A 115,343-nucleotide genomic window follows, 5' to 3' on the forward strand; every position below is an offset into this window, starting at 1 on the left:
TATTGTACCAACAGGCACAATCAAGTTTCGCTTTTTACAGGTATAACCCTACTTCGCTCGGCACATGCCTTATCTCTACGACCAAATAATTAATTATGAATATCACTTGGGAACTCGCCCATCTGGCTCATGTTGAGCTTCTTACGCCAAAACTCGACGAAAGTATTAGGTTTTTTACTGAAATACTCGGCATGTACATTACCGAAACTGATGGCGATTCGGCATATCTTCGGGCGTATGACGATTACGAGCATCATTCGTTGAAACTTACCGCTCACAAACACAGTGGAATCGGGCATTTTGCGTGGAGATCCAGAAGTCGAGAATCGCTCGAAAGTCGAGTAAAAGCCATTGAAGCCACAGGTTTAGGCATTGGCTGGATTGACCACGAATGTGGCTATGGAAAAGCCTATCGCTTCCGTTATCCAGATGGACATTTGTGCGAAATTTATTTCGATACCCATAAATATAAAGCCGAAGGCGATATGCGTTCTGCTTTAAAAAATACCAATAGTAAGTATCCAGCACGTGGGGTAAATGTGCGTAGGATTGACCACTTAAACCTTTTGGCAAAAGATATTCGGGCATTTGCCGATTTTCAATTTGGCGTTTTGGGTGGCCGAAATACAGAAAGGATTGAGTTTGAAGATGGCCCCAAAGGTGTTTGGGTTTCGGTCAATAATAAATCGTATGATTTGGCAATAACCGAAGACCATAGCGGTCTAAACGGTCGTTTACACCACCTTACATTTGCTACAAATAGCAGAGAAGAAATCTTGATTGCCGCCGATATTGCTTTAGAAAATGGTGTTTTTATAGAAACAGGCCCTCATAAACACGCTATTCAGCAAACGTTTTTCTTATATCTCTACGAACCAGGAGGCAATAGAATTGAAGTAGCCAATGCCTCAGCCCGACTTATTCTCGACCCCGATTACGAAACCGTAGTTTGGAATAAAGAAGAAAGAATGAAAGGCCAAGCATGGGGACTAAAAACCGTAGAAAGTTTTCATACCAGAGGAAATCCAATGCCTGAAGAGTTGATTTAGAATTTTAAAAATCCGTAAAAATCAGCGATGATACATCAGCGTCATCAGCGTGCCATTTATAAAACGCCAATCAGACAATGAGGCAGATTTGTAAAGATAAAAAAATAAAAGACATGAATAAATTATTAGTCATCTCTGCTCATTCAGCCGATTTTGTCTGGCGAAGCGGAGGCACAATCGCAAAAAGTGTAGAACAAGGAGCCGAAACGCTCGTGGTTTGCCTTTCTTTTGGAGAGCGTGGCGAATCAGGGGAACTTTGGAAAGAAGACCCTAATCGAAGCGAAGAAAGTGTAAAAATCATTCGTAAAGCACAAGCTCAACAAGCCGCCGATATTTTCGGAACACCCATTATGTTTTTAGATTGGGGCGATTACCCGATGCTGATTTCTGATGAAAGAATTGCACAATTAACCAAAATCATTGGCGATTTTGAACCAACCGTTATTCTTACGCACACCGCAAAAGACCCATTCAACCCCGACCATCCATTAGCTTACCAAGCTACCGAACGTGCAAGATTGCTTTCGTGTGGAGCAGGAGTGGCAAGTGCATTCAAAAGCATCGACCCGCCTGCTTGGTATTCTTTCGAGCCACATCAACCCGAAATTTGTGATTTCAAACCCGATACTTTTATTGATATTTCTTCGGTTTTCGATAAAAAGATTGCCGCCATGAATTGTATGGGAGCTCAGAAATATTTGGTAGAATATTACACCGAATTGGGCGGAAGAAGAGCCAATCATGCTCGCAGAATTTCGGGCAAAAAAGAGGTGAAATTTGCCGAAGCTTTCCAAAGCCATTTACCAAGAGTTACAAATTCGATATTTTAGTTATTCGCTACTGGTTATTTGTTATTGGAAAATTAGTTTTTCTGATAACCTCTAACTAAATAAACCATTCATCAAACAATGTATAAAGAATTATCTAAATTCTCAGCCGCTACCATTTGCGAGGCTTTGGGGAATAAAGGATATTTACCTTCTGGCATCAAGCCAATTGCCAAGGATATGAAAGTTTGTGGGCCTGCTTATACAGTTCAAACTATGCCACGAGACAACGTTTTGTTGCACCGTGCCTACGCCTATGCTCAAGCGGGCGATGTTTTGATAGTCAATACCTCTGGGTTTTATGAAGCTGGATATTGGGGAGATTTGATGAGCCTCGGAGCAAAAACAAAAGGTATAAATGGCTTAGTAATAGATGCTTGTGTGCGTGATGCCGATGATATTGAAGCAATGGGTTTTCCAGTTTTTTCAAGAGGTTTGTGTATTCGTGGTACTTCAAATCACGGTGATGGTACGCTCAACGAACCTATAATTATTGGCGATGTTTTGATAAATCCGGGGGATATTGTGGTAGGTGACCGTGATGGAGTGGTTATTGTTCCACAAAATAAAATCGAAGAAACAATCGAAAAAGCAATGGCTCGTGAAGCTAAGGAAGAACGCACTCGTGCCGAACTCCGAAAAGGTAGAGTTTCGATTGATATTTATGGTTGGAGAGAGAAATTTGGCTGGTAGTACATTAATGTTAAATGCTTAATGATGAATGATAAATTAAAAATAGCAATACTGGGTCTTGGCGAGGCTGGCTCTTACTTTGCTAATGATTTAGTGAAATTGGGTGCTGAAGTGACTGGCTACGACCCCAATCCGATTAGAAAATTAGATAATTCAATTAAAGTAAAAAATAGTAATGTCGAAGCTGTTAAAGGAGTTGATATTATTTTCAGTGCAAATCTTTCATCGGTTTCGATACAAATTGCAGAAGAATTAGCGAGTGTTTTAACAGCTAATCAGTTTTTCTGCGAAATGAATACTTCTGGGCCAGAAAAGAAGATAAAAATTGCTGAAGTCTTAAAGCCTTCGGGTGTCAAAGTGATTGATTTGGCAATTATGGCTCCCGTTCCACCCAAAGGGATTCTTACGCCATTATTGGCTTCTGGTGAATTTGCTGCTGAATTTTTTGAAAAAGTAAAACCTTTAAATCTCGACTTAAAGATTTTAGAAAATAGTCAAATTGGCGATGCTGCTACCCGAAAACTGCTTCGTTCGATTGTCTATAAAGGCATTGCTGCCGTAGTGTGCGAAGCGATGGAAGCAGGAGAAGCCTTTGGTATGGAAAGTTATATTAGAGGACAAATTAGTTCATTGATTGGTGGAAATGATGAGTTGATTGACCGTTTTGTGGAGGGAAGCCGTACTCATGCTATTCGTAGAATGCAAGAAATGGAGGCAGTAATTGAAATGCTCGAAGCCAAAGGTATTGAGCCGATTGTAACCAAAGGCACGAGAAATAACTTAGAAAAATTAAGTGAATTAAAGTGAATTTTATGAAAATTCCATTTTACCAAATTCGTGGTGGTTCATCAAAAGGCTTATATTTCAAGGCTGATGATTTACCAAAAGATGAAGTCGAAAGAAACAAAATTTTACTTTTGGCAATGGAAGGCACAACCGAAGGCGACCCTCGACAAATTGACGGTTTGGGCGGTGCAACTTCCCTGACAAGTAAAGTAGCAATTATCAGCAAATCAGAAAATCCTTCTGCTGATTTAGATTATCATTTTGTTCAAGTAGTGGTTGGTAAAGGTAAGGTTTCTACTACCCAAACTTGTGGGAATATTTTAGCAGGAATTGTGCATTTTGCTATCGAAACGGGTATGATTGAAGCTAAACATCCATCAACTTCTGCCAAAATAAATATTATGAATACTGGCGGAATTTGTGAAGTGGTTGTGCAAACACCTCATGGAATTATCGAAAATAAAGGCGATGCCAAAGTTGATGGCGTAGTTGGCACTGCCGCTCCAATTATTTGTAATTATTTAGATACTGTTGGCTCAACTTGTGGAGCATTACTTCCAACAGGTAATGCAACAGATATCATCGAAGGAATCGAAGTTACTTGCATCGACAACGGAATGCCTATCGTCATTATGCGAGCATCTGATTTTGGACTTGTGGGCAATGAAAGTAAAGAAACTTTGGAAGCCAATGAGCTACTCCGACAAAAAATTGAGCAAATAAGACTCAAAGCTGGATACTTAATGAATTTGGGCGATGTAAAAGACCAAACAATTCCAAAAATGTGCTTAGTCTCTCCACCCGAAAATGGCGGAGCCATTAATACCAGAATGTTTATTCCGCACGTTGTGCATGAAGCTATTGGGGTATTGGCAGCGGTTTCGGTGGCCACAGCTTTTTTAATGTTAAATGATAAATGGTTAATGCTTGATGAAAACATTTTTTTGGATAAAAATCATTCACCATTAACAATTCAACATTCAACATTATCCATCGAGCATCCTTCGGGCGAATTTACTGTTAACTTAGAATATACATTACCCATAACCAGTAACCAATCACCAACAACTAATATACAAATTCTTAAATCAGGTGTTATTCGCACGGCTCGTATTTTGAGTAGGGGCGAGGTGTATATTCCTGATTGAAGCCTCATTTATAGGTTGTTCTATTTGTTTTGTCTAAAAAAGCACCCCGATAGTCGATTGAGGTTTTTGGATTCATCTAATTCTATTACATTTATAAAAAATAACCAAAAATATCTTACCTAAATGAAGAAAAAAAATCTTATCAGTCTTTCTGTTGCCTTTGCATTTTTAGCACTATCAATCACTGGTATTTTATTGTACGTCAAGCAAAAAGCCCATGCCGTCGAAATGACCCACACAATTTTTGGGTTGATTTTCGTAGGCTTTGCTATTTTTCACATCATCAATAACTGGTCTTCGATTACTGGTTATTCAAAAGAACGCAAGAGTGGAAAAATCCAAAAAGAATTAATCATTTCGGGAATTGCCTTCGTCGTAATTTTAGCAGCTGCCGCAACCGAATTATTAGAGCCAGTTGCCGAAGCAGGAAGAGTTTTTGCAGCAAAAAGACCACCAAGACCAGAGCAACTTACTTTCAATGAAGTAATTACGAATAAAGAAACTCAAGGAACTCCGTTGAGTATCATGATTCAGAAAAATAAAGAAACTGAGCTTCCAGTAGTGGCAGTTTGGGTCGAAGATTCTGCTCATAATTTTGTAGAGAATTTGTTTGTTCCTGCTAAAACTGCCGCCATGCCAGCCGATGAAGAAGAAGCCCGAGAAGGACATTTTGATATTGCCGATTTCAAAGCTGAAACACTCAGCACTTGGTCAGGCAAAGCAAAAACTAAAACGCCTAATTTTGATAGAGAAACCCCTCATGATAATTTCGTACTGAAAACTAATACCTTAGCAAAAGGTCAGTTTTTTGTAATTCTTGAAGTAAAAAGTAAAGATAAAGTTGAGCTTTACGAAGCCCCAGTTAGTAAAGCAAATGGCGATGTATTTAAGCTAAAATCAAAAGACAATACTTTGATTAAGAGTGCTTTAGTTGAAATATAATCAATAAAAATATGAGAATTGAGACATAAGTGTTTTCTTGTGTCTCAATTCTTTTATTTAAACCCAAAGCCATCTCATGTTCAGCGATACACTTTCGATTTTGGCCATTTTATGCCTGAATATTGTAATTTCAGAATGGCTCTGTCAGAAACCGTTTTTCCAACACGTCGGTACGGGACTGATGGTAATAATCTTGACAGCTATCGTTGCAAATCTGGGAATCATCCCCGCATCTACTCCCGCTACGCCTCTTTACGATGGGATTTTTGCTTATATCGCTCCACTTTCTATTTTCTTGATGTTGCTCAACGTCAATCTCAGTAGCCTCAAAAAAGCTGGAAAACCAATGCTCACGATGTTTCTGATTGGCTCATTTGCCACCATGATTGGTGCTTTGGTAGCTATGTGGTTGGTTAGTGGTAAATCTCATATCGGTGAAATGTTTTACGCAATTGGGGGAATGTACACAGGTACATACATCGGTGGAAGTATCAATTTCAATGCCGTTGCTTTGCACTATGGTGTTTCTCAGCAAGGAAGTCTTTTTTCGGCCGCTACCGTTGCCGATAATATCATCACTGCTCTTTGGGTAATTGCCACACTGGCTTTGCCGCAGATTTTGAATAAGAAATTTCCGAGAAAAGCATTAATGGAAGTAACGGAAGAAACACAAGCCGAAACGCACCATTATACTTCCGATATTGAAAGTGTACGTCCATTTGATTTGGCTTTTTTGATTGCAATCAGTTTGGTCGGAATTCAACTTTCAACTTGGTTGAGTAGTCAGATTCCACAAATTCCAACTATTTTGTGGCTAACAACTATTGCCTTGGTTTTGGCACAAATTCCTGCTGTCAATCGTCTGAAAGGGCATAAATTGCTTGGTTTATTGGGTGTTTATTTGTTTTTGGCAGTAATCGGGGCGTATTGTGATGTGCCAGCATTGCTCAAAGATGGAGCTTTAGCCATTGTTTTATTGGTATTCGTGACGATTTTGGTTACTGTTCATGGGCTTATCATTTATGGTTTGGGAGCATTATTCAAGCAAGACTGGGACATCGTTTCGATTGCCTCACAAGCCAATGTAGGCGGCTCTGCTTCGGCAATGGCACTTTCGAGAAGCCTTAATCGAACCGACCTTACCTTGCCTGGAATTTTAGTCGGAGCATTAGGTAATGCAACCGGAACTTATTGGGGAATATTAATTGCAGAAATATTGAGAAATTCGGGTTGGTTTTGAATAAAAAACTTAGTCACTATCAGTAAAGTATATAGGTAGCGGAAAATCTATTAAAAGCGTTTGTGATATTTCTCATTTCACACAATCAATGATTTTCCTTACTTTTGCCAAAAAATCTTCATCTTATGGAACAAACACTTCTTGATTCAATTCCGTCGCTTGATTTGGCGGACTTTACCTCTGGCGATGACGCTCGTAAAAATAAATTCGTTCAGGACCTCGGTGCTGCTTTTAATACGATTGGTTTTGTAGCTATAAAAAATCATGGACTTTCTGACGAACTTCGTGAAAAACTCTACGCTGCGGTGCAGAAGTTTTTCTATCAACCCGACGAAAACAAAACCAAATATGAGTTTCCCGAACTACTTGGTCAGCGTGGTTATGTAGGAAAAGGAAAAGAAACCGCTAAAGGTTTTACAAAACCCGATTTGAAAGAATTTTATCACGTTGGTCAGCCAGTGGTTGAGGGAAATATGCCATCAAATATTTTCCCTGCTGAAGTACCCGAATTTGAGCAATATACAACCGAAGTTTATAAGACTTTTGAAAATACAGGTAAAACACTTTTGCGTGCAATTGCCTTATACTTAGGTCTTTCGGAAGATTTCTTCGAGGAAAAAGTACGTAATGGAGATAGTATTTTGCGTGCATTGCACTATTTTCCTATCGAAAACCCTGATGCTTTGCCCGAAGGTGCTGTGCGTGCGGCCGCTCACGGAGATATTAATTTGATTACACTTTTGATGGGAGCTTCGGCCGATGGTTTAGAAGTTTTGCGTTTGGATGGAAAGTGGATTGCTGTAACGGCATTGCCAGAACAAATTGTTATCAATGTAGGCGATATGCTCGACCGTTTGACCAATCATAAACTAAAATCAACGATTCACCGAGTGGTAAATCCACCACGTGAAAAAATGAAGACTTCACGCTTCTCAATTCCATTCTTCATGCACCCACGTGGCGATATGGATTTGACTTGCTTGGAATCTTGCATTGATGCCGAAAATCCACGCCGCTACGAAAACATGACGGCGGGTGAGTTTTTGGCTGAGCGTTTGCGTGAATTAGGGTTTAAGAAATAAGAATTTAAAATTTCACCACTTAGGCACTAAGCACACTAAGTTACACTAAGCATTTTCTTGGTGTAGCTTAGTGTATCTTTTATTTCTTAGTGGTAAAAACATTTTCCCCAAATATGGCTAAAACTCGTCAGATTCGTTATATCATTTTCTTGAAAGACGTACTGATACTTGCTCTCACCTGTTTTGGTGGTCCGCAAGTACACTTGACGATGTTTTTAGACAGACTCGTAAAAAAACACAACTACATCACCGAAGCCGAAATTCTCGAACTCCAAGCTCTGTGTCAAGTTTTACCAGGCCCAACTTCAACCCAAACCATCACGGCCATAGGTTTTCGATTGGGTGGTGCAAGTTTAGCCTATCTTACGCTTCTGGTTTGGATACTTCCAGGAACTTTGCTTATGACTTTGGCTGCTTTGGGAGTTACTTATGTAGAAAAAGACCAACTCACAAACCTCACTCGATTCATCAAACCGATGGGAGTGGCGTTTATTATTTTTGCTGCTTTTTCGATTGGAGTGAAAGTAATCAAAACCAAAACGAGTATTTTTTTGATGCTTTTGGCTGCCATTGCTGCTTTCGTATTCCCTTCACCGTACATTACACCAATCTGGATTTTGTTGGGAGGTTTAGCCACCTCATTTAAGTTTGGTGAGCAAGAAAAAATGGAAAAACAGCCAATCAAAGTCGAATGGTCGAATTTCTTTCTTTGGTTGGGTGTGTTTATGTTTTCGGTGGTTTTAGGTAAAATTACTAATAATTTACCCGTCAGACTTTTTGAGAATTTTTATCGAAATGGCAGTTTAGCCTTTGGTGGAGGGCATATTTTGAAGCCACTTCTCTATAATGAATTTGTTGAGTTTAAGCATTATTTATCTGCTGATGAGTTTTTGTCGGGCGTTGCAATCGTAGAAGTTGCCCCAGGCCCTGTCTTTTCGATTTCGGCTTTTGTTGGAGCTTTATCTATGCGGGAGTGGGGGACGAGTGGCGAAGTTTTGGGAAGTATTGTTGCTTCAGTCGGTATTTTTCTACCTGGCACATTTCTCATCTTCTTTGTGATACGATTTTGGAATGAACTCAAAAAATACCGTGGAATCAGAGCTTCACTCGAAGGTATCAATGCCGCCAGTACTGGTCTGACAGCAGCAGCGGCCTTATCGCTTTACCGACCAATGGCCTTTGATTTAGTGGCTGATTTGACAATTATTCTTACGCTTATTCTTCTACAAACCCGACTCGTTCCAACTTACATTATCATTTTCATCGGTTTGTTTTTGGGCTGGGTGATAATTTGAAAAGGCTTTATAAGTACCCTAAATCAATATCATTTATCGCCACCACATTATCTTTAACAACAATTAACAATCTTTTCTTCACCCTCCTTTCAAAGATTTGCCGTAAATTGCGTTATAATTTGTGGAACGAATCTCTCGATTCGTTCGTAATATACCGCTATTTTAGCTTTTGAATATTTAGATGAACAAAAAACATATATTTATAACATTTTTATTGTCACTGGTTTGTGGGTTTTCGTTTGCCCAAATTCTTGATGATTCTACCAAGCAAGTTTACAGTACCAAGACCGTCAAATATATCCTCGAAGACGATATTTTAAATAACCGCAAGACTTTTTATAATCCAGATACCACGCTTACAAACTTCCATCTATTTGATTTTAATCTTCGCAGTGGGCTTCTTTATCAAGATTTAGGAAATGTCGGAACGGCAATAAAGCCACTATTTTTCATACCAACCACCGATATTGCTAAAAATTTAGGCTATACAACTTACGGAGCGTATGCCTTTGATGTGCGAAAAACTACTTATTTTAATACAAAATCGCCTTACACGAATGTCAATTATGTGCAGTCGGGTGGAGGAACTGGTATCATGCACTTTACGCATTCACAAAATATAAAACCTCGACTCAACGCCACGCTTGATGTAAGACGCTTATCTTCATCAAAACAATACGGAGCCCCACAAACCCGTGAAGAACGTATGGTGGATAGTTGGGCGGTGATGCTACATTCAAATTATGAGTCGGAAAACGGTAAGTATATCATTTTGGGAAGTTATAATCACTTCAATCATGCTCCTCTTGAGCAGGGAGGGATTCAACCATTGAGTGATAGCAGCACCTTTGTGGCGGAAAGTAGTTTAGGAAATTACCGTGATTTCCTTTCAAAACTTACTGGGGCGGCTTCGAGAGATTGGCGAAACGAATTACATGTTTATCATCAATACAAACTCACGAATGGTTTTCAGGTATATCATATTTTAGATTATCAGAAACGCCGAGATTTATTTACTGATGTGAAATTCGGAGCTGATTCATCTGAAAAAGCAGGATTTTATCAAGTTATTCCGAAGAGTGTTAAGGATACCCTTTCGATGGACTTACGCTATAATCTACTCGAAAATAAGTTCGGAATTAAAGGTATCTATAAAGGTTTTGCTTATAGATTATACATACGTCAGCGTTTTTACACGATGAGGTCTGATTCAGGAAATTATTTGCCAAATAGGATAAATACTGAAACGCTCGTTGGCGGATGGGCAAATTATTTCTTTCCTGATAGTGTCAGAAGGGTATATGCAGAAGCTGAACTTGGTGCGGTCAATACGTTAGGAAATCTGAGACTTCAAGCTGAATATTTAAGCCCTCGAATAAAGGCGGGAGTTTCGATTTTGAGAGTGCCACCAAATATCTTAGATGAGAAGTTTACAAGTATTGCCTACGATTGGAAAAAAACGCTGGCAAAAACCTTTACAACTAACCTTTATGCTTCTACAAGTTTGCAAAAGGGCAATTTTGTACTTTCTCCAAGTGCTTATAATTCACTTATTACCAACTTTATTTATTACGACACAAAGGCTCAAGTAAGACAAGATTCATCGGCTATTAATATTTTTAGGGTAGGGCTTGGTGTAGAATATCGTTGGAAAAGATTATTGATTGCCAATCAATCATATTACACAGCTAATACAGCCGAAAATCGACTTCCGACGCCAAAATTTGCTAATAATACAACGATTTCTTACGAGTTTATATACGCAAAAGTGCTGCGTATCAATGCAGGCGTTGAAATATATTATCGTTCGGCCTATTTTGCCAATAATTTTATGCCACTTACTCGTCAGTTCTTTTTGCAAGACCAACAAAAAGTTTGGGGAACTCCAGTGGCTGATGTTTTTGCTGACCTAAAAATTAATAAAGTCAGACTTTTCTTTAAATTTGCTCATGTCAATCAAGGTTTTCCGAGTAATGGATATTACGTAAGTTCAACTTATCCAGGTTTGAGACGTACTTTCTTTTTGGGAGTGAATTGGCCACTTTTTGATTGAAATTTTACAATCCTTTCATTTGGATGATGAAATATTATAGATTACTGGATAAATTAAATATTAGAAACAGATGGTTTTTAGGTGAAGTTTATTCATCTAAAAAAGTAAATATATGGAATTACATTTCTATAAAGAATTCAAAATTAGATTCCAACCAAAAGTTGGTAATGGATATAATAGAAAATGGTGAAGCATTAGATTTTACTTTTAGTGCATTTGATGTGCCAATCGTTAGCGAACGCATAAAAAGTATTTTGGACGATGAGGAAGTGTTTTTTATACCAATAAACATAAAAAAGAGTAAAGAAAATTTCTATATACTTGTGATAAAGAAATATATTGATGCAGTGGATAGTGATTTATCCGACTTTTTATTGTGGGAAGAAAATAATAAAATAAGACCAGATTTGGCTGGTACTTACAAGGTATTTCAAAAACTCATAGTTGATGGTAATAAAACCGAATCTTCAAACATATTCAGAATTGAAAACTATGAAATTGCACTAATTATTAGTGAAGATATAATGAAAAAATTTAAGAAATATAAAATTACCGGAATAGACTATAAGTGTGTTTCTTGTTTAGACTAAATTTATGTTTATATTTAGAATAGCAGCAAAGCTAAAAAATGGAAATAAACTCATTACAAAAAAACTTAGAGAAGTTTCACGTTTACACTCCAAAGTCAAGACAAGTAATTGGCAATAGAGAAATTGTACAAGAAATATATATAATTTTATCTAACATACGACATTTCATTAAGGTATATTTTTTTATATCAATCATCCTTTTCTCCTGTAATTCTGAAAAAAAAGCAGAACAAACCTCTTTTGATTTCTCTCCAACTATAAAAATCTTAAAAGAAGCTCCCAAAAACTTTCCGAAGCAAGAAATACCTAAAGATTTAGTCATTCCCGCAGGAATGGTTTATGTGCCAGGCGGATATACACAAATCGGTACAACTGATGGAATGGATTTTGAAAGGCCCATGTTTTGGGCAGAGGTAAAACCATTTTTTATGGATATTTCGCCCGTAACTGTAGCTCAGTTTCGTGAATTTATAAAAGCAACCAACTATAAAACCTACGCCGAAAACTTTGGTGATGGAGGTTTTTTTGATAAAGATACTAAAGGTTGGACGCTGAAAAAAGGAGCTAACTGGGAATATCCGCTCGGAAAAGACCAATCTAAAGCACCTGATAATCATCCAGTTACACAAGTTTCTTGGTATGATGCCGCTGCTTACGCAAAATGGGCTGGCAAAAGACTACCCTCAGAGATAGAATGGGAACACGCCGCTCGAAATGCCAAAAACGACCGAACAATTTATCCATTCGGAAACGATTTAGAGAAAGATGGGAAAGCATTGGCGAATACTTGGAATGGAGTTTTTCCTAATTATAATAAAAACACCGATGGCTTTTTCTACACATCGCCCGTTGGGCATTTTGGAAAAACGCCACTTGGCCTGACGGATATGACAGGCAATGTTTGGCAGTGGTGCGATAACTGGAAAATCAATTATGCCGATATTGCCAACGGATTAATGTCAACCGATACGCTTGAAAAAGTAGAAAAAGGTGGCTCATTTCTCTGTGAACCAGGCTGGTGTCATGGGTATCGAGTTTCGGGACGCTCTTTTACTTCGCCCGAAACTTCGTTAATGCACGTAGGTTTTCGATGTGTGAAATAGCCTACAAACTAAAATGTGGGTTGTAAATAATACCAAAAACATTATCCCAAGGGTCTTTTACTGCTGCCACAATTATTCCTCCGCCAACTTCGGTAGGAGCTTCAAAAGTTGTAGCCCCTGCTACCAGTAATTCATTGTACTTTTCTTCAACGTTTTCAACGCCCCAATACGTAATTACTCCGTCAGTTTTTGCTTCATTTTTTTCATCGGGTTGTAGGCCAAGTTCGTAGCCAGCTACATTATAACCCACATAAAAGGGTTCATCGAAATAAGGCTCGAAGCCTAAAACATCGCTATACCAATTTTTTGCTTCAGTAATATCTGAAACTCTGTAGATAGTGGTGCGTAATCCTAAAAAGGGCTTTTTCATACTATTATGGTAGGTTAAATAGAGATTATGTCACAAACTTATCATTTTTTACTAAAACATAAATCGCTTTCGTGTGTTTTTCTTATATAAAATTCGGCTTCATTTTTGCATTATCGCTTATAAGGTCGGATATTTGCAAAAAAAGACCATTATTGGATGTCTGCTGAATTAGTCATTTTAATCAATATATTGTTTTATTTATTCGGTTTTTCGTTTTTGTTGTACAAACGAAATCAACTGAGTGAGCAATCCATTGGTTTACTTTCAATACTCATAAATTTTATTGGTGTACTTTTCTCGATGGGTATTCGCTTGAGTGATATTTCGGGTGATGTTATCTCGTACAATTGGTTTTATATCAGCGATAAACTCTTCACGATTGATATTCTGCTCAATGACCTCACGTATTTGATGTACTTTTTGGTGCAATTTATAGCACTTTGGGTACAGGTCTTTTCTCTCAAATACATGCAAGGCGACCCAAGTTTTGGTCGATATTATGCCTATCTCAATCTTTTCATTTTAGCCATGATTGGCATTGTGATTTCGGGAAATCTCTTGATGATTTTTATGTTTTGGGAATTAGTGGGCTTGTGTTCGTATTTGCTGGTCGGTTTTTGGTACGAGAAAAAATCAGCCACCAATGCTGCTATGAAAGCATTTTTGGTGAACAGAATTGGTGATATTGGCTTTTTTATCGGAATATTATTGGTTTACAGATATTTTGGTACGCTCGATGTGACAACAATCGTCAATAAAGCACAGGTAATGTCGGCTGCCTCATTAAATAGCCCGATAATTACAACCATTGGCTTATTGCTTTTTTGTGGATGTGTCGCCAAATCTGCTCAGTTACCTTTGCAAGTATGGCTACCCGATGCGATGGAAGGCCCAACGCCAGTTTCGGCATTGATTCATGCTGCCACGATGGTTGCTGCAGGTATTTTTCTGATGGCCAGAATCGAACCAATTCTATCGCCAAATACACTTCTCGTGATGGCCGTTGTGGGTATGCTTACTATGTTTTTCGGAGCGTGTTCGGCACTTGTTCAATATGATATTAAAAAACTTTTGGCCTTTTCTACTATTTCTCAATTAGGTTTAATGGTGGTCGGAATCGGAGTTGGAGCAGTTAATACCGCACTTTTTCACTTAGTTACCCACGCATTTTTTAAAGCAGGTTTGTTTTTGTCAGCAGGAGCGGTGATTCACCACATGCACCACGAGCAAGATATGCGTAAAATGGGTAACCTCCGCCGAGAAATTCCTATCATTTATTATACTTACACGATTTGTGCCGCAGCATTGGCAGGGATTCCGTTTTTCTCTGGATTTTTATCAAAAGATGCTATCGTTGTTGCGGCTTTTGAGTGGGCATCACGCCAACCAAAGCAAGCATACTTTATTATCCCTGCGGTGTGTTTGGTAGTTTCGGGTATGAGTGCATATTACATGATGCGACAAGTATTTTTGGTGTTTTTAGAACGAGAAGATAATCCACTCGAACTGATTTCATCAAGTGCAAAAAGTCTCTATAAAAATGTGGCGAAACGTATCGAAGGAATCGTAAATGTGGAAGATGATGAGGAACGCCAACAAGCAGAAATCAGACATGCAGAAGAAGGTGATTTACTTGATTTCTTATCGGACATTGGCCCAATGGAGCTTTCATCAATCGTTATGGCTATCGCTTCCATAGGGTTTGTGTTTGCTTTGAACCCTTTTTCGGCCGAAAGCAGTTGGTTTTTTCATACTTTCCATCATGAAGCTACAAGCTATCAGTGGGTTGCATACATTGCTATTTTAGTGGCACTTAATGGCGTACTTTTAGGTTATATTTTTACGAAAGAAGAAAGTTATCGACTTGATAATGAGGAGCTTGAGCCAAGGGGAATGATTGCCAAGTTTATATTCAAAAACTATTATTTGAGTGAGTTGTACCAAACTATATTCGTAAAACCATTGCTTTGGATAAGCCCAAAAATCAATCTTTTTGATAGAAAGATAATTGATGGAGCAGTAAATTCGGTTGGTAGTCTGACAATCGCTTGGGCTTCATTGAATTATTGGGTTGAAAGAAGTATCATTGATAGCTTTGTGGGTTTGGTTGCCAACACGACGGCAAAAATCGGCTCATATACTCGTCAGATTCAGAATGGTAAAGCCCAAACATATATCATTACGATTTTTGTTTGTTTGGTTTTGATGATGATTCTTTTGATAATAAAATAAAAAGTCCATCAAACACTTTAAAACAACTGATTTTAAGTGGAAAAGTGGAGAAAAGATATTTAATAAATAAAATGTCTGTGGTCAGTGGACTATCGACTATTGACTAAAAATTATGAATAATTTTTTACTTTCAACACTCATTTTTCTGCCACTTGCTGGTTCGGTGATGGTGTTGTTGTTGCCAAGCACTTACCGAGATTCATTTCGATGGATTTCGCTGATAGTGAGTGTCATTAATTTGCTCAATATTTTTACGCTCTATAATAATTTTGATAGACAATTGTCAGATTATCAATTTGTTGAGCAGCACGAATGGATTCGTATGAGTCTCGGAAACCTCGGAGTGCTTTCGATTGACTACTTTTTGGGAGTCGATGGAATAAATATGCCAATGGTTTTACTTTCGGGAATTGTCTTGCTCATTGGTTCGATTGCTTCATTTACTATTGAATACCGCCAAAAAGCCTATCATTCGCTTTATTTATTACTTTCGGGAAGTGTCATCGGTTGTTTTGCCGCCCTTGATTTCTTCTTATTCTTTTTATTTTTCGAGTTTATGTTGCTTCCAATGTATTTCCTAATCGGAATTTGGGGAGGCGAACGTCGAGAATATGCTGCTATTAAATTCTTTATTTACACATTGGTTGGCTCAATCTTCATTCTTATTGTGATGATTGGGCTGTCAATGTCGGTGCAAGATTCATTTTTCTCGCAAGAAATGGGCGGTACTGTTCATACCTTCGATTTTAGACAACTGACTGACTTTAAAAATTATATTCCTCATAGTCTTCTGCACCCAATCGAAAAACAGATGATTTTTGGCGTATCAGCCCGATATTTTGCTTTTGTCTTATTAATTGTTGGTTTTGGAATAAAATTGCCTTCAGTACCTTTTCATACGTGGTTACCCGATGCTCACGTCGAAGCCCCAACGCCAGTTTCGGTGGTTTTGGCAGGTATTTTATTGAAAGTAGGTGCGTATGGTTTCATTCGTATTGCTTATGGATTTTTCCCCGATATTGCTTATCAGTTTACTTATATAGTAGCGGGGGCGGGTGTCATTTCAATTATTTATGGTGCTTATAATGCCCTTGCTCAAGAAGATTTGAAGAAAATGATTGCCTATTCGTCCATCTCTCACATGGGATTTGTGCTTTTAGGATTGGCTTCAATGACCGTTGAAGGCGTAAATGGAGCAATTTATCAAATGTTTGGTCATGGATTGGTTTCGGCAATGTTGTTTTTGGTGGCTGGAGTTATCTACGACCGAACGCATAACCGACTTATCGAAAATTTCAGAGGTTTGTCAAGTGTTATGCCTTATTTTACATTGGCAGTCACGGTGGCGTTTTTCGGGGCTTTAGGTTTGCCAACATTGCCAGGATTTATGGGTGAGTTTTTTACAATCATGGGTGGTTTTCAGTCAGAAATTTTACCAGATTGGGTTTCGATGCTTGCTATGCTGGGAATCGTACTTTCGGCAGGTTATTTCCTTTGGACATTACAAAAAATGTTTTTCGGAACATTTTGGGCAAACCGCAACCAAGAAGAAAATATGAAAGACCTTGATTTCCGTGAAATAGTCATGCTTTATTCGCTTGCAGCCTTATCAATTATTTTTGGAATTTTCCCAAGTCTCATATTTGATATTTCAGGTGAATCAGTGAAGGCCTTTTTAAATGGGTTTTAGATTTTGTGGTTAGCTATTAGCATTCGGCTGCTTCGGTGGTTTGATTTTTAGCTACTTTATTTACTTAGGTTTAGCAGACATGTTCAAAATACGATTAACATGTTTAACCACAATAGTCACAATGGATTTCTACAATGGACACAAGTTTCAGTAAAATATGTCTTGTGTCAATCGTGTCTCCATAGTGTCTTTTGTGGTAAATTTTATTATTTCTGCATAACATGAGTTATTCACTTAATTTTAACTGGTATTTCGCAAAAGCTAAATGTCAATAGCCAATATTCAATGCTCGAAAAATTATCACATATTCTCTTTAGTTCACGTGTACTATTGCCTGACTTACTCTTTGGAGTAGTATTTTTGGTGATAGTTGCTGCTATTGCTTTTTCTCAAAAATTGGATGCTGAACGCACCTACGTGTTGTTTAATGTGCTTATAATCAGTGTGTTAATTAGTATTGGTTTTGTGTTTTATGCCTTTTTTGGATTCTATAAACAATATTTCGAGTCGGGAAGTGTGCTTTTTGGGCAACTGATATATTTAGATTCCGTCAGTTTATTCTTCAAGCTCATTATTTCCATTGCATCAGTAGCTGTTCTGATTCATGTTTGGGTGGTGGGCTATAAAGTAGTAGGGGAGTTCTATGCCATTTTTATGGCTTTGGTTTGGGGATTGTTCATCATGACCATGACCACCAACTGGCTTATGCTCTATGTTTCGCTCGAAATGGTTTCTATTTGCTCATATATTTTGGTGGTTTTCAACAAAGGGAAAAACAATAGCGAGGCTGGTATCAAATACCTTTTGTTCGGAGCCACGAGTTCGGCAATCATGCTTTATGGCATTTCGCTGCTCTATGGCATGACGGGTACACTCAATTTTGTTGGACAAGAATTTGCTACTTTTTTAGGTCAAAATCCAACTTGGATAGCTCAGATTGCTGTTTTTATGACAATTGGAGGTTTACTTTTTAAACTCTCGGCTGTTCCATTTCATAGTTGGACCCCCGATGTCTATGAAGCAACTCCAACACCTATCGTTGCATTTCTTTCAATTGCTCCAAAAGCAGCTGTTGTACTGGTTTTGATTCGTCTTTTCTCGTCATTAAGTATCGACTTCCGAATGATAATGGCTATCATAATTATGGCTTCTATCACGATTGGAAATTTATCAGCTTTGTGGCAAACTAATACCAAGCGAATGCTCGGTTATTCAACAATTGCTCATGCAGGTTTTATGTTGGTGGGTTTGTTGGCAACTAATACGATTGGTGTTCAGTCAACTATTTTTTATATTGCTACTTATCTTTTTATTACGCTTGCGGCCTTTTTACTGATAGATTTACTGGCTCTGAAAACTGAAAGCTACGAACTCGAAAGCCTGCGAGGTTTGGGACAAGAAAATATATTTTTGGGCTTAGCGGCTGTAATAATTATGATTGCCTTAGTAGGCTTACCGCCAACTGTGGGTTTTACTGGAAAATTACTTCTTTTTACTGCTCTGTGGGAATCTTATCAAACATCAGGCAGCAATATGTTATTAATTGTCTTAATATTTGGCTTACTAAACACTGCTATTTCGATATTCTATTATATCAAGATTCCATATTTTATGATTTTCAAAGAACCTAAAATTGGAGTTCGCTACTATCAAATTGGCTTTATTCGCAAAGGTTTCTTGTTGATATTTCTATTTTTTATCATCTATTTATTTATGCGTCCGAGCGGGCTGATTAATCTAATTGAGAGCTTGAAATTGGCATAAATTAGCCTTTTTCAAAGAAAATGTTTTCTTAATTTTAGATATTGTCAAACTTCCCGAAATCGACTTAACATTCTCTTAAAACAAATAGAACTTTTTCTTTGCAAGGCACGTATATTCTTTAGAACTTTGCATAACCAATCTCCAAAAATTCTCAATGAGCGACGCAATTAAACACGAATGTGGCATTGCCCTTGTTCGTCTTCGCAAACCACTTCAATACTACATCGACAAATACGGTACGCCCCTTTATGGCATTCAACGATTGTACGTTTTAATGGAAAAACAATCGAATCGTGGCCAAGATGGAGCAGGAGTCGGAAATGTAAAACTTGATGTTGCCCCTGGCCATCGTTACATAAGTAGATACCGTTCCGTTGAAAATCGACCGATTGTTGATATTTTTAACAAGATTAACGAGAAATACAAAGATGTTCTTCGCAACAATCCCGACAAATTCAAAAATGCTGAATGGTTGCAAGAAAATGTAGCTTACTCAGGTGAAGTTTGGCTCGGACACCTTCGCTACGGTACACACGGCAAAAACGAAATTGAAAATTGCCATCCGATGTTGCGTCAGAGTAACTGGCGTAGCCGAAACATGTTGGTAGCAGGAAACTTCAACATGACTAATGCAGAAGAACTTTTCCATAAATTAGTAAAATTGGGTCAGCACCCGAAAGATTTGGGAGATACCGTAACCGTAATGGAGAAAATCGGACACTTCCTCGACGAAGAAAACCAAAGAGTATTCGACCGCTTCAAAGGCATCTACGAAAACCCCGCCCTCTCTGATATTATCGAAGATAACATGGATTTGCCAAGAGTATTGCACCGTGCGTGCCGTGATTTCGACGGTGGCTATGCAATGGCTGGTGTGACAGGTTTCGGTGCTTCATTTGTTGTGCGTGACCCTGCGGGTATTCGTCCGGCTTACTATTGGGCAAACGATGAAGTAGTGATTGTTGCTTCTGAAAAAACGGCTATTAAAGCTGCTTTCAATGCCAATTATGATGATATTAAAGAAGTTCAGCCAGGAAATGCTTTGATTATTGACAAGCATGGCGAATATAACGAGTTTCAGATAATGAAACCATTGGAGAAAAAATCGTGTAGTTTTGAGCGTATTTATTTCTCACGTGGCTCTGACCCTCAAATCTATGAAGAACGTAAAAAACTCGGTCAATTATTGATTCCTCAGATTTTAGAAGAAATTAATTATGACCTCGAAAATACAGTTTTCTCATACATCCCGAACACAGCCGAAAGTGCATTTTTCGGAATGGTAGAAGGCTTAGAGCAATACTTGTCTGATTGGCGTTTGAAACGTATCACCGAAGGCAATCTTTCGCCCGAAGAAATCAAGAAAGTGTTGTCTTTCCGTCCAAGAATCGAAAAATTAGTATCGAAAGATGTAAAACTTCGTACTTTCATCACTAATGATGACGAGCGTGACGAAATGGTTTCACACGTATATGAAATGACTTATGAAGTTGTGCGTAAAGGCATCGATACCGTAGTTTTGATAGATGACTCGATTGTGCGTGGAACAACGCTCGAAAAAAGTATCTTGAAAATGATTGACCGTCTCGGGCCAAAGAAAGTAATTATTGTTTCATCGGCTCCGCAGATTCGTTACCCTGATTGCTATGGTATTGATATGTCGAAGATGAAAGAATTTGTGGCTTTCAGAGCTATGCTTGATTTACTTCGTCAAAACGGTATAGAATATATGAAGCATGAGGTTTATGCACAGAGTGTGGGTGCATTACAAACCGATAATGCTTACGAACAAAATTTTGTGAAGCAATTATACGATAAATTTACTGATGAAGAGATTTCTCAGAAAATTGCTGAAATCGTTACACCAGAAAACATGAAAGCGGAAGTTGCGATGGTATATCAGACCGTTGAAAATCTGCACAAGGCTTGTCCGAATCATACTGGTGATTGGTATTTTACAGGAAATTATCCAACTCGTGGCGGAAATAGAGTAGTGAACCGTGCGTTCGTAAACTTTATGGAAGGCAAATTGGTGAGAGCTTATTAGAATTTACGATTTATGAATGACGATTTACGAATGATTTTGTTTAACATATAATGAATAAAATCGTCATTCGTAAATCGTACTTCGTAAATCGATTTATTTTTTCTTCTTTTTTGGTAATGTAAAAACGTTGTTTGTAACTTCTTGCATACCAATCACTCGTAACAAATCTATAATATTTACAGTTTCATTAGAGATGGGCATTGCGGGTGTCGATGAAATGGATGAAGTATTCATTGTTATTGGAGTTTTGTAATTGTTCAGCAAAGTTAGTGTAGAAAGCGAATATTCGCAAAATGATTTAATATTTATTTTAGTAAATATTTATTATACGGCAAACTTCGACTTCACTCAGTGAGTGATTCGTCTTTACTCAGTAAAAAAGTTACTTTTTTGAAGATAACCTTCTCTTTTTTATTTAATTTTATTTCAAGAAATATCAACCCTTTAAGATAACAGTTCAATGAAAAAACTACTATTTATTTGTATTGTGGCTATGTTTAGCCAAACGCTCAAAGCACAAGAAACTTCTGATGCAAAAGCCATCGAAATTGCTGATAAAGTAATGGCAGCTATGGGTGGCAAAAAAGCTTGGGACGAAACTCGCCATATTACATGGAATTTCTTCGGTGCCAGAACTCTCACTTGGGATAAATGGACAGGAAATGTCAGAATTGATTTTCCGAGAGACAAATCAGTGATTTTAATGAATATCAATACCGAAACTGGAAAAGTTTTTAAGTACGGAGCTGAACAAACGGCCGCAGATTCGGTTAAGAAATATATGAAAGCTGGCAAAGGGGCTTGGATAAATGATTCATATTGGCTCACTATGCCGTTCAAATTGAGAGATAATGGTGTGACACTCAAATATTTGGGCGAAGATAAAACCGAAACAGGTAAAGAAGCGTACCTATTGCAGATGACGTTCAAAGAAGTGGGTAATACGCCAAACAATATGTATAAAGTTTGGGTTGAGAAAGAAAGCAATTTACTAACTCAGTGGTCGTATTATGCTAAATCAACTGATGAAAAACCAGGTTTTACTCGTCCGTGGACAGATTATAAACCTTATGGCAAGATTATCTTGTCAGGCGAGCGTGGCGACCGTGATTTAACTGAAATCAAGGTTTTTGAAGCTTTACCCGAATCAATTTACACCGATTTCAAAAAGCCAGATTTCAGCAAAGCAAAAGATTATAATAAGAAAAAAGATAAAATAGAGTTTTAAATTAAGAATTGAGAATTAATAATTAAGAATTAAGAATGTTTCTGATACAGTGCTTTAAAATACATTCTTAATTATTCATTAAATTGAAGAAATGGTTGGAAAAACAGGTGTTTTGATAGTAAACCTTGGTACGCCCGATAGCCCGAGTGTGCCAGATGTAAGAAAATATTTGAGAGAGTTTTTGATGGATGGTCGAGTAATTGACTACCCAGCGATACCTCGTTGGATGTTGGTTAATTTGATTATTGCACCATTCCGTTCGCCAAAATCTGCCAAAATTTATAAAGAATTATGGACAGAAAATGGTTCACCATTAAAAATTTATGGCGAAGCCAACGAAAAGCAACTTCAAGCTGCTTTGGGCGATGAATATGTGGTGAAATTAGCAATGCGTTATCAAAGCCCAAGTATTGAGTCGGGTTTGAAGGCATTCCAGAAAATGGGATTGAATAATATTATTGTCATTCCTTTTTTTCCGCAATATGCTTCGGCTACTACTGGTTCGGTTTATGAGGAAGTAATGCGAATCGTAACTAAATGGCAAGTCATTCCCGAAATCAAGTTTCTCAATTACTTCTACAATCACCCGAAATTTGTGAGTGCTTTTGCCGAAATGGGAAAAAAGCATTTGGAGGCACATGATTACGAGCACGTGATTTTTAGCTATCACGGAATTCCTGCACGTCAGATACGCAAAGGCGATTGCACAGGTAATACTTGTAAACTTGGTTCATGTTGTGATTCGATTACGGCCATGAATCAGCATTGTTATCGTGCTGAATGTTTCGAGACAACCCGCCTTTTGGTGAAAGAATTAGGTCTGAAAGAAGGAACTTACACCACCTGTTTCCAATCGAGATTGGGGCGTGAAACTTGGATTCAACCCTACACCGAAGATGTTGTGAAAGATTTGGCTAAGAAAGGTATCAAAAAAGTTTTGGCATTTTCGCCAGCTTTTGTGGCAGATTGCTTAGAAACAACCCTCGAAGTAGGAGAGGAATACAAAGAGTTATTTGAAGAAAACGGTGGCGAACATTGGCAGTTGGTAGAGAGTTTGAATGATTCTGATGCTTGGATTGAGTTATTAGTGGATTTAGTGAAAGAATAAATTCCTGAATTATGGACAGAAAAATACTTTCGGAAATGACCGATGAAGAGCTTTTTGCAGAGGGAAAAAAACAAAAAAAGAATAAAATTTATGCAGGTTTCGCTATTGGGATGATGATTGGAGTGGCGTTTTGGAGTATTATTCACAAAGGTTTCATTCTTCCTGTTGCTATATTTGTTGTAATTTTCTATTTTGCCAAACGTACCAATGACGGCTATCAAGCTGTAAAAAAAGAAATAGATTCTCGAAAAGTTTTATAGGATAATGGAAATAGGAATTGATAGTTTTGCGGCAGTTTTAAAGAATAATCAAGGCGAAACGATAAGTAGCGAACAGTCGATAAGGGAATTACTTGAAAGAATACAAAAAGCAGATGAAGTTGGACTCGATGTTTTTGGCATTGGCGAACATCATCGCAAAGAATTTCTTGATTCTGCTCCCACAATGATTTTGGCTGCTGCTGCTGCTCGAACCAAACGTATAAAACTCACAAGTGCAGTTACGGTTTTGAGTGCGATTGACCCCGTTAGAGTATTTCAGAATTTTGCTACATTGGATTTAATCTCGCAAGGTCGTGCCGAAATGGTAGTAGGACGTGGTTCGTTTACCGATGCCTTTCCACTTTTTGGTTTGAAATTGGAAGATTACGACGAACTTTTTACTGAAAAATTAGGACTTTTACTAAAAATCAGAGAAAACGAAGTAGTAAATTGGAAAGGAAAATTTCGACCAGCACTATATAATCAAGCTATTTATCCAAGACCTTTACAAGAAAAACTTCCCATTTGGATAGGAGTGGGTGGAACTCCACAATCATTTGTTCGTGCTGGAATGTTGGGTTTACCATTAATGGTAGCAATCATTGGTGGAGAAACGCACCGCTTCCGACCATTGATTGACCTCTACCGAAATGCAGGTTTGAAAGCAGGACATTCGCTCAACCAACTACAAGTTGGTTTGCATTCATTGGGCTATGTAGCTGAAACCACCGAAGAAGCTCACGAAGAATTTTACCCAGGTTATGCCGAAATGTTTACGAATATTGGGAAAGAAAGAGGCTGGCCACCAGTCAGACGTGAGCATTTCGATTCACAAACTACTAAACTCGGTGCATTTTTAATTGGAAATCCCGAAGAGGTAGCCGAAAAAATACTTCGTCATAGCGAAGCATTGGGCGGAATTACGAGAGTAACATTCCAGATGGATAATGCTGGACTTACACACGAAAAACTAATGAAAGCCATCGAATTGATTGGAACGAAAGTTTCGCCGATTGTGAATGGGAAATAAATAATAGTAATCTACAAAAAAGGCTCTATTTATCGAAATAGAGCCTTTTTGTTTATAATATAATTTTCACAATTTAATTTTTTACCACACTTTCATAATAATTTTTCAACGAATGTAATTTTGAATAGCCACCCGTCAAGACCGTTTTAGCAGATTCTTTCACCTCTTTCCACGCTAAGTTTTTTTCAGGGGCAATATCAAAAATTGTCTGATAAATGTAGTTTACCTGAATTGGCAGAATTCGATTCGGTAAGCTGCTGCCAAACTCACCAATATAGCCGATAGGCGAAGAAAGTAATAATCGGAAAGTGATTTTTTTAGGGTCTAATTTCTCAAATTGGTCGGTATTATTGATTAAAATTGGCGGTATAAGTTCAGCCGAATGGCTCAACATTCGCATCAAACCACCAAGCATCAACAACACTTTTGATAACAAAACTGCATCTGATAAACCTATTAATTGAATGCCGAAAATAGCAACCAAATAGGTAAGGATTCCGATGATGATAAAGAAAAGACCAAACTTTTTATCTCCGATAAAAATCGCCTGAATCAAAATAGCGAGTATTGCAACAAGCGGAATACTCCAATGCCAACTTTCAAAAATAATAAACCATAAAACAGCCTCAATAATTATGGTAGAATGTGTAATTCTCGTTGCCCAAGTGGTATGTAAGAGTACATAACCAATTGACTGATAGTCTAAATCAATGTTGGTTTGTGGTTTAAATACATTGTGCAGTGGCAAAAATTTCCCCACAATTCTATCGGGTAGGAGGTTGCATACAACATATAGAATCATGGTTGATACAAGTGTAAATACCCAAATCTGATTAATTGTAGTTTCGTATTGAGATAGCCAATCAAAGAGTGCCATTTTTATTTGTTTTTAGCGTGTTAAGTTTTTATTGATTAGGGCAGTATTCTGAGAATCTGATAGTTTTTGATGAGTTTTTGTGCCTCCTTTTTCAAAAAAAGTGATGATACTCTTAAATTGATAAATGAGATATTGAGGCATTATTTGATTCATCAAAAATGAAGGGAAATATCCACCTTGATTTTCTCTATCAATCAATACCAATTGGCTTGTACCATCATCATTAGCCTCGAAAAGATGCCCGCCCCACCAATCAATTCGCTCAAAACCTTTTGGGACAGGAAGTTCTTCCCAAATAATTGACCTAAAGCTGGTCTGTAAGGTTTTATCATCTATTTTTATTGTCCATTGAATATACAAAAGGTCTCGTTTTGAAATAAAAGGCTTATTAGGGTTGAATTGTTGATAGATAATTTGGGTGTTTTCATCAATCACTTTTACTACATATCCCCCCGTGTATTCAGCTGTCCAATAATGATGATAATCAATCATTTTATTGGTAAAAATATCAAAAACTTCTTCATGACTGGCATCAACTTTGGGTAACCGCCATCTAAATAGGTCGTTTTTATCGTCGGGAAAGGGTCTTTGCCAAACGCTGATGCCACCCTTTGTGGTTCGTTCTTTCCAGCCTTCGTCATTAGTCATTAGGGCAAGGTCTTTATCCAACCATTTTTCCTTATTTAGTTTCCAATCTTCAAATGTTATCATAAGAAAGAAAATAAATAATATTGGGATTTAGTTACACCCTTGAATTTGTGTTGTAAAAACACTACCAGATTGTGCTTCAAAACCTGTATTAAACAAAATATAATTGCCGGCTCTGTAAATAACTTTAGCAGGAGAAACTATTTTATTGGTGGCAGTAATGTCATTATTTGCAATCTGAATACTACTTCCACTTGTAATGTTTGAGGTAATCGTTAATGATGGAGTAGGAGTAGCAACCAAAACTAAAGTGCTGGCTGTTCGAGAGCTTTGACAAGCTCCGTTTTCACAACTTGAAAAATAGGTAGTATTTGAGGTTGGGCTTTGAACGAAATTATTACCCGTTCCTAAGGCTATTCCACCTGTTGCTTGATTATACCAAGTGATAGTTCCAGAAGCACAAGTCGCAGTCAAGGTGATGTTTGTACCGCTACAAACCTCTGTTTTACTCACTAAAACATTTGTTGGAGCAGTTGTAGCAGTATTTATTGTTAGAGATGTAGTAGGTGAAGAAGCCGTTGGGGCTGTCGTACAAACTCCAGTTCCGACTGTCATTACACAAGAAATTGTGCCTGGTGAAGTACCAGCATCAGTATAAGTTGTACCTGTACCAACATTATTTCCATTCTTTATCCATTGATAGGTAGGGCTTGTTCCGCCATTGGTTGGAGTAGCTGTAAATGTTACACTTGAGCCTACACATGTTGGGTTTGTACCTGATGTTACAGCAATCGAAACAGAGGGAGTAGTACCAGTCAATGTAAATGTTCCAGTAGCCGATTGACCATCTGGATTGGTGGTTCTAACGGTATATGTACCTGGTGTTTTGCCTAAAGTGTTCACCATTGCGGTCATTTGTGTTACGGAATTAAATGTAACCGAGTTAACCGTTATAGCCGAAGGTGATGTAATTGAAGCTGATAAACGATTAGTATAACCCGCACCTGGGTCGAAAAATTCTTGATTAGAGCCTGCTGTGGCAGTACCATTAATTGTCAAGGCTACGTTAGAGCCACAATTTGCACCAACTGGCAACGCAGCCGATAAAGTTTGAGGTGGGGCTGGAGCTTTTAATTGTACAGCCCTTACACCATAGGAGTCAACATCGTTAGCGTACTGAGCAAACCCCCACAATGTCATGTTATCTTCTGGGTCAACCACAACCTGAGAATAATCACCCCAACGTAAGACAGGTCCAGCGTCACCCGGTGGATTATAGGCACCAGCGGCTACGGTAGTTTGCGAAGGAGCTTGCATTACTCCACTTCCATCGGTTCTGTATCGACCAGCTACTTCAACATTAGGATAACTGGCAGCACCAGCCGAGTGCATGATTATACCAGCATGACCTTGCCCTGTGGCCGCAATGGCTGGAATGAAATAATTTTTTGGATTTGTGGCAGTTGCATCGAAAACTGTTCCGAATTGCACAACAGTAGGTGTGGTTGATAAATTTCCGATTTCATACCAACGGCTTCCATTTGCTCTTGCTGTATTGTTGGCCACTCCAGTAGTAGAGACATTCATATTATGGGTTGTCCATAGTGTACTTGCACCCGTAATTTTGTTCTTCATAATCATGGCAGCAAAGAGCCTATCATCGAGTGCATCAAGTCTTTTAGTGGTGGGACTGGCTCCTTGATAAGGTACTGTTCTTGGCGATGAGGTGGTACTAACATTTAAAGGAATATCAGCACTTATTGAAGGCACACCTCCTGAATAGGTAATTCGATGAAGCACTAAACGACTAAATACAGTGTTAGAAACACCTATGAAATAGCCTTCAGTGGCATTTGGGTCGTCATTATCCACGCCTTGTGGAGTGAATACGTCTTTAGCTACACTACTATTACGGAAGGCCGTTGCTGTTAGAACAGGTGAAGCCTTCATCAAATCAGCTTTATTAATTACATACATATTACAACCTATAAATGGTTGTCCGTTAGCAGGAGCACCAAATAAATTTGCCCCGAGATACAAAGAGTTTTTATCAACACCTAAAGTTGGGTAGTCATAAAAAGTATTATTATCGCCTGCTGGAGGAATAAGGTTATGTGCAATCTGAAAAAATGTAAAACTGCTTGTATTTGTAATCGTTGGCCCACTACTTACTGCTATCAAAAGACGATTATTAACTTGTGAAGTATTTACCTCAATACATACAATAAACCAACGTTGACTGAGGCGGTCGTATCGTATATGTAAATCGCTGGTGTAACTTCCTGCTGCTAAAACAGAACTAAAAAATACATCAGCATCCAGACTAAATGTATTTGCAAATGGCGTACTACCGTTGCCAGTTGCAGTCGTTGAGGCTGCCACAGTGACACCTGTTTTTGGAAAAACTTTCACGCTACCATTAACGGCAATGACTACTTGAGTTGGCCCAACAGCACCATTATTGTCTGGTGGGAATGCGATTGTTTCACTCAATAGTGTACCTAAAAAATTAGAATGTACTGTTTGCGTAGCAGCAGTTGCTCGGCCTTGGTTTGTACCTGTACCAGATGAAGCTGTATTAGGAGCAATGCGAAGACGTCTTTTATCGTTTTCAATTTCAACTTCTTTTTTTACACGATACGGTCTTTCTGGTTTTAACTTCTCTAATCTTTGAAGCTCCAATAATTCATCTATTGTCATCACAATAGGTTTATCACTTTGAGCAAAAATTTGGGAAGTATTAAGAAAGAAAAATGCAACAAGGATACTAAATAGAGTAGATGATATTTTCATTGAAGTAGGTTTTTATCAAAAATATAAAAAATTGCTGCACATCTTTGAAATTTGTAAATAAAAGTTTTAGATTTTTAGTGAATGGTAAATTAATAAATTGTTAGTTATCAGATACTTGATGAATTTATTTTTCCTATGATACTCGACGCTTACTATTATGACTTTTAATTAATACAAAAAACGTGATACATCTTTTATTTATAAGATATACCACGTTTGAAATTTTACTGTTCTAATCTGAATATCGTATTTGGATAATAGAGTTAATTCCCACACCCACCAATCCTTGCCATGAAATTACTGCCACTTTTTGCTTCAAAGCCAGGGTTAAATGTAAGCGAATTCCCAGCCTTGTACGTTACGCTTGCAGGCGAGAATATTTTATTTGAAGCTGTAATCGTTGTATTTGCTATTTGGAATGAGTCAGTTGTAAAATTCGTTGTCAGATTCAGCACCGTTGAAGGCGTTCCGACCAAAACCAATTTTGTGGCAACCCTATCTCGTGCATAATTTACGGTTTCGCAGCCTACATAGTAAGTTGTATTGACACTTGGGTTTACTGTAACTGAACTGCCCACTGCCACGGGAAAACCACCCGATGAAACTGTGTACCAAGTTGGCGTAGTGCTGACTGGGCAATTTGCAGCGAGTGTAACGGGCGTACCTGTACAGACTTCTGTTTTATTTGCTAAAACCCCAGTTGGAGGTGGTGGAGCTGCAAATCCGACATTTGCAAAAATGCTTGACCTTATCGTGGGTTCGCAAGCTGCATAAAATTCAAATTCGAGATTCGAGAAATTTACATCACTCGTCGGGAATCTTCTCGCAATATTTACATCATAATTTTCAACTCGGCAACTATTACGAGGAACAGTAAAAGTACCAAAAGAAGACCCAGAACTCCCTGCTGCCGAAATCAATAAATCGCTTGAATTTGATTGCGAAACAAAACCTAAATTGTAAGAACGTGATTCATTAGAATTATTACAAAGTTTTATTTGAAATGCAGCTGGTGTTCCTAAAGACACGTTCTGTATTGTAGTACTATTTTGTGCTGTTCCTATAATCTGAATAAGTGGTTGGTCTCTTTGATAACCTCCTTCGTAGGGGCAAGATGTTTTTGATTGTGTGGGGTCAAGTATAAAAATAGGCGTACCGTAGGTGGGGTCTTTTACAATTTTTATTCTTAAATTATCTCCATCATCGTTGTCTTGAAGGGTGTAAGCAATGGTCGTGGCAGTGTTTGTGGTATTAGTGATAGTTTGTCCGAGTGTTTTTTTTGTTTTAAACTCGTAGCCACCGTCAACACCAGAGCCTCCAAACTTAAATACAAAACTTAATCCGACATTTGCTTCTAAAAAATAACTTGTTTCATAATAATCACTGGTAGCCACCGAAACTGTTGTTGAGTTTGTAAGTACAGCACCATTTCCTGTCAAAGTAAATGGCTGACTTAGTACAACATTATTAGGGTTTGCGATATTGGCACTATCTTTTGCTAATACTTGCCTCCAAACTTTTATCTGATTCAAGGCTTCTTGTTTTGTTTTTTTTATGGCTGTGGTATTGGCAAGATTTTGAAGCGTCTGAATATCATCAATAATTTGTTTTTTTGTCTTATAAAATGGCGTGCCTGAACCTGGTACTAAACCAAACATCAGAATTGAATCTTTTCTTACGGTTAAGGGTAATGTGCTTGAAACTTTCACATAAGGATAAACCCCAAAGGCTTTTGTGGAGGAGTAACCCATATATATTGAGCCTTCGTTGGCAGGAGCTGATGAAGCAGTGGTTGAGATAGCATTTAGAATTGAAAGGCAGTTTTGCTTACCATTAGACTTTACACTCGAACTGCCACCTCCAAATCCAGCCGATATCGTTGTGGTAAATTCAAAAGTAGTCTCAATAAACATACCTGCCGAACCCGCAATGCCGAGTGTTACGTCTAAATTTCCTGTGTTTGATGTTTCATTATTAATCGTTTCAGAAATGTTTCGACAGGTTTCTTGATTGGTTTGAAAAGTAACGGTGCTGCCATCGCCTGGCGGATTGTGTATAATAAGCTGCGGAACGGCAGGTTCATTAAAAGTACCCAGAATACTTACTGCATTTGGTTGAGTAATATCAACAGTCGGTCCTTCAATTATGAATGGCAAGATTACAAGGTCATTAGCTCCACCCCCAAAAAATCCTGTACTTTCACCAAAATTTAAAACAATCCAGCCTTGAGTCCTTCCGACAGGAAATGTATGAGTTACTGAAAAAGTGACATTACTACTAATTGAGGAAGTTAAATTTACAGTTCTATCATATAAACTGGTTTGTTCGTTTTTACCAATACCCAATTTATCTCCAAATGCATTTACTAAACAATTTCTTGTTATATTATTTTGAGTCCCACTTGCCACTCTAATAGTAAATGTAACAGTGAACGGAACACCAGCTACTGCTTTAAACTGATTGGCGATAGGAACGGCATTAAATGTTTGAGCAATAAGTGGGTCAACCGCAGCCCGAGAAGTCATATCAAGGTTAACTCCGTTACTTGTAAAATTATAAATACCGCCCTTTACGGCATTATTGCCACCAACGCTGCCGGCTGTGCTACTTACAGTTAATACACCTCCTGTTGAATTACGACTGTCAGGTGAATTCAAAAATGGGTCTGTTCCATTATTGCCGATTGTATTTGTAATCCATTGGGCATTTGTAGTAATTGAATTGAATAAGATGCACCCTAAAAGTAAGATACCAAAAAGTGATTTAAAAAAATGAGTTTTCATGGGTATTTGCTCTAAAAAATAAATAATTTATTAGAACAAAAATAGGGAGCCTTTTTTTGAAAGACTTTTCGTATTGTGTCAAAAACTTTGTCTATTGTTGCATGGAGAGTGTTTTTGGAGGATTATTAAAAAGAGAAATCAAGAAAATATCATTTCTCTTCCAAAATTGCTTCAATAACCTTGAAAAAATGCTCGAAACGAGGGTGAGATTTAAAAAACTTAGCTTTTCTAAAAAAAATATGGATAAACAACATTCTGCCTTCGTGTTGGTCAAGGGCTTTATCCCAATGATAATGACCCTTCTCAAAATCGCCCAACGCAATATAAAATTGTCCAATGTCATGATGCGAAATAGGATATCTATCAGGGTTTGTTTCGAGTTCTGCCATCACTTTTTGTGCCTTTGCTGTTTGTCCTGAAAAAGTATAGGCAATTCCTTTAAAACACATCGTAAGGTAATTTGGGTAGAGCAGTGTAGCCTTCTCGATGGTTGGGATTAGTTCCTGAAACTGAAACCTTTCTAACAAAGCCAATGAACTAACATAATATCCTCCCCAAAAATAGGGTTTAAAATCAATTATTTTCTGAGTCTGTACCAAGCACTCGTCCAAATTGCCTTCCCACCAATAACAAAAGGCGGCAGAAATTTGGTTAATCATTGCCAGCGGGTCTAAGTCTAAGGCTTTTGAAAAATGCTGATGAGCTAAATCAAATTTTCCAGAAAAACCCCAAAAGAAGCCATAGTAAAGATGCCCTTCAATTGAATTAGGATTTTTTGATAAGGCACTTTCAAAGATTTTACCCGCTGCCTTGAAGTCCCAATCATACCACATCTTCATGTGTGCATCACGGATTTGGTTTTCGGCACTGTCTGGGTCAAAGGCTAAAGCTTTTTGAATTGCTGTTTTAGCCTTTTCGATACTTTGCTTTGGTGGTACTTGAGCAAAAAACCATAATTGGATATAACAAGCAGCTATACTTGAATACACAGCGGCGTAATTGGGTTCGAGCAAAAGGGCTTCTTCAAAATAAGCGATGGCTTTATAAAACGCCTCTTTTCCTGAGAGCTTGTTATAGTAGAAAAGCCCTTTCAGATATAATTGATAGGCTTCGGTATTTTTTGTGTTGCGTTTGAGCAAAGTTTGCTTTTCATTACCGAAAAGTTTGATTTTTACTTCGTCCAAAATTGTCAATGAAATTTCATCTTGAATCTCAAAAACATCTTGTAAATCTCTGTCGAACTTCTCCGACCATAAATGAAAACCATCTTCTACTTTTATCAATTGGGCGGTAATTCGTAATTTTTTGCCCGATTGCCTCACACTTCCTTCCAATATATAATTGACATTGAGCAAAGCACCAATTTTTCGTAAATCAGTATTTTTATTCTTAAAACTGAACGAAGAGGTTCGCCCGACAACTTTAAGAGTAGGTACTTGGGCTAAGGCATTAATGATTTCTTCGGTTATTCCATCGCTGAAATACTCTTGCTCGATGTCGTTACTCATATTCACAAACGGCAAAACAGCAATTGACTGCCCCTGTGCATATTGTTTTTCTACGTATTCGTTTTCTTCTATTAATTTTTTAAAATCACTTGGGCTGATGTCAAATTCTTCAAAGAAATACTTACTAAAATTTGATGGATTGGTAATTCCAACTGCATCGGCGACTTCGGAGATGCGTAATTGGGTAGTAGAAAGTAGTGATTTAGCCTTTTCGATTCTGATTTTACGAATGTAAAGGCTTATCGAAAGTTTGGTTTCTTCAATTAGAATTCGGTGCAGTTGCGAGCGACTAATGCCCAATTCTAAGCAAATAGTATCGGGAGAGAGTTCTGAATTGCTTAAATTTGTTTCAATGAATTGGTTTAATTTTAGAATTAATCTTTTTTTTGAATCTGTCATTTATAAGAATTCGCCAGCACCAGTAAGTAATAGTGCAAATTAAGTAAAAATCTTGAAAATCTCCCTCAATTAACAAGAAAATAAGAGAGATTTTCGTTGATTTTCAATTAATTACACCCACCAATCCTTGCCATGAAGTTACTGCCACTTTTGGCCTCAAAACCCGGGTTAAATGTTAGCGAACTCCCTGCCTTATACGTTACGCTCGCAGGCGAGAATATTTTATTATTGGCAGTGATGGTTGTATTGGCTATCTGGAATGAGTCGGTTGTTAGATTTGAAGTCAAATTCAAAACCGTAGAAGGAGAACCTACCAGAACTAATTTACTCGCAACTCTCGGTGGTACGTGATTGGTACTTTCGCAACCAACATAATATACGGTATTGGCTGTTGGGCTTAGGCTTACGCTACTTCCACTCGCTACAACAAAACCACCCGTAAATGAAGTGTACCAATTTATAGCATAATTGACTGGACAAGTTGCTGTCAATGTAACAGGTGAACCAGAGCAAACTGTGGTGTTATTAGTGGTTACAACTGCTGCTGGTGGGGCAGCAAAACTGACATTGGCAATAATACTTGATTTTATGGTCGGTTCGCAAGCTGCGTAGAATTCAAGTTCAAGATTTGAGAAATTTACACCACTGGCTGGAAATCTTCTCGCAATATTTACATCGTAGTTTTCTACTCTACAACTATTGGCAGGAACTGTGAAAGGCCCAAATTGAGAACCCGAACTTCCCGCAGCCGAAATCAATAAATCGTTTAAATTTGTTTGAGGGACAAAACCTAAATTGTAAGTGCGTGCTTCGGTAGTATTATTATTACAAAGTTTTACTTGGAATGAAGCAGGTGTGCCTAAAGTTACATTCGGAATCGTGATATTGTTTTGATTACTTCCAATAATTTCTAATCGAGGTTGGTCTCTTTGATAACCACCTTCATAAGGGCAACTTGTCTTAGAGCCAGCTTGCAACTTGAATAGTGGCGTACCAAACATTGGGTCACGATAAATATTAATGTTTAGTAAATCGCCTGCGTCATTGTCTTCCAAGTGCATAGTCATAATTTGTGTATTACTGCTTGTTGTACTGTTGGTTTGCCCATACCTTTTGCTGGTGCGTAAATTATACCCACCCGAAAAACCTGAACCGCCGATATTCACTACAGCTTGTAAACCAGCGTTTGATTCTATGTAGTGGTCAACGATTAGTGTATTTATTTGATTGGTACTAACGCTCGTGGTTCTATCTAAATAAGGGGCTCCTCCATTCAAATTTATCAAGCCATAATCTGGATTTGGGATAGTAGCATTGGCTACATTGGCATCATTGAGAGTTATTAGTTGCTTCCAAATATTCAATTGATTTTTAGCATCTATTCGTTGTTTCAAGGGTAGAGATGTATTGAGTGTGTCGAGCCTACGCAGTTCGATTTGGTCAATGATATTGGTACGTGTAAATAAATTGAGCCTTTTAGAGCCATCTACTGGCACCATCACGAGTCCACTTTTTGTGTAGGTACTGTAATTGGTAGCTGGATTAATGAACAACTGTTCATACACAGCATAATTATAATCTAAACCTTCGCACAGAAATATGTCTTCACCCGAACCTGGCGTTGCCCCAAAACCCGTGGTGCTACTTATACAAGTTTCATTATTTTTTATTTTTACACTTGAATTTCCTTCTGTACCAGAGCCTGTAAATTCTACGTATGCTTCAATATCAACTTGGGCTATAAAACCTACACTACCTTTATAACCAAGTTTAACTGAGCCGTTTCCAGAATTAGCCAAATCTTCTGTAATGCTATTTTCTACCGACTGACACGCTGTTTTGTTGATTTCAAATTTAGTATAACTTTGGTCACCTGGAGGAGCATGAAGCACGGTAACTGGTAACTCAGGCTGAGTAATGATTCGGGGTACAGAACCATTCATAACCAGCGGTACATTTGGCTCTTTTACGCCATCTACAATAAAGGGCAAAACCATGGTGTATTGTTGCAAACCACCATTTTGCAAGATTTCAAACCCAAATACCAACCATGCTTCTGGCCGAGCATTTGTAAAAGTAAAAGTACCAGTGTATGTATATATTCTGGGGTCATTTGAAAAGTTAGTAAATGGTATATTTACATAGGCATCGTAGGCGTAATTCTGTTCATTTTTCCCGATTCCTCCTGATAGTGAGGTGTAATTTGTTATTTCTCCAAAAGAGTTTATGGCAATGTCAATGGTAATAGTCACTGGCTTACCAGCACTGGCTTTGAATCGAAGCCCAGGACCAATTGCGTTAAATGTGGAGGTTATCCAACCATTATTAGCAGCTTGGATTACATCTTTTGTCCCAAAGTAAGCTGAGCCATAATAAGTGTTATTGCCTGCCACACTACCACCTGAACTTGTTACTTTTAATGCACCGACAGCCCCATTAATGCCCAAAGGTTGAACCCATTGACTGAAACCCGTATGGAAGTTAAGGAGCAAACATAAAATTGTGAATATGCCGAAAAAGTTTTTTGTAAAATTAGTTTTCATTGTTTCTATATTTTGGGGATGATTTTCAAAATTGATTTTTACTGAATGATTTTCATAAAAGCCTCACTTTTTCTTCTTGAAAGAGCTATTTTTTCATTGTTTTTGAGTAAAATATTTCCATAACTACCAGATTGACCTTTGTTTTCATAGTCAGCCATAAATTCAAGATTGAAAATAGTTGAACGATTAGGTCTAAAAAACTGAAAGTCTTTCAAACGTTTTTCGATTTTGCCCATTGTAGTCGAAGACATAATTTTACTGCCATCATTCAGATAAATGATGGTATAATTACTATCAGATTTGAGCATCAGAATGTTGGCTGGCGAGATATTCTTTCTACTGCCGAGGTGAATGAGTGTGTTGGTTTTCATGGGTAAAGTTTCATTGTTTTTCTTTGACAAAAAAACAATGAAACCCTTAACCATAAAACTCATATAGGACGAATGCTATTGAAAACTGTCCGAAGGAGGGATTTTATTTACCGAAAGGTATCTGGAGAATTGAGCTTTTGATTTTTCTTCATTCTAAATCAAATACATCCTCCAGTTTGAGCCGAAAATACTGCACTATTATCAACTTTAAAACCAGGATTTAGCTCGATAGCTTTAGCTAAGTAACTAACATTGGCAGTTCCTGTAATTTTGTTGGTAGCAGTGATTTTTCCATTTGTACTCGATGCGTTATTTACTGTAACACCAGCGGTATAATCGTTGGCTGGACTCATAAGTGGCAACAGCGTTAGGCATGGGTATTCGTAAGCTCCTATATCAGCTGGATTTGCAACGGTAAGTTGGCGAACAAAACCATCAGCATCTTTCGATGGGGCATTTGTATTTGTACCCGCATTGATAGCTTGTGAATTTGCAGCCAGATGCAAATCACTTGCTGAAATAAAAGGTGAAACTGCCGTGATAATATTATTGCCTCCATCGGTTACATTTGTCATGTTATCAAAGAGGCTAAAAGATGCTGTGGCAGAGCCACCCCCAGCATTGGCAAATGAGTTAGTGTTGCCAAAAGCAATTGTGTTGCTAATTGTGGCAAGAGCAGAAGCACCATTATTAAAAATTGCACCTCCCGAAGTTGCGGTATTGGCATTTAGCGTTGCATTTATAACCGATAAGGTATTTGCATTGTAAATAGCACCACCATTGAATGTGGACGCATTTTTTGAAAGTACTGAGTTTGTGAGCGTTAATGTGCCATTATTTTGAATACCTCCACCATTTGCGGCATTACTTGCCATATAAACATGAAAGCCTGCATCAGTTGATACTCCACCAGTTAGCGGAATTGACCAAACAGTCCCGCTTGTAGCTCCCGAAACACGAGTTCCTCCTGCATATACATCAGCACCAGCCGTACTTGTTCCACTTCGAGTAAGAGCGTAAGTTCCTGGCGATGGATTGGTAGTTGGGCGAATAATCAAGGCATATTGTGTACCTGCCACAAGTGAAGCAGGGCTACTAAATGTAGTGCTATAATAGGCTGATGAACCTGAATTAAAACCTGTGATAGTAGCTGTGGCAAGGTCAGCCCCCGTTGGTAAGCCTGCACTGGTTGCTCTTACTGATAATGTTAAATTAGGTATAGTACCAGTACAACCACTGCAAAACAGATTTATATCGGCTTTTGTTAGTGTACCCGATACCGACGGGGTGAAGGTTTGTCCTGCAAAGGTCGTTACTGTAATTCCAACACCAGAAGTGCCTAAAGATGTACTTTGTTGGTCAATTAAAATGCCTGATGCATTGTTTTCTGTAATAATACAGTTAGTTATTTGAGGGCTACTTCCACCCGAAATATTAATTCCACCACCTTCCGAAACTCCATTGCCGCCTTTAATCGTAAAGCCATCAATCAATGTATTGGCATTTGAGCCATTAAACTTCACAATTGTTTTTGTATTATCATCCGCATTTGTAAAATTTGCTCCATCATTTTCTTTCAAATCACCCGAAAGGGTTGTTAAATTGGTAGTATGAACTAATGCTAAGTTTCGGTCGGTTAAATTTACTTCGTTACCAGCAAAACCGCCATACACTTTTATGCCAGATGGAATGTTTAATGAACCATTTCGTGCGGCATCACTTAGGTCGCAAGTCGTACAATAGGTAGGTCGGTAAGTTCCTTTTGCTACCCAAACTTCAGTTATACCACTGCTACAAGCTACGTTAAGTGCCGAATACAGTTCAGCATAAGCATTGTTCCAATCAGCACCAGTATTTGAGCCAGTAGCATTGTTTTTTACATAAATTCGGGTAGGAAAAACCGTGACTTTATAAGGAAAAAGCCCACAATCATTACCAGCACATTTTACCTGATATGAAGTTGGCCCTGCCAAGGTTGGCGTAGTATAAGGCGAACCAGTGAATAAGACATTTGTTCCAGTAGCATCGTACCAAGTAGGGGTACCTTTGCCACAAACTGCTGTCAATGTAGCAACTTGGCCTGAGCAGGTATAATTTACCATCGGAGCAGGGCAGATAGGTTTTCCAATAATTGTTACTCGATGCAGTTGATTATATGCACCAGCAACCGCATTTCCACCATTCACATTAAGAGTATATGCAAAATCAATAAATTCATTTGGTTCATCAAATTGCCCATCATCATACACACGCAAGGTGAAAGATTGCGAAAGTGTTGTTCCATTTAGTACCAATGCAGAGGCATTCAATATGTTATAGTCAGTACCTTCTGTTGCTGTACCTGTTTTTGATAAAGTAATATTGACTGGCTGCGAAGGAGCATTATCAATCTGGATAGTAATTGAATAATCTTTAAAAGGAAAATTTGGTAGCCCAACTGCTGGCGTAATAGATTCAATTTGGCGAGCTATCGTTCCGCCTTTGGCAAAATGCACAGTTGGTGATGTAAGTGGGTCAACTATTTTAAAACTACCGATTCTGGTACTAAAGCCTCGGTCAGATGTCGTAGCATAATATTCGCCCGTGTACCACATTGTTTCTTCATCAGTAGGGTCTATTACCATTGCCGAATAATCTCCCCATCTACCAGAAGTCGATTGTTGAACGCCACCAGCTGCATGGAAAACCTGCTCTGTGCTAAGCGTACTCAATGCGTCAGCTTTTTTCCTTTCAGCCCAATAAATATCAGCATTGTTGGTACTACTTGACCTGCTGTATCCTAAGGCAATGTTTCCTCGTTGGTCAATCCCTGCACAAGCCATCCAGCGGTGAACTGCACTCGGTGCAAAAGTTGATTGTTGGTTTACTACCCAAGGTGAAGCAGAGTTTGGTCGGGTGAGTTCATACCATCGAGGAGCAGCTTGAAAAGCGGTCGTTGGGTCGGCATCTACGGTATGATTTAGTACCATTGACTCATAAGTATCAAATTTTCGGTAGATAATTCTACTCATCATTCTTCCACCGAGGGCATCTAAATTTACACCAGGACTATTTTGCGGTACAGTTGAAACAGTCGGGTTGAAAGTTGCTACTGGTAAACTTGTTGCAGGGCTCAATACCGAAGCCCCTATATTGGAAAAATTAGGCGTTAAAGTTCTTATTTTCAGTTGGTTAGTTAAATCATAGTTGACAAAGGTTGGCATTGCAGAAAGGTCAGGTATTTTAAACCCTTCGATGCTCGCGGGCAAATACCCAAAAGAACCAGCATCTCTAAAAAGTATAGCATTGGCAGTTGGGTCGCCATTCAACATTTTTTTTCTGTCAAATGCCCAATAACCTTGGGATTGATAGCCACTTCCATTTGTATTAAAGTTATGTGTTGCGAGTGTGTAGCTATTACTCCAAACTCCCATGTGTGGATAATCGGGCAAAAAACCAACTGTCTTAAATTCATAAACATAGTAAGCACCAGTTGGGTCATTGGTTTGCGAAATACAGAAAATCAATGATTCTTGTCCATTAGTCAAGATAGAACTAAATTGCATCAAAACCCACCTATCAGCTATTTGGTCATAAAGGGTAATAGGGTCGCCCGCATTAGTTGCTGTTCCAGCAATTTCGCTAAATTTTAAGGGGGAAGTCAGAGGAGTCCCAGACTTATTATAGACCCGATGTACCAAGTTTATCATCTGCACCACATGATTGGGGCCAACTGTTACAACTGGGTCGGGTGGTACTAAAAGCCCAAATCCTCTTGATGTATTTTCTGCTTGTCCATTACCATCAAAAGACTGAATAACCGCATTTATTGTAGGAGATAAAGTCGAATTTAGTTTGGTTTGAACGTTTTTATCAATAATAATAGCATTAGGGTCGCCATTAAAAATCCTTGCATTTTTATTGACTCGTTGTCTCAACTCTTGTTCTTCTTCGCCAAAAGGTTTGGTGCTTGCGTCTAAAAGTACTGGTTTCAAGTCTGATAATTTAGGCGAAATTCGGATAAGTGTTCCTGTAATCACTTCGGGCGGGCCTTGTGGAGTAGTATTTTTTGAGTCTCCATTTTGAGCCGTAGTAGCTGTTACTTCTTGCTGAGCATTTACAATATTTGCAAATGCACAAACAAATATTAAATAAGAAATAAGTAATGTTTTTTTCATGGGCTATCAATAGTTTAGAAAAATGAATGCTTTTAGTTTTCTGATTATATAAATTTAATAGTAAATTAGAAATAAATTACTCTTAAAGCATTATTTTTTGCGGACAGAATTCAAAAAAAGTTTTGTGTTCCTGTTTGAGCCTTAGCCTAAAGGCTTTGATATCAATAGCCAGTATCATTTCAATTACAACCACCAACTGCTGCACTAAATACTGTTCCTGAATCTGCCTTAAAACCTGCGTTTAGTTGAATTGACTTGGCTTTATAATCAACTTTGGCTGTGCCAGTTACTTTATTGGTAGCAGATATGTTACCATTTACACTGGATGCTGTTTTCAGAATTATCCCCGTTGCATAATCATCAGTTGGGCTCGTGAGGGTTACTAAAGCTGCATTTGAGCCTACATTCACAATGGTACTTGATGAAGTGCTGCAACCATAACCATTTGTAATGGTAGCTATATATGTACCAGCAGTAGTAACAACAATACTTGGTGTTATTGCTCCTCCAGGCGACCAAACAACGGCATTGACGGGCGAGGTAGCAGGAACTTGCCAAGTAGGGCTGTTTACCAAGGTTCCATTATTGCCATTTCCAGTAGCATCTGCTGTGGTTATGCCTGAGCCTTCATCAAACTTATAATAGGCAACCAATCCAGCACTATTGGTTGGAATGGTACTGTTCATATTGGTTAACATTTGGGAAGGTGTTCGCACTACATTCCATAATCTCAATTCGTCCATCGTGCCATTGAAATGGTTGCAAGCACAAAAAGTAGGTTGCTGTCTACCAATATTCATGGGTTGATTGTCTTGTGAAAACGTAACGGTTGCCGTTCCTGAAGCAACGCCGTTTATATAGAAAGTAAGTGTACCTGCATTGAGCGTAATAGCCACGTGTGTCCAAGTATTCTGTGGAACAATTCCTGTCGAATAAGACCACGCACCAGTATTTTTTGTGTAAAAACCCATTTGGTTACTATTAATATTAGGGTTTAATGACCATAGAAAGTCATAATCGCCTTTATCTAAAATGGTTACATTTTGCCCTGAATATTTTATCCAAGCTTCCATCGTGAAAGTCGCTCCCAAATTGATACTTGCACTATGTGGAACGCTGACATATTGACTACTGGTTTTTACAAAATTTAACGCATTATTATTACCCACATTTGAATTGAGCGTAATAGAGCCACCATTACAAAAAGTAGTAGGTCCACTGGCAGTTATCGTAGGGGCGGTAGGACTTGGATTTGAATTGACATTAACAACAATTGGTACTCGTGGACTTGCATTTGCTCCTTGTTCACAACTTACTCGATAAGTGGTAGTAAAAGTAAGCGGAGGCGTAATAAAAGGCGAACCCACAAATAAGGGAGGTGGCAGAGGGTCCCCAGGATTAACAATATAGGAAGCCTCCCACCAAGTTGGGTTTGTTCCTGCAACGCAAGTGGCTGATAAAGAAGCTGTTTGATTGGTACAAACCTGTGTTGGTCCAGTAATATTTGTTGGAACAGAAATAAAAGAATTTTGAATAACCCTTAACGTATTGTCCGTTTCATTTGTAATAGCTAAATCGGGTTTGCCGTCTCCGTCCAAATCGCCAACACAAACAAATCGTGGACCTGTACTTGTGAAATAATCAACTTTAGTCGCAAAAGAATTGGTTGAAATGCTACCACTCGTAGCTATATTGCGTAAAACAGAAATCTTATTTGCTGAATAATTACTTGAAATCAAATCGAGTTTGCCATCTCCGTCTATATCCCCCAAGTTTACCGCAATGGGTGATACGCCGATGGCAAAATCAACTTTGGTAGCAAAACTGATGCTACCACTTGAAGAGGTGTTTCGGAGAACAGAAATATCGTCGTTTCCTGAGTAATTGGCTGTTGCTAAATCGGGTTTACCGTCTCCGTCCAAATCGCCAATTGTTACTGAAAAAGGACCTCCACCCGTCGTAAAATCAACTTTGGCAGCAAACGAACTGGCATCAATAGTGCCTGCCGTAGCTGTATTCCGAAAAACTGAAATCGTACTAAGAGCATAATTAACGACTGCCAAATCAATTTTGCCATCGCCGTCTATATCTCCATTTACTAAAAATACTGAACTCTGACCTCCCCCCGCCAAAGCAAAATCAACTTTGGCTTGAAAAGAGATACTTCCACCCGATGAATTATTACGCAAAACAGACATGAAAGGATTCCCACCATGAGCAATTGCTAAATCAGGTTTTCCATCACCATCAAAATCACCGATATTTACGCCACGAGGATTAATACCTGTTGTAAAATCAACTTTTGCCGCAAAAGAAATGCTTCCACTCGAAGATGTATTACGAAGTACAGATACTGTGTTACTCCCAAAATTAGCAACTGCCAAATCGAGTTTTCCATCTCCGTCCAAATCACCAACTGCAATTGTACGAGGACTTGTACCAGTTGAAATATCAGCTTTGGTTGCAAAAGAACTGGCGGTGATACTTCCAAGTGTAGCGGTGTTCCGAAAAATTGAAATAGTGCCTGCATTAAAATTAGCCGTTACCATATCAGTTTTTCCATCACTATCTAAATCACCAATAGCCAAAAATAAGGCCAATGCACCTGTTGTAAAATCAACACTTTGCTCGACAAGGCTTTCAGCAATAATACTGCCACCTGGGTAGGTTACACGGAAGGGTGCAGAGCTACTTCCAGATAAAGTATTAGATAAGTTAAGTACCGTAATTGGTTGAAAAGTTGCTCCTGTGGGTACGGTCACGGTCAAACTCGTGGTAGAAGCAGTGGAAACAGTGGCTTTGGTTGCTCCAAAAAACACTATGTTTTGTGCAGCCGTAGCATTAAAGTTTGTACCCGTAATAGTTACAGTTGTGCCAACTACTCCGCTCGTAGGTGAAAAACTCGTAATTGTGGGCTTTTGAGCTTGAATATGCAGCGAAGTAAGTAAAAAGATAGAATAAATAATAAGGTAGTTGGTTTTCATGGCATATTGAGTTGAGATTATTTTTATGAGACTTCTTGGTTCAAATTATTGATTTCGGCTTTGGGAGTAAAGCCATTTTGCAATGCTAAAGGCATCAGAATATCTACATATTTGCTAAATACTTCGGCAGATTTCCAAACATCCGCAATCAAGATTTCATCTTCTCCAATCGAAACGAAATGATGCAATCTTTCGCTAAGCAGGTGCTTAGCTGCGTTGATTTGTTCTTTAGCAAAATTGTCGTAATGCTGTAAAGAAGAACCTTTAAGGTGTACGAGTGCCAAGATTTTTTGCATCTATTAGATTTATTTGAGATAATCATTTATCTGAAAATCTTGATACAAAAGAGGGCAGAGGAATGGTTTTGAGAAACCAATCAAGGATGAAGACTATCGAAAAATGTCCGAAGGGTATTAATTTCTTACCGAATTGAAAATAACTCAAATCATATTGAGTCTATTTAGTAAATCTTTTCTTAATTCTTTGCTGAGGGGTAGAATAGTCTTATCGACTGTGATATGATTTTGAGCTACTTCGTTGATATGTTTTAGGTTGACAATATAGGAGCGATGGATGCGTTGGAATTGCTGAGGAGGCAATTTATCTTCCATATTTTTAAGGGTATTGACCAATAAATACGTGTTGCCTTTGGCATAAACCTGACAATAATTGCGGTCGGCTTCAAGGTAATAAATATCTTCGATGATAATTTTAACCATCACTTCGTTATGGCGTACAAATATTCGGTCGTCGAGAACAAATTTTTCAGTAGTGGTCTGTGGTTCGCTTTTTTCTGCAAGGATTTTCTCGCCTGCCAATTCGATGGCGTGTTTTAAATCTAATTTTTTGAAAGGTTTCGATAAAAACGCATAAGGATTAGTTGCTTTTGCTCTTGAGAAATGGGCATCGTCTGTATTTGCGGTCAGATAAATTATAGGGATTGAGCCATATAATTGCATTTGGGTTGCGGTTTCGATACCATCCAACTCACCTTTTAGATTTATATCCATCAATACCAAATCTGGGCGGTCGGTTTTGATGGCATTAATGGCATCTTCGCCACGAGGGATAATTCCGACGATTTCGTAGCCAATATTTTCTAATTGCATCGCCAAATTGGCCGCAATCAACATTTCGTCTTCAACAATAAGTATCTTTAAGGGAATTTGCATATTTTTAGTGACTGGTTACTGGGAAACTGGTTACTGGGAAACTGGTTATTGGGAACTGGTTACTGGCAAGCTGGTTATTGGGAAACAAGTAACCAATTTTCTAATAACTAATAACCAATTACTAATCTCAAGCTGCCAGTTGTCTTTTAAAATTTATCGAAATCATTGTTCCGTCATTAACTTCTTGCACCAATTTACCACCAATTTGGCGAGTAAGCAAATCAACTAATTGAGTACCGAAACCAGTACCTTTGGCCTTAGTATTTAAAGTTTTTCCAATGCCATTATCGCTGATTTTTAGGCTTAGATTGTCTTTATCTACGTTTTCGAGGCTTAATTTAATTGAGCCTTTTTTTCCATTAGGAAAAGCATATTTTAATGAATTTGTGAGTAATTCATTCACTATTAAGCCAATAGGTACAGCAGTATCGACGTCTAACTCAACTTCATTCATTTCTATATCTACGTTAATTCTGTCCGTTTCGTTATAGGAGTCCAGTATGTTTTCGCAAAGGTTCTGAAAGTAATTTTTCATTTCGATGAAAGCCAAATGCTCACTTTGATAGAGTTTTTGGTGTAAAATACCCATACTTTGTACTCGATTTTGGCTCGCAAGCATAGCATCTTGTACTTCGGGGTCTTCGATTTTTGCTGACTGTAGTGCCAATAAACTCGAAACTACTTCTAAATTGTTTTTTACTCTGTGATGGATTTCTTTGAGGAGCAGTTCGTTTTCTGTATTTCTTTTATCGAGTTGAATGTTGGTAGTTTCGAGACTTGAATTTAATGCTTGCAGTTGAAGGTTTTTCTTTTGATTGTTGCGATAAGTAAAAAACAAGCCACCCAGAAGCAAAATTAACAATCCACCGATTGCATAACTCAACACCTGAATCTTGTTTTGCTGCTCAATTTGCCCCGATTGAGAAGCAATTGTTTGGTCTTTTTGTTCGGTTTCGTATTTAACACGAAGCTCATTTCTCAGCGACTTGGATTCTTGTTGCAAGGCGTTGATTTCGATGTCCTTTCCGCCTGCCAAATAAATATATGCCGAATCTGTTTGGTTGAGAGCTTTTAACGATTCCGCCAACCATAAATAATGATTTTTCAGGTCGTCAGGATTATTAACTGTTTTCCCTTTGATATGATTGATGTAATCTTTCAGATAAGGTACAGCCTCAGCGTGTTTTCCTTGCAAATGATAGATACTACCAATATCACCTTTCCAGCCATCTGCTTGACCATTATTTTTTTTCTTCATTCCTTCCCAAGAAAACTCAAAGTCTTTGAGGGCCTCATCATACCTTTTCAAAACCCTGTATGTTTTTCCACGCCAGGCTCTTACATTGATGGTTTCTGAATTTCTTCTTTCTTCGGGTAACTTAGCTGTGAGAGCCAGAGCTTCATTAGTGGCTGCCAGTCCTTTTTCGGGCTGTCCAAGCTCAATATAAATCTGATTGAGGATGAGCAAGGCTCTGATTAAAGGATGAGTATTATTGTCTTTTTTATATGCTGCAACAACCATTTCACTGTATTTTAAGGCCGAATCATAATCTTTTGTATTTGAATACAGGATACTTAGCAAGGCATGGATAGAATTTATTTCTTTCTGAAACCCAATGGAATGTGCAAGTTTCAGACCTTTAAATAGATAAATTTCAGCTTGAGCGTGCTGTCCTATATCATCCAAATCCGAGCCTACGGTTTTGTAGGCACGACAGATAAGTTCTGTTTCCTTAGTTTTAAGTAGCATTAGTAATGCCTGATTATCGTAATAATAGACAGAATCTTTATTTTCTGAGCTAAGGCTATGATAATGCCAATTGGCCAATTGCTGATAGACTTTGGCAATGTATAATGGATTATTGGTGACTTTTGCACGTGCTAAGGTTACTGATAACTCTTGTTTGATTTGTGCATTATTTTTGCCATCCATATTTTCGACGGCATCGCTCAACTTGACCAAAACGGTATCTAACGGTAAAGAGTGAAGGACTTTTCCTGAGGGGAGTTGGTTTTTAGATTGTGCTTGTAGGGTAAATATTGATTGAAAAATGGACAAAACTAATGAGAGAAGTATCCATCTAAAGTTTTTCATATTTTAAGCAGCTATTTGTCTTTTAAAATTTATCGAAATCATTGTTCCATCATTAATTTCTTGTACCAATTTACCATCAATTTGTCGAGTAAGCAAATCTACTAATTGAGTACCAAATCCAGTACCTTTTGCTTTTGTGTCGAGACTTTTTCCGATACCGTTATCGCTTATTTTTAGGCTCAAATTATCTTTATCAATATTTTCGAGACTTAATTTAATTGTGCCTTTTTTACCATTCGGGAAGGCATATTTTAATGAGTTTGTCAAAAGTTCATTCACAATTAAACCAACAGGTACGGCCGTATCAACATCTAATTCAATTTCGTTCATCTCAATATCAACCTCAATTCGCTCAGTTTCGTTATAAGAATCGAGGATATTCTCACAAAGATTCTGAAAATAGTTTTTCATTTCAATAAACGCCAAATGCTCACTTTGATAGAGCTTTTGGTGCAAAATACCCATGCTTTGCACTCGATTTTGGCTTGCCAGCATGGCATCTTGTATTTCAGGGTCTTCGATTTTGGCTGATTGTAATGCCAATAAACTTGAAACAACTTCAAGATTATTTTTTACCCGATGGTGGATTTCTTTGAGAAGCAACTCGTTTTCTGCATTTTTGGCGGTGAGTTGACTAAGCGTAGTTTCGAGTGTTATATTCTGTGAATTTATCTTTTCTTTCTGTTCTTGCAAAATGGTATTCGCTTTTTGTTTTTGGCGGTTATTTCTGTAAAGTATAAAAGCAGTCAGAAGGGCTGTGAATAGCAAACCAATGGCTGTATTGAATCGCAATTCGTTTTTGGCATAAACAGCCGCTAAATTTAGGTCTTCGATGCGTTGTTTTTCTTTGATTTCTAAAATTTTGACCTGTTTATTTTTCTCAATATTTGTTACGGTATCTTTGGCCGCCATCGAGAGTTTGAGGTAATCAAAAGCTTTTATTGGATTGTTTTTTTCAAAAATCTGCGATAACAAACCTGCCGAATTCATTACTACCAAATAGTTTCGGAGCTGTTTTGCTCCATCAAAAGCTTTTTCGGCATAAATTTTAGCTGAATCTGGCTTTGATTGTGCAAAATAGATTTGTGCGAGTTCGTTTTGAACTTCATTCGTAAAAAAGTCTAATCGGTCTTCCTCTGATTTTTCGATAATCTGCTTGCAATAGCTTACAGCTTCGTTGAAGTTTTTGAGTTTGCTATTGATACGAGCGAGAACCAACTTCGGATAGCCCTCTTGCATTGGAAAAAACTTTTTGGAATAATCAAGCGTTTCTGTGGCGATAATCTTAGCAGAATCTAATTTATTTTCTCTTTCATATTCTTGTGAAAGCAAAAACATCGCACTCCATTGCGTAAAAGGGTCGGTTGCTCGCATTTTTGGGTGAAAATATGATTTTCTTGCCCACTTCAAAGATTCTTTATCATCACCCAGTTTTTGGTAAAGTAAGCCCATCATATTGATGCCAAAAACCTCTCGAATAGGAGCGTGGGTTCTACTCAGTTCCATCTGTTGGTAAGCCGATTTAAAACCAATATCGAATGATGAAGTAATGGCATATGAGAAACACAGGGTCTCTAAACATTCAATTTCTCCGATTGGAAACTTGACTTTTTGGGATAATGCTAAGCCTCTATTGGCAAAATTGATAGATTCTGTGGTATTGCTAAGTGTAGTTGCTCGACTAATCCAATAAAATGCGTGTACTTTGGCTGTATCATTTGCATTACTATTGATTACATTTTTAAGACTATCTAATGCTGATTTATTCAATGGGGCTGGCTGGGCAAAGACAGAAATAACCGATGACAAAGCTATAATAAAGAAAGGTATAAGTTTTTTCATACGGAGCAGTTTTTGGTAAAGAATTTTAGAAATCTGATTACCATTTTTAGTTTTTAGGGCTGTTCTTATGCAAATTAGGAAAAAACTTCATTAATAAAATAAAAACCCCCTTTTAATCATAAAGACCAAAAGGGGATATAACAGTCAGAGTATACCACGTTGTTAAAGATTTTTCTTCAAAACCTCGACCAATGCCCATAAATCACCTTCGACATTATACACATTCTGCGAAACACGAATGGCAACACCACGATTGGAAACAAAGATTTTATTGGCTGAGAGTTGTTCTGTAAAGGCTTGATTATGCGGAACGCCGCCCGTAATTGATTCTGGTAAAGAAATTCCCAGTAAATGATTAGCTCGGTTGGCTGAATCTTCAACCCAACACCCTAATTCTTGAAGAGCTTTTAGTGGTTTTTCGATGATTTCGGCACAATAATTTTGCATATTATTTACTCCCCAATTTAAGATTTGGGTAAGAGAATCTTCAAGCATCGGCACTTGGATAAATTGTGTATGCTCTCCCATATTATAGCGTTGGGCTTTGGGTCGATACGCACGCTCGTAACGAATGAGTTGGGCGAAATTATCACTTTCGGCTCGGTGCATCCAAGATTCTTCAACGGGGACACCTTCATCAAAAAACTCTCCAAAATATGCTACACCGATGCTGTAAGGCCCCAAAAGCCATTTATAACCCGCACAAATAAGAGCATCTGGCTGAATTTTCTGAATATCAAAATCAAGCATCCCAACCGATTGCGTACCGTCAATGACCAATAAAGCCCCTACTTCTTTACAGCGTTTCGAGACAGCTTCTAAATCGAATTTTACGCCGTAAATCCAATGTATATGTGGCATAACAACCATCGTAGTTTCGGTATTGATACCTTCTAAAATTGCCTGATTCCACATTCCACCACGATTTTCGAGAGTATTGGGTTTGGCGATAGTTTTATACACTAAATTGTGTTTCTGACAAACACGGTCAAAGGCATAAATATTATTCGGAAATTCATCTTGAATCTGAATTATGTGTTTTTTAGCTGAAAGATTTGCTAAGCGATGCAAATTATTGGCAACCACGGCCATTCCGTAAGAAACCGAAGATATTACTGCAATTCGCTCATAATCAGGCTCATTGATGAGTTGAGCGAATAGTTTTTGTACTTTCTGAGGTAAAGCAAAATGGTCGCTGCCTTTGATGAGATGTGTATGTGAAGCTTTCAGTTGAATACCCTCAATGCCTTTTTCGACTGAACTTTTGAGGGTAGGAGAGTAGGCCGCACCATTGAGATAAGTTACGCCTTCTTCAATAGAAAATAGATGCTTTTGGCATTGTAAACTCATTTGTTGTTGAGGTTAGATTGTTGCAAATTGTTCGAGTGTAAAACTAAGAAAACAATTTGCAACAATCTGAAACAAATGCAACAATTTTAATCGTATCGCTCAGGTTTGTAAAGACCAATGTCAATACTATTGTTTTGATTGTCAATTATTTCTTGAACCAATTTTCCAGTGGCAGGAGCAAGGCTTAAACCCATCATGGCGTGGCCAGATGCAATCACGAGATTTTTATATTTGTTCGTGCGACCAATATAAGGCAAACCATCAGGCGAACACGGACGCAAACCATACCAAACTTTTTCTTTTTGTGGCATATCTATCTGATAATCAGGGAAATAATTTGGCACGGCCTTGATGATTCCACGTACACGATTCATATTTATTTCATCGTTCAGTCCACCAATTTCCATTGTTCCACCAAAACGAATCAAATTATCAGACATAGGCGTTATCGCAACTCTCGCTTCCAATAGAATTGACGGAATGTTGAGCTTTTTACCTTGATTCTGCTCGTAAGTTACGCTATAACCCTTACCTGCTTGCATCGGAAGTCCAATATTAAGCATATCTGCCAAAAGCGGTGACCATGAGCCAGTAGCGATGATTAAGTTCTGAGTCTTGAGTTCTGAGTGCTGAGTTGTATTATTTATTTTTTGCGTAATTTTTGTTTTTTTAATCTCATTTTTTTCAAACTCAAAGCCTGTTACTTCGGTGTTATAGAGGAATTTTACACCTTTGTTTTCGAGGTGTTTTTTTAGGTTTTTTACTAATTGGTTTGGATACAAATGAGCATCTCCTTCGTAGAAAATTGCTCCTGCAACATCAGGTTTTACTTCTGGCTCGTATTCGTGTAATTCTTTGGTAGAAAGTACTTTAGTTTTCAAACCAAGTTCGTTGGCTTGGTGGGCAACTTCTATTTCTTCTTCAAAACTGTGCTCGGTTTTGCAAAGCATCATTAAGCCTTTTTCTTGAAATGCAAAATCGAAATCAGGCGTTTGAGCTAATTCTTGATAAAGGGCTTTGCTCAGCAAACTAATATCTCGAAGTGCAGGCATAGCTCGCTCGACTTGCTTTTTGTTCGCCGCTTGATAAAATTTCAATCCCCAAGAAAGTAAATCGAGATTAAGGCGAGGTTTTACGTAAAACGGACTTTCAGAATTGAACATCCATTTGATACCTTTCTCAATCATTCCCGGCACAGCCAACGGTATAAAATGGCTCGGTACAATCATACCAGCATTGCCCATTGAGCAACTATCATCGCCATTTGAGCGTTCGACAATCGTTACTTCGTATCCTTGTTTGTTGAGGTAATATGCTGAAAATAAGCCAATTACTCCGCTGCCGATGATGGTAATGCCACCCCCAGTCCCTAAAGGGGAGTCTGTATTATATTTGTGGTCTTTTTTCATGTTTTTGAGAATGTATTAATCCCCCTTTAGGGGCTTAGGGGTGTTTTAAATCACCTGAAACCCAAACGCATAAGGGTCGTCTTGGTCGTCGATAGTGATGGTATTATTTCCATAAATCCTTGCCCATCCTTCGATACTTGGATAAATCGCATCAATTTCCCCGACTTTTGTCGTGCCTTCAATTCTACCGATAAACTTGCTGCCAATGATGCTTTCGTGAATAAATTCATCACCTTGTTTGAGTAAGCCTTTGGCAGCCCATTGTGCCATGCGTGCCGAAGTTCCAGTGCCACAAGGAGAGCGGTCGATGGCTTTATCGCCGTAAAAAACCGCATTTCTGGCAGTAGATGTTGGGTCAATTACCTTTCCTGTCCATTCAATGTGGCTTAAACCATTGATAGTTGGGTTTTCGGGGTGAACAAAAGTATGTTTCTCATTGATTCTTTCACGTAAAACTTTCGCCCAAGTAATGAGCTGGTCTGCTCGGTAATTTTCTAAACCCGCAAAGTTTTCTTGTACATCAACAATTGCATAGAAATTCCCACCGTAAGCTACATCAACTTTCAGCATTCCCAAATCCGGACATTCAACTTCGATATTTTCAGCTGCCAAAAATGAAGCAACATTGGTCAATTTGACCGATTTTACTTTATTCCCTTCTTGCTTATATTCAATCAAAACCAAACCAGCAGGAGCTTCCATTCGCACAAAACCTGGCTTTTTGGGTTGAATTAGACCATGTTCGATGGCAATCGTAATTGTCCCGATTGTCCCATGTCCACACATAGGAAGGCAGCCTGATGTTTCGATAAATAGCACCGCAACATCATTTTCGGGGTCGTGGGGTGGGTATAAAATACTACCCGACATCATGTCGTGTCCACGAGGCTCAAACATCAAACCTTTACGAATCCAGTCATATTCACGCAGAAAATGCTGGCGTTTTTCGGACATATTTTTACCCTCTAAATTTGGCCCGCCACCAGCTACCAAACGAACTGGATTGCCACATGTATGGGCATCTATACAAAAGAATGATTTTGTCATGTTATTATCAATGCTCAGGGATATTATATCTGCGGTAAAACTGGTCTTGTGGCCAACGAATCGTTGATGATTTTCAAGATTTTTTCTCTTTCTTCTCCTGCCAATGGTAATCTTGGTTCACGTACCCATTCGGTGCCGAGTCCAGTTGCAACTTGAGCAAGTTTGATATTTTGAATGAATTTAGTCGAAACATCTAAGTGCATCAAAGGAAAGTGCCAACGATAAATCGCACGGGCTTCTTCGTAGCGGCCTTGTTTTACTAATTCATAAATAACAACGGTCTCACGTGGGAAGGCATCAACTAAGCCTGCGACCCAGCCATCAGCACCCATTACAAGGCTTTCGTAGGCCAAATCATCAACACCCGACATGATTTTGAAACGTCCGCCAAATTCGTTAATAATATCGGTCATATATCGGACATCTCCAGTCGATTCTTTCATTGCCTCAAAATGTGGGTTTGCTGCCAAATCATGAAACATTGGAATTGAAATAAAGTTTTTATATGCCAATGGATTGTTATAAGCCAAAACAGGCAAATCAGTTGAGTCAGCTACACGGTGTAAATAATGAAGAATCTCACGTTCATCGGCCGAATAACGCATCGGAGGTAATAACATAAAACCGTCAGCACCAGCTTGTTCGTAAGTTTTTGCCAGAGCTACGGCCTCACGAGTGATACATTCAGCAATACAAATCACCAATGGTACACGACCAGCTATGGTTTTCTTAGCAGAATCAAGCAAAGTTAATTTTTCATCATTAGTAAGCGTTCCGTTTTCGCCCAACGAGCCACAAATAATAATTCCATGCACTCCAGCTTCGATTTGTTTTTCGATGTTGAAGTTAAACATATCTAAATCAAGGCTTTCGTCTTGGAAGAAAGGAGTTGTTACGGCAGGATAAACGCCAGTCCACGATGGTTTCATATATTAATTATGAATGAGTGAATGTTTTCTTTCGCAAAAGTAATATAGTCAATTTTAGAAAACTTATCTTAATTTCGCTAATAGTTGTACTAAATTACTCTAAAACTAAAAATTTGTTATAATAATAAGGTAAATTAGTATTTAATTGGCATTTTATTCAAAAATTCTATCATTCACTCATTCTATCATTCAAAATTAGCATTGAAACCACTATTATTCCGAATTCCAAAAACTGAAACAGAGTCTTTCAGAGTGCAAGTCGATGATTTGCCGTATTTTTATGATACATTACATTTTCATCCCGAATGGCAAATTACGCTTATTCTTGAAAGTACAGGAACGCAATTTGTGGGCGATAATGTAGAGCGTTTTCAGCCTTTTGATGTGTATTTTCTGGGAAGTAATTTGCCGCACGTTTTTAGAAATGATGCAGAATATTATGCCGAAAATCAACGAGCGTACTCTGTTTCGGTATATTTTCGAGGAGATTTATTGGGTGAAAACTTCTTCGATATTCCCGAAACGCAACATTTAAAAGCATTATTGACGGAAGCATCGAGAGGAATAAGAATCAGAAATAATGAAACCAATGCCCTCACCGATTTGATAAAATCAATTTCCAACAAGCAAGGTTTTGATAAATTATTGACTTTTTTACAGATTCTCAACGAGATAGATATTTCTACCAATAAAGAATTTCTATCAAGTATTACTTATCAATCCCCACAGAAAGAAGTTGATAATCAACGAATAAATGCAACGTTTGAGTTCTTAATGAAAAACTTCGAGCGAGAAATTTCATTGGAAGAAGTTGCCGAAATTGCCAATATAACTCCCAACGCTTTTTGTAGATTCTTTAAACTTCGCACCCGAAAAACTTTCTCCGATTTCTTGAATGATGTGCGTATAGGTCACGCTTGCCGAATGCTACAAAACAATGAAAAAAGTGTGTTGGAAATCTGTTTTTCGAGTGGTTTTAATAATGTTTCTAACTTCAACCGACAATTTAAGCGTCGTATGAAAATGTCGCCGAGTGCTTATTTGAAGAAGTTTTAGCGAAGACATAGAAAAATAGTTGAATTAGTTGAATGCTCAAAAGGGAGGTCAAAAGTGTAGATGAAAATCCACATTTTTGGCCTCCTTCTGTTTGGTATAATTTTTTTATTATTAGGATAAGTTATTCGCTCAGTCATAATACCCACAAAACGGAATAAAAAATATAATACTAATCCAACATAAATAAAATAGAAATGGAAGCTATAAGCACTATAAAATTAGCCGAAATAAGCAAAATCTCAGGCATGGGAGCCATTGTACATCCAAATGGCGTTTCATTTAGGGTTTGGGCCCCGAATGCCGAAGTGGTTTTTGTGGTGGGAGATTTCAATGAATGGGATTCAGAAGCTACCCCACTTACCAATGAAGGAAATGGCTATTGGTCGGCTGATGTCGTAGAAGCTAAAGCCGAGCAAAACTATAAATATAGACTTTGCACTCCTTTTGGTGAGTTTTTGAGAAATGACCCTTATGCCAAACAACTTACTAACTCCATAGGAAATAGTATCATAATGGATACCACTTTTGAGTGGGAAAACGACCATGATTTTGTAATGCCTAATTTCAACGAAATGGTTATTTATGAGTTGCACATAGGTACATTTAATGTGAAAGAAGATGGTAAACCCGGTGATTTTTATGGAGCAATCGAACGATTAGAGTACTTAAAGTCACTGGGTATAAATGCGATTGAAATTATGCCAATCGCCGAATTTCCTGGTGGTTTCTCTTGGGGGTATAATCCTGCACATCCTTTTGCGGTGGAGTCTGAATATGGCGGAGTAGCGGGTTTGAAAGAATTTGTAAAAGTAGCTCATAAACAGGGTATTGCGGTAATAATTGATGTAGTTTATAATCATTTTGGGCCAACTGATATGGATTTATGGCAATTTGATGGTTGGCACGAAGATAATATGGGAGGCATTTATTTTTATAACGATTGGCGTTCTAAAACCCCTTGGGGCGATACTCGCCCAGATTATGGCAGACCAGAAGTACGACAATACATCAGAGATAATGCCCTATACTGGCTCGAAGAGTTTCATATTGACGGACTAAGAATGGACATGATTCCGTATATTAGAAATGTAAATGCCGACGGAAATCCGAATAATGATTTGCAAGAAGGGTATTCGTTGATACAATGGATAAATAGTGAAATTAAAAGCAAATTTGGCGGTAAAAAATTTACAGTTGCCGAAGACCTTCATAGTCTAAATTCAATCACAGCACCTATCGAAAATGGAGGTTTGGGATACAGTAGTCAATGGACGGCAGAATTTGTACATCCGATTCGAGATGAAATCATTAAAATGAATGATGGCGACCGAAATATGGATATTATTGCTCAGGTGCTAACTCATAAATATAATCATGATGTTTTTGAGCGTGTTATCTACACCGAATCTCATGATGAGGTTTCAAACGGAAAAGCTCGTGTTGTACAAGAAATTGCAGGACAAGAAGATGTAAATACATGGTTTGCTAAAAAACGCTCTACGCTTGGAGCTGCTCTTATGCTAACTGCCCCCGGAATTCCGATGATATTTCAAGGACAAGATATGCTCGAAGATAGTTGGTTTCAAGATACTGACCCCATTGATTGGTCACGAATTTCGGAGTTTAAAGGTATTACTAAGCTCTATCGTGACCTAATTTATGTAAGATTAAATAAAGGAGGATTTTCTCGTGGCCTAATGGGGCAGCATATTGAAATCTTGAAAGCGGATAACCAAAATAAAGTAATTGCCTACCATAGATGGATGGATGGTGGAGTAAATGATAGCGTAGTAGTTGTCATGAATTTTTCACAAAAGCCAATCGAAAATTATTTGCTTAATTTCCCTTTGGGCGGTGTCTGGATAAATAGATTTAATAGTGATTGGAATGGTTATAATTCAGAATTTGATAACCAAGAAAGTTCAAATGCTTATCCAAATCAGCAGAATATCGCTTCAGTTTCGATAGGTGCTTATAGCGTATTAATTTACTCAAAAAGTGAATAATTAATTTGTGTCTCAAGTTATTGATTATAAGTGTTTTAATATAAAATGTAACTCAATTTTTTGTTTCTAACACAAACCTTTTTAAACCATGAAAAATATAACAAACCCAATGGTCGAAGATTTGAATAACATCATAAATTTGCACAAAGAGCGTGTAAGAATTTATGAAAAAGCAAGTATCGAATCTTCTGACGAAAATTTGGCAGGTCTTTATAAAAAATTAGCTTTTCAGAGTGCTGAAATGGCAGATGATTTGCGAATTGCACTAAAGGTCAATTATGGAATAGTACTCAAATTTAAGCTTTTTGTAGGAAAATTTAAGCGTACATTCTTACAAGCAAAATCAATATTTACCTCACATCCCGATGATAAAATACTTGATACTTGCAGCAAAGCCGAAGAATTAATTAAATCAGCCTATGAAAATGTGCTTGAGAGGGGGGCTGAACTTTTAGAAGCCATCAAAGAGTTGCTTCTAAAGCATTATTCTTATTTGAGTAATGCCCATAATTCAATCAGAGAATTACAAGTTAAAGATGGAGAGCAAACTCCGCTTGTTGTTGAGTAACCTCAAATATTTGTTTAACGCATAAAAAAAGCTATCATATTTTCTTATGATAGCTTTTTTTGTAAAAGGAGGTTTTATAACTTACCTACACTTTCTCGGATTTCGTTGGATGGTATTATCAAAATATCAACCCTTCTGTTTTTATCCATGTTTAACTTAGTGACATTCTTGTAATCGGGGTATTTCTCTCCAAAACTTTCTACAAATAATCTGTTTTTATCAATGGCACATCCATAAAGATAATTGGCTACCGACGAGGCTCTCTTATAGGCGAGTTGCTCGTTATGTTTTGTATTGCCAGTGGCATCTGCTCTACCAAATACAACAATATAATTTTCTTTGTTTTGAACAAGATTATAGGCAAGATTTCTTAGAATTGTCTTAGTTTCTTCGTTTAGTGTGAAATCATCAACACCAAAAACATTGCCTTTATTCAACGAAACTACAACGCCCTGTCCATACTGCGAAACCGATACTTTATCAGACATATTATCTGTAATTTGCTTAGATAAACTAACCATTTCGGTGGTTAGAATAGCGTCAGCACTACCTTTCATCGAATATTTCATCACAGAGTCAGCTAAAGGATATTTTAGGTCTGCTAAATCTTCAGTTTTGACAATATCTGTTTGGTAGGCAGTCGATGGCACTGAACTTACTTTTGCCGTTTTACATGCACCAAGAGCAAAAGTTGCTCCGAGCGTGAGGATTAAAATTTTTGAATTTTTCATATTATTGTTTGTTTGAAGTTTTCTATGATAATGATTAATAAATAATCGAACCAGCCCAGAATTGTGGAGTATATTACTCATGCGTGTGGTTTTTGGCTATAAAAAGAGATTCTTTTGAAACGAAAAGGTGAGAAATCAGGCTTGTTTTTTATTAAGTGTAACAATGCCTCCAATAAACATAATTGCAGCAATACCGATGTATATAAAACCTTGATTTTTGCCTGATTCGTTTGAAGCGTCTATTTTCAGACCTAATACTTTTACCGATGCATCGTTTTGTGATATTTTATTAATGCCTGTGTAGCCAATAAATAAACTCACTATAATTAGGACGATTCCGATGATTCGATTTGTGTTCATATAATTTTTAAGCTTAGTAGTTGAAAAACATTTGTTGATTATCTCAATCAAAATCTTGTGCCATTACCCAATTATTGGAGTTCCGATGATACTTTTCCCATAATTGCTCATTATCAGCAACGATAAGTAGTATGGGATTTGATAAGTGGGGAAATGAATGCTCAAACCAACGATTTTATGGCAGAAACCTCTTAGAATGATATTTTTATGAACATCATCAAATCAGAAAATTAAAATAATTTAAACACTATGAATGTCAAAAGGATTTTTGGAACACTACTCACAGTATTAGGAATTGCAGGGTTAGTTTATGCAGGGGCATCCTTTGTAGATAATTCAGTAGGCAAAGCCGACATAAAAGCAATTATATTGGGCGGAATTTTAGGAGCAGTGTTCTTCTTCGCAGGGGTAAGATTGCTCGCTACAACTAAAGATGAAGTATAAAATAATCTTTATGACAATATCAATTACGATGAAGTTGTAAAGACAAAAACTACGATATATTTTAAAATTGGTCTTAAATTAGCTGTACTTTATTAAAATGCTTGCTTTCATTCCTTCTGCTTTAGCTGTTGGCAATAAAGGCAAGCATTTTATTTTTAGTTGAAATTTTTAGAACGAAATATTATAAATGTTTTATTGAGTGAGGCAAGTTTGAAACTCACCCTACATCACTGCTTCACCTTCGGCTTAATAATCAATCTTAACGATTGGTCGTAAGTAACATAATTCCAAAGCCAGTTGATAAATACCATCACTTTGTTTTTTACGCCCAAGATGGCCATTAAATGCACGAACATCCACACATACCACGCAAAAGCCCCTTGGAATTTCCAGAAAGGTAAATCAACTACCGCCAAATGTCTTCCAACGGTTGCCATCGAGCCTAAATCTTTATATTCAAAACCCACTGGTTCTTCTTTTCTCAGAATTTTCAAAAGATTTTTTGCCAATAATTCACCTTGCTGAATGGCAGGTTGTGCCACTTGCGGGTGTCCATTCGGGAATTTGGGATCGCCATTCATCAAAGCAATATCGCCAACGGCAAATACATTAGGCAAACCATCCACTTGATTGAAAGCATTGACTTTCAGTCGATTACCACCTCCATAAACTTCTTTCGCGAAACCTTCAATCGAATTGCCCTTGATTCCTGCCGCCCAAACTACATTGTTGGTTCTGATTTTTTCGCCCTCTTGTGTGTAAGCGTATTTGCCATCAAAATCCGTAATTCTTACACCATTTCGCACGATTACGCCCAACCTTTCAAGATATTCTTTACTTTTCACTGATGCCTCATCCGACATTACTTCCAATACCTCAGGCGACGAACCAAACAAATAGATTTTCATCTGATTGAAATCTAATTCGGGATAATCTTTTGGCAAAATCAGTCGTTTCATTTCAGCCAAAGTTCCCGAAACCTCTACTCCAGTTGGGCCGGTTCCGACCACAACCATATTCATCAAACCTTCACGAGCATCAGCATCCGTGGCTGTAAGAGCATCCTCTAAATTCTGCAAAACCTTGTTTCTCAAATAGATAGCTTCCGAAACTGATTTCATCGGCATTGCGTTATCAATGATGTTTTGCATACCGAAAAAATTAGTATCCGCACCCATGGCCATCACCAAATAATCATAGCTGAGTTCGCCTAATTCGGTTTCTAAAGTTTTCTGTTCAGTATTCACTTTCAGCACCTTTGTTATGCGAATGTGTACATTTTTCTTTCTTTGAAAAATCTTACGAAGTGGAAACGAAATCGAACTTGGCTCAAGCCCCGCCATGGCAACCTGGTAAAAAAGTGGCTGAAATTGGTGATAGTTATTTTTATCAATCAATACAATCTGCACATCATGCTTAGCGAGTTTTTGAGCGAGAGCTAAACCACCAAAACCAGCACCGACAATTACGATACGAGTTTGGTTAGTTTCTGGAATATTTGGAGTCATGTTTTGAGTTTTTGTTTTCGATGAAAACAGCGATTGAAATCGCCGTTTAATTGAACAAAGGATTTTTGTTATAAAACGATTCAAATCGTTTTGTTTTTCTAGTCTTATTCTTTGTTCTGATGGCCAGTGAATTTATTCATTGACTTATCATATTCGTTTCAAAATTACATTTTTTGCATTAGTTTTCGTAGTTTTTCTGTAATATTCTTACCGAAATTGTTTAGGTCTTCAATCCTTTGTACCTTTGTATTTTTATAGAACAGTTTACAAAAACTATCGACTGTCGTCTGTTGACCATCGACTAAATGAATTTTAAAGAAAACTTACAAAACGAACCCATTTTTGAACTAATTGCACGTTCGGCAGCCGAAATAAATGTCGATGCTTATGTAATTGGCGGATACGTTCGTGACCTTATATTGAATCGCCCAAATAAAGATATTGATGTTGTTTGTGTGGGAAGTGGCATAGAATTGGCGGAAAAAGTTGCCAAAAACCTCGAAAAAAATGATGCTAACGCTAATGTTTATGTCAGTTTCTTCAAGAATTTCGGGACAGCACAAATCAAATCGGGAGATATAGAAATTGAATTTGTTGGGGCAAGAAGAGAATCTTATCGCCACGATTCTCGCAAGCCTTTGGTCGAAGACGGTACCCTCGAAGATGACCAAAATCGCCGAGATTTTACGATAAATGCTCTTGGAATTTCATTAAATATAAAAAACTACGGTGAGCTAATCGACCCATTCGGTGGAGTGGAGGATATTAAACGTAAGTTGATTCGCACACCTCTCGAACCAGAAATTACATTTTCCGACGACCCACTCCGCATGATGCGTGCCGTGAGGTTTGCTTCACAACTTGGCTTCGATATTGACGGAAAAACTTTCGATGCCATTGCGGCCATGAAAGACCGCATCAGCATTGTTTCACAAGAACGCATTACTGATGAGCTGAATAAAATAGTGCTGTCGAAAACGCCTTCTTATGGTTTCAAACTATTGTTTTATACGGGTTTATTGCAAATCATTTTTCCAGAGTTTTGTGAGCTTCAAGGTGTAGAAACCCAAGATGGGAAAGGCCATAAAGATAATTTTTATCATACGCTACAAGTGCTTGATAATGTGGCTGTTAAATCGAATGACTTGTGGTTGCGATGGGCAGCAATCTTACATGATATTGCTAAGCCAGCAACCAAAAAATTTCACCCGAAAATCGGTTGGTCGTTTCACGGACACGAGGAGTTAGGCGGTAAAATGACTCCAAATATTTTCAGAAAGTTGAAATTGCCACTCGATGGCAAAATGCGAATGGTGAAAAAATTGGTTCGCTTACACCTTCGTCCAATTGCTTTAGCCAAAGAGAGCATCACTGATTCGGCATTACGTAGGCTATTGTTTGAGGCGGGCGAAGATTTGGAATATTTGATGATTTTATGCCGAGCCGATATTACTTCAAAAGACCCAAATAAAGTAAGAAAATACCTCGCCAACTTCGATAAAGTAGAAGAAATGCTCGTTGAGTTGGAAGAAAAAGATAAACTTCGTAATTTTCAGCCAGTAATCACGGGTGAGATAATCATGGAAGTTTTTGATTTGAAGCCCTCGAAAGAAGTTGGAACTATAAAACTGGCCTTACGAGAAGCAGTTTTAGAAGGAATTATTCCAAACGAATTTGAACCATCTTTTGAATATGTATTGAAAGAAGGTAAAAAACTGAACTTGAAACCCGTAAAAAGTATAGAAGAAATAAGAAATATTTTAGAAACACCTAAACTCGAAGATAAGGAATGAATGACGGAACTAAATTTAAAAGAATGCTCGGCGGAATTTTAGCTGGAATGGGTCTATTATTATTGTTATTTGCTTGTATTGCATTTATGTCAGCCGATGATACCGTGATGGGCTTGACCGTGAAAGGTGCAAGAAAAATAGCTCCAGCCGTTTTAGGCCTAATTTTGTTGGTATCGGGCATTTCGATGGTAAATCGTACGTAACCCCTCCGCCCCTAAAGGGGAACTAATAAAGTCCCTCTCCTTTTGCAGGAGAGGGATTTAGGGTGAGGTAATTATTTCTTCAAAATCTCAATCCCCACATTGCATTGCAAACAGCGTTTGTGTGTGCAGAAATTATTGTAAAGTTCAATACTCGCTTGTGAGTCGAAAGCTGACTTTATGGTCAGGCCTAATCCTTCCCACATTTCTGTTATATGGTTGTCTTCGGCTGGTAATGCTTCCAAAAAACTTACACATCTTGCCATAAACTCCTGATTATCAGTTTTTTCAGAATAACAAGCCAAAAGAGGAATAACCGTATTTATCAGAATATTATTGATAGAATCTTTACCCAAACCTACCAGTTTTTTGCTGGCAACTTTCCCCAAATTATAGTGTTCTTGCCAATAGACTGATTGTTCAATTTTTAGTGAATTTCGCAAATCTTCAATCGAATTTGTTTGTGTAAAAAGCGAGAAAAAACTTTGCTGTTGCGTAATCAGCTTGGCCAGTTGAGCAATGCGAATAGTCGGAAAATTGGCAGGTCGAGTACGTAGAAATTTCCATTCGTGCGAGGCTAATTGAGTTGATTTCAACGAAAACTTTGCTGAAAAGAAGTCATATTCTTGGCTTAGTTTTTCTGAATATTCATCAACTTTCTCAATCAAACCTGCTTGCCCGAATAGCATAGCTTCGATTTGTGTAAGATTATCTCGGTGTTTTTGCAGAACCTTTAATCGTAGATTTTGAGCAAGCCTCAGAAATGTTTCATAATTGAGTTTAAAACCAAAGTTTCGGGCCAAAAGCTGATACGCCGTTTCTTCCCAATCACCGTTGTTTTTCTCTAAAAGTTGCTCCACAACTTGAGCTTTTTGCTGCAAACGCTTCGCCAAAACTTTATCTAAAATGGCAAATTTCGATAAATCAGATATATCCGAAAAATGCTCTTTACATGGAATAATAGACTGATTATCAATTAAATACTGATATTTGTCAAGAAGCTGAATATCTGTAATTGATTTCAATTCGAGTGTCGGAATCAAACTACCATTTTGTCTCGTAATTGTTTGGTCATTTTCCCAAACTACATGCAGAATTACATTGTTGTAGGCTTCGTTATATTGGTGTTTATGAAGCTGCCAATCCGAAGATTTTACATGAATTTCTACATTACCAACCCACTCAATTTCATTGATTTGAAGACGAGTGTTAGTAAAATCAGGGCCTGCATCGGTATTTAGAATACCTGTTTTTAGTACAGAAATCTTTTCACCCGAAATCGTTTGCAAATTTGATTTATCAAACTGCTGAAATTGCCAAAGATAGTGTAGAAATGCCTCAGTCATCTTTTAATGGATAATTGAAAATGAATAATTGATAATGAAAACGACTTTTTACAAATACATAATTGAAAATGATGATTTAGATATTGAAATTGATTGAGAATTAGTGGTTTTCCTATTGTGAATTGTCCATTATCAATTATCAATTCAGATACATCTGTAAATATTTCTCCATTTCTTGTTGTACTGCTTGTGCCTCTTTGGCAGCAACTTGAGCGAAATCTTCACCAGAAGAAGCATAAATAATGGCTCTCGAAGAATTTACCAACAAGCCACATTGCTTATTCATACCGTATTTCGATACTTCTTCTAAACTACCACCTTGAGCTCCGACGCCTGGTACGAGTAAAAAATGTTCGGGAGCTATTTCTCTGATTTTTAGTAGTTTATCTGCTTTAGTAGCACCCACAACATACATCATTCGCTCTGAATCAGCCCATTTTTGAGAAGTCAAAATAACTTGTTCGTAGAGGCTGGTTACTGGAGATTGGTTACTGGTTATCGGTTGTTGAAGACTATTGACTTGCAACTGCTGAAAATCATCGCCACCTGCGTTTGAAGTAAGAGCTAAAAGAATCACCCATTTTCCTTCAAATTCTAAGAAAGGCATTACCGAATCGCTACCCATATACGGAGCAACCGTTACTGAGTCGAAGTCAAGTCCCGAAGAAGCTTTATCAAAGAATGTACGAGCATAAAGCCCCGATGTATTCCCAATATCACCACGTTTTGCATCAGCAATTGTAAAACATTCTTGTGGTATATATTCAATTGTGCGTTGTAAACTTTCCCAGCCTTTTGCTCCCAATGCCTCGTAAAAAGCAATATTTGGCTTGTAAGCAACCGCAAACTCAGCGGTTGCGTCTATAATCTGGCGATTAAATTCAAAAATTGGGTCTTTTTCTTTAAGGAGATGAGACGGTATTTTTTTTATGTCGGTATCAAGACCCACACACAAATAGGAGTTTTTTTTAGTGATTTGCTCGAAAAGCTGCTGTTTTGTCATTTTTTGCTGGTTTTTAGGGCAAATTTCTGCAAATTATACGATTTAATCAGAAAAATAACACGATTTTATTTAGTATATACTACTTTTGTGTATTCTTAAACCTTAGAAGAAGTCAGTTATCTAAGTAATTGATTGAAAAATTAACTTGCCTATTTTAAAATTATTATCCGATAATGGAGTTTAGAAAAACAAGTATTGAAGGACTGATTGAAGTATACCCAAGAATTTTTGGCGATTCCCGTGGCCACTTTTTTGAATCATACAGACATGATATTTTTGCTCAAAATGGTATTCCATTTCAGTTTGTGCAAGATAATCAGTCATTTTCTACGGCTGGAGTATTGCGAGGACTTCACTTTCAGAATCCTCCCTTCGCACAAGGAAAACTCGTAAGGGTCATCAGTGGAAAAGTTATTGATATTGCGGTTGATATTCGCCCAAACTCACCAACTTTTGGAAAATATGAGAAATTTGTTTTGGATGCCACACTCCAAAATATGGTTTATATTCCCGAAGGCTTTGCTCATGGCTTTGCGGCTCTCGAAGACAGTATTTTTGCCTATAAATGCACAAATAATTACAATAAAGCTTCCGAAGGTGGAATTATTTGGAATGACCCTGACCTAAATATTGATTGGGGAATAGAGAATCCGAATGTATCTGAAAAGGATTTAGAACTTCCAACTTTTAAGGATTTATTCAACAAAAGTTAAGGGAAAATTTTCGTCACAAATTGTACCAATTTTGTATTTACTGATAAATATTTTTTTAAAATATTGAATAGCAAGCGATTGATACCGCTTGCTATTTTTATACAATAAACGGATACATTTGGCATGGTCTTGGGACATCAAGAGAATATCGCAGACTAAGGTTTTTAGACTGCCTTGATTGAATCCTAATATGCCAAAAAATAAACTATCCTTAATGTTTGAATCAATCTTTAAGAGAGGGGTTTTGAGTAATTCTACTACTACTCAAACACCTGATTTGACAGTTGATGTTCATGCACATCTGTTGCCGCAGCTCGACGACGGCCCTGTTGATATTGAACAGAGCATTGAAATAATTAAAGAAATGTATCAGATAGGGTATCGCAAGATAATTGTAACACCCCATGTGATGACAGGCTATTACAACAACGCCTACGAGGACATCTTGCAATCGCTACACATACTGAGGAGTGTATTGAAACGCAGAAATATTGCGATGGAATTGGAAGCTGCTGCCGAATATTATTTAGAAGATGAATTATTTAGGCTTATCGAACGCAAAGAAGTGTTGACTTTTGGTGGAAACAGAAAATATTTACTCTTTGAAGCATCATTTGTCACAAAAGCCTCATACATCCTCGAAGCTGCTTTACGCATCAAACAAGCTGGTTATACACCAGTTCTGGCTCATCCCGAACGCTACGTCAATCTCAATGATATTGAAGCTATCAATCGTTTGGCTTATAATGGTGTACTTTTTCAGATAAATATTGGTTCTCTGACGGGTTATTATTCTAAACAAGCCCAAGAATTGGCCGAACTACTAATTAATAGAAAATTGGTTGCGTTTTTAGGCTCAGATTGTCATAGTCTGACACAACTTGAAAGTATCAAACAAGCTTTTAAGTTGAAAATATTCAAAGAAGCAACCAAACTTGATATTTTAAACAATACACTTTTGGAGAATAAATCTACTGTTTATGCCTAAAATTGTTTATTTTGCTTGAAAAGTTAGTAACTGCATGGTTTCGCCATCAAAAACCGCATAGCTATTGTGCCAAATCCAATCACCGAGATTAACATAGCGGGCAGTATCAGAAATATTCATTTCGGCCATTGTATGTCGGTGGCCGAAAACATAAAAATCATGGTGAGTTTTGATTTCAATTTGCTTGGAATACTGCACTAAATGCTCTCGTTCTTCACCCAAAAACTCTTCGGGTTTACGTTTTTTCTTCCAGCTATTTTTAGTCCAAATTTGGCCAAACAACATGCCGAGATTTGGGTGCATAACTCGCCCAAACAAGAATCGTGGTATTTTTCCTTCAAAGACAACCTTCAAAATTTTATAACCAAAATCATCAGCACCGAGTCCGTCGCCGTGGCCGACATAAAAAGTTTTATTATTGAATGTAAAAACTTGCGGGCGGCGAATGGTGCGAATATTTAGCTCAGTTTCAAAGTAATCGGTCATCCACATATCTCGATTGCCTAAAAAGACAATAATTTCGACGCCAGCATCTGATAATTCAGCCAATTTTCCGAAAAAACGTACAAAACCTTTCGGCACAACGTGCTTATATTCGTACCAAAAATCAAACAAATCGCCAACCAAAAAGATTACTTCGGCATCATGACGAATACTTTCGAGCCAATCAATGATTCGTCGTTCACGGATGAGGCTTTCGGCGTGCGATGGAGCACCCAAATGAAAATCAGAGGCAAAGTATATTTTTTTTCCTGCGGGGATTGTACGATTCATCAACATTAACGCAATTCTATGAAAATTGAAATTTTGCACAAAGCACACAAAATTTTATGAATATTTTAAACGAAAACAGAAATTTTGTTGAAATTTTGTCGTTTTTGATACTAATTATGCGTAGTTTTGAAATAAAGCAAAATTTGATTTTATAGAAAATCATCTTTCCTTATATTTACGACCGAATTCTTATAAGACCATTTTATAAAACAATATTATTATCCAATGAAACGAGTATTAATTGCCGAAGACAGCTCAGTGATTCAGAACTTAGCCAAAAAGATTTTGGAATTCCAGAATTTTGAAATTACTGCCGTTAAGAATGGCGAACAAGTGATGCAATTGCTCGACAAAGAAGATTTTGACATCTTGTTGCTCGACATCAATATGCCGATTATGGATGGTATGGAGTGTGTGAAAGCGATTCGTGAATTGAGCGATAAAACAAAGGCAAAACTTCCTGTTGTGGCTATTACAGGCAATGCAAAGAATTATTCAGAAACTGATTTCAAAGAAGCTGGTTTTAATGATGCTTTGATGAAACCTTTGAATTTTGATAAATTAGTCGAAGTAGTAAAAGGACTAACGGAATAATAATTTTCAATGATTGAATGAGTGAATGATAGAATTGTTTATCAAGAAACTAATTCTTTCTTATTCTATCATTCGCTCACTCATTCATTCAATCATTGACTAAAATGAACGTAACTTTTCTCGGAACAGGTACTTCGGGTGGTATTCCCGTACTGACGTGTGGCTGTGAGGTTTGTAATTCGCTGGATTACCGTGATAAACGACTCAGAGTATCGGTTTGGATTGAAGTAGAAAATAAAAGTTTTGTGATTGATACGGGGCCTGATTTCCGTCATCAAGCACTTCGTGAACGTATTCCTCGCATCGACGGAATTATCTACACCCACGAACACAAAGACCACACGGCTGGTCTGGACGATATTCGTCCTTACAATTATCTGCATGGCATTCAACATTTAGACCTTTATGGGCATCCGAGAGTGCTGGCTCAACTCAAACGTGAATTTGCCTACGCTTTTGAAGAACAGAAATATCCTGGCGTACCATTGATTAATGTGCACGAAATTGGTAATGAAGAATTTACTATCAAAGAAGAGACTTTCACACCTATCGAAGTGCTGCACCACCGTTTGCCAGTCTTAGGCTTCCGTATTAAAGATTTTACCTACATTACCGATGTAAACTATATTTCTGAGCAAGAATTAGAAAAAGCTTATGGCTCAAAAGTATTGGTGTTGGGAGCTTTACAACGTCAAAAACATATCTCTCATTTTACTCTTGATGAAGCCATTGAAGTTGCTCAAAAAGTAAATGCGGATGTCACTTATTTCACTCATATTAGCCACAAAATGGGTTTGCACAGCGAAGTCGAAAAAGAGCTTCCGCCAAATATAAGACTGGCCTATGATGGCCTTCAAGTTAAGTTGTAATTTTCTTCATTCCAAAATCCCGTAGGGATTGTAAATCGAAAGAAAGTTTAGAGTAAAATGAAATCATGCCGTAGGTATGACACAATAAATTCGTACTTTTGGCAGTATTTTTCCGTGATTGAATCCTACAAAGAATGGCAATAGAACAAACTCCCAAAAACGAACTTCCTCCAAAATATTATCTCGAATACTTCAATTATGTACTGGATTTTGTACAGGAAAAATACCGTCATATCTTAAATGAAGGCGAATGGCGTTTCTTGCGAAAATACTATTGTTTGAGTGAAGATGCTCAGTGTCTTTTTATCCGTTTTTCTAATCGACGGGGTTTATTTTTTCGAGTTAATAAGTTGGCATACAGTGAATTAACTGACATTCCTGCATTACTCAACGAACTACTCGAACGAGAATTTATTGAAAGTCTCAATCCAGAAAAACACAAGACGTTCAGTAAGGAAATGCTTAGTGTTTGGACTACAAAAGAGTTAGTAGAGCAATTTTCTAAATTACACACTGAGAAAAAAACTACATATAAAAAACTAAAAAAAGAAGAACTCGTAGAGGCTATTTTACAAGATTTTGAGCTTGCCCAAATCGTAGAAGTACTTAATAGTTTCGAGCCAATCATCAAAGTTTGCTTTGAGTATGAAGTAACCTTTATGAAGTTTTTGTTTTTTGGAAATCGCTATCTCGATATGACCGAGTTTGTGATGCGTGATATGGGTTTAGTACAATTTGAAACCCATGATGACGACAAACTTGTGGCTCGTTTTAATACCCGTAAAGATGCCGAGGATAAATGGCTGATTACTGACCAAAACGATTTGTTTTCTCAGCTAAAAGATACTGCTCCCGCACTTGATGTTTATGACTGGTTTATGAATTTTGCCGATTCTGTGAATGATTTGAGCGAAGTTGCAAAACCATCTTACGAGCGTTTGATTATCAAAGTAGCTACTTTTTTGGAAAAAAGTAAGCTTTTAGATGAAGCTTTGTTGGTATATCGACTTACTGAACAAGTGCCATCAAGAGAGCGACAAGTGCGAACACTTCAAAAGTTGAATCATATCGACGAAGCATTTTCTTTGTGCCAACAAATGATTGAGTACCCTAAAAATGCCGACGAAAAATTTTATGCTATTGATTTCCTTAATAAACTCAACACTAAAAAACGAACTAAGAAAAGTACAACTTCGTGGTTGCATCAGGCTGAGTCAATTACGGTTTCTATTGATTTTAGACATCAAGTTGAAATGGGCGTAGTAGATTATTATCACCAAGAGGGCAAACTGGCAGTTTTCTCAGAAAATCATCTTTGGAGAGCCATTTTTGGTTTAGTTTTTTGGGATATTGTCTTTGACCCAAGTTTGGTGGCTTTTCATCATCCGTTCCAGCGTCGGCCTTCAGATTTGTATTTGCCTGATTTTTACGAAAAACGTAAAGATTTAATCATAAGCCATTTAGATACTTTTGCTGATGTGCAAGATTTACTCGTTTACATGGGAGAGCGATACGAGTCAAAATTTGGCATAGCCAATCCGTTTGTGGTTTGGTTAGAAGAGATTTGGCTGATTGTCAGAAAAGCAGTTGAGTTGATAGAATTTGAAGCGATGAAGAAAATCCTGCACGAAATGTCGAAGAATTTAGTTGAACATTTGCGTGGATTTCCAGACCTTTTCATGTGGGATGATATCGCTGGAGAATATTGTTTTGTAGAAGTAAAATCACCCACAGATAATTTATCGAATCAACAACTTTCTTGGTTGCAATATTTTCAAGAAATTGGTGTAAATGCCAAAGTTTTGAGGGTTTATTGGAAGGAAAATGATACATTAGAAGAAGAACAAAGTAGTCAACAGTCAACTGTCGACAGTTCACAGTAGTATAAAGTGCTGTTTGTAGTATTTGATGAATATATATTTACAAAAACGAAAAAGCTATACAAAAATGATTAATAGAAGAGATTTTATCCAGAAAATTGCTCTTGCTTCGGGGGCAGTAATGCTTTCTGACAAAACTTTGGCTTTTGTTGAAGAAGGTAAAAAACTGGGCATTGCTTTGGTCGGTTTGGGAAACTACGCAACCAACCAACTCGCCCCAGCATTATTACAAACGAATCTTTGTAAACTGACTGGAATCGTTACGGGAAGCTCTGAAAAAGCCCAAATGTGGTCGAAACAATATAATATTCCACAGAAAAATATATATAACTATCAGAATTTCGACGAAATCAGAAACAATCCTGATATTGATATTGTGTACGTAGTACTGCCAAATTCGATGCACGCCGAATTTACGATTAGAGCAGCAAAGGCTGGTAAACACGTAATTTGCGAGAAACCTATGGCAATGAATGTGCAAGAATGTAAAGATATGATAGCTGCCTGCAATGCTGCAAAAGTGCAACTTTCGGTAGGGTATAGGCTTTATTTTGAGCCACATCACCTCGAAATGAAGCGTCTTGGCACAGAAAAAGTCTATGGCGAGGTGAAAATGATAGAAAGTAGCTTAGGTTTTTCGATGGCAAATCCGAAGGTTTGGAGATTGAATAAAGCACTTGGCGGGGGAGGGGCAATCATGGATTTGGGCGTATATTGTATTCAAGGAGCAAGACGAACATTGGGAGAGTTGCCAACGGCCGTATCGGCTCAAGGATTTATTATGGATAAAACCATTTTTAAGGATATTTATGAAGGAATGACCTTTCAAATGAATTTTCCGAGTGGTGCAATTTCCAATTCAACCACTACTTACTCATCTTACGTTGATAGGCTTCATGCTACAACTGGTTGGCGATGGTTTTCGTTGAGTCCTTCATATAATGCAATCGGTACGGCTGGACAATTCTTTGATGGTGAACGCAAAGACATGAACTTTAAAGTGCTTGATTTTCAGCAGATTAAACAAATGGATGGTTTCGCTGAAAGTATTATCAATAAACAAAAACCTGAAGCATCGGGCGAAGAGGGAATGATTGATTTGAAGATTATCGAAGCCATCAAGCAATCGGCTGAGAGTGGGAGGACGGTTAAGATTGAGTGGTAAAAAAAAAACGCAAATGATAATAATCATCTGCGTTTCGTAATTTTTGGTTCACAATCATTTGTTGTTCTGGAATTCAACAGTTTTTACTTTTTGGGGTACGAGTGTTTTGAGTCAATAGCAATTGTCATTTATTTAAAAAAACTTCGATGGTAAGAAAGCAGGTATGTAATGTTCTGCCAAATCAACAGTTTGTTTTTGTTTGATGAGCTGTACTTTTTTAGCTGCTCTTCGTTTGGTTCTGAAAGTGCCAAAGCCTTTAAATGTAACTTTGTTTCCTTTAGCAATTTCATCTTTAATTACTTCAAATAAAGCCTCGGTAATAACCGAGACCTCAGTCGCATTTATTTTGTTTCTACGACTAATTTCTTGGTTTAAGTCTGCTCGGGTCATTGGTTGTTTTGTATAATTTTCAGCAAATGTTGATATTCATAACGGAGTTTTAGCGTTTTTTTTGTTTTTTTGTAGCAATAACCGTTATGCCTTATGAATCAAAATTAATCTTCACTGTTCGCTATCACAAGTAAAAAAAAGGAGAGTTTATCAACTATGCAGTTTTGTAAGTGAAACCGTTAAAATTGTACATTAAAAATAAATAAGGAACCAAAACATTTTGCAATGAAGATAAATACACTGATTATTGATGACAATTTAGATTGGCAAAAAATTATCAGCAAGCTCGTACAGATGAATCCTCTACTAAATTTGGTTGGAGTGTGTGATTCTGCCATGCAAGCCTATGCAAAACTGGTAGATGAAGATATAGACTTACTCATTTGTGATATTGAGATGCCAGAAATGTCAGGGCTACAATTCGTAAAAAGTCTTCGCTCGGCACCGTTAGCGATTTTTGTTACCGCTCATCGAGATTATGCTTTAGATTGCTATGAGGTTTCTCCCGTTGACTTTTTATTAAAACCAATAGACCTCGACCGTTTCCTGCAAAGTATCGAAAAAGTACGTCTTAAATACTTAAATCCACCCGAAATTGCAGAGATAGAACCTTATTTTTTTGTGAGAGAGAACCTCAACTATGTGCAGATACTGTACAAAGATGTGCTTTATATGAAAGCCCAAGAGAACTTCTTGCAGATTGTAACTACTACACAAAGTTTTCTGCCGATTTTATCCATTACAAAAATGGAAGAGCAGCTCAAAGGAGATAGATTCTTGCGAGTACATCGCTCTTTTTTAGTTAATCGCTCAGAAATTAGTGTTATTGGTAAAAATGAAATTACACTTTCTAACGGGCAAGTTATTCCGATTGGTGACCAATATCGCTCTCAAATCAATCGCAAACATATAGACGGAAATTTAGTTAGCAGAAATAGCTAAACTATGAAAAATACTTTGAAAAAGCTTTTTTACATCTGCCTTTGCCATAAATATAATTTAAGTCTATGGATTATGTTTATTTGTATGAATGGATTGGCCCAGGCTCAAGATGTAACTTCCCTAAAGAATGCTTTGAAACTAACAAAGGCTGATTCTGCAAAGTGTAGGTTTTTGTATGATTTAGGAGATGCCTATGAGCGAACTCAACCCGATTCTTCCTTTTATTATTTTACCCAATTATTAGAAATTGCGAAACGTGCTAATAACAAGAAATATGTAGCACGAGCCATGTATAAACTTGGCTACATGAATATGTATTACACAAAAGATGAAACCAAGGCATTGGAGTGGTTTAATAAAAGTATTTCGGTAGCAAAACCCATAAATGATTATTATTCATTGGCAAGATGCTATCAAATTATGGGTATTATCTCTCTACATCAAGGAATTGGAAGTCCAATAGAGCTTTTTTATAAAGCGATTGAATTTGCTAAAAAAGATAATGATTGGCGAAGCTTAAACAATGCTTATGCGGTTCTTAGTAATTATTACTTTTCAACTCAAGACTATGATGAGGCCCTGAAATTTACCGAGTTGGCAATGCAATCAAGTCAAAAAAATGATATAGATGAGTGGTTTGATGATGGATTAGATTATTGTGATATTCTGCTTGTTCAAGGAAAAAAAACACAAGCGTTCACCCTTGCAAAAAAATTGGAAGTTGTAAAACCTCAATTAAAAAAAACTGAAGGTGAGTTTGTTTATCTAAATAATATTGGCCGTTTAGCGATAATATTGAAAAAGTATTCAGAAGCCGAAATGTTGTTTTTGAGAAGTTTAGAGTCTGAGCGGAAAGCTATAAAAGTTGATACTTTCCATCTTAGTTTTATTTTTAAGAACTTAGAAAAACTGTATTTAGAGCAAGGTGCTTATAAAAGAGCTTATCAGGTCAGTAAAGAATTATCAAAAGTCTTGCTGTGGCTCAAAGAAAAACGCCAAACCCAAAATAGTAGGTTGGAAATGACCAAACTCAAGGCCAAATTAGATTTAGAGAAAAAAGAGATAGAAATAACACTTTTGGAAACTCAACGACAGCAACAACAAATATTTTTGATTATTGCAGGTGTAGCCGTAATGTTATTGATTGCATTTTTACTTTTTTTGCATCGAAATCAACAAAAAATTCAAGCTCAAAAAGATACTTTGAGTGAGTTAAACACCACTAAAGATAAACTTTTTGCTATTCTTTCACATGATTTACGCTCACCTGTCGCAAGTCTAAAAAACTATATGATGCTCATTAATTGGGGAGCTTTAAGTCAGAAAGAGTTTGCCGAAGCCACAAATAGACTAAATACACAACTAAGTAATGTAGGAAATAGCTTAGATAATGTTCTGAATTGGGCTATTTCGCAGATGGAAGGATTGAAACCAAAATTAGTTAAAGTAAATGTATCTGAGATAATTGAAGAAAAAATCTCGCTGTTGCAATTTACACAAGAAGCGAAGCAGATTACAATTTACAATCAAGTATCGCCAATTGCTGAGGTAACGTTTGATAAAAACCATTTTAGAATAATCATACGCAACTTACTTCAAAATGCTCTTAAATTTACTAAAAATGGCGGTAATATTACCTTTGAATTACATAAAAATGGCACAACTACCATTCTCACAATCACCGATGATGGCGTGGGTATTGCAAAAGATAAATTGGCCAATGTGTTTGATTTAGGAAAAAACGATTCAACCAGCGGTACTGCTCACGAGAAAGGTACAGGTTTGGGTTTAGTACTTGTGAAAGAATTAGTCGAACTTAATGGAGGAAAGATAAGCGTAGAAAGCGAACTTGGCAAAGGCACAACTTTTAGTATTTTCTGTGCAGCTTCGTAAACGCTCATTAAAGCTCGATTCGCTCCGAAATTTTACAAATATCATAAGCCACTTTCTGAATATTCATAAACTGTTCGGCAATCAGAATCGTACTTTCGTCAGCATCTTCTGTATTTACACTTTTGATTTTGAGTAATTGAATATTTTCCTTTACAACAAACTCACTTTTTTCGATAATCTTCATGGCTTCTTTTATCAAAACCTCAGTATTGGTAGAAATCACCTCTAAACTTTCTATGCTTGGAAGAGTATCGAAATGTTCTCTCGAATACAAGGCAAGCGTAGCCACATACGAAGAAAGCAGATGGTTGAGTACCGAGAATTTATGCACTTCTTTGATACTCATTTGTTTGTGTTTGGGTTCGGAAAACATCCGTTGAAGACCCGAAGCCAAATTGGCACTTCTGACAAAAACTTCTTTACGTACAATCTTATACGGTACTCGTTGGTATTCTTCACCAAAGTACATTTGTGAAACTTGATGATAATATGCCAAGTTAGCTTCCAGCATTTCGATGAGCGTATTTTTGAGCTTTTTATGCTCCCAATGCGGTAAAAGTACGTAACTACCAATAAATGCCAAACCTCCACCAATAGCCGTATCATAGACACGTTCGATGAGCAAGGCACGGCTACCCATTCCTAAAAAATCAAATAGTATCAAGATAAAGGGAGTCATAAATACGACGCTGACAAGATAGGTTTTTCGTTGAAAACTATAAGTTCCGAGCATACATATCAATAAAATTCCGAAAAGCCAGTATCTATCAGTTACATAATTTAAGATGAGCATTCCAATCAAAGCACCTCCAATCGTACCAAAAAGCCTATCAAGATTACGTTCTTTGGTCAGACTGTAAGCTGGCTTCATGATAACCATGATAGTAAGGAGAATCCAATTACTATGCAAAAATTGGGTCGATTGAGCAATTATGAAGCCTATTAGCATCATACCCGAAACCCTGAGAGCATGCCTGAAGTTTTCGGATTTTAGATTAAGATTATCCAAAAATGTATCTAAATCATAAACCTGACTTGTAGTGAATGCCGTAGTTTTTAAGTCGTTTCTTGATAACTTGTGTTGTTCTTTGGCTTTAAAATAGCCATTTATTTTCTTGATTCGATTCAGAATATTTTCAACATTTATCTCGATATTTCTTAATGCTTGTAAGCCAACTACCGAAAAATCTTCATTATTTAAGCTTAGATTCTCAATCCTACTTTTTAATTTATCAAGTTTTCGTGGTAAAAGTAGGTTTATTTCTGGCTTGCTACCATCTTTGAGCGATTCGCTAATTTCGTCGATTTGCTCGGCTAAAAGATTAAGAATGTGTTCAAAATCTACTAAAATACCCGTGTGGTCAAACTGCTTGTGAAGTTTTTGATAGTTATAGAAAGTTGACATGATTTGCTCGTACAAATCAACCATATCCACAAAAATAACAAGTAGAAGTCGCCCTTCTTGAGTGTTTTCTTCTACAATCTTTGGGTTTTTGAATAATTGTTCTCTAACGGCATCGAGTTTTTCATTAACAGTTATTTGTGCTTCGATGAGTTTTTTGTAATTCTCATCATAATCCATTTCTTCTTTATAAAACCCCGATTTTATACGCATAAAAGTGGCGATTTCGGAAATGGATTCGGCCAAAGAAAGCCTTGCTAATCGGTAAGGCATAATTTGATAAATAGATAGGCTCAATAAAGCATACCAAATACCACCGAGAAAAATATAAAGTGAATAAAACAAAATTTCATTGAGCGGTCTAATATCATCAATGCCAATTATAATAACCAATAATGCCGCTACTCCCATTGAAGCTGCCCTTGCTCCATAGACATAAAGCATTGAAAACAAGAAACTTAAAGCTACAACCAAGGCCGCCGATAGGTAAACCGAAACACTACAAAGGCTTGTAAGTAGTGAAATAATCGTAACCAAGCCAATGGTGAGAAACATGGCATTTCGTCGGTGAGAAATGGGTCCAGGAGAATCAGCAATACTTGCACAAACAGCACCTAACGAAAACGTAATACCGATTTTGAGCAAATCAAATTGAGCAAGAATTAAGCTCGGAAGTACAACCCCAAATGTTATCCGAAGGCCATCACCGAAGTATTGGCTTAATACGAAGCCTTTGACTTCGTTTGGGATTTTTTTTGGTGAAATAGTTATTTCCATGCTAAAAATTGAGTGTTAAGTAGTCAATGGTCAATATCGGACCGCCGAAGCGGTCGACAAGTCCGCAGTAAACCAAATATTCATAGACAACAATTTAGCCGTTTAAAAAATTGTCGATTATATTTATCCATTACTTAGGTATCTGATTACCGAAATAAAAGCTCTTAGACTACCACTAAAACCGCAAAATAATGGCAAAAAGCTGCAAAAAGTACAAACAAATGCCATATAAAATGATTGTAGGGAATTTTCTGATTTTGATAGAAAACCGTGCCAACCAAATACAAGATTCCGCCTGCTGCTAATAAATAAATTGATTTGCTGGGTATTTGGTTCCAAAAATCGGTGCCAAGAAAAAATACCAAACAGCCAATAAAAATATAAATTAAAGTAGAAATTAATCGGAATTTGCCAGTAAAAAAGATTTTTTTTACAACTCCCAAGGCAATCAAAGTCCATTGAATGCCAAGAAACCATTGAGCAGTTTGGGGTGTAGTATATAGAATTACAAACGGAACGTAAGTGCCGCCAATAAGAAAGAAAATGCTGATATGGTCGAAGATTCTAAGTGTTTTTTTGACGAGTGGGTTGGCAAAAGCATGATAGAGTGTAGAAAATGTAAACATTAACAAAATGGTGCAGCAGTAAAATGCTACACCAAAAGTCAATATTGAATGACCCTTCGGCACAACAGATGCTATTAAAACTGGTGCCGCTACCACCGTTAATAATATACCTAAGCCATGTGAAAGGGCATTGGCCATTTCGGTTTTTATTTCTGATGGAGTGTTCATTTAGAATATTTACGAATTTAGGATTAGGACTGTATTAAGGATTGATGGAACACGGATAACACGGATGCAAGCATCGCAGATTAGCACGGATTTTCTTAAATATCTGTGATTATCAGCGGTTTAAAATTAGCGTTCTAAATTATTAAAATTGAACCCTTCGTACACTCCAAACTTAGAATTACGATTGACGAATATTATATCAGATTTTTCGAAATATATCAACATTCTAAAATCGTTAATTATTATTCCGAGCATTGGTCGCTTAAATCAATTGATTGTGAATTTTAGTAGTCGCTGCCTGCACCGCCACCACCAAAGCTGCCTTTGCCAAAATCGGTTTTATTGGGTTGATTTGGTTGTTGCATGGCCTGATTGACAATAAATGCTTCTAAATTTTTGTATTCATTCGTTCCCATAGCTTCCGATGTAAGGCCAAATTTAGGTGATTTCAGTACACGAATTGCCCAAACACAAAAAGCAACAAGAAGGCCACCTCCGATAGACATTGCCCATTCGAGCGGTAATACCGAAAAGTATTGTCGATACGTAAATATCGAAAAAGCGGCGGCTCCGATACCAACCAGTAGGAATTTACGGTTATGCTTTCGTAGGCCATAAATGATGTAAGCAATCGGAATAACAGTGCTGAAAAAATAAAATAGTGCTGCATAATCAATCTGAACAGATGTTCCCAGATTGTTTAATAGGGCATTTCCTTCTCTTACAATCAGATAGTTGCCGCCAAGATAGAAAGATGCCAATGCCAAAATTTCAATGATATTCTGACATTCATCGTGATAAACACTTATTGATTTTTCTTGCCAAAGCTTAACAAAAAAGTAGGTTCCGGCCGAAATAATCATCAAAACGAAAGGAATAATAACTTTACCGATTGGGTTTTCGGTCACGACAACAAACCAAAGAGTGAGCCATACAATGTAGCTTACAAACGCTACAAGTGGGTCGGCATAACGAAGTACGGCAGGTATTAATAATACGAGAGCAATTACACAATAAATCCAAGCTTGAAAATCGTAGTTTGTAAAGCCTACAAATGCACCAAATGCCGCACTCAGCATGGCATAAAGCAAGGCATTATCTACACCCGAACGATAGAAATTGTTTTTTTTGATGAAATACTCTAAAAAATAAAGGAAAACAACTGAATAAATGAGACTAATGATGGCAAAACCAAACCGAGACTCAGAGAATATTTCGAATAAGAAAAGTGAGACAAAGCCCAAACTTGCCGAAGCTACAATGCAAGTGAATAAAAATAATCCAATTTTTACAAAGGAATTAGACTGATGGAATCCGACTGGAAAAGCTTGAATTGCCTCCTTGCGTTGTTCGTCTGAAATCAATTTTCTGAAATACCAATCATCAATAATTTCTTGTTTGTTGATATTTTCAACCCAAGTTTCGTTATATGCTTTTTTCATTTCTTTAGCCCTACAATTTCTTTGATTTTGATTAAAAATATGACAACTCCAGTTCCTGAAAGAACAAAATATAGCATGAACAAAAATGGGTCAATATCATCGGGTAAGATTTTAAATATTGTGTAAGTAAAAGCAATGTAGCCATAAATAACCCCCATCAATAAAAATAAGAATGAATGTTTGGTACGTGCATAAACAATGCTAAGATAGGCCAGAATGCCTACAATGATGCCATAAATAACCTTCAAGTCAAACGCAAAAAGCCCTGATAAAGCAGCAATAAATGTCAGATTTCCACCGAATACAAAATAGGTAAAACCAAAATGCTTTTTAAGCGATTTTTGAATAGAAAACCAACCGACAATAATTAGCACAATACCGAGTGAAATAGATGTAATTACTAAATCTTGGCTATTAAAATCATTGTTTTTAAGCAAGCGAAGCGGTGTAATACTTATGCCAATCCAAGATGCTAATGCGGTAATGGCCATTGATAAAACCCCTCGGTGGTCGAAGTAGTAGGCACAGAAAAAGAACAAAACCGCAGGTAAGAAAGCCGCAAGGCCGTAGCGATTACCAAAAAAACTATATTGATATTGTAAGTATCCTTCGAGTGTAAGAAACGCCAAACATCCTCCCAAAAGTGCAAAGTCGTCAAGGTTGGTTGTTTCTTCTAATTCTTCCCAAGAAAATGGTTTTCTATGGCTAAAGGCATAATAAAAACACCCGACACAAACTAATGCAACGAGACCAATCAGAATGTTATGTCCTATGGTATCAATGTTTTCGTAAATAACAAAACCTAAGCCTGTACTCAAAAGCATAATTCCGAGATAAAGCAGTAATCTTAGTTCCCAGTGAATAGAAAAAGGTTGAGTTGAGTCCGAAGTTTTTATTTGAGCGGCTTGTTCTTCAGAAATAATCTTTTTTTCGGCAAGTTTGTCAACTAAATATGAGTTTTGCATAGGCTTTTGCTACTTTTTGTTAAAAGTACTCAATGTTTTTCATTTGCAAAATGCCAATCGTTTTTATTACCCTAATCTGTTCAAATCAAAATATCGTTTTACGAGTAAATTAATGAAGCGTTTGAGATACATTTCATTCAAGAAAGTATTCGACCAATTATCAAATCGTTGGCACTGAATACCTATATAAAAGAAGTAGAGACTTATACCAAGCATGGGTAAGATTCGCTTTTCTTCTTCCGAAATTGGCGTGATAGATTCGTAACCTGCCATGAAACTATCCATCTTTAATTTACAAAGAGTTTCGTCTCTTTCGGTGCTGTGTAATTGCAAAATATAGTAAGCAATATCCATACAAAGCCAGCCATTTCCACAAAAATCGAAGTCGAAAATAGTGATTTTTCCTTCTTTCGTAATGTTGAGGTTATCGAACCAAATATCCAAATGTACACTGCCTTTTCTGATTTCTTCCAGATTTACTTTAGAAAACTCGTCCCGTAAATACGCTTGTGTGGACTTCATAAAAGCCATTTCTTCCGTATCGTCTGGAAGGAAATTTGGTAAATATTCAAATACACTTCCGATTAAAACTTTGGGTGTATATTCAATTCTTTTTACATGTAAGTTTTTGGTAATCTGATGAATTTGTGCCATCAAAACCCCAATTTGAAAGTGGTTTTGCTCATCAAAATTTAGCAATTTTTCACCCTCAGCATACGAAAACATAACAGCCAAACGCTCACCTTCGGGTGCATTCATAGTTTGAATATAGCTTTCAGATTTATCAGTAATCGGATAAGAAATCGAAACATCATGAGCTTTAAGTAAATTGAGAAGTCTAATTTCTTCTGAAATCTCCCTTTTACTTCGCCAATTAAAGCTGTAAACCCTGAAAATAAATCGTTTTTCGCCATCTTTAATCAAATATGTATGATTGATTCCTGCCTTTAGTAAATTACATGAAGTAAAGCTACTCAGACCATATTTTTCTTGAACAAAACGTGCCAAATGAGTAGGTGAGAGGTTAGAACTGATAACAGGAAAAGGGTTCATTTTTATGAGGATTTAATTAAAAAGCTGTGGCACATTATTGAAGTGTACCACAGCTTTTATGGATATTTTATTCTATAATTTTAAATATCTTCAATTCTAAACAAGTGGAAAGGCAGAATATTTGGGTCAAGCTCTACGTAGTTTGTGTCGCCTTTCCAGATATAAGTTGCTCCCGAAATCAAATCGTGTACTCGATAACTTTCCCACTCGTTTTTGCCGATTTTCCATAATGGAATCTTCACAAAACCACCTTGGCGATTATAGCCATCAAGGCTCGTTATGCAAAGTATTCTATTTCCATTACTGGCAGTTTTTAGATAAGCCAATAACTGCTCGTTGGCTATTTCGCAGAAATCAATATTATTTGTACTATGGAAAGCCGTATTTTCTTTACGAATACGATTCACCTGCGAAATCACATACGTTAGTTTATTGCGGTGTTCCCAATTCCACCATTTTATTTCGTATTTCTCCGAAAACGCATATTCTTCTTTGCCTGGGTAAGGTGCATGATACATATATTCATACGTTGGGCCAAAGATTCCGTAATTCCCAACGAGCGTAGCCGCCATAAAATAACGAATCAAAAACAATGGCTCATGGCCAGTTTGGAGCATATAAGGGTCAATATCGTGCGTATTTGGCCAAAAGTTTGGTCGGAAAAAATGCCTCATTTCGCCCTTCGTTAGCTCAGTCATATACTCGATGAGTTCGGCTTTTGAAGTTCGCCACACATAATAGGTATATGATTGTGTGTAGCCCAGCTTGGCCAATTGTTGCATTACTTTTGGCTTCGTAAATGCTTCGGCCAAGAAAATCATATCAGGGTAATCTTTCTTCACCTCTGCAATTACCCATTCCCAAAAGCAAAATGATTTTGTGTGTGGGTTATCAACTCGAATGATGCGAACGCCCCATTCGGCCCAAGTCATAATTACTGATTTGAGTTCTTGCCACAAGTTTTTCCAATCTTCGGTTTCGAAATTTACTGGATAAATATCTTGATATTTTTTCGGAGGATTTTCGGCATATTTAATTGTACCATCTGGCAAAATCTTAAACCAATCGGGGTGTTCTTTCACCCAAGGATGGTCAGGTGAGCATTGGATAGCCAAATCCATCGCAATTTCCATGTCATATTTCTTACATTCTTCTACCAAATGCTTGAAATCAGCCAGATTTCCGAGTTCTGAATGAATAGCCGTGTGTCCACCTTCTTCCGAACCGATTCCGTAAGGTACACCCGCATCTCCTTCTTCGGCATTGACTGTATTATTTTTTCCTTTGCGGTGAGTTTTTCCGATTGGGTGAATTGGCGGAAGATAAAGCACATCAAAGCCCATTTCGGCAATACGTGGTAAAAGTGCTTCTACATCTTTAAATGTACCGTGCTTCCCAACTTCACGAGCGGCCGAGCGTGGAAACATTGAATACCAAGCCGAGAATCCAGCTTTTTCACGGTCAACGTAAAGTTTTAATTCTTGATAACGAAATGCCGACTGACGCTCGGGGTATTTTGTTAGCCATTCGTGCATTTGGTCGCTCATTGCAATCTGAATCGCCTCATTGTATCTGCTTTCATTGCCCATTGCTTTGGCCGCTTCTTGAATCGCCTTTTTGTCATCGCCTTTGGCCAATTTTGCCATGCCATTCAAGAATAACTCTCCTTGCATCATTTCTACTTTCAGATGCTGCCCGTCACGTACTTTGAGGTCAACTTCGTGTTGCCAACTGGCAATGTGGTCAACCCAAGCCTCAACTGTATAAGTGTAGAAACCTTGCTTGGCAGCCGTAAATCTACCAACCCAGCGGTCGTTGCCCATGCTGGACATAACCACTTCGCTCCAGTTTTTATCAGACTCGTGTTTGTAAAGTAATCGAGCCGCCAAATTATCGTGTCCGTCAATCAGGATGTCGGCTTCAACCGTAATAGTTTCATTGATAATCGCTTTAGTGGCAAATCGTCCGCCATCAATTTCGGGCGTTACACGCTCCACAATAGCACGGCTCTGTCCAACGGCAGGGAAAGGAAAATGATTTTTCATAAATCGAAACAGATGGACCAATGATTATATGAGATTTTGATTCTCAATCATCAGTTAGCGTTATTCATCATTTAGGTTAAAGAAATATTCTTCAAATTTCTTTTTTTTTCTGCTAAGAAACAAGTTTAGCATGAAGTTTGCTACCATTTAATCAAATTCAAATAAAAAATACTATGAAAAAAGTTTTGTTATCTGCGATTATTACGGTTAGTAGCTTAAGTCTTTCTTTTGCACATAATTACGATGGAATCGGTTCTATTACCGCTCCTAAAGATAATTCTGATAAAATTATAATTATTTCAAAGACATCAAATGAGCAATCGAATAATATTCAAGCAGGAAAAGCTCGTGTGATGGTGCAAGAGATTGAAAACGACGATTTAGGGCAAGAATTGGCCTCAAATACTAAAGAAGTAGAGGTTTCAAGCACTAAATTCAACGATGATAACTTCAAATACGTGAAAGAAAAACGTGATTTGATTGGTTACGCATTGCAATTGGCTTCTTTCTCTGATTTGACTTTGGCGAAAGAATATGCCTTGAAAATTGCTCAAAAAGGCGATGCCGAAAAACGCCAGTTATTTATTTATACAGTAAATAACCCCGAGAAAACTTTTTACAAAGTTTATTTTGGTTTATTGAAAACTGATGAGTCGGCTCGTGAAAAACAACGTACGTTTCTTTCGCTCGGATATTCACCGTTTGTAAAAGAATTTAGATAAGAAATTACGCAAAAGAAAAATCTTTCATAGGAAACTCACGATACAAAAAATCGTGAGTTTTTTTTATGCTTAAAAATGAATTGGCACGCTATTTGACACCGCTTAATCATAAAAGAGAACAAGAAAAGATTCATTCAAAACACTCATTACCATAAAAATACAATGACTATGAAAGCACGTTTTATTTACTTACTTGGAGCTGTCCTTACAACTTTTGCCATCAAAAGTCAAGCTCAAGAAGTTACGGCCAGTTTAGCTGATGACCTCGGAATTGGCAAATCATCTGCTGCGAAAGAAGAAAATGCCTCTATGTCTTTCAATAAGAAAGTAAAATTGACAAACACAGAAAACGGAAAGTCGGTAGTAGTAAGAATCAACGACCGTGTGAAGTCTGGGGATAATAATACAATGGCTAATATCTCGAAAAGTGCAATGGACGAAATAGGAGCGAAGTCGGGAAAAGCTAAAGTAAAAGTACAAGAAATACAAGGCGATGATGAAGTTGAGCGTTTTTGGGCAACTGCTGATGCTTCTGCTTCAACGACTGTAAACAACACTACAACATTAAAGAAAACAGTAAAAGAGAAGGAAGTTGAGGTTGAAACTACAAAATTAGAAGGTTTCGATATCAATCACGTATATGATTTGAATGGTAAAATGAAAGACCTTTCAGGTTTCGGATTACAAATTGCAGCATTCGGACAACTAAAAGCCGCAAAAGAATTTGCAGCAAAATTAGCCAAAAATGGTGATGCCGAAATCGAAAAAATATTTATTCAAGTAAGCAAGTCGGCCGATAAACCAATGGTTTACCGTGTAGTTTACGGCTTATTTGAAGATAAAGCAAATGCCGAAGATACTCAAAAGAAAATGGAGAATCTGGGCTATAACTCATTTGTGAAAGGGTTCTAATCTAAATTTGTCAGGAAAGACGATTTTCACAATGCTTTCTTTTATTGATGAAAATTAATAATGGAAGGTTCTTAGAAAAACCACCAATCGAAAGAAAAGTGGTTAACTCCCCTCGAAAGTGGGGAGTTTTTTGTTTTTATGCAATCTTTTGGAGTATTATTTCGTCTATATAAATAGTTTTGTGTTCTCAATAAAATTTCTGCTAATGCGTTTTTCGATAACTATTATTCTGAGTCTCATATTTCGATTTGTGGGAGTTGCACAAGATTCTATGCCCGCAACGCCCGTTGTGTGTTATTTGTCCGAACAAAATAGTTTTACCGAAATCCCCGCTCAAGAATTTATTTCGGCCAGTAGCCGTTTAGCAGCTACTTCAAATATCGAAGTGACCTACGTTGATTTTACCGAACAAGCCAAAATTCCATTTGAATATGCAGTGGCAATCTGGGAAAAATACTTGATTTCGACGCAGACTATTCGGATAAAAGCTACTTGGTCAAAAACTATGTCTAACACAGTTTTGGCCGAAACAGGAGCAACCCGTATTTACAGAAGTAGTACCAATATCCCGAATTTGCCCTATTCAAATGTATGGTACCCAACTCCATTGGCCGAAGCTCTTTCGGGTAAAGACCTAAATTCGGCCGATTACGATATGACAGTAACTGTCAATAGTGCTATCAATTGGTATTATGGAACAGATGCTAAAGCTCAAGCTGGTAAATACGATATGATTACAGTTTTGCTGCACGAAATTGCTCATGGCTTAGGTTTTTCATCGTCAATGAGTGTTACAGATACTCAAGGTTTATACGGGCAGTCGGGTAGTGCCTATGTTTTTGATGTGTTTATGCAAGATTCAAAAAAAGTGAAACTTACAAATACGGGTATTTACGGTAATCCATCGACTGATTTAAAAACTTCACTTACAAGCAATGCTCTGTATTTTGGTCTGAAAAATCCTGCTTTTGCGAATACTTTGCCACGACTTTATGCTCCGTCTCCTTACAAAAGCGGTTCAAGTTTTTCGCATCTCGATGAAAGTACTTATCCAGTTGGGTCGGCTAATTCTTTAATGTCGCCGAGTGTGAGAGCTGCCGAAGTAAACCACACGCCAGGAGATTTACTACTGAATTGCTTGAACGAAATGGGATGGCAAATCAATGGCCTAAATGGGTATGTTGTAACTGGCGTTGAAACAATTCCTGAGCAGTCGCTCGAAGTGTTGGTTTTCCCTAATCCCGTAGAAGATGCCGTAAGTGTTGCTTTCCCATTACAATCTCAACCTCGTGCTATCAAAATCGAACTTTTTGATAGTGTTGGCAAACTATTGCAAAGTATTGAAAAACAAGGAGTTACAGTCGAAACTTTTACGATAGATGTAAATGCCTTGAATGAGGGAATGTACTTTCTGAGGGTTTTAGATGGGCAAAAAACTTCAGTTAAGAAACTGGTGAAGTAACTTAATAATTAAACTTATCTTTCCATTTATTGATTGGTTTTTCAATCAGATACCATGAAATTGTGGAAATTACAACCGTAACAGCATAAAGGAAAATGATTTTCAAAACCATGTTTTCTTCTATTACAGGCAATTTATTAAGCATCTTCACCACAGGGTTAGACGGTGAGTTATGGTAATGATTATAAATAAATTTATGGTAGATATAAATTCCATAGCTGATTCGACCCAAATAAACCGTTGCTTTGTTTTCTAACACACTTTTCGTGACGCCACTAAAACCATAAACGGCATTTCCGACCATGAAAAGTGAGAAAAACGACTCAAAAAGGCGTAGAAAGACTACCGTGATAATGTTATGTCCATCAGGAAATTGCTTACCCCATAGTACAATTCCGATGTATAAAAATAGACTAACCGCCAACCAAACCTTATTAGTTACAAATTTCTTGACTGCTTCATTTTTATGAAAATAGAAATAGGCAAATAGACCACCGATTCCAAAAGCATCTAAACAAGTTGGCATCAACACGTATGGCGTCATCCAAGCTGTGCCGTTGAGGAAGAAAAACAAGCGAAGCCCGACCGATAAAGCAATAAAACCAAAGAGAATTTTAGGCAACGAACGAGCTGATAAAAAGAAAACTATAAACGGAAAAAACAAATAAAACTGCTCTTCAACCGCCAAAGACCAAAGGTGGTCGCTCGAACCCATCCAAGTTTGTTTGATTGCGATGTACATATTAGTCGTGTAGGTGATATACCACCAAATTTTTTCACGAACTGGCTCAACATTCCAAATAAACAAGGCCAAAATAGTGAGATAATAAATCGGGAAAATCCTGACTGTTCGGCGAATGTAAAATTGTTTCAAAGAAAACTTATGTGAACGACCTAAACTCTCATCTTTTTGGCGAGCCTGTAACAGAATACGAGTAATCAGAAAGCCACTCAGCACAAAAAACATACAAACTCCCAAATAACTAATCGGAAACTGCAAGGCATCGCCCGACCAATGGTCAATCAAAACCATCGTTACCGCCAAAAAGCGAAGCCCGTCTAATTGTCTTAAATATGAAGTGTTTGTGGTTGTTTGTGTCATTATGAGAGAATTATCTTACCAATTTTGCTTAGGTCTGTTTTTTTCAATTGCCTGAATATCAAGTATTTGTTTACTCCAAGAAATCTTTTTAATATTGTTTTCTACCACTATTACACCAACACGGTATTTGCCCGATTGAATATATAGTTTACTGATTTCGGCTGTAAAGTTATCAATTTTGAGTTGATTATTTATTAAAAAGTCACGTTCGAGGTAGGCTTTCATGCCCCGAGGTTTGATGTGTGAGGGATATAAATAAATATTTTTGTCAGATTTAAGGATAAAATATAAACCCGATGCAGCATCCGAAAAATCAAATTTCACTCCATTTTGAGTTTTCGTTATCTCATAACTTTCCGATTTAGGAATTACTTTTAAAGTATTCAATGAGCTATCTTTCACCTGCCACATATCATCAATAATCGAATCGTAGAAAGTCTTTTCGGGTTGTTGTAAAACCTTCATTATTCCACCATTAGGAAATGATTTATCGCTGTATTGTTGTTTGAATTGGTCGGTAATACGTTCTTGATTCAGATATTTAATGTCATGATATACAGTCAGATAAGTATAAAAGTTAAACCCAATACTCAATCCAATAGCCAGCTGAATAAAGTTATTTTTATACCTTTCAGCCAATAAATTGTAGGCTACTAAATAAAAAATAACTACCGATAGCACAGAGTAAATTTTGTATTTACTTGTCATTAATATTTCAATACCATACGATATACGGGCAATCGTAATTCCAACACTCGTAATGCCAATAAAAGCCAAGCACGCTAACAAAAACAGGTCTGCTGTGCGTTGCGACAAGCGGAACGCCGCCCGATTGTATTTATTGAATATAACTTGATAGGCAAATAAACAAACGAATATCAATAAAAATAAGCCAAAAGCCATAGCTAAATCTAAGTGTTTGGCTGGTGCAATAGCTGATGAGTCGAGTACACTTCCGAAAGTAGCTAAAATACCTTTGATGATAGTCTTAAAATCAGAAAAGTTAGTTTTTACTACATTATCAGGGTTTTTCTGAAATCCGTAGAAAAAGCCAAGGACAAATACCAAAGAACTACTCAACCAAATGAAAAGTTGCTTTTTTCGTTGTTGAACAAGCAAAATTAAGCATCCAATTAGCGGAATAATGATACCATTGCTACTCGTAAAAACACCCAAGCAGCAGGAGAATAAAGCAAGATAAAAGTAATGTTTATATTTATTTTCAACTGAGAAAACGAGCCAATAGAAGGTCATAAATGCAAAGAAAATCACTCCAAAATTCTGCACCGATGCCATTCCCCAAAATGTATTTTCAAACAAGCCAACATTGAAAAAAATAAAAGAAACAGGTACGAATGCAAGTAGGGGAGAATTGTACTTTTCGGATACTTTATAAAAAAGAAAAAGGATTCCGAGCAAAGCGATAATACCTATAAACATTAGACTTTTCAGATTGAGCGTTCCTTGTGAAAGAAAAACGACCCAAGCCGAAAGACGAGTAAGTAAAATTCGATGCTCGTTGTGCTGAGAAAACAATAATTTTATTTTTTGAAAGACAGAACCTGTCTCAGTCATTTGAGCGAGCGTATTTCTAATGGCGAAATCATCCCAATGTGGAATATTGACGGCATATTTTTGAAATACGAAATAGAATACTGCAATCGGAAATAGAATTAAAAGAGTAGCAAGTATGTTCTTGATAGAAAGATTTGGCACTTGAAAAATGAATAATAAAATGAAAAATTTCTAAAGTTTTAGAATCGTAAATTCTACACGACGATTTTTTTTGCGAGTTTCCTCGGTAGCATTACTCGCAATCGGTTTCGATTGTCCCCAACCTTTGGTCTGAATCCTTTTTGCTTCGATTTGGCCTTTTTCTACCAAATATTTCTTTACTTCATTGGCTCTATCTTGTGAAAGTTTCACGTTGAGCATCATATTATCATCGCTTCCGTCGGTGTGGCCTTCAATGATTACCTCCATAGTTGGATACTCTTGCATCAATTCAATGATACGATTGAGCTCGGGATAAGAAGCAGGCAAAATATCAAACTTACTTTGGTTAAAGAAAAGGTTATTTAAAACCATCGTTTGCCCTTCTTTTACCGGAATTAAGTTGATATTCTTCTTAATTTCTCTAAATCGACGGTCTTTTGTAAGGTCAAGGCTTTCGCTGATACTGATAAAACCTTTCTTCGAAGCATTTAAGCTATACGCCTTTTTGAGTGGCACTACCATTTTATATTCACCAGTTTCGGGGTCAAATTCGGCTACGATTCGGTCTTTTCCAGTACTATCATTTAGCAATTCCATCACAACTTCAGCAGCAAGTGTCTTTTTATCTAAGGCATTCTGAACTGTTCCTGAAATAATCGCAACTGGGTCTGGTTTGATTGACGGGAAAAGCTTAATACGGAAAATATCTTCTGCTCCAATTGAGCGTTCTTCCGAACTCAAATAAGCATATTCACCCGATGCAGGAATAGTAAAATAACCGTCCCACTTTGAGGTATTTATCAAATCTCCAATGTTTTCGGGTTCGCTCCAGTTTGTCCAAGTACTGTCGAGTCGGCGGCTAACAAAAATATCATTATCTCCATAGCCTGGAAAACCAGCTGTTGAAAAATATAATGTTTTGGAATCTGCCGCTACAAATGGTGTACTTTCACTTTCAGCAGTATTGATATTTGCTCCCATATTGATGGGTTTTGACCAAACTTTGTCGTCTCGTAAAAACGAAACATACAAATCTTTTCTTCCTTTTGTGTCTTTCCGTTGGCAAGCAATCACCAGTACTTTACCGTTTGGGGCAAGTGTAAATTCTGTATAATCGCTTAGGTTTGAGTAATCAATAATCTTTTCTTCTTTTGGAAACTCCCACCCAGTACGAGTTCTTTTAGATTTTGATAACCCTGGGCGAAATGTGCCATCGGGCATATAAATATTTACTAAATAAATAGTTTTACCATCGGCCGAAATAGTAGAAACGGCATTGTGTTCGGGTGTATTGATGGGTTCTTTGATGTTTTCAGCTTCTCCCCAAGTGCCATCGGGCATTACTCTCGAAACCCAAACATCTTGAAGCTTTAGTTTACCAATATTTTGGTCGTGACTTTCTCTTGTAAAAAATAGTGTTTTTCCATCTGGAGTAATAATTGGAGCAACCTCTCTTACCTTAGAATTAATACTTTTTCCCAAATTCTCTTTAATAATTTCCTTTGGAATATCTTTTGCAAGATTTATTTTAGCTTCAAATGGCAAATCAATTTCCGAAATACCGATGGCATCTATTTGATTATAGCCCGGTATTTTGGCGGGAGCAACAATTAATTTTATAGCATGAACTTTATATTCAGTCTGCGGAATAATGATATTCCACATTCTGCCTTTTTCGGTAGGGCCATCTTCTTTATTTTCATGTATAATGTATTCTCTATCAGTAGAATCATACGCCAAAACTCGCATAACAGCTCCAGCACCCCAGTTTTCGCCGACAGATACTTGTTTTATTCTAACAGGATTGTCAAAGCCTACTTTAATGAATTCCTCGGCATAAGTATCGGCCCCTGCCGATGACCACGCACACACACTTTCGCCTTTTTGCGGTAGTTTATTAGGGCTGCCCAAAACCTGAATTGCTCTATACTGTGGCCCAGGGTTATTGGCATCGACTCTTTCCGACGAAAAGCCCAATACTTTACTGGCCCATTGGATTTTGGGTTGTGCCAGTGCTATATCGTTTGATAATAAAACTAATAGGAGTGTACCAAATTGTAATAACGTGGCAATAGAATAAGATTTATGGGACGAAATATCTTTAGTGAAAAACATTTTCTTGAGAGTAATCACTGTTTTTTCTCTAATTGGGTTAGTTTTTTCTGTAAGCAACGAAAGTATGCAATTTTATTAGACTATCAAAATTACCAACGCATACAAATATACTTTTATGCGTTAGTTTTTGCAAATTTCATAATTTTTGTTCTTAATTCATTCATCATCAGTTGATTATCAAATGTATTTGTAGATTTTTATCGGATGTTTTTTTTGCAAAAATCCATTTAACGTTTCGTTAACAAAATATTCTTCTAAAATTTCAACAAATACTTTCATTCTTACGTTTTGTTTACGAATTTAGCAGATGAATTCGAATTACGACCGCATCGACGGTCCGATTTTATAAATTTTTAAAAGCTCATAGTAAAATGAAAAAATCACTCCTGACCGTTGCGGTTGTACTTGGCATTGCATCAGTATCAAAAGCACAAACAAAAATTCCACCTGATATTGAGAAATTACTTCAAAAAAATACTTGTTTAGCCTGTCATAAAGTAGATACTCGTTTGGTTGGTCCTGCTTATGTAGAGGTAATGAAAAAGAAAAAATATAAGCCTGAGCAAATCGTAGAGTTAATCTACAAACCAAATCCTAAAAACTGGGAAGGTTATCCGCCAATGGCTGCATTATCAAATGTTCCGAAAGACGAAGCATTGAAAATTGCAAAATGGATTACTACTTTGAAATAATCTGATATAAAAAATGCCTCTGTTGAGTTTTCAGCAGAGGCATTTTTATTTCTACACTTATTATTTGTCTTCGTTTGCTTCTTCAATAGATTTATTATCTTCATCTACTACTACAAAAACTGTCTCGCCAGTTTTTTTCATTAGGTATTTTTCACGAGCAAATTTCTCCATTGATTTGTGGTTACCCATTACTTCTCGTTCTTCTTCTTTTACTTTTTGAAGTTCTTCAACGTAATATTCTTGTTGATTCTCTAAATCAGAAAATTTTTGCCAAAGCCTGAATTGTGCTACAAGATTGCTGCCATCGAAGAATATAACCCAAATTAAAAGGCCAAGAAGCGTAAATACATAAAAACGATATTTATGTACGAATTTTGGTACGTAGATTTTCATTGTTAGGAAATTTTTTAAAGCACGATTGTAAGCCAAAAGTAGGAAAAACAAAAAAGTCTGCCAACATTTTGGCAGACTTTTTTGCAAAACTCCCCTTTAGGGGGTGGGGTTAGAACTTCAATCCTGGGAATGTAGCCGCCGAACCTAATTCTTCTTCGATACGAAGCAATTGGTTGTATTTAGCCATACGGTCAGAACGTGAAGCCGAACCAGTTTTGATTTGACCAGTATTCAATGCTACTGCCAAGTCAGCGATTGTTGCGTCTTCAGTTTCGCCCGAACGGTGAGACATGATGCTCTTATATTTATTTTTGTGAGCTAAGTTTACTGCATTGATAGTTTCGGTTAATGAACCAATTTGGTTTACTTTCACCAAAATAGCATTAGCTATTCCTTTATCAATACCTTCTTGTAAACGCTTCACGTTTGTTACGAATAAATCGTCACCAACTAATTGGCATTTGCTGCCAATCAATTTAGTTTGTTCAGCCCAACCAGCCCAGTCGTCTTCTGCCATACCATCTTCGATTGAGATGATTGGATATTTCTCAACCCAAGTAGCCCAATAAGCAGCCATTTCAGCCGAATTCAATTGTTTGCCATCAGATTTTTTGAAAGTGTAAAGACCTGTTTCGGCATTGTAGAACTCAGAAGCAGCAGCATCCATAGCGATGAATACATCTTCACCTGGTTTGAAACCAGCTTTCTCGATTGATTGCAATACGATTTCGATAGCCTCTTCGTTTGATTTGATGTTTGGTGCAAAACCACCTTCATCACCAACGTTTGTAGAATATCCTTTCGATTTCAATACTTTTTTCAAAGTATGGAAAATATCAGTTCCCATTTGTAGAGCGTGCGAGAATGACTCAGCTTTAGCTGGCATTACCATAAACTCTTGGAAATCAATTGAATTATCGGCGTGAGAACCACCATTCAAGATGTTCATCATTGGCACTGGCAACGTGTTGGCGTTTACACCACCTAAGTAGCGGAACAACGACAAACCTGCTTCAAAAGCGGCTGCTTTAGCAACTGCCAACGAAACACCTAAAATAGCATTTGCACCTAAGTTTCCTTTATTTGGTGTGCCATCGAGGTCAATCATGATTTGGTCAATCAAGTTTTGTTCGAAAACATTTGCTCCGAGAAGTTCAGAAGCGATAGTTTCGTTTACATTCTTAACTGCTTTCAAAACACCTTTGCCTTGATACACTTTTGAATCATCATCACGTAACTCAACGGCTTCGTGAACACCTGTCGATGCACCTGATGGCACAGCGGCACGTCCTAAGTAACCGTTATCAGTTAAAATATCAACTTCGATAGTAGGATTTCCTCTTGAATCGAGAATTTGTCTTGCGTGTACTCTAACAATTTGGCTCATAAGTTAAAACTTGTAAGTATTAGGTATTTTGGTTATAAAAAATATTGGAATTGTCCAAAAAAGCAATATTTTCTTTGGTAACAACTGTAAAATTAGCTAAATTTTCAGTATTGGACAAATTGTATGTGTGATTTCTTCATTAAATACGACTTGTACGGCTGTATCAAGTTTGAAACTTGATACCATTAGTTGTGTCGAGTTTCAAACCGCTGCGGCGGACCGCTCGACACAGCAGAAAATCACATACCATAATTAAACAATATTCATTGTTTGTTCTTTGATTTTTTCCAATTCGTCTTTCATTTGCACTACCAATCGCTGAATAACCGAATCATTGGCTTTCGAGCCGATAGTATTTACTTCACGACCAATTTCTTGGGCAATAAAGTTGAGTTTTTTACCATTTGAAGCAATTTTTAATTCTTGTACGAAATATTCTAAATGGTTTTTCAAACGTACTTTTTCTTCCGAAATATCAAATTTTTCTACGTAATAAATCAATTCTTGTTCAAAACGATTTTTATCAAAAGTTTCGCTCGATGACCATTCCGCAACTGCCTTCTCGATACGTTCACGTACCACAGGAATACGTTTTGGGTCTTGCTCTTCAACCTGTGTAAGTAGATTTGCAATGCTTTGGATATAATCTTCAAATTTTGCTGCTGTGTTACTTCCTTCTTGCGTGCGGAATTCTTTACACTTCGCAATTGCCTGACTAATAGCACTTTTCATTAAGTCCCACTCCGCTTTTGCATCCACTTCGCTCAAAGAATCGGTATTATAGGCATTGGGCATCATGGAAGCCATTCGCAATAATTCGGTTGGGCTTGGTTCAAAACCCAGTTCGTTAGCGGTTGCTTTTAGGTCTTTGAAATATGCCTTGATTAGTGGGCGATTCACGACCGTAGCAGCACCAGATTCATCTTTAGGCACCACGTTCATCGTAAATTCAACTTTGCCACGCTCAAGTTCGGCAGTAAGGATATTTCTTATTTCGATTTCTCTTTCTGAATAAGTGCGTGGAATTCGGCAATAAATATCAAAAAACTTAGAGTTTAACGATTTAATTTCGACAGTTACAGCGATTTTGGCATTCTCGACAGTTGCCGAGCCAAAACCAGTCATTGATTGCAGCATAATATAATGAGTGAATGATAGAATAAGCGAACATTAGTGGATAAAGTTGAACCAAATACACAAGATTCGCAACCAAATACTATTGGATATAAATTTAAGACAAATAACGTAAAAATATGGGAGAGTTTACTCTTTAATTAAATTTTAACTTGAAATTTTGATAAAATAGTAGTTTTTTTATCTTTATAAAAAACCTAAATACTACACATATGAGAGCCTACCTAGTTTTATGCTATTTTCTACTTTTGTTTATTAAAACATCTTTTGCTCAACACAATAAAGGTACTTATACTGGCAGCCATGGCAATGGAAAAATGGTTGCTTTTATAAATGATACAGACGGGATTTTTATTGGATATTTTTATGAAACCAGAAATACACATCATATATTAATTGGTACTTCACTTAATAATGAAGTTAAAGGACAAATAAAACTTGCGGGTCTGAAAGAATATGATTGTGAAGGGATTTTCAGAAACGATTCTTTAATAATTTTTGTAAATGAAATCAATGCAGAACATTTCATGAAGATTGCATTAAAGAAAGAAAATAAGAATCCAAAAGTAAATTTAGATAAGTATTTTAGTAACGAAAAACCTACACATGACCCAAAATTAGTTGGTGAATGGGAGGTTTTTAGCAATTATGATTTGAAAAAACAGCAATATAGAAAAGACAAAGATTACAATTCTGTTGTACATAGTAAAGATGGGTCTTTTAGTTTTGTTGGAGGAAAAGCGACTTCAACAGATTTGTCAAAAATCACTATGTCTTGGTATGTTCAAGGCTCAAATTTAATTTTAAATTTTGAGACAAAATATGGTGCTCGAGAATTTAATTCTGGACAATACTCATTTAGTGGAGATACTCTAATAACATCGGGTGAAAGGTATATAAGTAAGTACCTAAAGAAAAAATAAACCTCATATTTTCTCAACCACTTTTATCTTACGCATATATAAGGTAGGGCGAGCGAGTAGGTTTCGGCGTTCACGGCCCCAAACCAAAAAGTTTTCATCGAACCACGGCAAAAAGCCCGTTATTTGTTCGTTGCCAAGTTCTTCATATACTCCTTTTGCCACTACTTCTCCAGTTTCAGAGTCGAGTAGGTTGGTATAAATTACATTGCCCATTTGGCAAGCCCCCATTATTCTATTTTTATTTATCAAGAATTGCATCGCAGGTTTTACGTTAGACTCCAAAATGTCGATTTTACTCGAAGTTTGGGTGCGTAATCGTTGGGTGAATATAAAATTCGTAAAACCGTCTAAGTCAATCACCGAATTCCAAACAAAATTAGCTTCTTGGTCGAGTTTACAAATCATACTATATTGATACTTGATTTTACCTGTGTATTCTTGATTGGATATGGCTGCTTCAAAGAAATCAAACACGCACATGATGCCATTATTGAGTGGTTTAAGCTGATGAACAATGGCATAAGGCGGAGCTTGTTGTTTCTTATTGAGAATACCTTTAAACTCTGAAAATTCGGTGTATTTTACTTTTTCTGGAGAAAAGTTTTCGTCGAGACAAGCGGCATATAAGCCCCTAACTCGAAAACTTAGTCCCTTTGTATATGTACCAATAACCATGAGCTTTTCACCGATTCTGACAGTTTTTGCTTCGTTGAATTGCTTCTTGTTGTTCGGAATTATATAATTACTCAGCAAATTCCCTTCTTTTGAATACTTCTTTATTAATAATGCACCGCCTTTATACTGCTTTAAGATAGTTGTGAAACTTTCTTTATCAGCATAAAGCGACAGGAATTGGGCATTTCGGTCAAGCAGATTGGGCAAAACCTTAAATGTGCCATCTTTTACATGAAAAATCATGACTACTGGACGCTCTTTGTATTTGCAAGCAATAAAGCAATCTTCGTTTACGATTCTGAAAGTAAACATTTTGATTCCTTCGGGCAATGTACCTTCAATTTTTTCTTGTAATCCTGTTCGTATAGAAGTTCTCAGTAAAAAGACCTTATTTTTCGGTAAAAAACGATTGAAAAGTACATAATGAAAAAGCGAATCTGTTTGCTCGCCAATGTAGTCGTATTTCGATTCTATTTTGAAATCATTTTGCCATATATTCTTGATATTTTTATCATATCCTTCGGTGTGAACGTAAGTAAATTTTTCGTCAGAGTTAAGGTCAGACATGATAGTGCCGCTAACTCCCATCGGAATAATACTATTTTGTTGGAGAGGTCTAAAAATACTATCTTCTTTAGCTAAATGACCGCCTTGTTTAATATGGCTTTTGGGTATTAAATTAGTCTTGGGCGATAGCTGGGCAACAGTTGCGATAGCTTCTTGAGTTGGACTAATACGTTGGGCCCAAGTAGCATAACCAATAATGTGTAGAAGACATAAAAGTAAGTATTTTTTCATAATAGATGCAGGTTAGCAATAGTAAAGTTAGCTTTTATGGGTGCTTATTTCCAAATAACTTAGCGTTTTTCTCTCAAAAAAACTGTACTTTTGCAGTTTAGTAAAACAAGTTTCCAACTTGTTCGTCATAACCAAAGTAATAGAATTCATGAATATCGAGCAATCATTAAAAAAAGCCATACAAGAAGCACTTTTGGCATTATATCAGGTAGAAGAAGAAGTGGTATTGCAACCAACCAAAAAAGATTTTGAAGGAAATTACACTTATGTAGTATTTCCGTTGGTGAAATCTCTCCGAAAAAATCCTGCTGAATTGGGTAATGCCATCGGTCAATACATTAAAGATAAAAACGATTTTATCAGTAGTTTTAATGTTGTTCAAGGCTTTTTGAATATTGTTTTGAATGATTCGGTTTGGATTGATACCCTCAATGCTATTTTAGCCAACGAAAATTTTGGCGTTTTACCATCGAATGGTCAATCGGTAATGGTAGAGTTTTCTTCGCCAAATACCAATAAACCATTACACTTAGGGCATTTACGTAACAACTTTTTAGGAGCAGCTGTTTCTAATATTTTGACTGCGGGTGGCTTTGATGTAGCCAAAACTTGCTTGGTCAATGACCGTGGTGTGCATATTTGTAAGTCAATGTTGGCTTATCAGAAATTTGGAAATGGTGCAACGCCCGAATCTTTGGGTATCAAAGGCGACCATTTGGCGGGTAAATTTTATGTGGAGTTTGATAAGGCCTACAAAGCTGAAATCTCACAATTGATGGCCGAAGGTAAAACCGAAGAAGAAGCCAAGAAAACTGCTCCATTGATGCTCGAAACCCAAGAAATGTTACAAAAATGGGAGCAAGGCGATGTTGAAACAATGGCTTTGTGGAGAAAAATGAACGATTGGGTTTTTGAAGGATTTGCCGAAACCTATAAAAAAATAGGGGTTTCGTTTGATAAAGTTTATTACGAATCAAACACCTATTTACTTGGAAAAGATGTGGTGGAAGAAGGTTTGAAAAATGGTATTTTCTTCAAAAAAGAAAACGGTAGTGTTTGGATTGATTTAAAAGAAGAAGGACTCGACGAGAAATTGGTACTTCGTGCCGATGGAACTTCGGTTTATATCACGCAAGATTTAGGTACAACTGATTTGAAATTTAATGATTATCACAACGATAAGTCGATTTGGGTAGTAGGCAATGAGCAAGATTATCATTTTCAAGTACTTTTTGCGATTATGAAGAAACTCGGTCGTGCTTATGCCGATGGCTGCTATCACCTTAGCTATGGCATGGTTGATTTACCGTCGGGAAAAATGAAATCTCGTGAAGGAACAGTAGTTGATGCCGATGAATTAGTAGCCGAAATGATTGAAACTGCCGCTGAAACTACTCGTGAACGTGGTAAAATTGATGATTTTAGCAAAGAAGAAGCCGAAAACCTTTTCCAAATGTTGGCTTTGGGGGCGTTGAAATACTTCTTATTGAAAGTTGAGCCGAAGAAAAGAATGCTCTTTAATCCTGCCGAATCAATTGATTTTCAAGGAAATACAGGGCCGTTTATTCAATATACACACGCACGTATTTGTTCGATTTTACGCAAAGCTGAATCGCAGAACGTGCCAGTAAACAATCAAGTAAAAGCAGTAGAATTATTGAAACCAGAATCAGAGTTGATTTATCTTTTGAACGAATACCCAACTGCTGTGAAGAAAGCAGGAGATGAGTATTCGCCAGCCGTAATTGCCAATTATGTGTATGATTTGGCCAAAACATTCAATCAATTCTATGCCGAAGTGTCAATTATGAACGAAACCGATAACGATAAACAACAATTTAGACTATCATTAATAAAAGCAGTTGCCGAAACAATTAGTAAAGCTACGGGGTTATTAGGAATACAAGTACCAACACGTATGTAATCAAACTATGACTATGAAAAAGAGAATCATTTTCGCAACAGTTTCTATTTTAACACTGACAAGTCTTATGAGTTTTCGTATCATCAAACACCTGTTTTCAGATAAGAAGATGGTTGTTGCAAAACCTACAAATGTAATGGCAAAAGGTTCGTTTTACGATTTCAAATTGAAGTCGCTCGATGGCAAAGAAACCATTGATTTCTCAAAATATAAAGGTAAAAAAGTGGTAGTTTTGAATACTGCTTCAGAGTGTGGTTATACGCCACAATACGCTGATTGGCAAGCATTTCATAAAGAACATGGCGATAAAATCGTAGTTTTGGGTGTTCCTGCTAATAATTTTGGGGGACAAGAACCTGGCAGTAATAAAGAAATTGCTACATTTTGTCAGAAAAACTACGGTGTAACTTTCCAAATGCTTGAGAAAGTAAGTGTTGTTGGCAGCGACCAACACCCGTTGTATAAATGGCTAAGTAAAAAAGATTTAAACGGTTGGAATGATAAAGAACCAACTTGGAATTTCTGTAAATACGTTATCAACGAAAAGGGAGAAGTATCTCATTTCTTTGCATCGGGCGTAAAACCAAATTCACCCGAATTTAAAAAAGCAGTAGGCATTTAATTTAATTTTGAATGAGTGAATGATTGAGTAGTAGTATTTTCTACATTCGTTCATTCACTCATTCGCTCATTCACTCATTATGAAAAATTGGCTTTCGGCGGCTCGCCCACGTACCCTTCCTTTAGCACTGGCGAGTATTTTTATGGGTAGTTTTTTAGCAGCATCGGTGGGGCAGTTCGACTGGCTCATTTTTGCTTTATGTTGCCTTACAACTATTGCTTTGCAGGTGCTATCAAATTTTGCTAATGATTACGGCGATACTCAAAACGGTGCAGATTTAGCTGGAAGAGTTGGGCCTCAGCGTGCCGTACAGTCAGGAGCGATTACACCCAAACAAATGCTCGGTGGAATTTATGTTTTGGCCGTGCTTTGCTTAATTTTTGGAGTTTCGCTACTCTATTTTTCGTTCAAAGATGCTTCAATGCAAGTTTTTTTTGGTTTCTTTGGCCTTGGATTGCTTTCAATGCTGGCTGCATACACTTATACCGCTGGAAAAAAACCTTATGGTTATGCAGGTTTAGGCGATATTTCAGTATTGATTTTCTTCGGTTTAGTAGGGGTTTTAGGGAGTAATTATCTATTTACTAAAACCTTCGATTGGGCAAATATACTTCCAGCATTAAGTTGTGGACTTTTTGCTACGGGTGTTTTGAATATCAATAATATCAGAGATATTGAATCAGATACTCGTGCGGGTAAAAAGACAATACCTGCTCGGCTTGGTAAAGAAAAAGCGATTATTTATCACTGGGTTTTGCTTTCACTCGGAATGCTCAGTATCTTGATTTTCAGTTTCTTACAAGCGGAAAACAAATATTATTATATCATTTGCTTCCCTTTATTTTTCTTGAACGGAATCAAAGTTGCTCGTTTGCCAAATCCCGACCCAATGCTCAAACAAATGGCGTTATCGACTTTGTTTTTTGTATTAATCTTTGGCTTAACTCAGATATTTGCATAAAAAAAGGGAGCAAGAAATTAGAATTTTCTGCTCCTTTTTTTTATCAATTTCTTTTTATTTCCCTCCCGAAACTTTAGTAGGTGCTTGCGAGGCTAAGAATTTTTCTTCATTTGCTCTGATTTTTACCAAAACTCTACGATTTCTACGTCGTCCTTCTGGCGTACTATTACTTTCAATCGGACGAGTGGCACCATAGCCTGCAATAGCCAATCTATCGGCCGTTACATCATGGGCTTTGAAGTACAACGCTACTGTTTTTGCTCGCATTTCCGACAGCTTTTTATTGTTCCATTGGTTGCCGCTGCTATCAGCATGGCCTTCGATAAAAATCTCAGTATATGGATAACGACTCAAAACACTCGAAATATCATCTAACACTCCCTTTGCATCGGCTGTAAGTCGCTCGGAACTTGATTCAAAATAAAAATCTGGTTGAAATGTAATATTGATACCTTCCGCAGTGCGAACAATCTCAGCTTTTTGACCAGATGCCCCAATCAAATCAGTTGCCAGTAGGTCGAGCATGTGGCCAATTTTCACGGCAGCTTCGGCAGCAGCAGGGTCTTTTTTACGACTATTTTTCTCGTTCTTTGTTGTATTTTTTGAAGAATTACAAGCGACAAGCAATGACACAATAATGGCTATACTTGCCAAAAGACGTAGTGATTTCATGAAATTAGGTGTTTTTATAGCGACGTAAGTCAATTATTTTTGCATCAGAAAAATAATTATTATGTAAAATTGGCAAAAAAAAAATGAAATTGGCAAGCTATTTGGTTAAAAAATTATTAATCGGTAGCAAAGTGTATGTTTAACAAAAACTTTTTAGTAAAATGTATTGAGTAAACAGGCATAAAATTTATCTTTGCTGAATAAAATTTTGGTACATTATTTTATACCTAAAAGCATTTATCCCTATAAATTCACGTTGATACGTGATTTTAAATTTTCTAAAAATCTTATGAAAAAAGTAGTTTTCCCCTTTTTGTCAATTTGTTTGACTGTTTGTGTTTTGCAAGCAAGTGCTCAGCAAACAGCATCCGAATTTTTTGATATTGGTGTAAATAAAAGTAAAGCAGGCGACTATATTGGTGCATCACAAGCATATAGCACAGCCATTGCGATGAACCCAGAAAACTCTACGAGTTATTATAACCGTGGTTTGGCAAAACAACAATTGAAAGACCACCGTGGTGCAATTTTGGATTTTGACCGTACGATTGACCTTGACCCAAAAAATGCTTTGGCTTATTTGTATCGTGGAAAAAGCAAAAGCGACCAAGATGACCACCGTTCGGCTTTGCAAGATTATAACCGTACGATTGAATTAAATCCAGAAGATGCTTTGGCGTTTTTGTATCGTGGTATGACAAGAGCGAAGTTGTTAGATTATCGCCGTGCGATTCAAGATTTTACGAAAGTGGTAGAATTGAACACCGAAGATGACAAGAAATACCAAGCGTATTTTTCTCGTGGTGCATGTAAATCACGTTTAGAAGATTATCAAGGAAGTATCTCTGATTTTACAAAAGCAATTGATATGAACCCTAAACGTTCACAATCATTTGCAAGTAGAGGTTTTAGCCGTTTGAAAATTAATGATTTTGCTGGTGCAATCAAAGATTTTGATGAGGCCGTGAAACTAAACCCAGAAGATAGTGAGTCGTATTTCAACCGTGGTTTTGCTAAAACAAAAATCGAGGATTTTCGTGGTGCAATGAACGATTACGATAAAGCGATTCAACTTGACCCTAAAAATGTACGTGCATTTTATGGTAGAGGTTTCTGTAATAGCAAACTCGGCAATCAAAAAGATGCAACAAGTGATTTGACAAAAGCAATCGAGGTTGACAATGTAAATATTGATTCTAAAGTTTATTATACTGGTCGTATGACTAAAAATACTTTAGATGAATTACGCAATGTGGTACAAGAAAGAAGTCGTATCAACGAGTTTTCAGAAGACCGTTCGGAAGCATTTTATAGTCGTGGTATTTCGAAGTTCAAAACTGGCGATGGTAAAGGTGCAATCATTGATTTGAATAAATCAATCGAATTAAATCCTACTTATGCCGAGGCTTATTTCTCACGAGGATTGGTTCGTTCATCAATGGGATTACAGAAAGAAGCTTTACAAGACTGTTCAAATGCTATCAAATTAAACCCTAAATATGGTGAAGCATACTACGTAAGGGGTATCATCAAACACGCTTTAGGCGACGAAAACGCTGGTTGCTATGACCTTAGCCGTGCTGGTGAATTAGGTTATTCGGCTGCGTATAATGTGATTCGTGAATATTGTAACTAAGATTTTTTAGAAACAAAATTATATAAAAAATCTCCGTCGTTTGGGCGGAGATTTTTTTGTTTTTAGGAACTAAGTAATTATGAATTATAGACGAACAACATTATAACTCAATCAAAGTCTCAGAGTCACATTGGAAAATAAATTGAACACTTTCAGCCAAATCGGCTTCAGATAATTTCTTCACTTGCCAATCAAAACTTCCTGCATATTTTGCTGTAATTTTTTCTGCTTTTCGCATAATTTCGGCGATGAAAGGGTGTTTCGGTTTTCCAATATTTTGCCCAAAGTCTTGAATATCAGCCTTGAACATCAAATTTACAGGAATTTTATACATTTGTCCGTTACGTGCGGCACAAATTGGCACTGGCTCGTAAGCAGTTGAAGAGGCGTATTCGCCCAGTTTTTTCTGAGCAGTTTTGTATTCTTCGTCGGTTTCTCCGAAAATAATTGCTACTTTTTTTCTATTGGCCGCTACTCGTTCTTCAATCAGATTATCTATTTTCTCGAGCAAATTACGGAGTGATACAGTATTTTTTCCGTTACGGATACGCTCACGTACTGACTGACGAATGAAATATGTAATAGATTGAGTAACTGTTAGTCCGATTTCGGCCATTTGCTTGAAAATCAGCGAAGCAGGCGACATGCCAGGCAAAGTGTTGGGGTCATGTAGTAAAACTCTGCTGTCAGGAGTCAAGAATCCATCAATACGAGTAACAACACTAAAACCAAGACTATTGAATGTTTTAAGCAAGCTTTCGTGAATTTTATGAAGGTTTTCGAGGCTTGTTTCAACTGGAATACGTTTTTTTGTAACGTTCGACTTGTATTTTGATTTGAAATCGAAAGTTTGAATTTCGCCGTAAATTTCGGTAGGAGGTAGGGCAATAGCTGTGCCATCGTCGTGCTGAATTACGCCACACGAAAACTCCTGTCCAACCACAAATTCTTCAATCATTACGTGGTCTTCGGCATTGGCTGATATTGCTGTTACTGAATCAAGCGTAAATAGAAGTGCATCTAATTCCTCCATCAATTCGACAGGGTGATGCAAGATTTTACCATTCACATAAAGCGGAAAACCAATGCCTTCATCAAGATTGGAGGTTTTTTCCATCAAATGACGTTTTTGACGGTCGGTCATTTTTTCCCAGTCACGTTTCAAGAATGTTACTTCAAAGAAACATTGTTGAACGGCTTTCGTAAACTCTTCGAGGCTTCGTTTACGAACAATAGCGACGCCAATTGATGAACCTTGGTGCGGAGCTTTAACCACAAACGGAAAACCGATATTATTGATTAGGTCAGTAAACATTTTTGAGCGGTCAGCAACCTGCCATTCTTCACGAGTAAATGTGACCATTTTCTTTTTCTGACCTGTAACGAGCGAAATGAGCTTGTTTTGCATCGGCTTATCGATACCCACCGACGAACCCATCAGACCCGGCCCCATGTACGGAATACCGTACCATTCGAGTAAACCTTGAATCGCACCATCTTCGGCTTGTGGGCCGTGCATAATGACAAACGCAAAATCCATGATTTGTGAAAAATCAGTAGGTTGGATTTGTTTTCCGACTTTATAAATGAGTTTGTAAAGTTGGGTTTCGTTGAGCTCGCCCAAAGATTCGATATAGACTCTAAAACCACGATTGAGGTTTTTAGAAGGGAAGAAATCACGAATTGATTCTTCGTAGAGCAATTCTGGATTTATCTGAATGAAATGCCCCAAGCTATCGACAAAGATAGGCACAGGCTCAAAAATAGCCTTGTCAATATGCTCAAAGGCAGTTTTACCGCCTAAATACGAAATTTCTCTTTCTCGTGCTTGTCCACCGAAAAAAACACCGACTCTGATTTTATTTGCCATTATTAAATTTTGTTCACAGTTTTTGGTCTGCAAAAATATTTCAATATATTCCTAATTTAGGTCTTTCTTTAAATATATTACACTATCAATCACAAATAGTACTCCTTGATTAGTCAGGACATTTTCGTCATGTAAGTCCTCCAAAATAATACCTAATTCGTTATTGTAGTAATCATTGTTTTTCTTTCTTTCAAAACCATTGGCTTTTAGAAAATCCCTTACTTTTATCAAATCTGTAGGTTCGGTCGATTCTACAAAAGGCTGCCTAACTACCGAGCAAAGTGTTTGTTCATTCTTATAAAAACCTATCAGTTCATAAGAAGTAGCTGGAAATAAATAATTATGAATAAGAAGGCTAATGAAATAATCTTTCCATGATTCGTAAAAAATCGTATCGTTGATTTTTATAACATTCCTTCCATCATAATCAAGGTAAACCTTTTGTTCTGCTCCTTCTGCTATATATGTACTTTCATCTAACTTATCATTGTACCACAACTTATTGATGTCGGAAAATAAGATGAGTTTCTTTATCTCATTTTCTTTATTGAAGTATTCTGATTTTTCAGTCTTAATACTTGCTCTCTTACCTTCTCTAATGAAAAAGAGGGCTGTTTTGATAAGATTTCTTTCTGAATTTCGGCTATTTCCTGAAATGACATTTCTGATTTCATGGTTCATTCTGTTTATAGAATTACATTTTTTTCAAACGGTTAATCCTTAATGATATACTAATTCAGGTAATTCTTAATTATTCCAAGTGCAAGTTAATAAAAAAGCCACTTGCAAAAACAAGTGGCTTATATTTTTAAGCGTAATTTCTGTAAAAAATACAATTTTGTCTTAAAATGCAGGAGTCAAATTTAAGGCTTCTACTTTCTTGATTTCGGGTACAGCCTTTAAAATTGCTTCTTCCAAACCTGCTTTGAATGTCATGGTTGACATCGGGCAGCTGCCACATGCACCGAGGAGTTCGAGTTTCGCCGTGAAATCTTCTGTTATTTCTACAACTCTTACGTTGCCTCCGTCAGTCTGCAAATACGGTCTGACACTATTTAATGCCGCTTCTACTTTTTCTATTAAATTCTCCATTTAGCTTATTTTCAGCAAGTATATTGTTGTAAAAATAATAAAAAATTTACACGATTAAAAAGATTTTAGGACTGGCAATGAATTGATTGACTTTCTACCTAAAAAATAATCTCACCGTTGGCTGCCAACTATTGACCGTGGACTAAATTATCTTACCTCAACTCTCACGGTTTTTTCACCAGAAGCATTTCTGATGGCTACTTGACGAGCCAATGCTTCCGCTGCATTTTTGAATGCTTCGCTTACGATTGGTGTCTCGTCCATCATCACTGGGCGACCATCATCTCCACCTTCACGGATGCTTTGTACAATCGGAATTTGTCCCAAAAGTGGCACATTAAGTTTTTCGGCCATGTTTTTACCGCCGTCTTTCCCAAATAAATAATATTTATTGTCGGGCAGTTCGGCAGGAGTGAAGTATGCCATATTTTCAACAATACCTAAGATTGGCACATTGATTTGTTGTTGGCGGAACATTGAAGCTCCTTTCGTTACGTCGGCCAAAGCTACTTTTTGTGGTGTTGTTACTACCACTGCTCCTGTCAAAGGCACAGTTTGTACCAATGTTAGGTGAATATCGCTTGTACCTGGCGGAAGGTCAATCAAAATATAATCTAACTCGCCCCAATCAACATCACCGAAGAACTGACGTAAGGCTTGACTGGCCATTGGCCCACGCCACACTACCGCACTATCGGCTGGAGTAAGGAAACCAATCGAAATCATTTTGATGCCGTATTGCATGATTGGTGTAATCATATTTTTGCCATCTTTTTGAGTAATGAGTGGTTGCATATTTTCAGCCCCAAACATTATGGGAATCGAAGGCCCCGAAATATCGGCATCAATGATACCAACTTTTGCACCTGATTTTTTGAGGGCCATTGCCAAATTTACGGTCACAGTCGATTTTCCGACGCCACCTTTCCCCGACGATATAGCAATGATATTTTTTACACCTGCCAAAACTGGAGCATTATTACGAATCGATGTAACATCGGCCGTCATGTTTACCGTTACTTTTACATCAGGATTGAGGTGTGTATGAATGGCTTCGGTACAATTTTTCTTGATGAGTTCTTTCAGTGGGCAAGCTGGCGTTGTAAGCACTACCGTGAAAGTAACTTGATTGACACCGACCTCAATGTCACGAATCATGTTGAGCGTAACGAGGTCTTTTTTTAAATCTGGCTCCTCAACTGTGCTGAGGGCTTGTAGCACTTTTTCTTTCGTGATGGTTAGTTCTCCCATTATTGTTGTTGTACATCGAGCAAGTCAGAAACTTGCTGTACGAGTCTAAATTATTACTTTTCCTTTAAAAACCGCTACTTCTGAGCCTTCGGCTAAAAGCACCGATGTGGGTGATGTATCTTTTAAAAAAGCGAAATCTTGGCCATAAAGTTCCTCAAAATTACATAAGATTTGCGAGTTCTTCACACGATGTACGTTCCATCTTGAGTGTTGTACTTGATACTCATTGGTTTTATTGGCCGAATAGCCCGCATAGCCCCAATAATGTTCGGTGATGAATTCTTCTTCACTACCCACATGGATAGGCTCGGTTGCATTTTCGGCTTCTACTTCGATGTGATTCCAACCCGAATCTGACTTCCACGAATATTTTACAAAGAGTTGATTATCAGTGGCTTTAATTTCGTGTTTACAGGGATGTGTTGCGTAGTTTTCTTTGTAAAGTGTATTTGCCACGAATGTAATCATGGCTTTTGGCACAATTTCTTTGATAAAAACCACACCTCGTTTCCATTCTCCATTATCGTTGTAGCGAACGTAGAAACGAAGATTCACTTCATCGAAATTGGTATGAAACGGGAATTTTATCCCTAAAACTTGGGTTTCGAGAAACTGAAAACCTACTAAACTGGCGTAGCATCGACCATTCCAGAAATCAAGTTCGGTTTTGTACGGTACGTATTTCTCTAAGATTTTGGGTGGAACTTCGTAGTTTGCCATTACGAGCTTGCTCCAATGGGCTTTCAGAAAGGTTTTACCGAACATATTTTTATCTGAGTTAGAGATTTGATAAGGCTGCTAATCGTCGTGCTGTTAATAAAGTTATCAAATCATTACACCTATAAAACGCAAAAATCAGTGTGAATGTTCACACTGATTTTGCAATGAATTTATATGTTTTACGCTGCAATGAGTTGCGAACGTACGATTTCAATTTCGTTGGATACATCAATTTTTTTGCTCAGAACATCCAACTTTTCAAGTAAATCGGTTAAAAATTTCTGATGTGCTGGAGTATCGGTCTGAATCGGGCGGTGATTGAGCGACATCTTTACTTTATTCCATTCTTTCAGAAAACCATTGAGGTCTTCGGTGAAATAAGTATTGGCAAATTTCTCAAAAATGTATTGTTCGGCTTGTTCGTTAGGGTGAATCATGTCGGCTTTGTAGAAACGATAGTCTCGTAGGTCGTCCATCATGATTTCGTAACTTGGGAAGTAATGCACATCGTTGAAATCTTGTTCGAGATGATAACAGGCTGTGCGTAAAATGCTTTTACTGACCGAGTTAAGCTGTAAAGTCTCACGGGTGTGGCGTACGGGGCTTACTGTCAATAAAATCTTTATTTTATTATTTTGCATCTTGAGTGCTTCGTACATCGAACGGAAACGCAGGATGATTTCCTTGACGTTTAGCATTTCTTTTTTGAAGTTAGATGCGGGAGTTTTGTGGCAATTAGAAACAATTTGACTGTTTTCTTTGAGTTGATAAACAATCGACGAACCAAGCGTAATGACCAAAAAATTAGCTTTACGCAAAAATTGGTTTACTTTTCTGTGTGTAAGGTTAAGTTCTCGTTCGAGTTCTTCCTTTGAATGAGCATAAAATTTCGAGTGGAAATCATAATGTTGCCAAATACCGTTATTTTCGAGCATTAAGTGCTTAAAAACTGGTTGATTTTGCAAACTATGGCTTATCAATTTAAAAATTGAAGAGGGGTTAAATACAGTCCCATAAGGATTACAGAGACATTGTAATTTGTTATCAGTTAGCTGACCTCCTATGACCTCGGAAAAACACGAACCAACGGTCATAATCTTAGAGTCAGTGCTGATTTTGAAGCGAGCTGGAGCCACTTCAATTTCAGTACGAAATTCCATTTTGCTTCTTTTTAGGGGTTAGTTTATAGGAACTATTAATTGATTGATTATCAATAGTTTGCGAAAGTAAATCTAACATTTTATACTTCCAAGATATTTCGCAAAAAAATGTTATTTGCAACATTTTGATTTAGCCTACCCAAGAAAAGTACAATAAAAAAAAGAAGAAGTATTATTTTTTTATAAAAATACACTTCCTCTCTTGCAAAATGTGACAAACGTTATTTTAGAAATTCCTTCACCTCGGCATTGCGTTTTACCACGTGTGCTTTTAGGCTATTTAGCTCATTATCAAAATCTTCCAGCTTATTGAGGTGTGAGAAAGGCTTCTGTTCCTTGGCTACTGCCGAGGCAATCAATTGATGATTTTTATCAAAAAGTGCCGACATTTTTTCGGGAGTGAATACGTTTTCAGTAAACTCTTTTACGTAATTTTTATATTTGGCAAAATATACCTCATCATCAGCTATGAAGCGAATCAAAGGCCAGTTTTTACTTGCTTCTTTGAGCGATAACGAAATACTACGCCCCATTGGACCGCCACCCATTGGAGGTGGGCCAAAACCAAATCCATCTGGCATTTTAGAATTTTTGCTTTGTAGGCTGTTTGGTGGTCTCATGCCTTCAGGAGCTTCCATTTTTAGTCCAAGTGCTTGGTCATGGTCCCACGGAATCCATGTTAGTTTTTGGGTAGGAGAGTTGTACAGATAAAAATTATGAGCCATTGCTCCGTAGCTGTCCCAATTTACGATGGTGGTGTTTACGGCCAAGTATTTCAAGAAATGCTCTATGTTGAAGGTCTTTTCTAAATCTGCTCGCCACTGTGCCGCATTAGTTGTACGTTCTGTGCTATTGAGTGTTTTTACAAATGCCTCAACATCAGACCAATCGGCTTTTTTCTTATTATTTTTTTTATCGAATTGCTCTTTTTTAAATTTCGTAAAATTCGATTCTGGTTTATAAATATTGCCCGAATCCTCGCCAAATTGACTTTTAATCATGGTATCGTCAATTACCTCGGTGAGTGTATAAACCCCACAATATTTTTTTCCTTGGCCAAAATCAATGTAGATTTTATAGAAAGCAGTTTGGGCGGCAGGAATTCCTGCTTCTCGGAAAATATCGGCCGCTACTTTTTCTCGAATCAACGATTTGTCACTCATTGCAGGCGAAAAAGCTAATTCTTGAAAACCATATAGTTTTCGCTTCTTTTTATCTTTTTCAAATTTTCCGAAATCTAATCGAAAGGGTAATTTGTAAACGCCTTTTCCCCAAGTCATCATTAGGCTTGAGTTGCCTTTGAGTCTAAATGCAACTTTTGGGTAGGTTTTTCCCTTGAATCTTATCGATGCTTGTACGTAATCGGGTTCGCCCTTGCCAAAATTCATCATCGGAGGGCCATCTTCAAAATTTGGTGGTGGCATTGGCGGCATCTTTCCTCGATTCGGAAAACCTCCCTCGCCAAAATCATTCCCAAATTTTGTTTTCATATCGGCCTTAATACTATCCCACTGAGCTTTCGTTAGGCTGATTTCGAGTGTATTTACTTTGTTTTGTGGAAAAACAATGGCGTAGTTGGGGTGCGGTTTAGGTGGATGATTTGCAAATAAATTTGCTCCAATCGCCGAAATAAAGATTAGGATACTTATTTTTAAGAGATTTTTCATATCAGTAAGCTATTTTTTGAGCTTTAGATGTACAAATAAGATGTAAGCTTGCTGAGAAATCGGGTAGTGTAGAAGCGTAATTTATTTGTGTAGATGAAGCTATGGAAGAAAATTAACTCTACACAAATGCTGTTTTGCTCTACACAGTAGCAGATTTTTGTGGTTTTTTCACAATATCTGACTTGTTTGCCGTTGTTTTGGGCAAAGTTTAAGCAAAATTGTAATGAATACTCTCAAACGATATTCGATATGGCTACACATCATTGGCTGGATAATCTTTAGTATTATTCCGTTGATGGCCTTTCCGTTTAGCAATATTTTTTCATTTCCTAATTTCAATATTTTTGTCTTACCGCAATTATTTAGTACAGTTTTATTGATAATTGTATTTTATGTTAATCTTCATATCATTACGCCCAATTATCTGAACTCTAAAAAAAGTTGGTACTTTTTAGGCTTCTTTCTGTTGGGTCTTTGCCTTGTATTGGTTTTAAATTCGGTAGCTTTTGAAGTTTTCTTTAAGCCTCATTTTAAACAATTTCCTTTCCCCAAAATGCCACCAAGGTTTGATAGCGGAAGACCTAAACCACCATCTATGGTTTTTAATCCAAGGTTTTTTGGTATATTTTTTTCTTATTTATTATCGGTAATTGCCAGTTCAATGTTGGCATTGGTGTACGAACGCACGCGTAGTAAAGAAGAAAATCAACAAATATTATTAGAGAAAACTGCGGCTGAATTAGCCGTTTTAAAACTTCAAGTGAGTCCGCATTTTTTGTTTAACACCCTCAATAATATTCGTTGGTTGGCTCGTCAGAAATCTGAAAAAACCGAAGATGCTGTGGTGAAATTATCACAGCTTTTGCGGTACATGATTTATCAATCAAGTAATGACAAAGTAGCTTTAGAGCAAGAAATTGAGCATTTGAGAAACTACATTGACCTTCAGAAAATGCGACTTACTGAGAAGAATTCGGTGGATTTTATTTGTGAGGGTGATACTTCTCAGATAGTGATTGAGCCACTTTTATTTATTCCATTCGTTGAAAACGCCTTCAAATACGGCCTACATAACCAAGAAAAAAGCGATATTTCGATAGGAATTAGGGTGGCTAAAAACGAACTTTGGTTCTATTCAGAAAATATGATTCATGGCTCAAATATGCCCGAAACAAGCGAAAACTCTGGCATTGGGATTCAGAATGTAGAGCGACGTTTGGCTTTGCATTACCCCGAATTACATGAATTACTAATCAGAGAATATGAAGGGAAATTTAGGGTAGATTTAAAAATAAAACTTGCGTGATGTCGAAGATAAATTGTATTGCTATTGATGATGAGCCATTTGCTTTAGAAATCATGGCCGATGATATTCAGAAAATTACTTTTTTGAATTTGATTGGCACATTTTCAAATCCTCTCGATGCTTGGGAAATAATAAAGCAAGGCAAAGTAGATTTGATTTTCTTGGATATTCAGATGCCTGTCATTACAGGTACACAGTTTCTACGCAGTTTGCCTACGCCACCGATGGTTGTTTTCACAACCGCTTATCAGCAATATGCACTCGAAGGTTATGACTTGGACGTGATTGATTATCTACTCAAACCCATTCCTTTTGACCGATTATTAAAAGCCTGTAATAAAGCCGAAGAATTATTTAGACTTCGACGAAAAGACAAGGAGGCTCATTTGGTGCCAGTTCCCGGAGAAAATGAGGCCTTTTTTGTGTTTTCTGAGTATAAACAAATTAAGATTTTATTCGATGATGTAGAGTACGTTGAGGGGCTAAAAGATTATGTAAAAATCTATGTTCGAACGCAACAAAAGCCAATTCTGACTCGTCAAAACCTTAAAATGATGGAATCAAAACTTGCGAAACAAAGGTTTTGTAGGGTGCATCATTCGTATATTGTGGCACTTGATAAAATCACGGCTTTTCAGAAAACGAAATTGCTTATTGGAAAAAAAGACATTCCAATTGGTAAGAAATTTGCCGAACTTTTTGAGCAACAATATCATCCTTAATCTTTCACGTATAGACACAATGTATTAAAGTTTCTACACATTTTTTAATCTGAGCATCTACTTTGAAATCTTCCACGTCTATCTAATTAAATCAAACATAGACGCCCATAATGAAAAGATTTCTTCTTTCTTCCTTATTTATTTTAAGCTTTTTGTCGCACTATCTTCAAGCCCAAGAGGCACCCAAATTGGCTGAAGAAAACAAAAAAATCATCAAAGATGAGTTTTACAATAATATTCCTATGCCTGCAGTTTTATCAGACTTAGAGAAAAAATATTCGTTGAAACTTCTCTACGATAAAGAAGCACTAAGAGAGTTTAGTGTTACGCATTGGTTCGAAAATCAGACAATCGAAACTGGCTTAAAATCAATTCTCAAGAAACTTCCGCTCAAATACTACATTGATGATAATGGTTTTGTGAATATTGTGGCCAAAACTATACGGGTTGAAACTTCGGTTGATAGACAGTTTAAGGGAAAAGCTGAAAAAACAAATTTTACGCTCATAGGTCGAGTTGTTGATATAAATAATGGCGAAAACTTACCTTTTGCATCTGTCTTAGTAAGAGGCACAACACTCGGAGGTCAAACCAATGTTGATGGGTATTTTACTTTACAAAAAGTGCCATCTGATACCGTAACGCTCGAAGTGAGTTACGTTGGGTATCGTACACGGAATTTTCACTTAAATCCAAAACTTGATGTAAATGACCTAAAAATTGAGGTAGAACCTGCCGTTGATATGCTTGAAGAGGTTGTGGTTGAAGGCGAAAAAACAGAAGTTTTGAAAGCAAATGAGGTGGTGGGAATGATAAAAATGACTCCCAGAAATATTGCCAAATTGCCAAATGTAGGTGAGCGTGACCCATTTCGTGCATTTCAGTTGATGCCAGGGGTTAGTGCTTCAAATGAATCTTCATCAGGGCTTTACGTGCGTGGTGGAACACCCGACCAAACACTCGTACTTTATGATGGTTTCACTGTTTATCACGTTGACCACCTTTTTGGTTTCTTTTCAGCCTTTAATTACAACGCCATCAAAGATATTCAGCTTTACAAAGGTGGTTTTGATGCCAAATTTGGTGGTAGAATTTCAGCCGTTGCCGAAATCACGGGGAAAGATGGCAATAAGAAAGAATTTAATGCGGGAGTAGATTTGAGTTTGCTAAGCACGAATGCGTATATCGAAACACCGCTCGGTTCAAAGTTTACATTTTTAGTAGCAGCTCGTAGGTCGTATAAAGGCCCGTTGTATAATAAGTTATTTAAACGTTTTACGAGTGAAAATCAAACACAAACTCAACAGCAGCAAGGGCCTGGGGGCTTTCCAGGGGGTGGACGATTTGGGAGTTTTGCCACTACACAAACTGCCAGTTCGTATTTCTATGACCTCAATTCAAAACTAACTTATACGCCAACCAAGAAAGATATTATTTCGTTGAGTTTGTATAATGGAACTGATAATATGGATAATTCGGCCAGCTCAAATTTAGGTAATTTAGGTGGTTTTGGTGGAAGAAATATTGGTTTGAATACCTCAAATACTGATGTGTCGAACTGGGGGAATTTGGGAGGAAGCTTAAAATGGTCGAGACGTTGGAGCGACAAGTTTTATAGTAATTCATTGATTTGTTATTCAAACTATTACAGTACTCGTGATAATAGCCGAACTATTACCACGAATCGTGATGGCACCGAACGAGAACTAAAAATCGGACAGTTAGAAGATAATAATCTTAATGATTTTACCGCCAAGACTGATTTTGAGTGGAAGATGTTTAAAGATAATCAGTTAGATTTTGGCTTACAGTATACCAAAAATGTTATTAAATATACTTATAGTCAGAACGATACAGTTTCAGTCTTGGACAGAAATGATAGGGGAGCAACGGCTACATTTTATGTGCAAGATAATGTAAAGCTTTTGGATGGTCGTTTGCATTTATTGCCAGGTGTGCGTATCACAAATTTTGATGTTACGAAGAAAAACTATATAGAACCTCGTTTTTCGGCCAATTATAATATCACAAAGCAACTAAAATTAAAAGGAGCAGCAGGGGTATATTATCAGTTTGTGAAACAAATCAATCGTGAAGATATTTCGCAAGGAAACCGAAACTTTTGGATTCTTTCAAATGCGGAATCCTTGCCAGTTACTAAATCTAATCACTTGATTTTGGGTGGAAGTTATGAATTGCCAAATTATCTTTTTGATGTTGAGTTTTACCAAAAGAATAGTACGAATATTACAGAATATACCCTGCGTTTTGTACCGAAAGTGGGAAGAGGTTTGAGTGCCAGCGAAACATTTTTTAATGGTTCGGAGACAGTTCAAGGAGTGGATATTTTGATACAACGTAAATTCGGCGATTTTAATGGCTGGATAGGCTACACTTTAGCTGAGGCAAAACGAAACATCACGGCTTTTTCGGATAAGGCGTATTATTCTGACCAAGATGTTAGGCATCAATTTAAGGTTATTGCGTCTTATAAATACAAAAGATGGGATTTAGCCGCTACGTGGATTTACTCGTCGGGACGACCTTATACATCAATTTTGGGA

At 37.3% G+C, this 115,343-nt stretch carries 93 protein-coding genes (1 of these 93 running past the window's edge); 46 read left to right on the forward strand and 47 right to left on the reverse strand.

All coding sequences use genetic code 11. The features are described 5' to 3' along the window. Window positions 1-95: 95 nt before the first annotated feature. The 12 genes from IEX65_RS04185 to IEX65_RS04240 all read left to right on the forward strand — a co-directional run bounded on the left by IEX65_RS04185 (window position 96) and on the right by IEX65_RS04240 (window position 12,808). Window positions 96-1,049, forward strand: coding sequence for a VOC family protein (locus IEX65_RS04185; RefSeq protein ID WP_188764778.1), 954 nt, complete (start codon window positions 96-98; stop codon window positions 1,047-1,049). Window positions 1,050-1,162: 113 nt separating this feature from the next. Beyond that, on the forward strand, window positions 1,163-1,879 hold the full coding sequence (locus IEX65_RS04190; protein ID WP_188764779.1) for a PIG-L deacetylase family protein: 717 nt from the start codon (window positions 1,163-1,165) through the stop codon (window positions 1,877-1,879). 78 nt (window positions 1,880-1,957) lie between these two features. Beyond that, on the forward strand, window positions 1,958-2,569 hold the full coding sequence (locus IEX65_RS04195; protein WP_188764780.1) for a 4-carboxy-4-hydroxy-2-oxoadipate aldolase/oxaloacetate decarboxylase: 612 nt from the start codon (window positions 1,958-1,960) through the stop codon (window positions 2,567-2,569). Between the two features lie 24 nt (window positions 2,570-2,593). Beyond that, window positions 2,594-3,376 carry an NAD(P)-dependent oxidoreductase gene (locus IEX65_RS04200; protein WP_229250514.1) on the forward strand — a complete coding sequence of 261 codons (783 nt, stop codon included), beginning with the start codon at window positions 2,594-2,596 and terminating at the stop codon, window positions 3,374-3,376. 5 nt (window positions 3,377-3,381) lie between these two features. Next, window positions 3,382-4,503, forward strand: a complete 1,122-nt coding sequence (locus tag IEX65_RS04205; RefSeq protein WP_188764782.1) for a 4-oxalomesaconate tautomerase — start codon at window positions 3,382-3,384, stop codon at window positions 4,501-4,503. A 123-nt stretch (window positions 4,504-4,626) separates the two neighbouring features. Continuing rightward, window positions 4,627-5,445, forward strand: coding sequence for a DUF4405 domain-containing protein (locus IEX65_RS04210; protein WP_188764783.1), 819 nt, complete (start codon window positions 4,627-4,629; stop codon window positions 5,443-5,445). Between the two features lie 76 nt (window positions 5,446-5,521). Beyond that, entirely contained in the window at window positions 5,522-6,685 is a 1,164-nt protein-coding gene (locus IEX65_RS04215) for a DUF819 family protein (protein ID WP_188764784.1), read from the forward strand. Between the two features lie 125 nt (window positions 6,686-6,810). Beyond that, complete coding sequence (locus IEX65_RS04220) at window positions 6,811-7,767, forward strand: isopenicillin N synthase family dioxygenase (protein ID WP_064197855.1); 957 nt, start codon at window positions 6,811-6,813, stop codon at window positions 7,765-7,767. A gap of 113 nt (window positions 7,768-7,880) precedes the next feature. Further along, the gene (gene chrA / locus IEX65_RS04225) at window positions 7,881-9,062 is read left to right on the forward strand and encodes a chromate efflux transporter (RefSeq protein WP_188764785.1); all 1,182 of its coding nucleotides are present in this window, start codon (window positions 7,881-7,883) and stop codon (window positions 9,060-9,062) included. 181 nt (window positions 9,063-9,243) lie between these two features. Next, window positions 9,244-11,115: a putative porin gene (locus IEX65_RS04230; protein ID WP_188764786.1), complete on the forward strand. Its 1,872-nt coding sequence runs from the start codon at window positions 9,244-9,246 to the stop codon at window positions 11,113-11,115. A 23-nt stretch (window positions 11,116-11,138) separates the two neighbouring features. After that, entirely contained in the window at window positions 11,139-11,705 is a 567-nt protein-coding gene (locus tag IEX65_RS04235; protein WP_188764787.1) for an imm11 family protein, read from the forward strand. 38 nt (window positions 11,706-11,743) lie between these two features. Further along, entirely contained in the window at window positions 11,744-12,808 is a 1,065-nt protein-coding gene (locus IEX65_RS04240) for a formylglycine-generating enzyme family protein (RefSeq protein ID WP_188764788.1), read from the forward strand. Between the two features lies 1 nt (window position 12,809). Here IEX65_RS04240 and IEX65_RS04245 read toward each other — a convergent pair whose 3' ends face one another. After that, on the reverse strand, window positions 12,810-13,178 hold the full coding sequence (locus IEX65_RS04245) for a VOC family protein (protein WP_188764789.1): 369 nt from the start codon (window positions 13,176-13,178) through the stop codon (window positions 12,810-12,812). A gap of 156 nt (window positions 13,179-13,334) precedes the next feature. Here IEX65_RS04245 and nuoL point away from each other — a divergent pair, with 156 nt between their 5' ends. From nuoL to IEX65_RS04265, 4 genes are all read left to right on the forward strand, one after another. Then, entirely contained in the window at window positions 13,335-15,410 is a 2,076-nt protein-coding gene (nuoL, locus tag IEX65_RS04250; protein ID WP_188764790.1) for an NADH-quinone oxidoreductase subunit L, read from the forward strand. Window positions 15,411-15,522: 112 nt separating this feature from the next. Beyond that, window positions 15,523-17,100 carry a complex I subunit 4 family protein gene (locus tag IEX65_RS04255; protein WP_188764791.1) on the forward strand — a complete coding sequence of 526 codons (1,578 nt, stop codon included), beginning with the start codon at window positions 15,523-15,525 and terminating at the stop codon, window positions 17,098-17,100. 285 nt (window positions 17,101-17,385) lie between these two features. Next, the gene (locus IEX65_RS04260) at window positions 17,386-18,864 is read left to right on the forward strand and encodes an NADH-quinone oxidoreductase subunit N (RefSeq protein WP_188764792.1); all 1,479 of its coding nucleotides are present in this window, start codon (window positions 17,386-17,388) and stop codon (window positions 18,862-18,864) included. Window positions 18,865-19,018: 154 nt separating this feature from the next. Continuing rightward, on the forward strand, window positions 19,019-20,911 hold the full coding sequence (locus IEX65_RS04265; protein ID WP_188764793.1) for an amidophosphoribosyltransferase: 1,893 nt from the start codon (window positions 19,019-19,021) through the stop codon (window positions 20,909-20,911). A gap of 93 nt (window positions 20,912-21,004) precedes the next feature. On the opposite strand, the gene IEX65_RS04270 is transcribed toward IEX65_RS04265, so the two are convergent. Further along, window positions 21,005-21,145 carry a hypothetical protein gene (locus IEX65_RS04270; RefSeq protein WP_188764794.1) on the reverse strand — a complete coding sequence of 47 codons (141 nt, stop codon included), beginning with the start codon at window positions 21,143-21,145 and terminating at the stop codon, window positions 21,005-21,007. Between the two features lie 226 nt (window positions 21,146-21,371). Here IEX65_RS04270 and IEX65_RS04275 point away from each other — a divergent pair, with 226 nt between their 5' ends. From IEX65_RS04275 to IEX65_RS04290, 4 genes are all read left to right on the forward strand, one after another. Beyond that, window positions 21,372-22,139, forward strand: a complete 768-nt coding sequence (locus IEX65_RS04275) for a hypothetical protein (RefSeq protein ID WP_188764795.1) — start codon at window positions 21,372-21,374, stop codon at window positions 22,137-22,139. Window positions 22,140-22,230: 91 nt separating this feature from the next. Continuing rightward, window positions 22,231-23,247 (forward strand): ferrochelatase, encoded by a 1,017-nt coding sequence (gene hemH, locus IEX65_RS04280; protein WP_188764796.1) that lies wholly within the window; start codon window positions 22,231-22,233, stop codon window positions 23,245-23,247. A gap of 35 nt (window positions 23,248-23,282) precedes the next feature. Then, window positions 23,283-23,507: a hypothetical protein gene (locus tag IEX65_RS04285; RefSeq protein WP_188764797.1), complete on the forward strand. Its 225-nt coding sequence runs from the start codon at window positions 23,283-23,285 to the stop codon at window positions 23,505-23,507. Window positions 23,508-23,511: 4 nt separating this feature from the next. After that, window positions 23,512-24,537, forward strand: a complete 1,026-nt coding sequence (locus IEX65_RS04290; RefSeq protein WP_188764798.1) for an LLM class flavin-dependent oxidoreductase — start codon at window positions 23,512-23,514, stop codon at window positions 24,535-24,537. Between the two features lie 73 nt (window positions 24,538-24,610). Here the strand turns inward: IEX65_RS04290 and IEX65_RS04295 are convergent, their stop codons facing one another. The 17 genes from IEX65_RS04295 to IEX65_RS04375 all read right to left on the reverse strand — a co-directional run bounded on the left by IEX65_RS04295 (window position 24,611) and on the right by IEX65_RS04375 (window position 53,444). After that, the gene (locus tag IEX65_RS04295) at window positions 24,611-25,414 is read right to left on the reverse strand and encodes a hypothetical protein (protein ID WP_188764799.1); all 804 of its coding nucleotides are present in this window, start codon (window positions 25,412-25,414) and stop codon (window positions 24,611-24,613) included. Between the two features lie 12 nt (window positions 25,415-25,426). Then, window positions 25,427-26,125: an START domain-containing protein gene (locus tag IEX65_RS04300; RefSeq protein WP_188764800.1), complete on the reverse strand. Its 699-nt coding sequence runs from the start codon at window positions 26,123-26,125 to the stop codon at window positions 25,427-25,429. Window positions 26,126-26,152: 27 nt separating this feature from the next. Next, a complete protein-coding gene (locus IEX65_RS04305) occupies window positions 26,153-28,855 on the reverse strand; it encodes a 3-coathanger stack domain-containing protein (RefSeq protein ID WP_188764801.1) in 2,703 nt (900 codons plus the stop codon). Window positions 28,856-29,118: 263 nt separating this feature from the next. Beyond that, the gene (locus IEX65_RS04310) at window positions 29,119-31,638 is read right to left on the reverse strand and encodes an immunoglobulin domain-containing protein (protein WP_188764802.1); all 2,520 of its coding nucleotides are present in this window, start codon (window positions 31,636-31,638) and stop codon (window positions 29,119-29,121) included. Window positions 31,639-31,787: 149 nt separating this feature from the next. Next, window positions 31,788-33,545, reverse strand: coding sequence for a helix-turn-helix domain-containing protein (locus IEX65_RS04315; RefSeq protein WP_188764803.1), 1,758 nt, complete (start codon window positions 33,543-33,545; stop codon window positions 31,788-31,790). A gap of 107 nt (window positions 33,546-33,652) precedes the next feature. Next, window positions 33,653-36,088 carry an immunoglobulin domain-containing protein gene (locus IEX65_RS04320; RefSeq protein WP_188764804.1) on the reverse strand — a complete coding sequence of 812 codons (2,436 nt, stop codon included), beginning with the start codon at window positions 36,086-36,088 and terminating at the stop codon, window positions 33,653-33,655. Between the two features lie 38 nt (window positions 36,089-36,126). After that, window positions 36,127-36,459, reverse strand: a complete 333-nt coding sequence (locus IEX65_RS04325; protein WP_188764805.1) for a LytR/AlgR family response regulator transcription factor — start codon at window positions 36,457-36,459, stop codon at window positions 36,127-36,129. A gap of 158 nt (window positions 36,460-36,617) precedes the next feature. Then, window positions 36,618-40,616 (reverse strand): 3-coathanger stack domain-containing protein, encoded by a 3,999-nt coding sequence (locus IEX65_RS04330; protein ID WP_188764806.1) that lies wholly within the window; start codon window positions 40,614-40,616, stop codon window positions 36,618-36,620. A 179-nt stretch (window positions 40,617-40,795) separates the two neighbouring features. Continuing rightward, window positions 40,796-43,600 carry an FG-GAP-like repeat-containing protein gene (locus IEX65_RS04335; RefSeq protein ID WP_188764807.1) on the reverse strand — a complete coding sequence of 935 codons (2,805 nt, stop codon included), beginning with the start codon at window positions 43,598-43,600 and terminating at the stop codon, window positions 40,796-40,798. A gap of 23 nt (window positions 43,601-43,623) precedes the next feature. Then, on the reverse strand, window positions 43,624-43,896 hold the full coding sequence (locus IEX65_RS04340) for a hypothetical protein (protein WP_188764808.1): 273 nt from the start codon (window positions 43,894-43,896) through the stop codon (window positions 43,624-43,626). A gap of 144 nt (window positions 43,897-44,040) precedes the next feature. After that, a complete protein-coding gene (locus IEX65_RS04345) occupies window positions 44,041-44,772 on the reverse strand; it encodes a LytR/AlgR family response regulator transcription factor (protein ID WP_188764809.1) in 732 nt (243 codons plus the stop codon). 127 nt (window positions 44,773-44,899) lie between these two features. Then, a complete protein-coding gene (locus tag IEX65_RS04350; RefSeq protein WP_188764810.1) occupies window positions 44,900-46,867 on the reverse strand; it encodes a tetratricopeptide repeat-containing sensor histidine kinase in 1,968 nt (655 codons plus the stop codon). 3 nt (window positions 46,868-46,870) lie between these two features. Beyond that, window positions 46,871-48,709, reverse strand: coding sequence for a tetratricopeptide repeat-containing sensor histidine kinase (locus tag IEX65_RS04355; RefSeq protein ID WP_188764811.1), 1,839 nt, complete (start codon window positions 48,707-48,709; stop codon window positions 46,871-46,873). A 162-nt stretch (window positions 48,710-48,871) separates the two neighbouring features. After that, window positions 48,872-50,059, reverse strand: a complete 1,188-nt coding sequence (locus IEX65_RS04360; protein ID WP_188764812.1) for an aminotransferase class V-fold PLP-dependent enzyme — start codon at window positions 50,057-50,059, stop codon at window positions 48,872-48,874. A gap of 86 nt (window positions 50,060-50,145) precedes the next feature. After that, window positions 50,146-51,468, reverse strand: coding sequence for an NAD(P)/FAD-dependent oxidoreductase (locus IEX65_RS04365; RefSeq protein ID WP_188764813.1), 1,323 nt, complete (start codon window positions 51,466-51,468; stop codon window positions 50,146-50,148). A gap of 45 nt (window positions 51,469-51,513) precedes the next feature. Next, window positions 51,514-52,515, reverse strand: coding sequence for a 4-hydroxyproline epimerase (locus IEX65_RS04370; protein WP_188764814.1), 1,002 nt, complete (start codon window positions 52,513-52,515; stop codon window positions 51,514-51,516). Window positions 52,516-52,538: 23 nt separating this feature from the next. Next, window positions 52,539-53,444, reverse strand: a complete 906-nt coding sequence (locus IEX65_RS04375) for a dihydrodipicolinate synthase family protein (protein WP_188764815.1) — start codon at window positions 53,442-53,444, stop codon at window positions 52,539-52,541. Window positions 53,445-53,645: 201 nt separating this feature from the next. Between IEX65_RS04375 and IEX65_RS04380 the strand changes: the two genes are divergently transcribed. From IEX65_RS04380 to IEX65_RS04390, 3 genes are all read left to right on the forward strand, one after another. Beyond that, window positions 53,646-54,500 carry an AraC family transcriptional regulator gene (locus IEX65_RS04380; protein ID WP_188764816.1) on the forward strand — a complete coding sequence of 285 codons (855 nt, stop codon included), beginning with the start codon at window positions 53,646-53,648 and terminating at the stop codon, window positions 54,498-54,500. A 194-nt stretch (window positions 54,501-54,694) separates the two neighbouring features. Further along, window positions 54,695-56,506: an alpha-amylase family glycosyl hydrolase gene (locus IEX65_RS04385; protein ID WP_188764817.1), complete on the forward strand. Its 1,812-nt coding sequence runs from the start codon at window positions 54,695-54,697 to the stop codon at window positions 56,504-56,506. Between the two features lie 88 nt (window positions 56,507-56,594). Then, window positions 56,595-57,074, forward strand: coding sequence for a PA2169 family four-helix-bundle protein (locus tag IEX65_RS04390; protein ID WP_188764818.1), 480 nt, complete (start codon window positions 56,595-56,597; stop codon window positions 57,072-57,074). 74 nt (window positions 57,075-57,148) lie between these two features. Here IEX65_RS04390 and IEX65_RS04395 read toward each other — a convergent pair whose 3' ends face one another. Beyond that, on the reverse strand, window positions 57,149-57,805 hold the full coding sequence (locus tag IEX65_RS04395; RefSeq protein ID WP_188764819.1) for an OmpA family protein: 657 nt from the start codon (window positions 57,803-57,805) through the stop codon (window positions 57,149-57,151). 135 nt (window positions 57,806-57,940) lie between these two features. Then, on the reverse strand, window positions 57,941-58,165 hold the full coding sequence (locus IEX65_RS04400) for a DUF5963 family protein (RefSeq protein ID WP_188764820.1): 225 nt from the start codon (window positions 58,163-58,165) through the stop codon (window positions 57,941-57,943). 249 nt (window positions 58,166-58,414) lie between these two features. Between IEX65_RS04400 and IEX65_RS04405 the strand changes: the two genes are divergently transcribed. Then, the gene (locus IEX65_RS04405) at window positions 58,415-58,609 is read left to right on the forward strand and encodes a hypothetical protein (protein ID WP_188764821.1); all 195 of its coding nucleotides are present in this window, start codon (window positions 58,415-58,417) and stop codon (window positions 58,607-58,609) included. A gap of 227 nt (window positions 58,610-58,836) precedes the next feature. On the opposite strand, the gene IEX65_RS04410 is transcribed toward IEX65_RS04405, so the two are convergent. Continuing rightward, entirely contained in the window at window positions 58,837-60,117 is a 1,281-nt protein-coding gene (locus tag IEX65_RS04410) for an NAD(P)/FAD-dependent oxidoreductase (protein WP_188764822.1), read from the reverse strand. Between the two features lie 305 nt (window positions 60,118-60,422). Here IEX65_RS04410 and IEX65_RS04415 point away from each other — a divergent pair, with 305 nt between their 5' ends. Together IEX65_RS04415 and IEX65_RS04420 are read left to right on the forward strand one after the other, a co-directional pair. Next, window positions 60,423-61,910, forward strand: a complete 1,488-nt coding sequence (locus IEX65_RS04415) for a CCA tRNA nucleotidyltransferase (RefSeq protein ID WP_188764823.1) — start codon at window positions 60,423-60,425, stop codon at window positions 61,908-61,910. Continuing rightward, entirely contained in the window at window positions 61,907-62,113 is a 207-nt protein-coding gene (locus IEX65_RS04420; RefSeq protein WP_064197826.1) for a hypothetical protein, read from the forward strand. Before IEX65_RS04415 ends, IEX65_RS04420 begins: the two co-directional genes overlap by 4 nt. Window positions 62,114-62,184: 71 nt before the next feature. Here IEX65_RS04420 and IEX65_RS04425 read toward each other — a convergent pair whose 3' ends face one another. Both IEX65_RS04425 and pyrF read right to left on the reverse strand, forming a co-directional pair. Then, window positions 62,185-63,456: a DUF2851 family protein gene (locus IEX65_RS04425; RefSeq protein ID WP_188764824.1), complete on the reverse strand. Its 1,272-nt coding sequence runs from the start codon at window positions 63,454-63,456 to the stop codon at window positions 62,185-62,187. 139 nt (window positions 63,457-63,595) lie between these two features. Further along, entirely contained in the window at window positions 63,596-64,459 is an 864-nt protein-coding gene (gene pyrF, locus IEX65_RS04430; RefSeq protein ID WP_188764825.1) for an orotidine-5'-phosphate decarboxylase, read from the reverse strand. 173 nt (window positions 64,460-64,632) lie between these two features. Between pyrF and rfbC the strand changes: the two genes are divergently transcribed. Both rfbC and IEX65_RS04440 read left to right on the forward strand, forming a co-directional pair. Further along, window positions 64,633-65,172 (forward strand): dTDP-4-dehydrorhamnose 3,5-epimerase, encoded by a 540-nt coding sequence (gene rfbC / locus IEX65_RS04435; protein ID WP_188764826.1) that lies wholly within the window; start codon window positions 64,633-64,635, stop codon window positions 65,170-65,172. A gap of 214 nt (window positions 65,173-65,386) precedes the next feature. Further along, window positions 65,387-66,160 (forward strand): tyrosine-protein phosphatase, encoded by a 774-nt coding sequence (locus IEX65_RS04440; protein ID WP_188764827.1) that lies wholly within the window; start codon window positions 65,387-65,389, stop codon window positions 66,158-66,160. A 6-nt stretch (window positions 66,161-66,166) separates the two neighbouring features. Here the strand turns inward: IEX65_RS04440 and IEX65_RS04445 are convergent, their stop codons facing one another. Then, the gene (locus tag IEX65_RS04445) at window positions 66,167-66,934 is read right to left on the reverse strand and encodes a UDP-2,3-diacylglucosamine diphosphatase (RefSeq protein WP_188764828.1); all 768 of its coding nucleotides are present in this window, start codon (window positions 66,932-66,934) and stop codon (window positions 66,167-66,169) included. A 225-nt stretch (window positions 66,935-67,159) separates the two neighbouring features. Between IEX65_RS04445 and IEX65_RS04450 the strand changes: the two genes are divergently transcribed. The 4 genes from IEX65_RS04450 to IEX65_RS04465 all read left to right on the forward strand — a co-directional run bounded on the left by IEX65_RS04450 (window position 67,160) and on the right by IEX65_RS04465 (window position 71,442). After that, entirely contained in the window at window positions 67,160-67,528 is a 369-nt protein-coding gene (locus IEX65_RS04450; protein ID WP_188764829.1) for a response regulator, read from the forward strand. Window positions 67,529-67,632: 104 nt separating this feature from the next. Continuing rightward, window positions 67,633-68,397, forward strand: a complete 765-nt coding sequence (locus tag IEX65_RS04455; protein WP_188764830.1) for an MBL fold metallo-hydrolase — start codon at window positions 67,633-67,635, stop codon at window positions 68,395-68,397. 134 nt (window positions 68,398-68,531) lie between these two features. Continuing rightward, entirely contained in the window at window positions 68,532-70,280 is a 1,749-nt protein-coding gene (locus IEX65_RS04460) for a VRR-NUC domain-containing protein (RefSeq protein WP_188764831.1), read from the forward strand. Between the two features lie 64 nt (window positions 70,281-70,344). Continuing rightward, the gene (locus tag IEX65_RS04465; protein ID WP_188764832.1) at window positions 70,345-71,442 is read left to right on the forward strand and encodes a Gfo/Idh/MocA family protein; all 1,098 of its coding nucleotides are present in this window, start codon (window positions 70,345-70,347) and stop codon (window positions 71,440-71,442) included. Between the two features lie 132 nt (window positions 71,443-71,574). On the opposite strand, the gene IEX65_RS04470 is transcribed toward IEX65_RS04465, so the two are convergent. Next, window positions 71,575-71,868, reverse strand: coding sequence for an HU family DNA-binding protein (locus IEX65_RS04470; protein ID WP_262891835.1), 294 nt, complete (start codon window positions 71,866-71,868; stop codon window positions 71,575-71,577). Window positions 71,869-72,057: 189 nt separating this feature from the next. Between IEX65_RS04470 and IEX65_RS04475 the strand changes: the two genes are divergently transcribed. Together IEX65_RS04475 and IEX65_RS04480 are read left to right on the forward strand one after the other, a co-directional pair. Beyond that, on the forward strand, window positions 72,058-72,774 hold the full coding sequence (locus IEX65_RS04475) for a LytR/AlgR family response regulator transcription factor (protein ID WP_188764834.1): 717 nt from the start codon (window positions 72,058-72,060) through the stop codon (window positions 72,772-72,774). A 3-nt stretch (window positions 72,775-72,777) separates the two neighbouring features. Further along, a complete protein-coding gene (locus tag IEX65_RS04480) occupies window positions 72,778-74,667 on the forward strand; it encodes an ATP-binding protein (RefSeq protein ID WP_188764835.1) in 1,890 nt (629 codons plus the stop codon). A 7-nt stretch (window positions 74,668-74,674) separates the two neighbouring features. On the opposite strand, the gene IEX65_RS04485 is transcribed toward IEX65_RS04480, so the two are convergent. The 6 genes from IEX65_RS04485 to IEX65_RS04510 all read right to left on the reverse strand — a co-directional run bounded on the left by IEX65_RS04485 (window position 74,675) and on the right by IEX65_RS04510 (window position 83,145). After that, window positions 74,675-76,846, reverse strand: a complete 2,172-nt coding sequence (locus IEX65_RS04485; RefSeq protein ID WP_229250516.1) for an FUSC family membrane protein — start codon at window positions 76,844-76,846, stop codon at window positions 74,675-74,677. Window positions 76,847-77,010: 164 nt separating this feature from the next. After that, window positions 77,011-77,640 (reverse strand): PAQR family membrane homeostasis protein TrhA, encoded by a 630-nt coding sequence (gene trhA, locus IEX65_RS04490; protein WP_188764836.1) that lies wholly within the window; start codon window positions 77,638-77,640, stop codon window positions 77,011-77,013. Between the two features lie 284 nt (window positions 77,641-77,924). Then, window positions 77,925-79,082, reverse strand: a complete 1,158-nt coding sequence (locus IEX65_RS04495) for a hypothetical protein (RefSeq protein ID WP_188764837.1) — start codon at window positions 79,080-79,082, stop codon at window positions 77,925-77,927. Beyond that, complete coding sequence (locus tag IEX65_RS04500) at window positions 79,079-80,047, reverse strand: DUF2157 domain-containing protein (RefSeq protein WP_188764838.1); 969 nt, start codon at window positions 80,045-80,047, stop codon at window positions 79,079-79,081. The genes IEX65_RS04495 and IEX65_RS04500 overlap by 4 nt, the downstream gene beginning before the upstream one ends. A gap of 66 nt (window positions 80,048-80,113) precedes the next feature. Beyond that, on the reverse strand, window positions 80,114-81,100 hold the full coding sequence (locus IEX65_RS04505; protein WP_188764839.1) for a phosphotransferase enzyme family protein: 987 nt from the start codon (window positions 81,098-81,100) through the stop codon (window positions 80,114-80,116). An 80-nt stretch (window positions 81,101-81,180) separates the two neighbouring features. Beyond that, window positions 81,181-83,145, reverse strand: a complete 1,965-nt coding sequence (locus IEX65_RS04510) for an alpha-1,4-glucan--maltose-1-phosphate maltosyltransferase (RefSeq protein WP_188764840.1) — start codon at window positions 83,143-83,145, stop codon at window positions 81,181-81,183. Between the two features lie 173 nt (window positions 83,146-83,318). On the opposite strand from IEX65_RS04510, the gene IEX65_RS04515 reads away from it, so the two are divergent. The 3 genes from IEX65_RS04515 to IEX65_RS04525 all read left to right on the forward strand — a co-directional run bounded on the left by IEX65_RS04515 (window position 83,319) and on the right by IEX65_RS04525 (window position 86,241). Then, complete coding sequence (locus tag IEX65_RS04515; RefSeq protein WP_188764841.1) at window positions 83,319-83,867, forward strand: SPOR domain-containing protein; 549 nt, start codon at window positions 83,319-83,321, stop codon at window positions 83,865-83,867. A gap of 162 nt (window positions 83,868-84,029) precedes the next feature. Continuing rightward, window positions 84,030-84,779: an SPOR domain-containing protein gene (locus IEX65_RS04520; RefSeq protein ID WP_188764842.1), complete on the forward strand. Its 750-nt coding sequence runs from the start codon at window positions 84,030-84,032 to the stop codon at window positions 84,777-84,779. A gap of 205 nt (window positions 84,780-84,984) precedes the next feature. After that, window positions 84,985-86,241 carry a T9SS type A sorting domain-containing protein gene (locus IEX65_RS04525; protein WP_188764843.1) on the forward strand — a complete coding sequence of 419 codons (1,257 nt, stop codon included), beginning with the start codon at window positions 84,985-84,987 and terminating at the stop codon, window positions 86,239-86,241. A gap of 1 nt (window position 86,242) precedes the next feature. On the opposite strand, the gene IEX65_RS04530 is transcribed toward IEX65_RS04525, so the two are convergent. Genes IEX65_RS04530 through IEX65_RS04540 form a run of 3 tightly spaced genes read right to left on the reverse strand, consistent with a single transcriptional unit; the run spans window position 86,243 to window position 91,174 of the window. After that, window positions 86,243-87,343 carry an acyltransferase family protein gene (locus IEX65_RS04530; RefSeq protein ID WP_188764844.1) on the reverse strand — a complete coding sequence of 367 codons (1,101 nt, stop codon included), beginning with the start codon at window positions 87,341-87,343 and terminating at the stop codon, window positions 86,243-86,245. Between the two features lie 15 nt (window positions 87,344-87,358). Next, complete coding sequence (locus IEX65_RS04535; RefSeq protein ID WP_188764845.1) at window positions 87,359-89,059, reverse strand: hypothetical protein; 1,701 nt, start codon at window positions 89,057-89,059, stop codon at window positions 87,359-87,361. A gap of 30 nt (window positions 89,060-89,089) precedes the next feature. Further along, on the reverse strand, window positions 89,090-91,174 hold the full coding sequence (locus IEX65_RS04540) for an OmpA family protein (protein WP_188764846.1): 2,085 nt from the start codon (window positions 91,172-91,174) through the stop codon (window positions 89,090-89,092). A gap of 371 nt (window positions 91,175-91,545) precedes the next feature. On the opposite strand from IEX65_RS04540, the gene IEX65_RS04545 reads away from it, so the two are divergent. Continuing rightward, window positions 91,546-91,866 carry a c-type cytochrome gene (locus IEX65_RS04545; RefSeq protein ID WP_188764847.1) on the forward strand — a complete coding sequence of 107 codons (321 nt, stop codon included), beginning with the start codon at window positions 91,546-91,548 and terminating at the stop codon, window positions 91,864-91,866. 60 nt (window positions 91,867-91,926) lie between these two features. Here IEX65_RS04545 and IEX65_RS04550 read toward each other — a convergent pair whose 3' ends face one another. From IEX65_RS04550 to IEX65_RS04560, 3 genes are all read right to left on the reverse strand, one after another. Beyond that, complete coding sequence (locus IEX65_RS04550; RefSeq protein WP_188764848.1) at window positions 91,927-92,259, reverse strand: FtsB family cell division protein; 333 nt, start codon at window positions 92,257-92,259, stop codon at window positions 91,927-91,929. A 109-nt stretch (window positions 92,260-92,368) separates the two neighbouring features. After that, on the reverse strand, window positions 92,369-93,646 hold the full coding sequence (gene eno / locus IEX65_RS04555) for a phosphopyruvate hydratase (RefSeq protein ID WP_188764849.1): 1,278 nt from the start codon (window positions 93,644-93,646) through the stop codon (window positions 92,369-92,371). 252 nt (window positions 93,647-93,898) lie between these two features. After that, a complete protein-coding gene (locus IEX65_RS04560) occupies window positions 93,899-94,783 on the reverse strand; it encodes a YicC/YloC family endoribonuclease (RefSeq protein ID WP_188764850.1) in 885 nt (294 codons plus the stop codon). 209 nt (window positions 94,784-94,992) lie between these two features. Here IEX65_RS04560 and IEX65_RS04565 point away from each other — a divergent pair, with 209 nt between their 5' ends. Further along, on the forward strand, window positions 94,993-95,703 hold the full coding sequence (locus tag IEX65_RS04565) for a hypothetical protein (RefSeq protein ID WP_188764851.1): 711 nt from the start codon (window positions 94,993-94,995) through the stop codon (window positions 95,701-95,703). Window positions 95,704-95,706: 3 nt separating this feature from the next. Here the strand turns inward: IEX65_RS04565 and IEX65_RS04570 are convergent, their stop codons facing one another. Continuing rightward, entirely contained in the window at window positions 95,707-97,176 is a 1,470-nt protein-coding gene (locus IEX65_RS04570; RefSeq protein WP_188764852.1) for a hypothetical protein, read from the reverse strand. Between the two features lie 148 nt (window positions 97,177-97,324). Here IEX65_RS04570 and argS point away from each other — a divergent pair, with 148 nt between their 5' ends. The 3 genes from argS (at window position 97,325) to IEX65_RS04585 (ending at window position 100,683) form a co-directional block, all read left to right on the forward strand. After that, on the forward strand, window positions 97,325-99,100 hold the full coding sequence (gene argS, locus IEX65_RS04575) for an arginine--tRNA ligase (RefSeq protein ID WP_188764853.1): 1,776 nt from the start codon (window positions 97,325-97,327) through the stop codon (window positions 99,098-99,100). 13 nt (window positions 99,101-99,113) lie between these two features. Continuing rightward, entirely contained in the window at window positions 99,114-99,722 is a 609-nt protein-coding gene (locus IEX65_RS04580; protein WP_188764854.1) for a thioredoxin domain-containing protein, read from the forward strand. Between the two features lie 79 nt (window positions 99,723-99,801). Then, on the forward strand, window positions 99,802-100,683 hold the full coding sequence (locus IEX65_RS04585) for a 1,4-dihydroxy-2-naphthoate polyprenyltransferase (RefSeq protein WP_188764855.1): 882 nt from the start codon (window positions 99,802-99,804) through the stop codon (window positions 100,681-100,683). 54 nt (window positions 100,684-100,737) lie between these two features. On the opposite strand, the gene IEX65_RS04590 is transcribed toward IEX65_RS04585, so the two are convergent. Continuing rightward, window positions 100,738-101,355: an OmpA family protein gene (locus IEX65_RS04590; RefSeq protein WP_188764856.1), complete on the reverse strand. Its 618-nt coding sequence runs from the start codon at window positions 101,353-101,355 to the stop codon at window positions 100,738-100,740. 289 nt (window positions 101,356-101,644) lie between these two features. Here IEX65_RS04590 and IEX65_RS04595 point away from each other — a divergent pair, with 289 nt between their 5' ends. Beyond that, window positions 101,645-102,991, forward strand: a complete 1,347-nt coding sequence (locus IEX65_RS04595; RefSeq protein ID WP_188764857.1) for a tetratricopeptide repeat protein — start codon at window positions 101,645-101,647, stop codon at window positions 102,989-102,991. A 100-nt stretch (window positions 102,992-103,091) separates the two neighbouring features. Here the strand turns inward: IEX65_RS04595 and IEX65_RS04600 are convergent, their stop codons facing one another. The 7 genes from IEX65_RS04600 to IEX65_RS04630 all read right to left on the reverse strand — a co-directional run bounded on the left by IEX65_RS04600 (window position 103,092) and on the right by IEX65_RS04630 (window position 110,751). Continuing rightward, window positions 103,092-104,861 carry a D-alanine--D-alanine ligase family protein gene (locus IEX65_RS04600; protein WP_229250518.1) on the reverse strand — a complete coding sequence of 590 codons (1,770 nt, stop codon included), beginning with the start codon at window positions 104,859-104,861 and terminating at the stop codon, window positions 103,092-103,094. 51 nt (window positions 104,862-104,912) lie between these two features. Continuing rightward, window positions 104,913-105,542 carry a putative polyvalent protein kinase domain-containing protein gene (locus IEX65_RS04605; protein WP_188764858.1) on the reverse strand — a complete coding sequence of 210 codons (630 nt, stop codon included), beginning with the start codon at window positions 105,540-105,542 and terminating at the stop codon, window positions 104,913-104,915. 162 nt (window positions 105,543-105,704) lie between these two features. Next, the gene (locus IEX65_RS04610) at window positions 105,705-105,953 is read right to left on the reverse strand and encodes a NifU family protein (protein ID WP_188764859.1); all 249 of its coding nucleotides are present in this window, start codon (window positions 105,951-105,953) and stop codon (window positions 105,705-105,707) included. A gap of 147 nt (window positions 105,954-106,100) precedes the next feature. Then, window positions 106,101-107,204, reverse strand: a complete 1,104-nt coding sequence (locus tag IEX65_RS04615; RefSeq protein WP_188764860.1) for an Mrp/NBP35 family ATP-binding protein — start codon at window positions 107,202-107,204, stop codon at window positions 106,101-106,103. 45 nt (window positions 107,205-107,249) lie between these two features. Next, a complete protein-coding gene (locus IEX65_RS04620) occupies window positions 107,250-107,969 on the reverse strand; it encodes a YqjF family protein (RefSeq protein ID WP_188764861.1) in 720 nt (239 codons plus the stop codon). A 134-nt stretch (window positions 107,970-108,103) separates the two neighbouring features. Beyond that, a complete protein-coding gene (locus IEX65_RS04625; protein ID WP_188764862.1) occupies window positions 108,104-109,084 on the reverse strand; it encodes a GSCFA domain-containing protein in 981 nt (326 codons plus the stop codon). 221 nt (window positions 109,085-109,305) lie between these two features. Continuing rightward, window positions 109,306-110,751, reverse strand: coding sequence for a CotH kinase family protein (locus IEX65_RS04630; RefSeq protein WP_188764863.1), 1,446 nt, complete (start codon window positions 110,749-110,751; stop codon window positions 109,306-109,308). A 223-nt stretch (window positions 110,752-110,974) separates the two neighbouring features. On the opposite strand from IEX65_RS04630, the gene IEX65_RS04635 reads away from it, so the two are divergent. From IEX65_RS04635 to IEX65_RS04645, 3 genes are all read left to right on the forward strand, one after another. After that, entirely contained in the window at window positions 110,975-112,057 is a 1,083-nt protein-coding gene (locus IEX65_RS04635; RefSeq protein ID WP_188764864.1) for a sensor histidine kinase, read from the forward strand. Next, complete coding sequence (locus IEX65_RS04640) at window positions 112,057-112,779, forward strand: LytR/AlgR family response regulator transcription factor (RefSeq protein WP_188764865.1); 723 nt, start codon at window positions 112,057-112,059, stop codon at window positions 112,777-112,779. Before IEX65_RS04635 ends, IEX65_RS04640 begins: the two co-directional genes overlap by 1 nt. A 110-nt stretch (window positions 112,780-112,889) precedes the next feature. Continuing rightward, on the forward strand, window positions 112,890-115,343 hold the 5' portion of the coding sequence (locus IEX65_RS04645; RefSeq protein ID WP_188764866.1) for a TonB-dependent receptor. The gene runs 288 nt beyond the window's last position; the window shows 2,454 of its 2,742 coding nt (coding positions 1-2,454); its start codon is at window positions 112,890-112,892; its stop codon lies off the right edge, out of view.

The sequence above is a fragment of the Emticicia aquatilis genome (genome assembly GCF_014644295.1).
In the GTDB taxonomy this organism is placed as follows: Bacteria; Bacteroidota; Bacteroidia; order Cytophagales; family Spirosomataceae; genus Emticicia; species Emticicia aquatilis.

Coding starts and splice junctions, on each gene's coding strand:
- chrA (WP_188764785.1), top strand. CDS start 7,881: ATGGCTAAAACTCGTCAGATTCGTTATATCATTTTCTTGAAAGACGTA.
- IEX65_RS04545 (WP_188764847.1), top strand. CDS start 91,546: ATGAAAAAATCACTCCTGACCGTTGCGGTTGTACTTGGCATTGCATCA.
- IEX65_RS04340 (WP_188764808.1), bottom strand. CDS start 43,896: ATGCAAAAAATCTTGGCACTCGTACACCTTAAAGGTTCTTCTTTACAG.
- IEX65_RS04515 (WP_188764841.1), top strand. CDS start 83,319: ATGAAAAAAGTTTTGTTATCTGCGATTATTACGGTTAGTAGCTTAAGT.
- IEX65_RS04195 (WP_188764780.1), top strand. CDS start 1,958: ATGTATAAAGAATTATCTAAATTCTCAGCCGCTACCATTTGCGAGGCT.
- IEX65_RS04245 (WP_188764789.1), bottom strand. CDS start 13,178: ATGAAAAAGCCCTTTTTAGGATTACGCACCACTATCTACAGAGTTTCA.
- IEX65_RS04325 (WP_188764805.1), bottom strand. CDS start 36,459: ATGAAAACCAACACACTCATTCACCTCGGCAGTAGAAAGAATATCTCG.
- IEX65_RS04580 (WP_188764854.1), top strand. CDS start 99,114: ATGAAAAAGAGAATCATTTTCGCAACAGTTTCTATTTTAACACTGACA.
- IEX65_RS04540 (WP_188764846.1), bottom strand. CDS start 91,174: ATGTTTTTCACTAAAGATATTTCGTCCCATAAATCTTATTCTATTGCC.
- IEX65_RS04620 (WP_188764861.1), bottom strand. CDS start 107,969: ATGTTCGGTAAAACCTTTCTGAAAGCCCATTGGAGCAAGCTCGTAATG.
- IEX65_RS04295 (WP_188764799.1), bottom strand. CDS start 25,414: ATGGCACTCTTTGATTGGCTATCTCAATACGAAACTACAATTAATCAG.
- IEX65_RS04500 (WP_188764838.1), bottom strand. CDS start 80,047: ATGCAAAACTCATATTTAGTTGACAAACTTGCCGAAAAAAAGATTATT.
- IEX65_RS04290 (WP_188764798.1), top strand. CDS start 23,512: ATGGAAATAGGAATTGATAGTTTTGCGGCAGTTTTAAAGAATAATCAA.
- IEX65_RS04275 (WP_188764795.1), top strand. CDS start 21,372: ATGAAAAAACTACTATTTATTTGTATTGTGGCTATGTTTAGCCAAACG.
- IEX65_RS04345 (WP_188764809.1), bottom strand. CDS start 44,772: ATGCAAATTCCCTTAAAGATACTTATTGTTGAAGACGAAATGTTGATT.
- IEX65_RS04360 (WP_188764812.1), bottom strand. CDS start 50,059: ATGAGTTTACAATGCCAAAAGCATCTATTTTCTATTGAAGAAGGCGTA.
- nuoL (WP_188764790.1), top strand. CDS start 13,335: ATGTCTGCTGAATTAGTCATTTTAATCAATATATTGTTTTATTTATTC.
- IEX65_RS04505 (WP_188764839.1), bottom strand. CDS start 81,100: ATGAACCCTTTTCCTGTTATCAGTTCTAACCTCTCACCTACTCATTTG.
- IEX65_RS04310 (WP_188764802.1), bottom strand. CDS start 31,638: ATGAAAACTCATTTTTTTAAATCACTTTTTGGTATCTTACTTTTAGGG.
- IEX65_RS04585 (WP_188764855.1), top strand. CDS start 99,802: ATGAAAAATTGGCTTTCGGCGGCTCGCCCACGTACCCTTCCTTTAGCA.
- IEX65_RS04610 (WP_188764859.1), bottom strand. CDS start 105,953: ATGGAGAATTTAATAGAAAAAGTAGAAGCGGCATTAAATAGTGTCAGA.
- IEX65_RS04335 (WP_188764807.1), bottom strand. CDS start 43,600: ATGAAAACCAACTACCTTATTATTTATTCTATCTTTTTACTTACTTCG.
- IEX65_RS04420 (WP_064197826.1), top strand. CDS start 61,907: ATGAATGACGGAACTAAATTTAAAAGAATGCTCGGCGGAATTTTAGCT.
- IEX65_RS04590 (WP_188764856.1), bottom strand. CDS start 101,355: ATGAAATCACTACGTCTTTTGGCAAGTATAGCCATTATTGTGTCATTG.
- IEX65_RS04625 (WP_188764862.1), bottom strand. CDS start 109,084: ATGGAATTTCGTACTGAAATTGAAGTGGCTCCAGCTCGCTTCAAAATC.
- IEX65_RS04300 (WP_188764800.1), bottom strand. CDS start 26,125: ATGATAACATTTGAAGATTGGAAACTAAATAAGGAAAAATGGTTGGAT.
- IEX65_RS04410 (WP_188764822.1), bottom strand. CDS start 60,117: ATGACTCCAAATATTCCAGAAACTAACCAAACTCGTATCGTAATTGTC.
- IEX65_RS04260 (WP_188764792.1), top strand. CDS start 17,386: ATGCTCGAAAAATTATCACATATTCTCTTTAGTTCACGTGTACTATTG.
- IEX65_RS04235 (WP_188764787.1), top strand. CDS start 11,139: ATGATGAAATATTATAGATTACTGGATAAATTAAATATTAGAAACAGA.
- IEX65_RS04550 (WP_188764848.1), bottom strand. CDS start 92,259: ATGAAAATCTACGTACCAAAATTCGTACATAAATATCGTTTTTATGTA.
- IEX65_RS04210 (WP_188764783.1), top strand. CDS start 4,627: ATGAAGAAAAAAAATCTTATCAGTCTTTCTGTTGCCTTTGCATTTTTA.
- pyrF (WP_188764825.1), bottom strand. CDS start 64,459: ATGACAAAACAGCAGCTTTTCGAGCAAATCACTAAAAAAAACTCCTAT.
- IEX65_RS04385 (WP_188764817.1), top strand. CDS start 54,695: ATGGAAGCTATAAGCACTATAAAATTAGCCGAAATAAGCAAAATCTCA.
- IEX65_RS04305 (WP_188764801.1), bottom strand. CDS start 28,855: ATGAAAATATCATCTACTCTATTTAGTATCCTTGTTGCATTTTTCTTT.
- IEX65_RS04365 (WP_188764813.1), bottom strand. CDS start 51,468: ATGAAAAAAGACCACAAATATAATACAGACTCCCCTTTAGGGACTGGG.
- IEX65_RS04605 (WP_188764858.1), bottom strand. CDS start 105,542: ATGAACCATGAAATCAGAAATGTCATTTCAGGAAATAGCCGAAATTCA.
- IEX65_RS04480 (WP_188764835.1), top strand. CDS start 72,778: ATGAAAAATACTTTGAAAAAGCTTTTTTACATCTGCCTTTGCCATAAA.
- IEX65_RS04560 (WP_188764850.1), bottom strand. CDS start 94,783: ATGCTGCAATCAATGACTGGTTTTGGCTCGGCAACTGTCGAGAATGCC.
- IEX65_RS04415 (WP_188764823.1), top strand. CDS start 60,423: ATGAATTTTAAAGAAAACTTACAAAACGAACCCATTTTTGAACTAATT.
- IEX65_RS04190 (WP_188764779.1), top strand. CDS start 1,163: ATGAATAAATTATTAGTCATCTCTGCTCATTCAGCCGATTTTGTCTGG.
- IEX65_RS04405 (WP_188764821.1), top strand. CDS start 58,415: ATGAATGTCAAAAGGATTTTTGGAACACTACTCACAGTATTAGGAATT.
- IEX65_RS04230 (WP_188764786.1), top strand. CDS start 9,244: ATGAACAAAAAACATATATTTATAACATTTTTATTGTCACTGGTTTGT.
- IEX65_RS04440 (WP_188764827.1), top strand. CDS start 65,387: ATGTTTGAATCAATCTTTAAGAGAGGGGTTTTGAGTAATTCTACTACT.
- IEX65_RS04600 (WP_229250518.1), bottom strand. CDS start 104,861: ATGGCAAATAAAATCAGAGTCGGTGTTTTTTTCGGTGGACAAGCACGA.
- hemH (WP_188764796.1), top strand. CDS start 22,231: ATGGTTGGAAAAACAGGTGTTTTGATAGTAAACCTTGGTACGCCCGAT.
- IEX65_RS04255 (WP_188764791.1), top strand. CDS start 15,523: ATGAATAATTTTTTACTTTCAACACTCATTTTTCTGCCACTTGCTGGT.
- IEX65_RS04220 (WP_064197855.1), top strand. CDS start 6,811: ATGGAACAAACACTTCTTGATTCAATTCCGTCGCTTGATTTGGCGGAC.
- IEX65_RS04320 (WP_188764804.1), bottom strand. CDS start 36,088: ATGAAAACTAATTTTACAAAAAACTTTTTCGGCATATTCACAATTTTA.
- IEX65_RS04455 (WP_188764830.1), top strand. CDS start 67,633: ATGAACGTAACTTTTCTCGGAACAGGTACTTCGGGTGGTATTCCCGTA.
- IEX65_RS04445 (WP_188764828.1), bottom strand. CDS start 66,934: ATGAATCGTACAATCCCCGCAGGAAAAAAAATATACTTTGCCTCTGAT.
- IEX65_RS04450 (WP_188764829.1), top strand. CDS start 67,160: ATGAAACGAGTATTAATTGCCGAAGACAGCTCAGTGATTCAGAACTTA.
- IEX65_RS04595 (WP_188764857.1), top strand. CDS start 101,645: ATGAAAAAAGTAGTTTTCCCCTTTTTGTCAATTTGTTTGACTGTTTGT.
- IEX65_RS04460 (WP_188764831.1), top strand. CDS start 68,532: ATGGCAATAGAACAAACTCCCAAAAACGAACTTCCTCCAAAATATTAT.
- IEX65_RS04215 (WP_188764784.1), top strand. CDS start 5,522: ATGTTCAGCGATACACTTTCGATTTTGGCCATTTTATGCCTGAATATT.
- IEX65_RS04400 (WP_188764820.1), bottom strand. CDS start 58,165: ATGAACACAAATCGAATCATCGGAATCGTCCTAATTATAGTGAGTTTA.
- IEX65_RS04475 (WP_188764834.1), top strand. CDS start 72,058: ATGAAGATAAATACACTGATTATTGATGACAATTTAGATTGGCAAAAA.
- IEX65_RS04350 (WP_188764810.1), bottom strand. CDS start 46,867: ATGAAAAACTTTAGATGGATACTTCTCTCATTAGTTTTGTCCATTTTT.
- IEX65_RS04615 (WP_188764860.1), bottom strand. CDS start 107,204: ATGGGAGAACTAACCATCACGAAAGAAAAAGTGCTACAAGCCCTCAGC.
- IEX65_RS04570 (WP_188764852.1), bottom strand. CDS start 97,176: ATGAAAAAATACTTACTTTTATGTCTTCTACACATTATTGGTTATGCT.
- IEX65_RS04390 (WP_188764818.1), top strand. CDS start 56,595: ATGAAAAATATAACAAACCCAATGGTCGAAGATTTGAATAACATCATA.
- IEX65_RS04205 (WP_188764782.1), top strand. CDS start 3,382: ATGAAAATTCCATTTTACCAAATTCGTGGTGGTTCATCAAAAGGCTTA.
- IEX65_RS04395 (WP_188764819.1), bottom strand. CDS start 57,805: ATGAAAAATTCAAAAATTTTAATCCTCACGCTCGGAGCAACTTTTGCT.
- IEX65_RS04370 (WP_188764814.1), bottom strand. CDS start 52,515: ATGACAAAATCATTCTTTTGTATAGATGCCCATACATGTGGCAATCCA.
- IEX65_RS04465 (WP_188764832.1), top strand. CDS start 70,345: ATGATTAATAGAAGAGATTTTATCCAGAAAATTGCTCTTGCTTCGGGG.
- IEX65_RS04485 (WP_229250516.1), bottom strand. CDS start 76,846: ATGGAAATAACTATTTCACCAAAAAAAATCCCAAACGAAGTCAAAGGC.
- IEX65_RS04265 (WP_188764793.1), top strand. CDS start 19,019: ATGAGCGACGCAATTAAACACGAATGTGGCATTGCCCTTGTTCGTCTT.
- IEX65_RS04200 (WP_229250514.1), top strand. CDS start 2,594: ATGAATGATAAATTAAAAATAGCAATACTGGGTCTTGGCGAGGCTGGC.
- IEX65_RS04185 (WP_188764778.1), top strand. CDS start 96: ATGAATATCACTTGGGAACTCGCCCATCTGGCTCATGTTGAGCTTCTT.
- IEX65_RS04355 (WP_188764811.1), bottom strand. CDS start 48,709: ATGAAAAAACTTATACCTTTCTTTATTATAGCTTTGTCATCGGTTATT.
- IEX65_RS04285 (WP_188764797.1), top strand. CDS start 23,283: ATGACCGATGAAGAGCTTTTTGCAGAGGGAAAAAAACAAAAAAAGAAT.
- IEX65_RS04375 (WP_188764815.1), bottom strand. CDS start 53,444: ATGAAACCATCGTGGACTGGCGTTTATCCTGCCGTAACAACTCCTTTC.
- IEX65_RS04635 (WP_188764864.1), top strand. CDS start 110,975: ATGAATACTCTCAAACGATATTCGATATGGCTACACATCATTGGCTGG.
- argS (WP_188764853.1), top strand. CDS start 97,325: ATGAATATCGAGCAATCATTAAAAAAAGCCATACAAGAAGCACTTTTG.
- eno (WP_188764849.1), bottom strand. CDS start 93,646: ATGAGCCAAATTGTTAGAGTACACGCAAGACAAATTCTCGATTCAAGA.
- IEX65_RS04495 (WP_188764837.1), bottom strand. CDS start 79,082: ATGAAAAAAGCATATAACGAAACTTGGGTTGAAAATATCAACAAACAA.
- IEX65_RS04640 (WP_188764865.1), top strand. CDS start 112,057: ATGTCGAAGATAAATTGTATTGCTATTGATGATGAGCCATTTGCTTTA.
- IEX65_RS04270 (WP_188764794.1), bottom strand. CDS start 21,145: ATGAATACTTCATCCATTTCATCGACACCCGCAATGCCCATCTCTAAT.
- IEX65_RS04315 (WP_188764803.1), bottom strand. CDS start 33,545: ATGACAGATTCAAAAAAAAGATTAATTCTAAAATTAAACCAATTCATT.
- IEX65_RS04330 (WP_188764806.1), bottom strand. CDS start 40,616: ATGAAAAAAACATTACTTATTTCTTATTTAATATTTGTTTGTGCATTT.
- IEX65_RS04530 (WP_188764844.1), bottom strand. CDS start 87,343: ATGACACAAACAACCACAAACACTTCATATTTAAGACAATTAGACGGG.
- trhA (WP_188764836.1), bottom strand. CDS start 77,640: ATGAACACTCCATCAGAAATAAAAACCGAAATGGCCAATGCCCTTTCA.
- IEX65_RS04565 (WP_188764851.1), top strand. CDS start 94,993: ATGAGAGCCTACCTAGTTTTATGCTATTTTCTACTTTTGTTTATTAAA.
- IEX65_RS04240 (WP_188764788.1), top strand. CDS start 11,744: ATGGAAATAAACTCATTACAAAAAAACTTAGAGAAGTTTCACGTTTAC.
- IEX65_RS04630 (WP_188764863.1), bottom strand. CDS start 110,751: ATGAAAAATCTCTTAAAAATAAGTATCCTAATCTTTATTTCGGCGATT.
- IEX65_RS04525 (WP_188764843.1), top strand. CDS start 84,985: ATGCGTTTTTCGATAACTATTATTCTGAGTCTCATATTTCGATTTGTG.
- rfbC (WP_188764826.1), top strand. CDS start 64,633: ATGGAGTTTAGAAAAACAAGTATTGAAGGACTGATTGAAGTATACCCA.
- IEX65_RS04510 (WP_188764840.1), bottom strand. CDS start 83,145: ATGAAAAATCATTTTCCTTTCCCTGCCGTTGGACAGAGCCGTGCTATT.
- IEX65_RS04520 (WP_188764842.1), top strand. CDS start 84,030: ATGACTATGAAAGCACGTTTTATTTACTTACTTGGAGCTGTCCTTACA.
- IEX65_RS04425 (WP_188764824.1), bottom strand. CDS start 63,456: ATGACTGAGGCATTTCTACACTATCTTTGGCAATTTCAGCAGTTTGAT.